Genomic DNA, 91,165 nt, shown 5'->3' on the forward strand with positions numbered 1-91,165 from the left:
TAGATTACCGAATTTGCTTGGCGACCATAGCGCTTTGGACCCACCTGACTCCATGCCGAACTCAGTAGTGAAACGAAGCAGCGCCGATGGTAGTGTGGGGTCTCCCCATGTGAGAGTAGGACATCGCCAGGCTTGCTTTCTTGTTTTCAGATTTTTGGAAAAATCTGAAGGCAAAAACTGATTTAAGCATCAAAGCGGGTATGTGTAAGACTTTGATGACGCGTTTTCGCTGATATAGCTCAGTTGGTAGAGCGCACCCTTGGTAAGGGTGAGGTCGGCAGTTCAAATCTGCCTATCAGCACCAGTATTTTCTTGGCGGCCATAGCGTAACGGCACCACCTGAACCCATGCCGAACTCAGAAGTGAAACGTTGCTGCGCCGATGGTAGTGTGGGGTCTCCCCATGTGAGAGTAGGTCACTGCCAAGAGCTTTTTCGAAGCCCTCCGCATTCGCGGGGGGCTTTTTTCGTTTCTGTCTTTCTTATCAATATCGTCTTCTCCTATGCTTAAAACAACGCTGGCCTAAGAGTGATTACTGCTTGAGCTCAATCAGTGACTGGGTTATGTTAGTGGGTATCTGGACGTCTAAACATCCCTAGGAGGCAGTGATGCCGATAAAAATCCCGGATCAACTCCCTGCGACCAATATCTTGCGGCGCGAAAATATTTTCGTGATGACGGAAACCCGTGCGGTGAGTCAAAACATCCGCCCGCTGAAGGTGCTGCTGCTCAACCTGATGCCAAAGAAAATTGAGACAGAAACGCAATTTATGCGTCTACTCTCTAACAGTCCTTTGCAAGTGGATGTTGAGCTTTTACGGATAGACAATCGACCAAGCAAGAACACGCCGACCGAGCATCTTGATACCTTCTATCGCCAATTTGAGACGGTACGAACACGTAATTTTGATGGTTTGATTGTAACAGGGGCACCGTTAGGATTGGTGCAGTTTGAGGACGTGATATATTGGGAACACCTTCAAGATGTGATGAATTGGGCGCATAAGCACGTCACTTCAACCTTATATATTTGTTGGGCCGCGCAAGCAGGGTTAAAGCTGCTGTATGATTTACCCAAGAAAACCCGCAAAGAGAAGCTATCCGGGGTTTACCGTCACCACATTAATGCTGACTTATGCAAACATCCGCTATTACGCGGCTTTGATGATAGTTTCTTAGCGCCTCACTCGCGCTATGCGGATTTTTCTCCTAGCTATCTTGCAGAGCATACCGATCTCGATATCTTAGCCACGTCCAGAGAGGCGGGTACCTACCTGGCGGCGACGAAAGATAAACGCAATGTGTTTGTCACCGGTCACCCGGAGTACGACTCTCATACCTTGCATCATGAATATCATCGGGATTTAGAAGAAGGGATGGAGCCCGCGGTTCCCCTTAACTATTACCCAGATGATGACCCCTCGCTGCCACCGTATGTAAGTTGGCGTAGCCATGGCCATTTACTGTTTGCCAACTGGCTAAACTATTGCGTTTACCAGCAAACCCCCTTCGACTTGGATACGTTCTCAGCGTCTAACTTTACCCTTGATGAATAAAAAAGGCGCCTGTGGGCGCCTTTTGCTTAGAGAGCTGTGTGGATTTAGGTTTGATGCTTATCCATTTCGTCTTGTGCTGTGTTTGCTTTATCAACCATGCCTGTCATGGTCGAGCCTTGCACTAAAATGGAAAACACCACCACCGCGTAGGTCATGATGAGTATCAGCTCGCGAACATCGATATTTTTTTCCGGCACCACCATGATACCAGCAGGGACGGCCATCGCCATCGCCAGTGCTAGGCCGCCGCGTAACCCTCCCCAGCTTAATATACGCACGGCCCAAGGGTTGTAAGTGCGAAAGCGGTTAAAACCGAGGTAGCACATTTTCACGCTAATAAAGCGGGCGAGAAGTACAATAGGAACCACGGCCGCCATAATGATCCAGTCTTCTTTGTGGAAGCTGATTTGCAACAAACTCACCCCGATGAGGAGAAAGAGTAGGCTGTTAAGGAATTCATCGACCAACTCCCAGAAGTGGTCGAGGTGATCTTCACTTTCTTTGGAAAAACCGATAAAGCGGGTCCAGTTGCCAATCATGATCCCAGAGACCACCATTGCCAGCGGACCAGAAACATGCAGCATATCGGCCAGCACATAGCCAGCGCTTGGAATGGCTAACGTTAGTAATAGCTCCATGGAGTGGTCGTTAGTGGCACAAATCAAGCGATGGAAAAGATAGCCAAGCACCAGGCCATATAGAATCCCGCCAACGGCTTCTTGTAAAAACAAGGCAATGGTACCGCCCACCGTCGGGTTGTTGTCGCCAAAGGCCAGGGTAAAAAGAGTCACAAAGATCACGATACCCACGCCATCATTAAATAGCGATTCTCCCTCAATTTGCGTGGTGATCCGCGTCGGTGCTTGCAGCTTTTTGACAATGGCGAGAACAGCAATGGGATCGGTGGGCGAGATCAGCGCGCCAAATAACAGGCAATAGAGGAAATCAAAGGGGATGCCAAGCAGTTGAAACACGCCCCAGATGCCGGTGCCGATTAACACCACAGAGACCAACAGCCCACCGATCACCAGGGTTGTGATCTCCCACTTTTGATCGGAGAAAGAAGGCAGTTTGACGCCAATCCCCCCCGCGAAGAGCAAAAAGCCAAGGACGCCTTTTAGCAAAAAAGTATCAAAGTGGATATCTGTTAGCACCTGCTCGGCCATGGCTTTTAGCGGTATCGCTTGGTATTGACCGGCGATCACTATCAGTAAAGACAGCAGGAGCGAGCTGGCGGTGATGGCGATAGTGGTTTGTACTCGACTGATTTTACTATTTATAAAAGCAATAAAAATGGCTGCAGCAGCCATAAAGCTGAGGATCGCGTAGGTTGACATGCCGCTTCCTAGTACAACGAGGGAATGAAAAATTGTGTCGAAATATTAATGGAAATCGCTTTCAAAACGAACAGCTAAATTGAAATAGATCAAAAGAAATTGTTATTTATAGACGTCTAGATTTCCATTTTCGCTGTGGTAGGATGAAATGACTGCAACGAGGAAGATGATAAGCGTAATAGTATGGACCGACTGACACAGCAACTGCGCGACCGTATTCTAGTGATCGATGGTGGTATGGGCACCATGATTCAGGGACTAGGGCTCAATGAGGCCGACTATCGTGGTGCACGTTTTAAAGATTGGCACTGTGATTTAAAGGGTAACAATGACCTTTTGGTGCTGACTCAGCCCGATAAAATCGCTGCCCTACATAGTGATTATCTGGCTGCGGGCGCGGACATTATTGAAACCAATACCTTTAACGCCACCCAAATCGCGATGGCCGATTACGACATGCAGGCGCTGAGTGCGGAAATCAACTTAGCGGCAGCCCGGCTTGCGCGTGAGGTTGCTGATGCGTGGACGGCGAAAACGCCGGACAAACCCCGCTTTGTCGCGGGTGTGTTAGGGCCCACTAACCGAACGTGTTCGATCTCACCGGACGTGAATGACCCAGGCTTTCGCAATGTCAGCTTTGACCAGTTAGTCGACGTGTATGCCGAGTCCACTGAAGCGCTCATTGAGGGCGGTGCTGATATCATCATGTTGGAGACCATCTTTGATACCTTGAATGCCAAAGCCTGTGCGTTTGCGGTTGAGAAGGTCTTTGATGCCCGCGGTTTTCGGCTACCCATTATGGTCTCTGGCACCATCACTGATGCGTCAGGACGCACCTTATCCGGGCAAACCACCGCCGCTTTTTATCACTCCTTGCGTCATGTTGAGCCACTGTCTTTTGGCTTGAACTGTGCGCTCGGGCCGGCTGAACTGCGCCAGTACGTCAAAGAGCTGAGCGACATTTGCGAAGGCTTTGTCTCTGTCCACCCTAACGCGGGGTTACCCAACGCCTTTGGCGAATATGACCTCTCTCCTGAAGAGATGGCGACACACATTGATGAGTGGGCGGCATCTGGCTTTATCAACTTGGTCGGGGGGTGCTGTGGTACGACGCCCGAACATATTCAAGCGATTAGCGACGCGGTGACGCAACATGCGCCTCGCTCTCTTCCTGATCATCCTGTAGCAAGTCGATTGTCTGGGTTAGAGCCACTGACGATTGATGCCGATAGCTTGTTCGTTAATGTGGGTGAGCGCACCAATGTGACCGGCTCAGCACGCTTTAAACGCTTAATCGTTGAAGAGCAATATGACGAAGCGCTTGAAGTGGCATTGCAGCAAGTGGAGAACGGTGCCCAAATCATCGATATCAATATGGATGAGGGCATGTTGGATGCCGAAAAAGCCATGGTGCGGTTTCTCAATCTTTGTGCGGCCGAGCCGGATATCGCCCGAGTGCCTGTGATGATTGACTCTTCCAAATGGGAGGTGATTGAAGCTGGCCTCAAGTGCATCCAAGGGAAAGGCATCGTCAACTCTATTTCGCTCAAAGAAGGAGAAGAAGCCTTTCTTCACCAAGCACGTTTAGTCCGTCGCTATGGCGCGGCGGTGATTGTGATGGCGTTTGATGAGCAAGGCCAGGCTGATACCCAGGCGCGGAAAGTGGAAATCTGTACGCGCGCCTATCACCTTCTGGTCGAGCACGTCGGTTTTCCGCCGGAAGACATTATTTTCGACCCTAATATTTTTGCGGTTGCCACTGGCATTGATGAGCACAATAACTACGCGGTCGACTTCATCAACGCCGTGGCCGACATCAAACAAACTCTACCGCATGCCATGATCTCGGGCGGCGTCTCAAATGTGTCGTTTTCGTTTCGAGGCAACAACCCCGTCCGTGAGGCCATTCATGCAGTGTTTTTGTATCACTGCATTAAAAATGGCATGGACATGGGGATTGTCAACGCCGGTCAGTTAGCCATCTATGATGATTTGCCTGAATCGCTGCGCTTGGCAGTAGAAGATGTGGTGCTCAACAAAGATGATGGCGCCACGGAGCGTTTATTAGAGATCGCCGACAGCTATCGTGATAGTGGTGAGAGCGAGGTCGCGGAAACCGCAGAGTGGCGCAGCTGGCCAGTAGAAAAGCGGCTGGAACATGCACTGGTTAAAGGCATTACAGAATTTATTGTTGAAGATACCGAGCTGGCCCGCGCGGCGGCGAGTAAACCCCTGGAAGTCATTGAAGGTCCGTTGATGGCAGGCATGAACGTGGTTGGGGACTTGTTTGGTGAAGGCAAGATGTTCCTGCCTCAGGTGGTGAAATCGGCACGGGTGATGAAGCAAGCGGTGGCCTACCTTGAGCCTTACATCAATGCTGAAAAGCAGCAAGGACAGACCAATGGCAAGATCCTGCTCGCCACCGTCAAAGGGGATGTGCATGACATTGGCAAAAACATTGTTGGCGTGGTGCTGCAGTGCAATAACTTTGAGATTATTGATCTCGGCGTGATGGTGCCGACCGATAAAATCCTGTCGGTGGCGCGTGAGGAAAACGTCGATATTATTGGTTTATCGGGCCTGATTACTCCATCGTTAGATGAGATGGTGAACGTGGCGAAAGAGATGGAACGTCAAGGGTTTGATATTCCTCTGCTGATTGGCGGTGCGACCACGTCCAAAGCCCATACCGCGGTGAAAATTGAGCAGCATTACCATGCGCCCGTCGTCTATGTGCCCAACGCGTCACGTGCGGTTGGGGTATGCTCATCGTTATTATCCGAGACGCAGCGACCTGACTTTGTGGCGCGTTTGACCAAAGACTATGCGGCGGTACGTGAACAGCACCAGCGTAAAACCCCTCGAACGGCCCCCGTCACCCTTGAGCAGGCACGCGATAACAAGTGGCAAACGGACTGGGCAAATTATGCTCCTCCGCAGCCATTGAAACCGGGTGTCCATGTTTACGATGATGTCTCGATAGCGACCTTACGTCAGTATATCGACTGGACGCCTTTCTTTATGACGTGGTCACTCAGTGGCAAATTCCCGGCGATTTTGGATCATGAACTGGTGGGGGAAGAAGCCCGTCGTTTGTATCAAGACGCCAATGCTTGGCTTGATCGCTTCGAAGCAGAAGGATTAGTGGCGGCAAAAGGGGTGTGTGGCCTCTTTCCTGCCAACAGCGTGGATGATGACATTGAAGTGTATACCGACTCGTCACGGCAAGCGGTGAGCACGATATTGAATCACTTACGCCAGCAAACGAAAAAGCCACGTGGTGCCAACTATTGCTTGTCGGATTTTATTGCGCCAAAAAGCAGTGGCCAGCCGGATTGGATTGGCGCATTTGCAGTGACAGGCGGTATTGGCGAATATGCCTTGGCGGAAGAATACAAAGCGAAAGGGGATGATTATAACGCGATCATGATCCAGGCGGTCGCCGATAGACTCGCAGAAGCCTTTGCAGAATACCTCCATCAGCAAATTCGGGTCACCTTGTGGGGCTATGCGCCCGATGAAACGCTCGATAACGACGCCCTGATCCGTGAGCAATACCAAGGGATCCGGCCAGCGCCGGGTTATGCCGCCTGTCCTGAACACAGTGAGAAAGGCAAAATTTGGCAATTGCTATCGGTAGAAGCGCATACGGGGATGACGCTCACGGAAAGCTACGCGATGTGGCCGGGGGCGTCGGTCTCAGGTTGGTATTTTTCCCACCCTGAGTCACGTTACTTTGCGGTGGCGAAGATCCAAAACGATCAGCGAGACAGCTATGCAGAACGCAAAGGATGGAGCAGCGAAGAAGCGGAAAAATGGCTCGGGCCGAACTTAAACGGCTAACGAAATAAGCCAGCACATTGGCTGTGCTGGCTTTTTTATTATTCAAATAAGTCCGCGTGTAACTGCTGCACTACCTCGGTGGCATCGTCATCTTCAACCACCACACAGATATTGTGATTACTGGCACCGTAGCAAATCATGCGCAGTTTATATTGCGTTAAGGCACTGAACACCGGTGCGGTTGCGCCAGCGGTATGATTCATCTCGTTGCCAATCAGCGCCACTACCGCCAGGTTCTCGCAGATCTCGACATGACATAACTGGGTCAGTTCGGCGATAGCGGCTTCCGGCAGCTGCGGCGCATCCCCTTGGGTGTTGGTCTGATCTAACGTCAGAGAAACACTGACCTCTGAGGTGGTGATTAAATCCACCGAGACTTCGAAACGTGCCAAAATCTCAAACACTTTGGCTAAAAAACCATAAGCATGGAACATATTCAAGCTGGTCAGCGTCACCATGGTTTGATTCCGTCGTAAGGCGACGGCACGAAACAGCGGTGCCGAGTGCGCGTGCTCACGGATCCAGGTGCCGCCTTGCTCGGGCGCGCTCGCCGCGCCGACAAATACAGGGATATGTTGGCGCACTGCAGGCACTAAGGTCGATGGGTGCAGGATTTTGGCACCAAATGTCGCCATTTCAGAGGCTTCGCTGAAGCTAATTTCACTGATTGGGCGCGCCTGGTCGGCAATCCGTGGGTCGGTGGTATAAATCCCGGGCACATCGGTCCAAATGGCCAAACTCTCTGCCTCCACGGCTTCGGCGAACAGTGCAGCACTGTAGTCGCTGCCACCACGGCCCAAGGTGGTGGTTTGTCCGTAGGCATCGGCGCCGATAAACCCTTGGGTAACCACTCGATGGGTGGCCAAATGCGGAAGCAGTTGATCATGGCACTGTGCGCGCGTGTGCTGTGGGTCAGGCTGGGCACAGCCAAATTGGCTGTCGGTGCGCAGCAGTTCACGCGCATCGGCCCGTATTGTTGCCATACCTCGGCTATTGAGTAAGTGAGTAAAAATATGGGTCGAGATCAGCTCGCCGCAGGCTACCAACGCATCGGTTAAGGCCGAGTCCGGGGTGGCAGCTGCTTTTTCGGCATAATCAGCAATCGCATGATGCCAGTGGTCAACGGCATTCAGTGTGTCTTGGCAATCAGGAAGTTGCTGCAATATTGCTTGGTGAATGGCATTAATGGCGTCCAATTTGGCTTGGCGCACGTCAGGGTCGCTGATCCCTTTTGCCAGCGCAACTAAGTGGTTGGTCACACCGGCGCACGCACTGATCACGATTAAACGGGTTTGCGGGTTTTGCTCGATAACAGTGGCGCTTTGCTGCATCGCCTCTAGCGTACCGACACTGGTGCCGCCAAACTTAGCGACTGAAATTGATGGTAATGGCCTCACGTCCTTTCCCCTCTCTGGCTAGCAGAGTCAATAAATTAAAAATAATGGGGAACATCAGAAGTCACATCGTGACCGCGATAAATACCGCGACAAGGATAGGAAGAGCAAACGGCAGGTGTAGTCTGCCAGAAGCGCTCCACCTGTCTTTCCATATGGATGACAAGTGACAGCCTGAAGGATTCAGCCTTCAAGGCCGGCAGCGTATCGACCCCGATCGTACGCCACCTCGGCATTATCTCCCCTGATTATCACGCTTTGGAGTGGGGCTCCGCCTGATAACTGCCTGAGAAATGCACCTCTTCTGCATGTTCAGTCATGGGTCGGTGACCGCATGAACAGTTTTAACATTACGGGTGTGGTCGCAGGGTGTCAACTGTGTTTTTGTGCTTGATGAGGACCACTGCCCAGCGCCTGCTTCTCACCGAGGTAAGAGGAGGCCATAGCCTACGATCGACACTGACAAGAAAAGTAAATCGCCGCTAGCGATCACACAGTTCATGTGCCAGAGGCTAGGGGGATGGCGAAAAAATATGCTATAACGGTGAGCCTCGGTACCAACAACAAGGATTCGTGATGGCTCATTCAATCTCCGATATTCAGCCTTTTCAACCTGTGGCTCGCACACTGATGGGGCCAGGCCCTTCTGATATTTATCCGTCGGTACTTCAATCATTGAGCAAGCCGACATTGGGGCATCTTGATCCCTTATTCATTGCCATGATGGATGAGGTCAAGCAGCTACTGCAGTACGCATTTCAAACCGAAAACCCGTTTACTATTGCGGTCTCTGCGCCCGGGAGTGCAGGGATGGAAGCCTGTTTTGTCAATTTGGTGGAACCTGGAGATACGGTGATCGTCTGTCGCAATGGCGTGTTTGGCGACCGGATGCGAGAAAACGTGGAGCGTTGTGGCGCACACGCGGTGATGGTCGATGATGCTTGGGGTGCTCCGGTTAATCCTGAAAAGGTCGAAGCGGCCTTAAAAGCGCATCCAGAGGCCAGCATTGTTGCATTTGTCCACGCTGAGACCTCCACAGGTGCTTGCTCAGATGCGCAAACACTGGCGACGCTGGCGCGAGAGCATGGCTGCCTTACCATCGTGGATGCGGTGACCTCGCTCGGTGGTGTGCCGTTGAAAGTCGATGAGTGGCAGCTCGATGCGGTTTACTCGGGCAGTCAGAAGTGCTTATCGTGTGTGCCTGGTCTATCGCCTGTTACCTTCTCTTCGCGTGCGGTCGAGAAAATGCAGGCACGAAGCCACAAGGTGCAAAGTTGGTTTCTCGATCAAAGTTTGGTGTTGGGGTATTGGAGTGGCGACGGCAAACGCAGTTATCACCATACTGCACCGGTTAATAGTCTGTATGCATTGCATGAATCATTGCTCAAGTTATATCAAGAGGGAATTGAGAACGCTTGGCAGCGTCATAAAACTATGCATCAACGCTTAAAAGCAGGGTTAGAGCGCTTAGGCATCCGCTTTGTGGTCGATGAGCCTTATCGTTTACCCCAGCTAAATGCGGTTTACATTCCTGACGGTGTGGATGATGCCGCCGTGCGCCAGCATCTTCTCAACACCTACAATCTTGAAATTGGCGCAGGGCTGGGCGATCTCGCCGGCAAAGCCTGGCGGATCGGCTTAATGGGCTATGGCGCAAGGGATGAGAACATTGCCCTGTGCCTAAAAGCCCTTGAAGAAGCATTACGCTAGGGCGTTGTATTTTCTGGGAGGGTATGGCGAATGGTCCATACCTTCGCTGCGTTTGGATACAAGTAACGCGCTTCTTGCTGGATATCGCGAGCCCGTTGACGGTCACCGATTTGTAAAGCCACCTGATAAGCATGCTGGTAGCCAGCAAAGCGTGGTCTTTGCGCAACTTGGCGCAATAATTGGTTGAGATGCTGCTGGCGCTCCGCCTCTGATAAACGGGCCAAGTTAGCTTGAAAGCGACGACTTTGTTGGGCAAGCGCAAGCTTTTGATGCCACCACGGATGTTGCTGGTATAAGGCAAAACGTTGCGAGCTGAGTAAAGAGTCGCGCAAGTACCGGTTAGCGAGGTAAACGGACGATAAGCACAGGAGTGTGGCTATCACCAGCGTGGTGACCACCACGCGGCTGGCGACGCGCTGACTATAACGATGCGTTAGCACAGGGTAGCGGCGGTACTTACTGGTAAGGTTATCAAGCCAGTATAGCCACAAGAGCAACAATACCCCGTTGAACCATTGGGTGCCGCTTACCGGATAGATCATCAGTCCAGTGAGCGGAGGGAGCACTAAAGCAATCAATATCCGTCGTGTACCAGAAGGGGCACGGAGGATCCTCGCGGCGAGCGCGGCAAGTACCAGGACATAGCCCAACGCCATCAGTAATCCTCCCTCTAGCAACCAAAACAGCAGTGCACTGGGCAGGCTGACTGGACCAAGATGGCCGGGTTGTGAAGCAGAAAGCAACAGCAAGGCCTGCTTACCATTCCCCATGCCCACGCCGAAAAACGGGGTCATCTGAAGTTGTTGCCACGCTAAAACCAACGCACGCTGCTCGCTGGCATTTAGCCATTGCCAATTATCTTGACCACTGAGAGCGAATATTGCCAAGACGGCGCCGAGACAGACAGCAATAAGCCAAATCTTGTGCTGGTTCCTGGAGGCAAAGCGACTTAGATACACTTGTTGCAGACCAATGGCACATAAGGCAAACAACAACAGGAGTGGCTGGCCTTGCATGGCGAGCACAGGAATAAAAATCAGTGGCGTAATGGCCAGCAAGCTTTGGCTGATAGGGTGGCGATAGCGGCCACTCGGCTCTCTGGCGAGAATGTATGCGGCTAATGTCAGCCCCGTGAGTAGCAAGGTATGAGTGACCGCAGGAGGGAGGTGCGGTACCCAATTATTTAACACAAACGGTGCCATACCGGGTAGGGATTGATTACCCAGCACAGAGAGCACCGCCAGCCAAGAGGCGAGCAAAAACACCCCGAGCAGTTTCTGCCGTTGTGAGTGGTTAAAAACAAATTGTTGTAGGCTAGAGAAAAAACCGAGGCTCAAAAGCAATGCTGCCAATGCATAGCCACTGTTTTGTGCTTCAGCATGCGGATACCAATAAGGCACCACGGCTAAGGCGGTTGCCAACGCGAGCGTCCAAGTCAGTCGACTAGCGCGCCAAGTATGCTGACGCACGACTTCTAGGCAAGCAAACCCTAAGGTCAACGCCAAGGTCAGAAGTGATAACGCTGCCGCCGGGTGGCGTATGCCCACTAGCGGTAGAGACACCGAATAGAGGGGCAAACAGATTAACCACAAGGCCGCTAACGCCAGCAGAAATGGGGTTGTTAGCGGCTTTCGTATCACACGGCTCTGCGGCAGCGGTGAGGTCATTATCGCTCCAACATAGGTTTCAGGAAGTGGGCCGTGTGGCTACCGACCACATTGACGATGTCTTCTGGCGTGCCTTGTGCGATGATTTCACCGCCGCCGTTACCGCCTTCTGGCCCTAAGTCGATGATCCAATCCGCGGTTTTTATCACATCCAGATTATGCTCGATTACCACGATAGTGTTGCCCTGTTCGCGCAAGCGATACAAGACATTCAGCAGTTGTTGAATATCATGGAAATGAAGCCCTGTGGTTGGTTCATCGAGGATATAGAGTGTTTTACCCGTATCACGCTTGGACAGCTCACGAGCCAGTTTTACCCGCTGGGCTTCGCCGCCTGACAAGGTGGTGGCGGCTTGGCCAAGGCGAATGTAGCTCAGGCCAACATCCATCAATGTTTGCAGCTTACGCTTGATAGCAGGGACGGCGTCAAAAAACGCACGTGCGTCTTCGACGGTCATCTCCAGCACTTCATCGATGGTTTTGCCTTTATAGCGTACTTCTAGTGTTTCCCGGTTATAACGCTTCCCTTTACACACATCACAAGGGACATACACATCGGGTAAAAAGTGCATTTCCACTTTAATGACACCATCCCCTTGGCAGGCTTCGCAGCGACCACCGCGCACGTTAAAGCTAAAACGTCCCACTTTATACCCGCGTGCCCGCGCCTCTTGGGTTCCGGCGAAGAGCTCACGGATCGGGGTAAAGATCCCCGTATAAGTGGCAGGGTTTGAGCGTGGAGTACGCCCAATAGGACTTTGGTCAATATCGATCACCTTGTCGAAATGTCCCAACCCATCAATCGACTCGTAAGGCGCTGGATCGGCGGTGGTCGCGCCGTTTAATTGCTGGTGGGCGACTTTAAAGAAGGTGTCGTTGATAAGCGTTGACTTGCCGGAGCCTGATACGCCCGTCACACAGGTAAGTAGCCCGACAGGCAGGTGGAGATCAACGTTTTTCAGGTTGTTGCCCGTCGCCCCTTTCAGGGTCAGCATTTTGCTCGGGTCGCGCTCAATGCGTTGTGCAGGCACCTCAATCGCTTGCTTGCCACTTAGATACTGACCTGTCAGTGACGACTCACTGGCGAGTATGTCCTCCAAACTACCTTCCGCCACGATTTGTCCACCATGTGCGCCGGCCCCCGGGCCAATATCAATGATGTAGTCGGCCGCACGTATGGCGTCTTCATCATGCTCGACCACCATCACGGTGTTCCCCAAATCGCGCAGGTGCTCCAAGGTATCAAGCAAACGGGCATTGTCACGCTGGTGCAGGCCGATAGAGGGTTCATCCAGGACGTACATCACGCCCACCAAGCCCGCACCAATTTGGCTGGCCAGTCGAATACGCTGTGCTTCACCGCCAGAGAGGGTATCGGCACTGCGCGATAAATTCAGGTAGTTAAGCCCCACATTAACCAAAAACCGCAGCCGGTTATGGATCTCTTTCATCACCTTTTCGGCAATCTTGGCGCGCTGTCCGGTTAGGGTAAGCTGTTCAAAGAAGTCCAGCGCCTGTTGAATGCTCAGCTCACACACATCGGGCAGATTGTGGCCGTCGATAAACACATGACGGGCTTCTTGGCGTAAGCGTGAGCCACCGCAGCTGGCACAGGGTTTAGTGGCGATGTATTTGGCCAGTTCATCGCGCACGGCGTTAGATTCGGTGTCGCGATAGCGACGCTCCATATTGTTGAGGATCCCCTCAAACGGATGTTTGCGTACACGAATATCGCCCCGATCGTTGACGTATTTGAACTCGATCTCTTTTGGCCCTGAGCCATACAAGAGGATATCTTGAATGGTGCCGGAGAGATCTTGCCATGGCACTTCCAAATCAAACCCATAATGCTCAGACAGGGATCGCAGCATTTGGAAGTAATAAAAATTACGTCGATCCCAGCCTCGGATCGCGCCCCCCGCCAAGCTAACCGCTGGGTTTTGAATCACGCGTTTAGGGTCAAAATATTGTTGCACCCCCAAGCCGTCACAGGTGCCACAGGCGCCGGCAGGGTTATTAAACGAGAACAGGCGCGGCTCAAGCTCTTGCATGCTGTAACCGCAATGTGGGCAGGCAAAGTTGGCGGAAAAGATGATCTCTTCCCCTTCTCCGTCCATCCAACTGATCACCGCGCTCCCGCCAGTGAGTTCGAGCGCGGTTTCAAATGATTCGGCTAGACGTTGCTGTTGATCACTGCGCACTTTAAAGCGATCGACCACCACTTCAATGGTGTGCTTTTTTTGCAGTTCAAGTGTCGGCGGATCGGATAGATCGCACACTTCACCATTGATCCTTGCACGGATAAACCCTTGAGCGGCTAAATTCTCAAGCGTTTTAACATGTTCACCTTTACGATTTTTGATGATCGGTGCGAGCAACATCAGCTTGCTGCCCTCCGGCAGTGCAAGCACTTTATCGACCATCTGACTGATGGTCTGAGCCGCTAAGGTCACATCATGAGTGGGACAACGTGGCTCGCCGACACGGGCATAGAGCAAGCGCAAGTAATCATACACTTCAGTGATGGTGCCGACCGTTGAGCGTGGATTGTGCGAGGTGGACTTTTGCTCTATCGAGATGGCAGGCGACAGGCCCTCAATATGGTCAACATCGGGCTTTTCCATCAAGGAAAGAAACTGGCGCGCATACGCTGACAAGGATTCAACGTAACGGCGCTGGCCTTCTGCATATAAGGTATCGAAAGCCAACGATGACTTTCCTGAACCAGACAGGCCAGTGATCACAATCAGCTTGTCGCGAGGGATGGTGAGGTTGATATTTTTGAGGTTGTGCGTGCGCGCGCCTCTGACGTCGATATTGTCCATTATTATCCTACTACTCAGTCAGCTCACTGGTTGGTCGCCTAGTATGGCACAGACATGACCATGACCAAATAAAAAGGCTGTATATTTACACAGCCTTTACACGAAGGGAAAACACGCGATCCGATGCGGATAACGTTACCGACGATTCTTCACCGTCGCTTCGTCTTTGTTGCTGCCGCCAAGGTAGTGATGTTGATAGCAGTGGTTGGTGGCTTCAATAAAGCCCTCTACGCTGCCACAATCAAAGCGCTCGCCTTTAAATTTGTACGCCAGTACACAGCCTGATTGTGCTTGTTTGAGCAGCGCATCGGTGATCTGTACTTCGCCGTTTTTACCCGGTGGGGTGTTTTCCAGCAGATCAAAAATATCAGGCGTAAGAATGTACCGACCAATGATGGCGAGGTTACTTGGCGCATTGCCCGGATCGGGTTTTTCTACCATGTTATCTACGCGGAAAAGGTCATCTTTGATCTCTTGGCCGGCAATCACACCGTATTTGTGAGTCTCATCTTCGGGGACTTCTTCCACGGCCACGATGGAGCAACGGAATTGGTTGTAAAGCGCGACCATTTGTTTGAGCACGCCATTGCCAGGATGAATGCAAAGATCATCCGCCAGTACAACGGCAAAGGCTTCATCGCCGACCAGCTCACGGCCGGTTAAAATGGCATGCCCTAGGCCGCGCATTTCGTGTTGGCGAATGTATGTGAAAGAGGCTTTTTCGATGGTGTTGCGGATATCATCCAACAGCACTTCTTTGTTGGTGCCACTGATCTGATGTTCCAGCTCATAGTTCTTATCAAAGTGATCCATGATGGCATGCTTACCACGTCCGGTGACAATGCACATGCCATTGATATCCGCTTCCAAGGCTTCATCCACGCCATATTCAATTAAAGGCTTGTTGACCACCGGCATCATCTCTTTGGGCATCGACTTGGTTGCCGGTAAAAAGCGGGTGCCATAGCCAGCCGCTGGGAACAGACATTTTTTAATCATCTCAGATCCTTTCTTATATGTGGGGTGGCGAGCAAGTCTTGACTCGGTCGACACCACGAAGCGAGTTGCTAACAATGTTATCTTGGTCAATAGTTTGCTGGGTTCAGTGCGGCTAAGCAAGTCCTACGCACCAATGCCCCCAGATAGCGTGACAACACCCGCGTTGCTTACCCGGCATGTGCTGAAAAATGCGTCATAAATGCATCGATAAAGGCCGGTAGGGACGCAGAAGGAAGGGCATTAATCCCTGCCGCCGCGGCGCGCCCTCCGCCCGTAACGAACTGCTCTGCCAATTGCGCGGCGCCGGTAGGGCGATTTAAAGGCGCACGAATACTGACCATCCAATCGCCTTCGGGCATAGGGGTGAGCACAGCATGGGCGCGGTCAGGGTGGCGGTTGGCTAACTGGTTGCTGAACATGCCGCTGATTCTGCGTGCCCATGCGGTATCAGGGAGCAGATACAGCTGGGCGTTTTCATCACTAAGCTGTGGGGTCAGGGTTTGGGCGCGCTCCCGATCGTGTTGATACGCATCGGCCAATTCCATCACCATGTCTGGGTAGGCGCGCATAAAGGCATCGGGGGTGGTAAAGCCACACAGGTGACGGTATAACACCGCGGGCGGGATAATCAGATCATCCAAGCTCGCGCCATAGCTGTTGTAATTGAGGTAGTGGCCGAGCCGCTCTAAGCGTGCGCGCATATGTTCGTCGAGACCAGACTGTCGGGCGAGGGCATTGGCAGTGCGATCCAGGTTATCGCCATACGCGCCAACTAACGCCCACTCTCGATACTGCCCACCGAGAAGCTTGTCGATAATAAGCGCGGTACAGGTATTGGCACTGGTATGAATATGCGCGTCTAGCAAGGGTGAGTCAGGGATGGGGCCACTTTGGTGATGATCGGCGTAGAAAACATGCGCGCCCGCGGCGAGCAGCATGGCCAATGGCTGTTGATTTTTGGCCATCGAAATATCGAGTACAGTGACCTGTTCGGTGTCGGTGGGTACTTGTTTTAACAGGGCAATATCGCGTTTAACACCGGTAATTAAAGTGGTTGCTTGTGGGTGTGCCAAGCGCCATTGCACCAGCGCGGTGAGCCCATCCGCGTCCCCGTTAAAAACATCAAACCCCATCCTGTGACTTCCTTCTAAACTGAATGCAACGCCATCCTACCCTGAGTGCTAGGGTTGACCCAACTAGCGGTGATCGTCGTCAGCGCCAGGGTAGTCCTCAAGCCCCGTCGAGCCAATTAAGGACAAGTTGTTTTTCGCCCAAAATACCGCTTGTACCCGGTTTTTGACATTGATTTTCTTAAACACATTATAAAGGTGAGACTTGACGGTGTGCTCACTGACATCAAGTGCACTGGCAATGTCTTGGTTGGATGCGCCAGTGACGAGGTGGCGCAAAATTTGTTGCTCACGGTTGGTCAGGACAATGGCCTGTTCATCGATCGCTTGCTGGTGATGTTGCTGGTAATAGTGGATCAGTGCCGCCATCTTGTGTCGAGGCAGCCAGTATTCACCGGACAGCATCTTTTCGATGCCATAACACAGGTGGCGAATCTCATCTTCTTTTTTGAAAACCCCCTTGATGAACGGCCAGCTAGCGAGCTCCTTGGCACTTAGGTCATGTGCATTGAGCAGCGCAAACACATGCTGGTCGGCAAACGGGATCAGTGCCTGTTTAAGCTGCTCGGTCGCCATCTCGTCAAACGCGTCTAAATCGACCAGTACTAAGCCAGGACGCGCAGTTAACTTATCGGTGATCTCATCCGGAGTGACAAGCTCGACATCGCCATGGATGTCTTTTTCTAAGCATGTCATCAGCGCAGACACAGACATGCTGGGCTGAGAAATAAGAAGCAGTGTGTAACTATCTGAGGTGGTTTCGGCCTGGTTCATAAGCATCCTACTGATTATGACTCAACCTGCGCCTCAGTCCGAGTCGTGTTGTGAAAAGAGACGTCACTGATCCCGAGGCTGCGCAAGTTTTTCATCAGTCTAAACCATTTTTGTCATCAAGGTATATGCGATACGCACTAAGCCATTGGCGTGACGCGTTAACTGCAGAATCTGGAACCAGATCGCGTGGAAAAGCTTCGAACCTCCGGGGCGCTCGTGCTAGACTTCATCCTTATTTATCCAGTCAGCGAAATCATTTCGCGCGCAACAAGAACAGTGGGAGTCACCTATGGCCAGCCGTGGCATAAACAAAGTCATCTTGATTGGTAATTTGGGCAACGATCCGGAAATCCGTTATCTCCCCAACGGCGGTGCGGTGGCGAACCTTAGCCTCGCGACCTCGGAGTCATGGCGTGATAAAAACACCGGTGAGATGCGTGAGAAAACAGAGTGGCACCGTGTTGTGCTGTTCGGTAAAACCGCCGAAGTAGCAGGTGAGTACCTGCGTAAAGGGTCTCAAGTGTATATCGAAGGCCAATTGCAAACGCGTAAATGGCAAGACCAGAATGGTCAAGACCGTTACACCACAGAAGTGGCGGTACAACCGTTTAGTGGTAGCATGCAAATGCTGGGTGGCCGTGGTGGTCAGAACCAAGGTCAGCCGATGCAGCAGTCACCGCAGCAGCAAGGCGGATGGGGACAGCCTCAGCAGCCTCAACAACCACAGCAAAACTTTAATCAACAGCCACCGCAGCAGCAGTCGGCACCGCAGCCACAGTCTCAGCCTCAGCAGCAATATAACGATCTGCCTGATTTTGACGACGACATTCCGTTCTAAAACGCGCGGCGTGAAATGGCGTGTTGACGTCACGGTTGTTGAAACGAAAAAGCCCCTGCTTGGGGCTTTTTTGCTTTTTAGCGTGGGGGGGGGCACGGAGCAGACTGGATTAGGCGACGCCAGGGCCTGTTTTTAAATAGTGCGGCAGTTGTGTCGGCGTTGGGCATTTTAGCTGGCCCATCACTTGCGTCAGTTGTTGGGTAAGCATGTCTATTGCATGCTCTCCGCCATGGTGACCCACCGCACCACAAGCATAGACAAAGGTGCGGCCAAGCAGGGTAAAGTCGGCGCCCATTGCCATGGCTTGGGCAACATTGCCGCCGCTTTGTACGCCACTGTCCATCAATAGCTTAATCTTGTCACCATATAAGCGCTTGATGGTTTGAATGGTATCCAGCGGTGACTCACCGACATCCAGCTGACGTCCCCCATGGTTGGATAAGACCACCGCGTCGGCACCGAGGGCGACCGCTTGTTTGACATCGTCAGGGTTGACCAAGCCTTTTAACACCAAGGGGCCGTCCCAATTATCGCGGATGACTTTAAGGCTCTCGAAATCAACGGCTCCCATGACGGTGTTGTTCATAAAATTGGCCAGCTCGCTGGTGGGCATGTTTTTTGGCATGTAAGGCTTGAGGGTTTGCATCTCAGGCACGCCGGCCAGTAACGTCTGCCAGCTCCACGCCGGACACTGCATCATTTGCACGATATTGCGTAGGTTCATTTTCGGTGGCATTGCCAAGCCATTTCTTATATCGCGCGGGCGATAACCGAAGGTAGGCACATCTACAGTGACGACCAGCACTTTATAGCCTGCGTCTTTAATGCGACCCATAAGGTCTTCACGGATCTTGGCATCCGTTGGGTTATACAGTTGATACCACGCCGTTCCCTCAGAGATCTCGGCGATGGTTTCAAGACTCGCTGAGGATACGGTGCTGAGTACATAAGGAAGCTTTGCTTGATAGGCGGCTTTGGCCAAAATTTCAGGTGCTTTAGGCCACATTAATCCTTGCAGTCCGACGGGGGCGACACCAAATGGCGCGGCATAGCGCTGGCCAAATAACTCGACGGATAAATCGACCTCTGGGGTAGGCGCAAGCAAGTCAGATTGCAATTTTACTTGCTCAAACGCGCCGGCATTGTGGGCTACGCCAATCTCATCGTGGCAACCGCCACACAGGTAATCGAAGGCGAAGGCGGGGATTCGCCGCTTTGCTGCGCGTTTAAGAGAGGGGGTATCAGGGTACTTAGGGTTATAATAGGCCATGGATCGTGTGCCTTATTGCGGTGAGTGTCTTGACTCACCCTAGCGCAGTGATTGTTATCGATATATAGATAAAAGATAAAATACTTTTTCCAAAATCGGCTAAGCCGTTATCTTTTTGGGCTTTGTTGCGCTGCGCTTTTAGCGCTACACATACAAATCTTTAACTTTCTGTTTAATAAAATCGATAAATAATTTGGTTTTGGTGTGGTTGTACTCCAGTTTTGGATAGTAAGCATAGGCGGAAGAGCGCGGCTGCTTTAATGCGGGTAGCACCGGGACCAATAAGCCTTGGTCGATTTCTTTTTGCACCGTCCCGGCGCCTCCCAAAATGATCCCCATGCCAATCACAGCGGCACTGACTAAGGCTTCAGGGTTAGGCGAGACAAAGTTGCCGGACAATTGTAAGCGGGTGCCATCTTCAAACACCCGTTCTTGCGGCTGATGTGAATTACCGTACAGCAAAATATTGTGTTGGGTTAATTGCTCGGGCGTGGTAATCGGGGCATGGCGGGCTAAATACGCAGGGGCGGCAAAAAAGCCAGGTTGAAAATCAAATAATTTGGCGGCGATATAGCTGGCGGAGTTAAAGTACTCGAGTTCACGACTGATCACCACGTCCAGATTCAGATCCGGCAGCTGGCCAGGGGTGAGGGTAGTGAGTTCGACTTTGATTTTCGGATAAATCTCAAGAAACTCAGCAATAAAGTTGACCAGAAAGCGGTTCCCTGTCACCAATGGCGCACCGATACGCAACACACCACTGACCTCACCAAAGGTAGAGGTGGTCTCACTGACCAATTGTTGCCAGTCGTCGACCCACGTCTTGGCACGATGATAAAAAAGATCGCCCGCATCCGTCATCGATAGACTTCGTGTGGTGCGCTTGAGTAATTGAACCCCCAGTTGGCGTTCTAGCCAACTAAGGCGTTTTGAGAGGGCAGAGCTTGAGGTGTGTAGCTTGGTGGCCGCTTGGGCCAACGAGCCATGATCCACCACACAGATAAAGCTTTGTGTACAGGTAATCCAGTCCATGAGTCCTCGTTGAATAAAAAGACAGCCACCGATTCGTGGGTTAGGCATTCACATTATGGTAACCAAGCCTGATAATAGCGGCTAATAGCCCGTAAAGGCGACCCAAATCAGCAGAGAATCATGGATAGAACAGCCAATGCGATCAAAGTCAGCGGTATGAAGCTGACCAACCGACTCGTAGCATTTGTCACGCTTATTGTGGTGTGCGCCATTTTCGTGTTGTTTATTGGCGGTGCGATCAGTTTCCGCCAGCTCGGTATTGATTTTATCTCTCACTATGTCGATGGCATGGTGGAAGTGATCGATCAAGAGATGGCAAGCGATCAGCGCGATAACCAATACTTTTCGCGTTGGCTACCCAAGATGTTGAAAGCCAGTGATGTGACCTCCCTAACGATCTACTCGGATGCTGGGATCTTGTATCAATATGAACAAATTCAGTACCAGACAGTCGCTAACCAGCAGGTGATCTCGCGCGATATTCCTTTGGAAAGCAATCCTGGCTTTGCCGTCAAGTTGACCTTCGTGCCGCCTTATGCCGAGTTTGCTTACTCGATTGGCCCTTTGTCATCACTGTCAGCGGCGATTTTGGTGATTGTGCTGGGACTTACGTGGGGGATCCGCTGGCTCAGGCGCCAGTTGTATGGCAGTGAGGTGCTTGAGCAGCGTGGCCGACTGATCTTAGCGGGGCGACTCGATGATGCGCAGCAAGGTGATAGCCGCGAGTGGCCGATCCCGGCAAGCGCGGCGTTAACGCAACTGATCGAAGAGCTTAAAGAAGCGCGCCAAGAGCGTAGTCGTTTTGACACCTTTATTCGCACTAACACCTTTCTAGATCAGCTCACCGGTGCGGCGAATCGGGTAATGTTTGATAACCGTTTGCACACCTTGGCTAGCGATGACGCCAGCCAAGGCAGTGTGATCTTGGTGAGGGTGGCGGAATRGGAAGATCTGGTGGAGCAGCATGGGCAAGAAGCCGCTGATCAACTGATCCAAGCGATTGGCAATGTTCTGTCGAATGCGATTCAGCGTTTTCCCGATGCGGTGTTGGCACGTTACTTTGCCTCGGATTTTGCCATATTGCTAGTCAACCAAGCCGGGGAAGAAGTGCATCCCTTTTTAGCGCAAATCACCAATGCCTTAGATAAACTCGCGCCACCCGAGGCACTTGATCAAGACAACTGGTTCCATCTTGGGATGACATCATTTGGTGCCAGTGAGCGACGTGGACGATTAATGGATGAAGCCGAACGCGCGTTAAAAGTGGCGACCTTAACCGGACAGAATGGTTGGTCTCAGTTCGATAAGCAACTCAGCCAACTAGATAAACGTGGTAGTGTACGCTGGCGCACGTTACTCGAGTCGGTGATGGCGGGAGAAGGCCCGATGCTTTATCGCCAGCCGGTGTTTGCGCGAGATGGCAAAACCCGCCTTCATTATGAACTTTTAGGCCGAATTAAGGACGAAAAAGGCAAGGTACTTAAGGCTTCGCGCTTTTGGCCAGGGGTCGAGTGGGTCGGTATGGACGTGGCCTTTGATAAAGCCACCCTTGGTCGCGCGCTGTGGTGGTTAAAAACGCGTGACTATATCGATAACTACGCAGTCAATGTAAGTGCGTACTCACTTTGTCAACGTGAGTTTGTGGTGTGGTTGCGCGATATGTTGTTGCAAACGCCACGCAGTACCTTGAATCGTTTGCTGGTGGAGGTGTCTGAAGGCGCTCTGGTTTCACACTTTGATGCGGCGCGGCCTTGCTTACGAATGATTGCCGCGTTAGGGTGCCGTCTAGTTGTTGACCAAGCTGGTCGAACGATAGTGAGCACTCACTATGTAAAGGATATTCAACCAGCCTATATTAAGCTTCACCGTAGTTTGGTGCGCAATATCCACCAACGGCCAGAGAATCAGCTGTATTTGCGCAGCGTGTTAGGTGCTTGTGAGGCCACTACCACCGAGGTACTGGCGGTAGGCGTGGAAACCAATGAGGAATGGTCAGTGGTGAAAGAACTGGGCGTAGCAGGCGGACAAGGGCGGCTGCTTGGGGCGGAAATGTCTCCGCACCCAGCACAGAAAAAACGCCGCCGATGGGGGAAGCGATGAGTCAAGCCATCAAGCTCTCCCACCAACAAGGACGCGGGTGGTTAGAAGCCTTATTAGTGGTCAGTATTTTGTCGGTGCTGGTGGTGATTGCGATCCCTAAGTTCTACGATTATGAGGCGGATGCTAATGTGTCCGCGTTAAAAGGCTTAAAAAGCGGCATCGACAGCGCCATGACGCAAACACACGCGTTGGCCGAGAAGAAAAAAGTCAGTGATCAGGCGGAACAATCACTGACCGTTAACGGCACGTCCATTCGTGTGTCTTATGGCTACCCTGAGGCAGCTGCCTTGCCTGAGTTAGTGACGGCGCTGAAGGATGCAACGCGTTGGCAGTTGCGACGCTATCCAGAGAAAAATCGGGTCGACTTTATTTGGCGGCTCCCTGATCAGCCGGCGACGGATTGTTACTTAACGTATTACGAGGCAACGGCGTCAACGAAGGCATCGACGCAGTTAGTGATTCATCAGTCATGCCAATCACCGACCCGAGAAAGATAAAAGGAATAATGCGTTTTTGATGGAAAAACCATCAAAATGACAGCGCATTGAAAAAAAACACAGATCTCATTCAGGTTTACAGCACCGTATCTTGCCGCTTACCTTGCGCGTTGATACATTTAGCTCAATTTGTCTGATTTCATAGCTTGCAGGATTAATCGACCATCATGTTTAAGAAACTTCGCGGGATGTTTTCCAATGATCTATCCATTGACTTGGGAACCGCCAATACACTGATTTACGTAAAAGAACAGGGCATTGTTCTGGATGAGCCGTCTGTTGTCGCTATTCGCCAAGACCGTGCAGGTTCTCCCAAGAGTGTGGCTGCTGTGGGTCATGATGCGAAGCAGATGCTGGGTCGAACACCGGGTAACATTGCCGCAATTCGTCCAATGAAAGACGGTGTGATTGCTGATTTCTACGTCACCGAAAAAATGCTGCAGCACTTTATTAAATCGGTGCATGATCACAGCTACATGCGTCCAAGCCCACGCGTCTTGGTGGCGGTACCTTGTGGCTCAACCCAAGTTGAACGCCGAGCCATCCGTGAGTCGGCATTAGGTGCCGGTGCCCGTGAAGTCTACTTAATTGATGAGCCGATGGCGGCGGCGATTGGCGCAGGCTTGCCGGTATCCGAAGCAACCGGTTCGATGGTGATCGATATCGGCGGTGGTACCACAGAAGTGGCGGTTATTTCGCTTAATGGCGTGGTCTATTCATCGTCGGTACGTATTGGTGGTGACCGTTTCGATGAATCGATTATCAACTATGTTCGCCGAAACTACGGCAGCTTGATTGGTGAAGCCACCGCAGAGCGCATCAAGCATGAAATTGGCTCCGCTTACCCAGGCGATGAAGTGCGTGAAATTGAGGTACGTGGTCGTAACCTTGCTGAAGGGGTGCCGCGTAGCTTCACGCTTAATTCCAATGAGATCCTAGAAGCGCTGCAAGAGCCCCTAACTGGGATTGTTTCTGCGGTGATGGTGGCACTCGAGCAATGCCCACCAGAGCTGGCGTCTGATATTTCTGAGCGTGGCATGGTGATCACCGGTGGTGGTGCGCTACTGCGCGATCTTGACCGTTTGCTTACCGAAGAAACCGGCATTCCAGTGGTGGTTGCCGAAGATCCGCTGACTTGTGTCGCACGTGGCGGGGGTAAAGCGCTGGAAATGATCGATATGCACGGCGGTGATCTTTTTAGCGAAGATTAACGTGACTGCGCCTACAAACAGGTCGTTTTCATTATGAAACCTATGTTTGGCAGAGGACCCTCTCTGCAACTGCGCCTGTTTTTCGCTCTTTTACTATCAGTCAGCCTTATGCTGGCTGATAGTCGTCTTGATGCGTTCGCAGGGGTGCGTTATTTCCTAAACACGCTGGTGGCACCGCTACAATATGCGTCCAACGTCCCGCGCGACACCTTAGATGAATTGGTGATGCAGTTTCGTTCTCACCAACGTTTAGTGGCAGAGAACCGCGCATTGCGAAAGCAGGTGTTACAACTGGAAAGTGACCAGCTTCTTTTAGCGCAGACAGAGCGCGAAAATCAGCGCTTACGCGAGCTACTGGGCTCGTCGTTTATTCGTGACGAGCGCAAAATGGTGGCTGAAGTCATGGCCGTTGACTCGGACCCTTATAAACATCAAGTCATGCTAGATAAAGGGCGAACCAATGGGGTTTATGAAGGGCAACCGGTGATCAACGAGCACGGGGTGGTTGGCCAAATTGCCTATGTGGGTGCCCACAATAGCCGTGTTCTGCTACTGACCGACCCCACCCATGCGATCCCGGTTCAGGTCATGCGTAATGACATACGAGTGATTGCGTCTGGGCGCGGGTCGACCCACTACGTTGGTTTGGACAATATTCCTAGCAGCACGGATATCAAGGTGGGTGACAAGTTAGTCACCTCAGGACTGGGCGGTGTCTTTCCTGAAGGCTACCCGGTTGGCACGGTGACGGAATTTTCGTTTGATAATAAGCGCCCATTTGCGCAAGTACGCGCCACCACAGCGGTGAAGTTTGATCGTTTGCGTTATCTGCTTTTGGTGTGGCCAACTCCCGAAAAGGGCGAGAACGCGCGCCCGGATCAGCCTGTCGCGCAGCCGTCATCCGACGCTGTATCATCACCTGACACCGCACCATCGTCCGATGCCGAGGGAGAATCGCCGTAATGGCAAATGTGACATTTCGCGGCCAGTTTATCATTTGGCTCTCTTTTATCATTGCGCTGATTTTACAAGCCGCGCCCTGGCCGGGGGAACTCGCCCCCTTTCGACCTTCTTGGGTATTGCTGGTGACGTTTTATTGGGTACTGGCATTACCTCATCGGGTCAATGTCGGTACCGCGCTAGTACTCGGCCTGTTATGGGATTTGATGTTGGGCTCGACCCTTGGGGTGCGCGGCTTGATGATGGCGATTTTGGTTTACATCGTGGCACTCAACTTTCAACTGCTTCGCAACATGTCGTATTGGCAGCAGGCACTTTTGTTGGCATTGCTGACCTTGGCGGGAAAATTGATCGAGTTCTGGGCAGAGTACTTGGTCTCTAACGTACAGTTTAACCCTGAGCAGCTTTGGGCGGGCGTGCTTAACTTTATACTCTGGCCTTGGATCTTCCTATTATTGCGCCGTTTACGTCGTCGCTTTGCCATTCGCTAACGCACTAATCGTAAAGAGGTATCATGAGCTGTGATTTATACCTGGCCTCGGGGTCACCTCGACGTCATGAACTGCTCACTGAGATGGGCGTGAACTTCTCCCGTGTAGTGGTTGATGTGGAGGAGCAACAGCAGGCCGGTGAGTCGCCTTATGCCTACGTGTCTCGCTTATCGCAAGACAAGGCGCGAGCAGGCGTGATGAAAACCGGTGGCCATACCCCGGTGCTCGGGGCCGATACCATTGTGGTGGACGGCGAGCAGGTCCTCGAAAAGCCTCACGATAAAGCGGAGGCGACCCAGATGCTTCAGCAACTATCAGGGCGCGAACACCAGGTGATGACGGCGGTCACTGTCGCCAATGCCATGAAGCAGGTCACCACAGTCGTAACTACCAAGGTGTGGTTTTGTACGCTCAGTGATGAACAGATTGAGGCTTATTGGCAATCGGGTGAGCCAGTCGATAAGGCTGGCGCCTATGCGATTCAGGGGCTGGGCGGTAAATTTGTCACTCGGATTGATGGAAGCTATCACGCCGTGGTTGGTTTGCCACTGTATGAAACCGAGCAGCTGCTCAAACAATTTTCGGTCTGAGCGCATATCTGTCGCTAGACCCCACTTTTGAGAGATTCGGGGAAACCATGAGTGCGGAACTGCTAATAAACGTCACCCCCAGCGAAACCAGGGTGGCGATGATTGAGGGGGGCAACCTCCAAGAAATCCATATCGAGCGAGAAGCCAAACGCGGTATTGTAGGCAATATCTACAAAGGCAAAGTCAGTCGTGTGTTGCCTGGTATGCAGGCAGCCTTTGTCGATATTGGCTTAGATAAAGCTGCGTTTTTACATGCCTCCGACATTGTGCCTCACACCGAGTGTGTCTCGGAAAATGAGAAGCAACAATTCCAAGTGCGCGATATCTCCGAGCTGGTTCGCCAAGGGCAAGATATTGTGGTGCAAGTGGTCAAAGATCCGCTGGGCACCAAGGGCGCGCGTCTTACCACAGATATTACCTTGCCTTCGCGTTACTTGGTTTTCATGCCAGGTGCCGCCCATGTTGGGGTATCACAACGCATTGAAAGTGAAGACGAACGTAAGCGCCTCAAAAGCATTGTCAGTGACTATTGCGACGAGCTCGGTGGCTTTATTATCCGTACTGCCGCTGAAGGGGCGACCGACAATGAGATGGCGCAAGATGCTGCTTTCTTAAAGCGTTTGTGGAATAAAGTGTTAGAGCGCCGCGCGCGCTATCAAGCCAAATCCATGCTGTATGGTGAGTTGGCACTGGCACAGCGCATCGTGCGTGACTTTGTCGGGACCGAGTTGGACTTAATTCGGGTCGACTCCAAGCAAGCCTATGAAAAGCTGCAAGAGTTCACGTCAGAGTTTGTGCCTGAGCTGGCCGAAAAATTGGTGTACTACGACGGTCAAGTGCCGATCTTTGACATGTACGACACCGAAAATGAAATCCAACGTTCGTTGGAGCGCAAGGTTCAGCTCAAATCGGGTGGTTATCTGATCATCGACCAGACCGAGGCGATGACCACCATTGATATCAACACTGGTGCATTTGTTGGGCGGCGGAATCTAGATGAGACTATCTTTAATACCAATATTGAGGCGACGCGTGCGATCGCTCGTCAATTACGGCTGAGAAATTTGGGTGGGATCATCATTATCGATTTTATCGATATGAGCACCGATGAGCACCGGCGTCGCGTGTTGCACTCTCTCGAGCAAGCGCTCAGCCAAGACAGAGTTAAAACCAATATCAATGGGTTCACTCAGCTGGGATTGGTTGAAATGACACGCAAACGCACACGAGAAAGTATTGAACATGTGCTGTGTGGTGGCTGTCCAACCTGTGATGGGCGAGGTTCGGTCAAAACCGTGGAAACTGTCTGCTACGAAGTGTTGCGTGAAATTACTCGTGTTAACCGCATTTATGAAGCGGATAAGTTTGTAGTGTACGCGGCTCCTGCGGTGATTGAGGCCTTGGCGGAAGAAGACTCGCATTTGGTGGCGGAGTTGGAAGTGTTTATCGGTAAGCAAGTGAAGGTGAAATCCGAGCCGTTATACACGCAAGAACAGTTTGACGTGGTAATGATGTAATCCATGACCTGGGTGAGAAGGTGTCTGCGCTGGCTGCTGGCCGGCGCAATCAGTGTAATTGTGATAACCGCCTTGTTAATCGGCGGTTTGCGCTTTTTATTGCCCAATATGGATATCTTGCAAGCGCCGCTCAGGCAGTGGGTGTCGGAGCAAACCGGCTTTAGTGCGCAACTGGATGGCATTGCCGGCCAGTGGCGCAACCTCACGCCATCACTGCAATTAGAAAATGTGACCTTAGCCACTAGTGATAACGGTCCACCGTTGTTAACTGCCCACTCGATCAATTTGCAATTGGATGTCTCCGCCTCCCTCATTCGGCTTCAGCCCGTTTTTTCCCATGTCACACTCGACGGCTTGGTGTTTGATACCGGTCAGCTACCCGATAAAAATACCCAAGCGGGCGTACGTGAGCGGCTTGAAGATTTGTTCTTAGCGCGATTAGGGCAGTTTTCTATTCCTGATGCCAAGGTGATCCTTGTGACGCCGGCGTTGGAGACCGAGACGCTGATTATCAGTGATGTGTTTTGGCGCAACCAACAAGGGGAACATCAGGTACAAGCCAGGCTTGGCATGAAAGGCACGCAACTGGAAAAGGTGCGTGTTAATGGTGCGTTCCGTGAAACTGACGGCTTGGAAACCTTGACTGGCGACTTCTACCTTGCCAGTGAAGCGATGGACATTGCGCCTTGGTTGACGAAAAAACTGACGCCATCCGCTACCATCAACACCGCGCGTTTAGACGCAAAAGCCTGGGTGAGGGTAGAGCAAGGGCAAGTGGATAACGGCTTAGTATCGATTGATAACTTCGCATTGGCTTGGCAAGAGGGTGACAATCAAGCTAAGCAATGGGCCATTAAAGACAGCCACGTCCAGTTGCAAGCGATGGATGATCAACGTTGGCGGGTCGATTCTGATGGCCTATGGGTACAAGCGGGTGCGACCACCCAAGCGGCGCTGTCACGGTTATCTTGGCAGGGGGCGTTGGACAACTGGCGTCTCAATGCGGCCAACGTCGATATTGCCTCTTTGCGCCCGTTACTTGGGCTTGCCAGCCAATCAGCGCAACAGCACAGTGTGGCGACCGCGTTGTCTCCATCAGGGCAAATCCGCTCCTTAGCGTTGAGTAAAGCACCTGACTCTCCGTTGCGTTACCAAGCGATACTGGATAAGGTCTCAGCCAAGCGTTGGGGCTACCTGCCTGCGTTCCAAGGCCTGAGCGCGACCCTCTCCGGGCAAGGCCAGCAAGGCCAAGCAAGGCTTGAACTTGGCGCACAACCCTTGCCTTACGGTGACTTTTTTCAAGCACCGCTCCCGCTTGAGCACGGCAGTTTAACCCTGAATTGGCAACAAACAGATCGCGGTTTAAGCGTGTGGAGTGATAGGGCCAAGGTGCGTGGCGCAGACGTGAAAGGGCAAGGTGCATTTCGTCTCGATATTCCGTCACAAGGCGCGCCTTTCTTAGCGTTGTATGTGCAAGCCGACGTATCGGATGCAGGGCAAACATGGCGCTACCTACCGACCCGCGCACTACCGGATCCGTTAACCGATTACCTTTCGCGAGCGATCCAAGCTGGCCACGCCAAAGGCGGTGAAATCTTATGGTTTGGTGCCCTCGATGCGTTTCCTTACCAAGACCACAGTGGCATTTTCCAAGCCAAGGTACCACTTCGCGGCGGGGCGTTTAGCTTTAATACCGCGTGGCCGACCTTAACGGAGCTCGATGCGACCTTATTGTTTGAAAACGCGCGCTTAGCGATTGAGGGTGATCATGTTCGCTTAGGGAAAGCGGTCAGCCGCCACGTGCAGGCTGAGATTGCCGATATGACCCAGCCGGGCAGCCATCTCGATATTCATGCGTCACTGGCTGCAACCGGATCGGCGGTCCGTCAATACATGCTGGCGACACCGTTAGTCGATACCGTTGGCGCGGCCTTGACCCATGTACAAGTCGATGGGCTGGTTGATGCCAACCTTGACCTGGTGATCCCGCTGAACGGGGAGCAGCCACATGCTGAGGGCAACGTGCGCTTTACTGGTAACCAAGTATCGATTCAGGCTCCGGCCATGCAACTGGATAACTTATCCGGCGAGCTGGCCTTTAGCGATGACACCCTCACTACTCAGTCGATGCAAGCACAATGGTTAGGGCAACCAATCAGCCTCCAATTTACCGGTGAAACCGTGGTGTCCGGCTATCAGCTTGATCTGGGTATAGACGCGGATTGGGATGTGGTGCCATTACTGGACACGCTCTCGCTACCCCTCAAGGCCTACTTGGGTGGGGGCGCACGTTGGCAAGCTGGGCTCGACTTGACCTTAAATGACACCGGTTTTGATTATCAGCTTGGTGTGGATGTCGATACCACACCGCTGCAGTCGACGTTGCCCGCGCCGCTTAATAAGCCACGTTGGCAAAAGGGCCACGCACGCATTGAAGCCAGTGGCAACAGCGAAGGCTTGACCGGACGTGTGGCGCTGCCTGGCGTGAGTTATCAAGCGCGTATCAATACCCAAGGTCGCCGCCCCCAGTTTACCGCGAGCCAATGGCAAATTGGCGCGCAAACTAACACCTTGCTCGCAACCCGGGGTCACCGCGCTGACCTGCACCTTAAGCAACTTGATGTCGCGGCTTGGAAGCGTGTTTGGCAGCGGGCGAGTCAATCTTGGCCGAGTGGAAGTAACCAGTATCCCGCGTTACCAATGCCGAGCCGGATTAACGCCAAGATTGATACGGTCAGTGCCGATCCTTTAGCGTTTCATGATGTGTCTTTAGCGGCGCGACACAAAGCCGAGGGCTGGGAGGTGTTAATGGGCAGCCGAGAGCTTAGTGGACAAGCCAACTGGCCGACACAAGGAAGGCTGAATATCGAGATTGATCAATGGCATATTAATCGCCAGTTGGCAGAGGAGGGGGAAACGGATGACTCGCCCTTGTTTGAGCCCGTGGATACACGAGCCACCCCCGAGGATAAAGCCTTACTCGCTGCCATTCCGCCGACACACTTGGTGATTGAGGATCTATGGTTACAAGGGTATCGACTTGGGCGCATTGAGGCGGTACTCGACAAAAGAGCCTCACAAGTCGACCTTTCTTCCCTGACACTCGAAAGTGGAAAAAACCACGCGTCAATTAGCGGTCATTGGCTGATTGACGATCAAGGCCACAATCAAACCGCGTTGGCTATAGCCCTGGGAGGCGAAAGCACCTCAGATTTAATGGGGCGGTTTGGCATCAGTGGTGGCATCCAAGACGCCAGCTTTTCGACTCAAGCCTCGTTAGATTACGCCGGCCTGCCTTGGAAGGTCGATATCGCGAGCCTTAATGGTGACATTCGCTCTGATGTTAAAGATGGCTATATAAGTGGGGTGGGAGGCGCCGGTAAACTATTGGGGCTGTTCAGCCTTGATTCTATCTTGCGTAAAATCCAGCTCGATTTCTCCGGTGTGTTTGAAGATGGTTTGGCCTTTGATGACATTACCGGGCGGGCTGTGATCACAAATGGCGTGGTTGTGACGGATAATATCCGCATGGATGGGATAGCCGGTGATATGGTTATTAAAGGGATTGCCAATTTGGTGACCAACCGTGTGAACGCCGATGTGCGGTTTACGCCGGATATTACCTCAGGGATCCCTGTTCTCAGTGCGTTTGCGGTGACGCCGCAAACGGCGCTGTATGTGTTAGCCGTTACCACGGCGATCTCTCCCGTGGTCGATGTGTTCACCCAAGTCCGTTACCAAGTGAGCGGGCCAATAGGAACGCCAGATATCAGGGAAGTGTCGCGCGACAAAGAGGCATTAGCACTGCCAGCTGATGCGACGGAGCGATTGCGCCAACAAGCAGAAAACGCCAAGGAGTGAGCATGATGAAAGCAGGTGTTGTCCAAATGACATCCAGCGCCGATCCCACCCACAACATGAAGGCATTGCAAGCCAGTTTACATCGCTTGAGTGAACAAGGCGTTAAGCTGGTACTTACCCCAGAAAACGCACTGGTGTTTGGCGGTAAGCAGGATTATCAGCGTCATGCTGAACGGCTGGGTCATGGGCCTTTACAACAGCAGCTTGCTGAGCTGGCTCACCATTATGATCTTTGGCTGATCGTGGGGGCGTTTCCGATTCAAAACGACAACGGCATGTTAAGCAGTACCAGCTTGGTGTTCGATAACGCTGGGCACTTACGCGGCAGTTATGACAAATTGCATCTATTTGATGTGGAAGTGGCTGATGCGCATGGTCGTTACTGTGAGTCAGACTATTTTGATGCCGGTGACCGTCTCGCAACATTGGATACGCCGTTTGGCTGTCTTGGATTAAGTATTTGCTACGATGTCCGCTTCGCGCCTATGTACCAAGCGTTGCGCGCGCAAGGGGCCGATATCATTACTGTGCCGGCGGCCTTCACCCGGGTAACCGGTCAAGCACACTGGGAAACCTTATTGCGGGCACGTGCAATAGAAACCCAATGCTGGGTGATCGCTGCCGGTCAGTGCGGGGAGCACAGCAAAGCGCGCCAAACCTGGGGGCACTCAATGATCATTGACCCATGGGGACAAGTGGTCGCCTCGTTGGGCAGTGAGCCCGGTGTGACTTGGGCGGAACTTGATTTAAGCGTGGGAGAATCCATTCGGCATAAGATGCCCGTACTGTCTCATACCCGGTTGCAAAGCCAATTGAAATAGCGCACCCTCGGCGCGTTATCTTTTTTCTCGGCTGCCGGTTCGGCAGCCACAACCAAGAGTAAACGAATGAGTCTGGAACAGGTCGAAGAAACCTTGCTGCGCCCGGCGGGCGTAAGTGAGTCGCAACTGCATGCGACGCTGGCGCACCTGAGTGGTCGCCAGATTGACTATGGCGATATTTTCTTCCAATCCACATGGCACGAATCTTTAGCCTTGGAAGACAGCATCATTAAAGATGGTTCATTTAATATTGACCGCGGGATCGGAGTGAGAGCGATCAGCGGTGAAAAAACCGGATTTGCTTACTCAGATCAGCTCACCCCGGACGCCTTGATGCAAAGTGCCACCGCAGCACGCGGTATTGCCCCGGCTGGTGGGCATGGCAAAGTGAGTGCTTTTTCAGCGGTACAGGCAAAGCCGTATTATGGCCCGACGGATCCGCTTGCGAGTTTAACGCGCGAGCAAAAGATCGCCCTACTCAAAGAAATAGACAGCTACATCCGTGCCAAAGAGCCTCGAGTGAAAGAGGTGAATGCCAGCTTGAATGGCCTTTATGAGCAAGTGCTGGTGGCTGCCACTGATGGCACTTATGGCGCCGATATTCGCCCATTGGTTCGCTTGTCTGTCTCTGTGTTGGTTGAACAAGATGGACGCCGCGAGCGTGGCAGCGCGGGGGGCGGTGGCCGTTATGGCTATGACGTCTTCTTGCAAGAGGACGCGGGTAAGTCACGCGCGCTGCAATTTGCCGATGAAGCGATTCGTTTAGCACTGGTCAACCTGCGCGCCGAAGCGGCACCGGCCGGCACCATGCCCGTGGTACTGGGTGCGGGTTGGCCGGGCGTACTCTTACATGAAGCGGTGGGCCATGGCCTTGAAGGGGACTTTAACCGTAAAGAGTCTTCGGTGTTTACCGGTAGCCTTGGCGAACAGGTAACCTCCTCGCTGTGCACCATCGTCGATGATGGCACCATGAATGATCGTCGCGGCTCACTGAGTATCGATGATGAAGGGGTCCCGGGTCAGTACAACGTGCTAATCGAAAACGGGGTGCTCAAAGGCTATATGCAAGACAAGCACAATGCCAGTTTGATGGGCGTCGCGCCCACTGGCAATGGCCGTCGTGAGTCGTATGCACACCTTCCGATGCCGCGGATGACCAACACTTACATGCTCGGCGGTCAAAGCTCGCCAGCGTCGATGATTGCGAGTGTGGAGCGTGGCTTATACGCGCCAAACTTTGGCGGTGGTCAAGTCGATATCACCTCAGGCAAGTTTGTTTTCTCCACCTCGGAAGCGTATTTAATTGAGAACGGTGAAATCACCACGCCAGTGAAAGGCGCGACCTTAATTGGCAGCGGCATTGAAGCGATGCAGCAAGTCTCTATGGTCGGGAATGATTTAGCCATTGACCCAGGTGTGGGGGTGTGTGGCAAAGCGGGACAGAGTGTCCCTGTCGGGGTTGGACAGCCGACATTGAAGCTGGATGCGATGACAGTCGGCGGGACTGAATCGTAATCAAGGACGCCAGTGCGAGGCACTGGCGTTTGATGTTATAAGCTTTGGTCGTAAAAGCTTTTGAGATACTGGAAAATCTCGCGGTAGGCCTTGGGCGGCTTACTTTGCTGCTGCTCTTTTTTGGCCTGGCGCGCCAACTGGCGTAAGCGTTGACGATCGGCATCAGGGTACTGCAAAAGCACATCGCTGATCGCACTGTCGCCTTGGTCAATAATGCGGTCACGGAGTTGCTCAAGCTTGTGGAGCTCAACCGTTTGCTGCGCGTGCTTGTTTTGCAACTTATCAAGCGCAGCTTGAATCGGTTCAGGATCGCGAGAGCGCATTAGCTTGCCAACATATTGCAGTTGACGGCGGCGCGCTTCGTTTTTCAAGCGTTGTGCGTCGGTAATTGCGCTGAGCAAGTCATCGTCGAGCGGGAATTTTTCTAACACGGCTGGTTTAAGTTTGACCAGTGCTTCGCCAAGTTCTTGCAAGGCAAGCATATCGCGTTTCATCTCGGACTTGCTGACCCAGATGATCTCTTCCTCTTCCTCCCAGGGAGCGGGTTTATTTTTACGGCCCATGTTCAACCTCAGTGAGAATGTGCAATGACACGTATGTTAACAAGAAACGCGCCCAAACGCGGGCTTTTTTATAATAGGCTCGCACCGCGACGTGTGTCGAACTTGAATGCGAATCAAAAAGGTCAACTATGAGTGTGAAACAACAAGTCGCCGAGCAAGAACAGCAACTTCGTCAAGCTGTCAGCCGTGCGCTCGACATGGCATCGGCCAAGAGTGACCAGGCGGAAGTGGCGATTACCAAAAGTACCGGCATCAGCGTGAGCTCGCGAATGGGCGAAGTTGAGAACGTAGAGTTCAATCAAGATGGTGCGCTTGGGATCACCGTTTACCGGGATCAGCGAAAAGGCAGTGCATCGACCACCGATTTGTCGGAAAGCGCGATCGCGAAAACGGTCGAGGCGGCGCTTGAGATTGCAAGCTATACTTCGCCAGATCCTTTCGGCGGTCCAGCGCCCAAAGCGCTCATGGCATTTGACTACCCCGACTTGGACTTGTTCTACCCCGATGAACCTGAGCCAGATGCTGCCGCCGCCTTGGCGATTGAAGCCGAGCAAGCGGCACTGAACCATGACAGCCGAATCAAGTTCAGTGATGGTGCCAGTTATGACAGCCACTATGGGGTGCGTGTCTATGGCAGCAGCCATGGCATGCTCGGCAGTTACCCGTCAAGCCGCCAAGCGTTAAGCTGCTCAGTGATAGCGGAGAGTGACGCGGGGATGGAGCGTGACATGAGCTACACAGTGGCACGAGACAAAGCGGATTTATGGACACCTGCTTTTGTAGGCGTCGAAGCGGCCAAACACGCTGTGGCGCGCCTTAACCCACGCAGTGTCTCGACGTGCCAAGTGCCGGTGATGTTCGACCGCAGTGTGGCGACCGGGCTGTTTGGTCATTTGGTGATGGCGATCAGTGGCTCAGCCCTTTACCGCAAGTCCTCTTTCTTGCTCGATAAGAAAGGCGAGCAGATCTTCCCAGATTGGCTCACCATCAATGAGCTGCCTCATGTGCTAAAAGGCTCCGCCAGCGCGCCTTTTGATAGCGAAGGGGTGATCACGCAAGACAGGCGTATCATTGAAAAGGGTGTACTAAACACGTATCTCGCCACCAGTTATGCCGCGCGTAAGCTGGGCATGGAACCAACCGGTCATGCTGGCGGCATTCACAACTGGTACGTTAGCCACACCGGCCAAGATGCCGATGTCATGCTAAAAACCTTAGGCACGGGATTATTGGTGACTGAGTTGATGGGACAAGGGGTGAACCCAGTGACTGGGGATTACTCACGGGGTGCGGCAGGCTTTTGGGTGGAAAACGGTGAGGTCCAATACCCAGTGAGTGGCATCACCATTGCCGGTAATCTCAACGAGATGTTCGCTAACATTGTGGCGATTGGCACTGACATCGAGACGCGCAGCCAAATTCAAACCGGCTCAGTGATCATTGATGCGATGAAAGTCGCGGGGGAGTAACGCTTAGGTCGCTAATCTCCCTCAGTGTGAGATCACCAAGCACGTCTATCGTGCTTGGTGTTTTTTTATCCGGCGATAAATGCCAGTAATAGCACACCCAATACCAAGCGATAGATCACGAAGGGTAACATGCCCACCCGTGTCACCAGCTTTAAAAAGGCGTGAATACACGCGTAAGCGCTGATAAACGACACCAATAGGCCGACACCAATCGCGTCCATGGCCACCGGTTCTGGGCTGGTCGCTAATTGTAGCCCCAGGTAGGAGCCGGCGAGGGTGATGATAGGAATTGACATTAAAAACGAAAACCGTGCCGCGGCTTCGCGCGTGTAACCGAGCATTAATGCCGCGGTAATGGTAGCACCCGATCGCGACGTACCAGGAATTAATGCAAGAGCTTGTGCCAGCCCGATCAACACCGCGCGGTAAGGGGTGGTTCGATACTCATCGCACGTCTGTGTCGCGTTGCGATCGGCCCACCACAATAAGCCACCAAAAATCAGAGTCGTTGCCGCAATCACCCAGGCAGCGCGCAGATAAAGCTCGATCACGTCTTTTAAAAACAAACCGGCGACACACGCTGGGATAGTGGCCAAGACGATCATCCATGCCAATTGACTATCCGAGCTGTGCTCACCTTTAAGCGAGGCGAAAAAGGCTTTGAGGAGATTCCACACTTCACGGCGAAAATACCCCACCACCGCGGCCAGTGTGCCGACGTGTACAGCAACATCAAAGGCAAGGCCCTGATCGGCCCAGCCAAAAAGCTGTGAAGGCAGAATAAGGTGCGCGGAGCTGGAAATAGGAAGAAACTCGGTTAACCCTTGAATCAAGGCCAAAAAAAAGGCTTCAAAGAGGCTCATGGTGCTTAAATATCCTTCAAATAAGTCGGCGTCTCAATCGGCCACAGTGGTTGGTCTTGGTCAAAGGCCTGCCAAAGCTGGGCGAAGGTACGGCCATCGCCAGGAATGACTTGGTCAGGGCAGAGCTCGGCGAGTGGCCAAAGGGTAAAGGCAAATTTGTAGATATCGTCTCGAGGCAACATCGGCCCTTTGGCTTGGCAGTGTTCGCCAAACGTGAGTAAATCGATGTCAATGGTGCGATCGCGACATTTAGGATCGTTGCGCTCTCGGCCTTGTTGCGACTCAACCTCACGAACGGCTTGCCAAAAGTCGTGTAACGGAAGCGAGGTGTGAAGTTCGGCAATCAGGTTATAAAAGTTGGGGCCGTCGAATCCCACCGGTTCGGCTTCAAAAATGCGAGAAAAGCGACAGTGTGGGTCGAGCTGACGCAATGCTTTAACGGCTTGTTCGATATGACGATCTCGCTCAATGTTAGAGCCGATACTGAGTAATGCTTGTGTCACCGTGTGCCTCGCTCTATGACTACACCGACATTTTTGGCCTGAGCGACCGCGCCTGGTTTCGCCACCCGTACTTTAATCCAACGGACGCCAAACTGGGTTTGAATTAAGTGGGCAACTTCTTCCGCCACCCGCTCGATTAACGCACAGCGGCTGGTTTGTACATGGGCGATAACCGCCTCACTGATACTGGCATAATCAAGCGCCAGTGCCACGTCATCTTGCTGGGCGGCGGGTTGATTATCGTGTGCCATTTCAATATCGAACACCAGCTTTTGCTGGATGGTCTGTTCCCAATCGTAGACACCGATAGTGGTGTACACGTCGAGTTGTTCTATGAATACGGAATCCATGTTTTTTCACACTCCGTGACAGGTCGGATACCACTGTGGTAAGAAAGTTCGTATTATTGGACGAGTTCATTGACAGATGGATACGCAATGCGTTCCGATCCATGATAGGTTTATCGATGAACGTCGGCGCACTATAGCAACGAATGCGGCACAAACTCTAGGGATTTCACATGACTGCACTGGCCATTGCCATCATCATCGCTGCCTATTTACTTGGCTCTGTGTCCAGTGCCGTATTGGTATGCCGCGCGTGTGGCTTGCCGGACCCCAGAGATCAAGGGTCTAAAAACCCAGGAGCCACCAACGTTTACCGGCTCGGTGGCCGGTTTGCGGCGGCTTTGGTGCTGTTGTGTGACATGCTGAAAGGTACCATCCCTGTATGGCTTAGCTATTTGATAGGGATTAACCCCTTCTTGCTTGGTTTAATCGCCATAGCGGCCTGCCTGGGTCATATTTATCCTGTTTTTTTTCACTTTCGTGGTGGCAAAGGCGTGGCGACTGCGCTTGGCGCGATGGCGCCGATTGGTTTGAGCTTAACTGGCCTGCTGGTGGCAACCTGGGGACTGGTGCTTGTGTTGACAGGCTACTCGTCACTTAGTGCCATCGTCACCGCGATCGTCGCCCCGCTATTTACCTGGTGGATCAAGCCGCAATTTACTATGCCAGTTGCCATGCTTTCGTGTTTGATTTTGTTTCGTCACTACGACAATATCCGGCGCTTGCTGGATGGCGACGAAAAACCTGTGCTTCTTGGTTGGTGGCGACGCTAGCGGTCGTAACATGAACTGATGGTGACCTGAGCGACAGGTTACAGGTTGGCGGGTTAGCCGAAAAAAGGCAGCGTTAAGGCTGCCTTCTTTCTGTCTGTGTGGTGTGCTGGTGGTTAGGCGTCGGGCTCTACCGCGGCCAGGGTGTCGAGAGGCCAACGTGGCTGCGCTTTTACACCCAACCCCATATGCTCGCCGTTTTTAAGCCGCTGCATCCCCGCATAAGCGATCATCGCGCCATTATCGGTACAAAACTCAGGGCGAGGATAGAACACATCGCCGCCGCGCTTTTGCGTCAGCGCCTCCAGCTTTTCCCGTAAATGACGGTTGGCACTCACGCCGCCAGCGACCACTAAGCGATTCAGGCCGCATTGGTCGAGTGCTCGCTTACATTTGATAGCTAAGGTATCGACCACGGCGTCTTGAAACGCATAGGCAATATCGGCGCGTGTTTGCTCGTCGGTGTCATTGGCGGCAATGGTATTGGCAGCAAAGGTTTTTAAGCCTGAGAAGCTAAAGTCTAAACCGGGACGGTCGGTCATCGGGCGTGGGAAGGTAAAACGCCCATGGGTGCCGTTTTCTGCCAATTTAGACAGCAAGGGGCCACCGGGATAATCGAGATTCATCAGTTTAGCTGTTTTATCAAAGGCTTCGCCGGCGGCATCGTCAATTGACTCACCAAGAATGCGATACTGACCAATCCCTTTCACTTCGACCAACTGTGTGTGTCCGCCAGAGACCAACAAGGCAATAAACGGGAAGGGGGGAGGGTTATCTTCTAGCATCGGGGCGAGCAGGTGACCTTCCATATGATGAACGCCCACGGCGGGGACTTGCCAGGCATAGGCCAGGCTTCGACCAATGGTTGATCCCACAAGCAGGGCACCGACCAACCCCGGGCCAGCGGTATAGGCAATACCGTCAATCTGTTCGGGGGTGAGGTTGGCTTCTGCCATGACCTCTTTAATCAGCGGCAAGGTTTTCTTAACATGATCACGCGAGGCAAGTTCAGGCACCACGCCACCATAATCGGCGTGAAGCTTAACTTGGCTGTAAAGTTTATGTGACAAAAGGCCTGCGTGGTCGTCGTAGATGGCGACGCCGGTTTCGTCACAAGATGTCTCTATGCCTAGAATGCGCATCATAACCTCAGAATAACAGCCGATAGAGTAAGCGCTTAAGGCTATTGGCTACGTAGCGTAGCGGCCCAAAGCGAAGAAGACAGTGTCAGCGCAGGCTGACCGTGCGCGCAATCTTACATGGCTTAGAAGTAATTCGCCAGATGCGCTTTACAATCGCCCCCTATTCGGATTAGAATTTCGCACCATTTTTAATCAAGGCTGGCCAATTGTTCGCCAGCAGTAACTGACAACCCCCGAGGTGAAAGGCACATGCCAGTAGTTAAAGTACGTGAAAACGAACCATTTGACGTAGCACTGCGTCGCTTCAAGCGCTCTTGTGAAAAAGCAGGTATTCTTTCTGAAGTTCGCCGTCGCGAGCATTTTGAAAAGCCAACTACCGTTCGCAAACGCGCTAAAGCCGCTGCTCAAAAACGTCACCTGAAGAAGTTGGCACGCGAAAACCAACGTCGCGTACGTCTGTACTAATAAAGACAGATTCAGGAAGGTGCTATGGAATTGCTTGAACGTCTAAAAGACGCCCAGAAAACGGCGATGAAACAAAAAGACAAGGCGCGTCTAGGGACGCTTCGCCTTGTTATGGCAGCCATTAAGCAGCAAGAAGTGGATACCCGTCAGTCGCTGAGCGATGACGAGATCCTGGCTGTGCTGACCAAAAATGTGAAGCAGCGCCGTGATTCCGTAGCCCAGTACCAAGCAGCCGGTCGCGATGATCTAGCCGAGACAGAGCTTGCCGAGATTGCGGTGATAGAAGAATTTCTACCCCAACCTCTAAGCGATGACGAGGTCGATGCATTGGTGAAAGCAGCGGTTGAAAAAGCCGGTGCATCGTCAATGCAAGACATGGGCAAAGTGATGGGGGTATTAAAACCCCAAGTTCAAGGCCGTGCTGATATGGGGAAAGTAAGCCAGCGTGTCAAAGCACGCCTAGGCTAAGGTTTCCTCGCTTTAGAACAAGCCGTGCTTTCCTATTTGGACGGCGCGGCTTGTTTGCTTCTCTCCCTATAAATTTCAGGTTATGGCAGGCAGAATCCCGCGCGCATTCATTGATGACTTGCTTTCACGTCTCGACATCGTTGAGATCATTGATGCACGGGTCAAGCTTAAGAAAAAAGGCAAAAACTATAGCGCCTGTTGCCCTTTCCATAACGAAAAAACACCCTCATTCAGTGTGAGCCAAGACAAGCAGTTTTATCACTGCTTCGGATGTGGTGTGCACGGCAACGCCATCGATTTTGTGATGGAGTTTGAGCGACTCGAATTTCCTGATGCCATCGAGGAGCTGGCCAGCACGCTTGGCTTAGAGGTACCTCGTGAACAAACGGGGGGCGGTCAAGCACGCCCGAGTATGCCCAGTGATGACAAGCGTCAGATCTACGAGATGATGGAAGCCATTGCTCGTACCTACAGTGGCGAATTACGCACTGAAGCCGGGCAAGTGGCTATCGACTATCTCAAGCAACGCGGCCTGTCCGGAGAAGTGGTAAAACAGTTTGGTATTGGCTTTGTGCCAGATAAATGGGACACCATTAAACGCCGCTTTGGTCGCAATCAGGCTGATCTGCGCCAGTTATTGACCGCGGGTATGCTGATTGAGAACGATAACGGTCATAGCTACGACAGATTCCGTGGCCGCGTGATGTTCCCCATCCGTGATCGCCGTGGGCGAGTGATTGGTTTTGGCGGACGCGTATTAGGTGATGGCACACCCAAATACCTCAACTCACCAGAAACGCCGATTTTCCATAAAGGGCGTGAACTATACGGCTTGTATGAGGTGATGCAACGTTATCGCCACCCAGAGCGTATACTCGTGGTAGAGGGATACATGGACGTGGTCGCGTTGGCGCAATTTGGCGTGGATTATGCTGTGGCCTCCTTGGGGACCTCGACCACAGGCGAACACATTCAAACCCTTTTCCGTCAAACCGGTACTATACTGTGTTGCTACGACGGCGATAGAGCAGGGCGTGATGCCGCTTGGCGGGCGATGGAACAGGCCTTGCCCTATATTCATGATGGCCGCCAATTAAAATTTATGTTTTTGCCCGACGGTGACGATCCTGACTCGATCATTCGCCAAGAAGGCAAAGAAGGCTTTGAGCAGCGGCTGGGCGAGGCACAAAGTCTATCGACCTTTATGTTTAATACCTTGCTCAAGCAGGTGGATACCAGTAGCCAAGAGGGCAAAGCCAAACTGGCCAACTTGGCAGTGCCACTGATTGAAAAAGTGCCGGGTGATACGCTCCGTCTTTATTTGCGTAATACCTTAGGGCAGAAGCTCGGGATTATGGATGACCATCAGCTGGATACCTTGATTCGTCGTCAGGGGCAGCCGGTGAAGGTCCATGGCCAGCCAGATATCAAGCGTACGCCGATGCGTGAGGTGATTGCTCTGTTAGTGCAATACCCCAAACTCGGCCAAGAAGTGCCGCCGTTACCCTCGGCCGACACCATTGATTTGCCTGGGTTAGCGCTGTTAAACCCGATCCTTGAGATCTGTCGACAGCGCCCCCATATCACTACCGGTCAGTTGCTAGAGCACTGGCGGGGAACCAAGCAAGAAGCCTTGCTAGCCCGTTTGGCTGGCTGGGATCTTCATGTTGACGATGAAAATGCGTCAGAACTTTTTTGCGACTCACTGGATAAAATACTCGCCCAGTGTGTCGAACAACAAATAGCCAAGTTGCAAGCGAAGTCAAATACCGTCGGCTTATCAGTCGAAGAGAAGCGGGAACTGATGCTACTCATACAGAGCCAGTCCGTTTAGAAAGTAGCCAGCAAAGGTGACATTTGTTAAAATTGGCGGTTTGCGTTTCCGCATACTAAATTCTTCACTCAGACCCGAAGTTGGATATCGTCTATGGATCAAAATCCGCAGTCACAGCTGAAGTTGCTTGTCGCAAAAGGCAAGGAGCAAGGCTATCTGACCTATGCCGAAGTTAATGACCACCTCCCGGAAGACATTGTCGATTCCGACCAAATAGAAGACATCATTCAGATGATCAATGACATGGGCATTCAAGTGGTGGAAGCCGCGCCAGATGCCGATGAATTGATGATGTCAGAAACCGTGGCCGACGAAGACGCAGCCGAAGCGGCGGCGGCAGCACTTTCTAGCGTGGAGAGTGAGATTGGGCGCACCACGGACCCCGTTCGCATGTATATGCGTGAAATGGGTACGGTTGAGCTGCTGACCCGTGAAGGTGAGATCGATATCGCTAAGCGTATCGAAGATGGTATCAACCAGGTGCAATGCTCAGTGGCGGAATACCCGGCCTCGATTGCATCGCTGTTAGACCAGTTCGATAAAGTGGAAGCAGAAGAGCTTCGCTTAACCGACATTATCTCAGGCTTTATCGATCCGAACCAGGATGACGTCGCCCCTACCGCGACCCATATCGGCTCCGAGCTCAGTGAAAAAGAGCTTGAAGACGAAGATGATGAAGACGAAGAAAAAGACGATACCGACGAAGACGATGAGAGTGATGAAGATGTTGGTATCGATCCTGAACTGGCGCGTGAGAAGTTCAGCGAACTTCGTCGCACCTATGCGGCAATGGAAGGCGCGATCCAGCAGTACGGTCGTTACGATGAGCGTACGAAAGAGTCGATCGAAGAGCTATCAGAGACGTTTAAGCAGTTCCGTCTGATCCCGAAACAGTTTGACCGCTTGGTTAATGACATGCGTCAAACCATGGACAAAGTGCGCACTCAAGAGCGTTTGGTGATGCGCCTTTGTGTTGATCAGGCCAAAATGCCGAAGAAAACCTTCGTCCAACTGTTTGCCGGCAATGAGTCGTCGGATGCATGGATTGATGAAGCGCTGAACTCTGGTAAGCCTTACGCAGAGCGTGTGGCGCGTTACGAAGAAGATCTGCGTCGCTGTGTGCAGAAACTGAAAATCATCGAAGAAGAGACAGGCTTGTCGGTTGAGCGTATCAAAGATATCAGCCGTCGCATGTCTATCGGTGAAGCAAAAGCACGCCGTGCGAAAAAAGAGATGGTTGAGGCCAACCTGCGCTTGGTAATCTCGATTGCTAAGAAATACACCAACCGTGGTCTGCAGTTCTTGGACCTTATCCAGGAAGGTAACATTGGTTTGATGAAAGCGGTCGATAAATTTGAATATCGCCGTGGCTATAAGTTCTCAACCTATGCGACCTGGTGGATCCGTCAGGCAATCACGCGCTCGATTGCTGACCAAGCGCGAACCATCCGTATTCCGGTGCACATGATTGAAACCATCAACAAGCTCAACCGTATTTCGCGTCAAATGCTGCAGGAAATGGGCCGAGAGCCGTTGCCTGAAGAGCTGGCTGAGCGGATGTTGATGCCGGAAGATAAAATTCGCAAGGTATTGAAGATCGCCAAAGAGCCGATCTCGATGGAAACCCCAATCGGTGATGATGAAGATTCACATCTGGGCGACTTTATCGAGGACACCACCTTGGAGCTGCCTATGGATTCGGCGACGTCGAACAACCTTAAGATGGCAACCAATGATGTGCTGGCCGGTCTGACACCACGTGAAGCGAAAGTACTGCGTATGCGCTTTGGTATCGAGATGAATACCGACCATACCCTAGAAGAAGTGGGTAAGCAGTTTGATGTGACCCGTGAGCGTATTCGTCAGATTGAGGCGAAAGCGTTGCGTAAACTACGTCATCCAAGCCGCTCCGAAACCCTGCGTAGCTTCCTAGACGAGTAACCCTCGTCTGGCAAAGGCGCCATAAACGCAAAGGCGAGCCATCTGGCTCGCCTTTTTGTTTCTTGTGTGTCGTGACACACGCTATGGTTGTCACTACTAAGTGATAAACAAGGTAGCCAGCCCCAAAAAGGCGAGCAGACCGACCACATCGGTAACCGTGGTGAGCGCCATGCCGCCTGCCAATGCCGGATCAATATTGTACTTTTTCAGCAACGTCGGTATTGCTACCCCGGCAATCCCCGCGACAAACAAGTTAACCATCATCGCCCCTGAGATGATTAAGCCTAGCTCCAGGTTGCCTTTCCACAGTACAACCACACCGCCAATGATCATCGACCAGACTAGGCCGTTAATCATGCCAACGGTGGCTTCCTTGGCCAGCAGCCAACGGGTGTTGGAGTCACCAATATGACCAACTGCCAGACCGCGAATCACCAAGGCGACGGTTTGGTTACCGGCCACACCGCCCATAGAAGGGACAATGGTCATCAACACCGCGATGGCCGCCATTTTATCGAGCGTCCCTTCAAACATGTTGGACACCGAGGCTGCGGTTAAGGCCGCCAATACGTTGATCCCAAGCCAAATACTGCGGCGACGTGCACTTTTAAACGCCGGAGCAAAGGTGTCTTCCTCGTCATCGAGGCCGGCCATGCTCATCATCGAGTGCTCAGCGTCTTCACGAATAATATCGACCACATCATCAATGGTGATCCGACCCACTAAGTGGTTGTGTTCATCCACCACCGGCGCAGAGACCCAATTACGGCGCTCAAATAAGCTGGCGACATCACCGTCATCCATGGTGACGCTGATCGCTTCATCGGGCGCATCCATAATGTCAGCGATATCAGTGTCGGGTTGATTCACCAACAGGGCACTGATCGGTAAATTACCAATCAAGCGGCCGTTGGGATCGATCACATACAGGGTATCTGTAGTGTCGGGTAACTCACCGCGCATCCGCAAATAGCGCAATACCACATCCACGGTCACATCATCACGAATGGTGATGACGTCGGTGTTCATGATCCCGCCAGCAGACTCCTCGGGGTAGGAGAGGGCTTGCTGTACCCGCGTCCGGTCTTGGGCATCCATTTCCGCCAGCACGTCTTGGGAGACGTCTTGTGGCAAGCTGCGCAGCAAGTAAGCGACATCATCGGTTTCCATCCCCTCTGTCGCTGCCGCGAGCTGATCAGGGGCCATGCGAACCATGATGCCGTCTTTCACATCTTCCGAGAGCTCATCAAGGATTTCACCTTGATCTTCCGGGTCGGTGAGCTGCCAAAGCACCAGACGCCCTTTCGGCGGGGAGGCTTCTAAAAGGTGTGCCGTGTCTTCTGGCTCCATGTCCTCGAGCATACGGCGTACGCGAACAAACATGCCTTGCTCAAGCAATCGAGTGACTTCTTGGAGCCGTTGGTGGGTTAGGTTACTTTGTTCTTGTTCTAATGTTTCTGCCATCGGCCACTCCCCCAAATGCAATGACTAAAATTCTAACCTAATCAGGGAAGTCTGTCGCATGACAAATCGGTTATCGGCGGGATTTAGCGCTATCCACTACGCTGGTCAGCGCAGTGGTGTAGAAGAGAGGGAGCGGTTAGCTGTCTTCGTCGAAGCCAGCTTCGAATAATGCCTTCACGGCATCGAGGGCAGGTGATGCTTGCGGGCCGGTGGCTGAAACGGTAATGGTTTCCCCTTGCGCGGATTCCAGCATCAGCATCGCCATTACACTGTCAGCGGTGGCGGATTTATCCGCGCTTTGCAACACCACATCGGCATCATAATCTTGCACCAGTTCAACCAGCTTGATCGCAGCGCGTGCATGCAAGCCTAAACGATTTCGAATGCATACCTGTGCCGTTACTGTGGTCACTGTTTTTGCTCCAAGGTACGGTGGCGGGTTTGCACTTGCTCGCCCAACTCTTGGAAGTAATCCGACAGATACTGCGCCACATAGACAGAGCGATGTTTGCCCCCGGTACAGCCAATCGCCACGGTCACATAGCTACGGTTATTATTTTTCAGCGCAGGTAACCAAGACTCGAGAAACCCTTTAATTTGTGCCACTAACATGGCCACGTCAGGCTGGGCGGCGAGGAACATACGCACCGGTTTTTCCAACCCTGTATGGGGGCGCAGTGCCGGCTCCCAATGCGGGTTGGGGAGAAAGCGCACATCAAAGACATAATCGGCATCGGCCGGTAAGCCATGCTTAAAGCCGAACGATTCAAACACCATCACCAAGTCGCTACTTGTGCGCCCCAGTACCAGTGAACGCACAGACTCACTTAAGTCATGAATCGACAAACCTGTGGTATTGATCACCCGATCGGCGTGCTCTTTAATCGGCGCCATTTGCTGACGCTCCGCCAAAATGGCTTGCTCTAAAGAAAGGTTTTGGCGAGACAATGGGTGTAAACGACGGGTTTCACTGAAGCGCTTAATCAGATCTTTATCGTCGGCGTCCAAATAATAGACGGTAACATCGCAAATTTCGCGCAGCGCAGCCAAGGTATCGGCTACCGGCTCTTTGGCGTTGGGAAGGTTACGAATATCAAGACTGACCGCAATTTTGGCGTCGGCATCGTCTTGCGACACCACAAAGTCGCGAAGTAGGTTGACTGGCAGATTATCAACGCAATAGTAGCCAAGATCCTCGAGCACGCGCAATGCCACTGACTTTCCCGAGCCGGAACGGCCACTGACAATTTTTAGCATCATAGTTCGCTCCCGTCAGCGTTGCCCATTATTGGGTAATGATATTGTACAGCTCTTGGTCGGAGTTGGCATTACGCAACTGGCGACAAAGCTTTTTATCATTGAGCTTTTCAGCGATCGCAGACAGGGTTTGCAGGTGCACTTTACATTGCTCGTCCGGCACTAACAGGGCAAAGAGCAAATCGACCGGGCGCTTGTCTACCGCATCAAACTCAATCGGCTCGGCACATTGCAACAGCACACCAACGGCATGTTGGCTGTCGAGGGTGCGGCCATGGGGAATGGCAATGCCCGCCCCGATCCCGGTGGTGCCGAGCTTTTCGCGGCTTAACATGCATTCAAACAATTTTTGCGCGTTGGTGCCCAGCTTATCCGCAGCAACCTGGCTGATAATTTCCAGGGCGCGTTTCTTGCTAGAGCAGTGGACGGCACTGCGTGTGCAGTCCACTGACAGTACTTCTTTAAGTTCCATAGCTTAGTGCTGTTTGAGCTTTTCTTTGTGTTTACTCAGTTGCTTGACCAGCTTATCGGTCAGCCCGTCGATGGCCGCATACATATCATGCGATTGTGCTTTTGCATGGATCTCCCCGTTGTTAACGTGGAGCGTCGCTTCTGCAATCTGGTCGAGCTTTTGGACATTCAGTACAACATGGACATTATTAATGTGCTCGAAAAAGCGCTCGAGTTTAGCAAACTTGGTCTCCACATACTCGCGTAGTGATGGCGTGACGTCGACAGACTGTCCGGTCAGATTGATTTGCATACACACTTTCCTTCTGTTGAGGCGCCTAAAGTAGACGCTTGCGCTGGTTTGACGGTGCAATACCCAGAGACTCTCGGTACTTCGCAATGGTCCGTCGTGCAACTTTAATGCCTTGCTCGGCCAGCAATGTGGCAATCTTACTGTCACTGAGCGGCTTATTTGCTGGCTCGTCAGCAACCAATTTTTTAATCAGAGCTCGAATCGCCGTGGATGAGCACTCGCCGCCATTGTCGGTACTGACGTGGCTGGAGAAAAAGTACTTCAGCTCGAAAATACCGCGTGGCGTATGCATATACTTTTGGGTGGTGACACGGGAAATGGTCGATTCATGCATATCGACATCGAGGGCGATGTCGTTAAGCACCATCGGCTTCATTGCCTCTTCCCCGTACTCAAAGAAGTCATGTTGATGCTCGACAATACAGCGCGCTACTTTCAGCAAGGTGTCATTGCGGCTCTCCAAGCTTTTAATCAGCCATTTGGCCTCTTGCAGGTGCGAGCGAATAAACTGGCTATCAGAGGGGCTACAGCCATTACGGCCATAGGCCGCATACTGCTCGTTCACTTTAAGCTTGGGCACGCTATCTGGGTTGATTTGAACCACCCACTGGCCTTGGTGCTTAAACACGGACACATCAGGCACCACATATTCGGCCTCATTGGTGACAATCAAGTTGCCTGGGCGCGGCTCGAGGCTATGGATCAGTTGCATCACGGATTTAAGCTCAGGCTCTTTAAGCCGGGTTTCACGCATTAACTGGCGATAATCACGGTTAGCGAGTAAGTCCATGTGCTCGGTCAGTACCTTCCGCGCCTCATCAAGCCACGGGGTATCGGCATCGTAGGTTGCCAGTTGCAGCATTAAACATTCTTGCAGTGAGCGAGAGGCGACGCCGAGAGGATCAAAATGTTGCACGCGTTTAAGCACCGCTTCGACTTCGTCAAGCTCAATCTCTTCGCTGCCTAAGCTATCGAGGATCTCTTCGGTACTCACTGACAGGTAACCTTGATCGTCCACCGCATCAATGATCGCCATCGCAATCACCTGATCGTTTTCGGAGAAGGGCGTGAGCTCGAGCTGCCATTTCAAATAGTCGTAAAGCGTTTGGGTGGTTTCGCCTTGATAAACCGGTTGGTCATCGTAACCGCTCGCCCCAACGCCTGTATTGCCTGTGCCAGCAGAGTATAAGTGATCCCAAGTGGTATCGACGGGGAGATCGTCCGGCATTTCGTTTTTCTCAAAGGCGTCCGACGTTTCCATGGTGTCCGCGCTGGCAGTCGCGGTTTCTTGCTCGCCCGTGTCTTGATCATGGGTTTGTTCGCGCTGACTGGCCTCTTGCTCTTGGCCTTCATCATGTTCCAACAGCGGGTTGCTTTCCAACGCTTCTTGGATTTCCTGTTGCAAGTCCAGCGTCGACAGTTGCAACAGACGGATCGCCTGTTGCAATTGCGGTGTCATTGCGAGTTGCTGTCCAAGCTTAAGCTGAAGCGTGGGTTTCATAGAGGCTGTACACCTTTCCTTATTTCAACGACCAAAGAGGTTAAAACCGCTTGCTCTGGCTAACAGGGCAAGCGCTCTTTATTAACTATAGCCATGATTGGCAGTTTTTAGCGTGAGCAAGTCCACTATATTTTACCCAACCGACCCACTGAGCTGGGGTTATCGGGTCGATTATAATTTGAACTGATCACCCAAGTAGACCCGTTTAACATGCTCATCATTGAGCACTTCATCAGGGGTGCCGTGTGCAATCAAGTGTCCTTGGCTGACAATGTAAGCATGTTCACAGACACTCAACGTTTCGCGCACATTGTGGTCGGTAATCAGTACACCCAAGCCACGATCACGTAAATGCTCGATGATTTTCTTAATATCGATTACCGATATCGGATCGACCCCGGCAAACGGTTCATCCAGCAAAATAAACTTCGGGTTGGCTGCTAAGGCGCGGGCAATTTCCACCCGGCGGCGTTCACCCCCCGATAGGGCCATGCCCAGGCTGTCACGGATATGTTGGATATTAAACTCATCGAGCAAATCTTCCGCTTTGTCTTGACGTTCTTCTTTGCTCAGAGACTTGCGGGTTTGCAGCACTGCCATCAGGTTATCGTAGACGCTCAGTTTACGAAATATCGAGGCCTCTTGTGGCAAGTAGCCAATCCCTAAACGCGAGCGGTTATGCATTGGCTGAATGCTGATGTCTTTATCATCGATATAGATGGCGCCCTCGTCACGGGCCACCAAGCCGACAATCATATAAAACGAGGTGGTTTTGCCGGCGCCATTGGGCCCCAGTAGGCCGACGATTTCACCGGATTTTACCTCCAGGCTGACATCGGCGACCACTTTTCGCCCTTTATAACTTTTCGCCAAATTGGCCGCTGTGAGTGTTGCCATGTGGCCTCTTATTGCGCGTCTGTCGTGGATGAATCTTCAGAGGAAGACTTTTTGGTACTTGGTTGCAAAATGGTGGTTACCCGTTTGGTGCTATCACTTTCTGCCACAAGCTGTTGCTTGTCGATTTCATAAGTGATCACATTGCCTTCTACTTGGTTACCACTTTGCTCGAGCATCGCATTGGTCGACATTTTGAGAAATTCATTGCCCACTTCGTAGCGCAGTTTGTTGGCTTCACCATGAATTTCTTTGCCATCATCCATGGTTTGCTCAAACGTGGCCGGCTTACCATAAGCCTCGATGGTTTCATCCCCCTCTTGGCCTTGGGGGCGAATCACGACCAGTTTGTCAGCCAGGATTTTAATGCTGCCTTGGGTCAGTACCACGTTTTGGGTAAAGGTTACCGTATTAGTGGCCATATCTAGGTGCTGGCTTTCTGACTCGATATAAATAGGTTGCTCAGTATCACTGCTTAGTGCCAGTGAGTAATGCGACAGCAGCAACATGGCACCTGCCAGCGCTTTAACGAGGGGTCGTTTCATATCGGCCTCTAACATCGTCTAACAATTCCATCTGGTGGTTACCGAAATTTCCTTTTACCCGTTTACCTTTGGTTTGAAAGCGGGTGCCGGTGATCGTCGTTGGACTCTCTGACCAAAAGTCTCGTGTAGTGAGATTCAAGGTCACCGAATCGGTGGCTACCGAGTCAATTTGTGCATTCGGTAGTAGGTTAAAAATACGCACGTTACCTGTCATGGTTAGCAGGTGGTCGTCGGACAAAATCGCATAGTTAGCGCTGACACGCCACTCTTCTTCTTTGCCCGCCTTGTAGGTCCAAAGCACGGGTTCATTGAAATGGGTTTCGTCAATTTTAGCGTAATGCTCAAGGTGTTTGGCTTGCACCGTGTAGCTACGCACACCGTCTGCATTATATTGGACGGTTTCAATCGCTTCGCCAGTAAACAGGGGTTTTTCGGCATCAGGCGTCACCTGTTGTACCCGCTGCCAACCATGCTGAACCAATAAATAGTAACCGCTCACTGCGCAAAGCACGATCAGTATAAGCAGGCCCAGCCGCCGGATCATAAACTCAAGCCCTTGTGTTGGTCGAGTTCGCCACGTGCCTCTAACATCAGGTCGCACACTTCACGCACCGCGCCAAAGCCACCGCCTGTTTGGGTAACAAAGTGCGCGCGGCGCTTCAGGAGTGGGTGGCCATCGGCGACACAGCATGACAGCCCCACTTTTTCCATCACTGGCCAGTCAATCAGATCATCACCGATATAGGCAGTGTGGGCGGGTAACACGTCACACTGGCGGCATAAGTCTTGATACGCTGCAAGTTTATCGCTTTGTCCTTGATACACATGTTGGACACCAAGGGCATGCATTCTGTTCGCGACAATTTGCGATTGGCGGCCAGTGATCACGGCGACTTCAATGCCGGCGTTCATAATTGATTTGATGCCATACCCATCACGGGTATGGAACGCCTTGAGCTCTTCGCCATGATTGCCCATGTAAACGCGACCATCGGAGAACACGCCATCAATATCGCAAATCAGCAACTTTATCGCCGCGGCGCGTTGAAATACGTCAGCGGCCACAGGGCCATAAAGGGTGTCAATCACAGTGGAAGCCATTACATTACTCCGGCTTTTAAAAGGTCATGCATGTTAAGGGCGCCAAGCAGCTGGCCGTCTTTGGCAACCAGCAACCCGTTAATTTTGCGCTCTTCCATGAGTTTGAGTCCTTCTGCCGCCAGCAGTTCCGGCTCAATGGTGACCGGATTTGTCGACATCACCGAGCCGATGGTGGTGGTGTGCAGGTCAATACGCATATCCAGCAAGCGACGCAAATCGCCATCGGTAAACACGCCTGTTAGCTGCCCGTCGCTGTCGACAATGGCTGTCATGCCCAAGCCTTTTTCTGATACTTCTAACAGGGCATCACGAACTGTGGCGGTTTCTTTGACCGCGGGCAAACGCGCGTCTTGATGCATCAAATCACTGATGCGTAATAACAGTTTACGCCCTAGTGCGCCACCTGGGTGGGAGAGGGCGAAATCGTTCGCGGTAAAGCCTCTGGCTTGCATTAATGCTATCGCAAGGGCATCGCCCATCACCAAGGTCGCCGTGGTGCTGGAGGTAGGGGCCAAGGCCAATGGGCAGGCTTCTTGCGGGACATGAATATTAAGATTCACTTTCGCGAGCTGACCCATGCTGGAATTAGGGTTGCCGGTCATACAGACCAAGGGGATCCCGAGGCGTTTAATCACGGGCAGCAAGGTTAAAATTTCCCCTGCTTCACCCGAGTTAGAAATAGCGAGTACCACATCACCTTGGTGAATCATGCCCAGATCGCCGTGGCTGGCTTCCCCTGGGTGGACAAAAAACGCCGGTGTACCCGTGCTGGCCAATGTCGCGGCAATTTTTTTACCAATATGGCCGGACTTACCCATGCCCATCACCACAACCTTGCCAGTAGCGTGCAAAATAAGCTCGCACGCGGCCTCGAAATGGGCATCAATTGCCGTTTTTAGTTGCGCAATCGCGTCTTGCTCAATGTTGAGCACATCAAGCCCGGCACGGCGAAAATCAAAACTGTAGTCACTCATACTTGTGTCCGTTTAGGCTGCCGCATTCACAAATAGGTAGCCTTGATAGCCGATATAACAAAGGAGAAAAACAGCGCCTTCAATGCGGTTAATACTGCGTGATTTGCCGAGTGCAAACACCAGCAACATGATAGACAGCACCAACATAATATAATAATCGCGGCTCATGGCATACTCACTGATCGCCGAGGGGTTAAGTAACCCTGGGATCCCCATCACCGCGAGAATATTGAACACGTTTGAGCCGATGATGTTGCCGACAGCCAAGTCATCTTCGCCTTTCATCACCCCGGCAATCGACGCGGCAAGTTCAGGCAAACTGGTGCCAATAGCGATGATGGTCAAGCCAATCACCAGATCGCTCATGCCAAAGTACTGTGCGATGGTCACCGCCGAGTCGACCACTTGATCCGAGGAAACCAGCAGTAACGGTAAGCCGATAATGATCCACAGCACCGCTTTCAGGTTACTGACATCATTCGGGATATCCGATTGCTGGTCGGCAAGAATCGGGTCAGTGCCGCCAGAGTCTTTGCCGATTTTCAGCATCATTAAGATGAAAATCACAAACAAGGTGAACAGGCCCACCCCTTCAAAGAAACCAAGGTGATTGTTCCAAAGCAGCACCCCAGCCAATACGGTGACCCCCAACATCAGAGGCAGCTCGCGACGAATAATGGTCGAGCCAATAGACAGGGGCTTGATCAGTGCAGTAAAGCCTAGGATCAACGCGATGTTGGCGATGTTAGAGCCCAATACATTCCCCACGGCGGTGTCGGTTTTATCCGCTAAGGCGGCATTAGCCGAAACCATCATCTCGGGGGCGGAGGAGCCCATCGCCAAGATAGTCATCCCGATGACCAGTGGAGAAACGCCGTAGTTTTTCGCGATTGCTGCCGCGCCGAACACTAATCGGTCGGCACTCCACACTAGCACGATGAGTCCAACAATGAGTATGGCAACCGCTATGACCATGACACCTATCCTTTGCGTTTTTTGATTGGGTACAAATGAGGTGCAATTCTGACGGCTAACGGGGTAAATGTGAAGCGAAAAGCCCGTGCTTTAGCGATGAAATCGGCGATTTCATTCATCAACATGAGAGTTGTCGCCGTGAAACGGTCGCCATGAAACGGTCGCCATGAAACACTCACCATGAATGCCCCGTTACATTTGCCGGACGTAAGCTGACCGATGTCTGACACGAAAAGCGAAAAGAAGCTGCTATTATCAGGGATAAGTCACGTCCTGTGGGCGCTGAGAAGCGGCGTGGCTTGTGTTAGGGTGGTTGACGACTTATTATCAGCCACTTAATTTTGTTCCTTTATAACCATGAGATGCGGCCATGGCAGCACAGAGCCTGATAGATATCAGTGGGATGACCTTCTCACGGGGCAATCGATGCATTTTTGACAATATTGATTTGCAAGTGCCACGTGGCCAAGTAACCGCGATCATGGGGCCCTCAGGTATTGGTAAAACCACCTTGCTACGCTTGATTGCCGGTCAGCTTAAACCGGATGCGGGCGAGATTGTGTTTGATGGCCACGCCATTCCTACCCTAGGACGACGCAAGTTGTTTGAAGTCCGTCAGCGTATGAGCATGCTGTTCCAATCAGGGGCATTATTCACCGATATGTCGGTGTTTGATAACGTCGCTTTCCCGCTGCGCGAACATACCGATTTAGACGAGTCGCTGATTCACACCATCGTGATGCTCAAGCTCGAAGCGGTGGGCTTACGTGGCGCGCAAGGATTAATGCCCAGTGACCTGTCTGGCGGTATGGCACGTCGTGCGGCACTCGCACGCTCAATAGCCCTAGACCCTGAACTGATTTTGTTTGATGAGCCTTTTGTCGGCCAAGACCCGATTACCATGGGCGTATTGGTTACTTTGATTCGCCAGCTTAACCAAGCGCTGGGGTTGACTTGTGTGGTGGTCTCACACGATGTTCCCGAGGTCATGAGCATTGCTGATCATGTTTATTTACTGGCCGATAGCCGCATTATTGCCAGTGGCTCGCCCCAGTCGCTGCGTGACAATCCAGACCCCTGGGTCAAACAATTCTTAGAAGGCCATGCCGATGGCCCTGTGCCTTTTCGCTATCCCGCTGGCGAGTTAACGCAGGAGATTTTCCGGTGATCAGAACACAAATTGAAGATGTGGGCCGCCGGGCGATGCGTGTCGCTGAGTCCATGGGTCGCGCAACCTTTGTGATGGCAGGCGCACTGATTGGCCGTCCGCAGCCGAGTAAAACCTTCCCGTTATTGGTCAAACAACTCTATTCAGTGGGGGTTCGCTCACTGGCGATCATCATGGTCTCAGGCCTGTTTATTGGTATGGTGCTGAGTTTGCAAGGGTACCTGGTCTTATCAGACTTTGGCGCGGAAACCAGCCTTGGGCAAATGGTGGCCTTGTCGCTGCTGCGTGAACTTGGCCCCGTGGTGACCGCCTTGTTGTTTGCTGGCCGCGCCGGGTCAGCGCTGACTGCAGAAATTGGCTTAATGAAAGCCACTGAGCAGCTCTCGAGCCTTGAGATGATGGCGGTCGACCCGCTGCGTCGGGTGATTGCCCCGCGCTTTTGGGCGGGCGTGATTGCCATGCCTCTGCTGGCAGTGATTTTTATGCTGGTGGGCATTTGGGGCGGCGAGTTGGTCGGCGTCGACTGGAAAGGCATTGATCACGGTAGTTTTTGGTCGGTGATGCAAGCGTCGGTCGACCTAGGTTATGACGTGGGCAACGCACTGATCAAAAGTGTGGTGTTTGCGGTGGCTGTGACCTGGATTGCCCTTTTTAACGGCTATGATGCCACGCCGACATCGGAAGGGATCAGCCGCGCCACCACGCGCACTGTGGTACATTCATCGTTGGCCGTGCTTGGCCTAGACTTTGTCCTTACTGCACTCATGTTTGGGAATTAATCATGCAACAGAGTCGTAAAACAGAATTTTGGGTAGGTTGCTTTGTCATTGCTGGCATCGCAGCGTTATTGGTTTTGGCGTTTCAAGTGGCAGACGTCCAACGTTGGGGGCGGGCAGATACCTACACGTTAACCGCTGAATTCGACAATATTGGTGGCTTGAAAGTGCGCTCCCCCGTCAAAGTGGGCGGTGTGACCGTCGGTCAGGTCACAGATATTTCATTGAGTGCAGAGACGTATGTCCCTCAGGTTACCTTGCAAATAAACGCAGACGCTGGGCGATTTCCCGAATCAAGCTCGGCATCGATTTACACCGCAGGGCTACTGGGTGAGCAGTACATTGGCATTACCCCAGGTTTCGTGGATGAAGCCCTCGGTATTGGCTATCTCGACGCAGGAGATAAGATTCAGGACACCAAATCGGCACTGGTGCTAGAAGATTTGATTGGTCAGTTCCTCTATAGCGTTGGTGACAAGGAGTAAACAGCATGAAAAAGACATGGATCGCACTGAGCAGCGCCGTTTGCCTGCTGGTTTCAAGCCTTGGCACTGTGGCACAGGCGAGCGAGCCGGTTGATCAATCCAACCCTTATCAGCTCATCGAGCAAGTGGCGGACAACACCTTTAGTCGCTTGCGTAAAGACCGCACCTTATTCCGCGCCGATCCGGACTTGCTGCGTGATGTGGTCAAAGACGAGTTGCTGCCTTATATCCATACCCGGTATGCGGCATCGCTGGTGTTAGGGGCGCAGTATTATCGCAAAGCGACACCGGCGCAGCGTGATGCCTTTACCGAGGCATTCACTGAATACATGATTGCCTCTTATGCTCAAATCCTGCTCGAATATGATGACCAGGACGTCGAGGTACAAAAGGATCAGCCGATTGCCCCGGACGATAAAATTGTCAAAGTGCGGGTGGACATTACTGACTCGTCACGGCCGCCAATTCGTCTTGATTTTAGCTTACGTAAAAATACTCGGACAGGAAATTGGCAAGCCTATGACGTCACCGCTGAGGGTGTGAGTATGATCCAGTCTAAGCAGTCGGAGTGGAAAGCGCCGCTACGTCGTGATGGCATTGATTCGGTCATTGAACAATTAAAAACCTTGGCAGAGCGCCCCATCCGTCGAGAAGACAAGCAAAAACAGGACGCCTCATGAGCATCCGCTTAACCGCCGGGGACGGGCAACAGTATCACTTGTCAGGGCGATTAGATCGTGACACAGTGCCTGATTTTTGGCGTCAGCGTGACCAGTGGCTCCCCGCCGACACCGCCTTGAGCCTGGATTTAAGCGCGCTGTCACGCGTCGATTCGGCAGGCATGGCGATGTTGCTACACCTTGATAAGCAACTACGTAGTCAAGGAAAGCAGGTGCGTTACCAAGGGGTGCCAGAGCAGCTTAAATTGTTGTTAACGCTGAGCAATTTAGAAACATTTTTTGACGATGCTGAGCATCAAGAAGGGGTTTAAACGTGGAAGCAAGCGAAGTTAAAGCCATTTTAGAGGCAGCTTTGTCAGTGGACGAGCTGCACGTGAAAGGCGATGGCAGCCACTTTGAAGTGATTGCTGTGGCAGAGATGTTTGACGGGATGTCACGTGTGAAAAAGCAACAAACGATTTATGCACCGCTGATGGAGCATATTGCACGTAATGATATCCATGCTGTCAGTATTAAAGCGATGACCCCGAGTGAGTGGGCGCGCGATAAAAAGCTGATGCAGTTGTAAGAGGGTCTGATGCAAAAGTTTCGAGTGACGGGCAATGGCCCGCTAAAAGGTGATGTGGCCATTTCCGGCGCGAAAAATGCCGCCCTCCCGATTTTATTTGCTTCACTACTGGCTGAAGAGCCGGTCGAAGTGGCGAATGTCCCTAAACTGCGTGACATTGATACCACCATGGCACTGTTATCTCGCCTCGGTGCCAAGGTCAATCGCAACGGCTCTGTGCATGTGGATGCCAGCGACATTACCGAGCTATGTGCCCCTTATGATTTGGTCAAAACCATGCGCGCGTCTATTTGGGCACTTGGGCCGTTGGTGGCACGCTTTGGTAAAGGCGAAGTGTCATTGCCAGGCGGCTGCGCGATTGGGGCTCGTCCGGTGGACTTGCACATCAATGGCCTTGAGCAGCTGGGTGCCACTATTACCCTGGATGAAGGCTATGTGCGCGCCACCGTCGATGGTCGCTTACAAGGCGCCCATATTGTGATGGACAAAGTCAGCGTCGGTGCGACGGTCACCATCATGAGCGCAGCCACCTTGGCTAACGGCACCACAGTGATTGAAAACGCCGCACGTGAGCCAGAGATTGTCGATACCGCCAAGTTCCTCAACATGCTGGGTGCCAAGGTGTCAGGTGCAGGCACGGATCGGATTGAAATAGAAGGGGTAGAACGCCTCGGCGGCGGCAAGCACTCGGTGGTGGCTGATCGGATTGAAACCGGCACCTTCTTGGTGGCTGCGGCCGTGTCTGGTGGGCATATTATTTGTCGCCATACCTCGCCTGAGTTACTCGAAGCGGTATTGCACAAGCTCGAAGAAGCCGGGGCTAAAGTCGTCACTGGTGATGACTTTATTGAGCTCGACATGACTGACCGTGAGCTAAAAGCGGTGAATGTACGCACAGCGCCGCACCCTGGCTTTCCAACCGATATGCAAGCCCAATTTAGCTTGCTTAACTTGGTGGCCAAGGGCACGGGCATTATCACCGAAACCATCTTTGAAAACCGCTTTATGCACGTCCCTGAACTGCAGCGCATGGGGGCCCATGCAGAAATTGAGGGCAACACCGTGATCTGTGGTGACACCGATAGCTTAAGCGGTGCGCAAGTGATGGCCACGGATTTGCGCGCCTCGGCGAGCTTGGTAATTGCTGGTTGTATCGCTAAGGGCGAGACCATTGTCGATAGGATTTATCATATCGATAGAGGCTATGAGCGCATCGAAGATAAACTTCAAGCGTTGGGCGCGAAAATAGAGCGGATTGACGCGGAGTAACCTCGTCTTACACTCGATACACAAACGCCAGCATCCAGCTGGCGTTTTTGATGGCACGAACCGTTAAGTGCAGAGAGTGGAGAGCAGCGGATAGCACTAGCGGCGCTGCCTTTCATCACCCACCTTGACGGGCAGTGTCAGGGTGTCTCCATCACGAATGAGGGTCACATCGAGCGTTGAGCCTGGGCGAGTATCAGTGACCATATCCATGGCACTGCGTGCGCCACGTACCGCTTGCCCATCAATCTTAATAATTAAATCTTGCGGTTTGATGCCGGCTTTATCCGCCGGTCCCCCTTGGTCGACCCCAGACACCATCACCCCTCGTTGTTGTTCGGCATCGAGCAGGCGTGCCATCACTGGATTCACATCGCGACCATCAATGCCGATATAGCCTCGGATCACTCGGCCATCGGCAATCAGTTTGTTCATGATTTTTTCGGTCAACCCGTAGGGGATCGCAAACGAGATCCCGTAGGTTTCCAAATCGGTGGCTTGCTGGAATGAGGCGGTGTTAATACCCACTAACTCGCCGCGACTGTTGACCAAGGCACCCCCAGAGTTCCCTCGGTTAATCGCGGCATCGGTTTGTAAAAAGTCTTGGCGACCATAAAAACTCATCCCGGTACGGCCAGTGGCGGAAATAATGCCATAGGTCGTGGTTTGGCCGAGATTATAGGGGTTACCAATCGCGAGTACCGTATCCCCCACCGCAGGCTGATAACGCTCGTTGACCGGGATCACGGGCAAGTTATCGGCTTGCACTTTAAGCACCGCTAAGTCGGTGCGCTGGTCTTTGCCGACCATTTGCGCAGTGAAAATACGGCCATCTTGCAAAGCCACAATCACCTGATCGGCTTCGGCGACTACGTGGTAGTTGGTGACGATATAACCTTTAGCACTCATGATCACCCCTGATCCAAGTCCCTGGGTATTAAGCGCTAGCCTGTCGTTGCCAGTGTAATTGCGAGTGTAGATGTTGACCACTGCGGGTGATGCGCGTTTAACCGCATAATTAAATGACACCAATTCAACTGGCTTTTCGTCGTCATTGTCGGCAAAAGAAAAGTCCGATAACAGGCCAGAGCGTAAGTCTGGCACCGTCACCAACAATAAGGCAGCCGTCACCAAGCCAATAATCACAGAGCGAATCAATAACGCCAGCATAAACAATGCCATCCTCAAGCAACTTAACGCGGAGCTAGAGAATAGCATTGTCGGCGAGGGTTGGGGAAATCATCACCGCGGTCTGGGCAAAAAAATGCCTGCCGAGGTGGCAGGCATCAATTGACGTTCATTATGTGTCAGTTCGCGACCTAGCGGATCACCAGGTACAGCGAGCTGTTATCGCGAACGATATTGAGCGCTAGCACGCTAGGCTTGTCTTCCAGCAGTTTGCGCAGATCGCCGAGGTTCTCAACCTTGTGGCGGTTTAGGCCGACAATCACATCGCCTTCACGCAAGCCATAGCGCGCGGCGAGGGAGCCTTCTTCAATCGCTGTCACTTCTACCCCGGCCGGTTCGGTGTCGTGATTTTTCAGCTCAGCACCGGTGAGCGCTTTATGCAGGTTATCAGCCTTGGTTTGCGTCTGGCTCGCTTCTTTAAGGGTGGTATCCATTTCTAGGTTTTCACCGTCGCGGATAACCCCCAAGGTCACTGGCTTGCCCGCGCCTAAGGTGGCAATTTTGGCGCGTAATTCACCAAAGCTGCGGATGCTCTTACCGTTAACCGACACAATGATGTCACCGGCTTCTAAGCCTGCTTCTTCTGCCGCAGACTCTGGCATCACTTGGCTAACAAAGGCGCCGTGTTGTGTGGCAAGACCAAAGGCATCGGCGAGCTCTGAGGTGAGTTCGCGCCCGGTGACACCCAGCATGCCGCGGCGCACCGACCCATACTCGATAATTTGGTCGACAAGGCTTTTCGCCATATTGACCGGAATCGCAAAGCCAATCCCGACGTTACCGCCATTGGGGCCTAAAATCGCGGTGTTGATCCCCATTAGCTCGCCATTAAGGTTAACCAGGGCACCTCCCGAGTTACCACTGTTGATCGCCGCATCGGTTTGAATAAAGTTCTCGAAGTTTTCTAGGTTCAAACCGCTGCGCCCCAGTGCCGAGATGATCCCCGAGGTAACGGTTTGTCCCAGCCCAAATGGGTTACCAATCGCCACCGCAAAATCGCCCACGCGCAGTTCGTCTGAGTTCGCGAGCGGAATCTGGGTAAGGTTATCGGCATCTTCTTCGAGCTGGAGAAGGGCGATGTCAGACATTTCGTCGCTGCCAATCAAGGTGGCATCGTACTCGCGTCCGTCTTTGAGCTGCACGCGAATTTGGTCGGCATCATCAATCACATGGTGGTTGGTGACAATATAGCCTTTATCCGCATCAACAATTACCCCTGAGCCGAGTCCACGAAATGGACGCTCTTGGGCTTGCTCGGGCGGTATGTTCGGGCCAAAGAAAAAACGAAAAGCTTCTGGAATACGCTGCTTGGCGACTTTATTGCCTTCAACGGCAATACTCACCACTGCAGGAGACACCTTCTCTAGCATGGGCGCTAAGCTGGGCATAGCCTCGCCGTTAACGGTTTGCGGTAGGGCAGCGTGGCTTGGGAGAGGGGAAAAGGCCGCGCCAAGAGTCAGCGCGGCGATACTCATCGCTAGTAAAGACTTCTTCATCATAGACTCACACTCCGATTGTCAGGTATGAAGTGAGAGTGGGGGCTATCTGAAAAAGTTCAATCCTCCATCAACTCGTCGCGCGTGACCCTTCACCGCTTTTGAGTAGTCCAGAGGCGCTGCCTGAGTAGTCTCTCGGCGGCTCGCTGGTGGTATCGACTTTTACTTCGGTGATTTTACCCAGTCGCTTGGCAAACGGGTTGTCCTGATCGGGCAAGTTTGGCATCAAATCGGTCGAGGTCTTTGCCATGTGTTGATAGAGCTTGTTGTAATCTTTGGAAAGCGTATCGAGCAGCTCCGCGCTTTGGGCAAAATGGTCAACCAGCTCTTGGCGATATTGCTCCAGCTCGTAACGTGATTTTTCTAGCTCCCTTTTCATGTTTTTTTGTTGTTTGAGATCGCGTGTCGTCATGCGGGCAATGAAGAAGCCTACCGCGATACCGATGACGAGAAAGATCAGGCTATTAATCCAGGCCATAACTGCTCCTTGTAGTCACAAGTTGACCACCCACAGATACTACTGACGGGTCAGTCACGACAAGTAAAATCACTTGCCTACTTTAATAATATCGTACATTCCCCATTTACTCAGCAAGGGAAGATTTAGCTCACTATACACGTCGATGCTTATTGGCGGTACTGGCAGCGGGCGGATTGTGGGTTGGAGTGCGATCGCCCCGCGTTTTTGTCGATATGTTACGTTTTTTATCGGGCGTGTTACTATGCATGAAGGCGATAATCAATGAGGCTTTCACGGAATGACGCCACTCGAACATTATAATAACGATCTGACCCACAACGATTTTATTGAAGACCCCGCGCAGCGTATGGCGGTAGAGAAGCTTGATGATCTCTACCACCGCCTGATCGCCAATCCCATTGCGCCCGCCACGCCCGAAAAGCGCAGCTGGCTGCCTTGGCGCAAGCGCGAACCGGTGCCTGTGACTCCAGTGAAAGGCCTGTATTTTTGGGGTGGCGTGGGGCGCGGCAAAACCTATTTAATGGACACCTTTTTTCATGCTTTGCCGTTTGAAAATAAAATGCGCATGCATTTTCACCGCTTTATGCATCGTGTGCACCAAGAGCTGAAAAAGCTTGATGGCGAGGTTGACCCGTTGCCACAAATCGCCGACAAGTTCGCCCGAGAAACCCGAGTACTGTGCTTTGATGAGTTTTTTGTCTCTGACATTACCGATGCGATGATTCTGGGGACGTTAATGGAGGCTTTGTTTGCGCGCGGCATTACCCTGGTGGCCACCTCTAACATTGTGCCAGATGAGCTCTACTGGAATGGGTTGCAACGCGCCCGCTTCTTACCGGCGATCGCCTTGATTAACCAGCATTGTGAGGTGGTCAATGTCGACTCAGGGGTCGATTATCGTCTACGCACGTTAGAGCAAGCCGAGATCTTTCACCACCCTTTAGATGACGCCGCAACGGCGCAAATGCACGCCTATTTTAAAAAGCTTAATGGCGAGGGTGGCGTGAAGCAGGATGTGATTGAGGTCAATCACCGGCCGCTGCAAACCATCGAAAACGGCGATGGGGTGGTGCATTTTAGCTTTGCTGAGCTTTGCCAATCCGCACGTAGCCAGAGCGATTACATGGAGCTGGCACGCCTTTACCACACGGTGTTGCTGGCTGATATGCCTCAGCTAACCGGGGCGCAAGACGATGCGGCGCGGCGCTTTATTGCCTTGGTGGATGAGTTTTACGAGCGCAGCGTGAAGCTAATCATCTCGGCGGCGGTGCCCATGGATAGCCTCTATCAAGGCGAACGGCTGGCGTTTGAATTTAGGCGCTGCCAATCACGCCTGATTGAGATGCAAAGCCATGACTACCTTGCCTTACCACACTTGCCCTAAACGGGATGGACTTCGGGGCGCAAGCTCGCTAATAGCGCGCGTCCCGTGAGACAAGGGTAGGCGGTAGCCAAACAATCACCAACTGAAAAAATCCACCGAATTTTTTTGCCAAAAGGAGGTGATTTTTTCTCCACTCTTCCCTATAATCTCGCGACCCACCGTTACTGTTGAAAGGCTTAGGCCGAGTGTACCACCACTCGAAGGGGTGATGTATGGGCGCTTAACAGTGGGAGCTTAGGCTCCTGAAGTGAAACTTATTAATCGGGTAATCATTAGCATGAAAACTTTCGTTGCTAAACCAGAAACTGTAAAACGCGACTGGTTCGTTGTAGACGCTGAAGGCAAAACGTTGGGCCGTCTGGCCACTGAAATTGCAACGCGTCTGCGTGGCAAGCACAAGCCAGAATACACTCCTCACGTTGACACCGGTGACTACATCGTTGTTATCAACGCTGAGAAAGTGGCTGTTACTGGCCGCAAAAAGTCTGACAAGATGTACTACAGCCACACTGGCTACATTGGTGGCATCAAGTCAATCAGCTTTGAAAAACTGATCGCGGAAAAACCTGAACTGGTTATTGAAAAAGCCGTTAAAGGTATGTTGCCACGCGGTCCTCTAGGTCGTGCTATGTACCGTAAACTGAAAGTTTACGCAGGTTCTGAGCACAAGCACGCGGCACAACAACCGCAAGTACTAGACATCTAAGAGGAATAAAGCAATGGCAGAACAATACTACGGCACCGGCCGTCGCAAAAGCTCCGCAGCGCGTGTCTTCATCAAGCCGGGCAGCGGTAACATCGAGATCAACAAGCGTTCTCTCGAAACTTACTTCGGTCGCGAAACCGCTCGCATGGTCGTTCGTCAGCCGCTTGAGCTGGTAGAAATGACCGAGAAGCTAGACCTGTACATCACCGTTTCTGGTGGTGGTATCTCTGGTCAAGCTGGCGCAATCCGTCACGGCATCACTCGTGCCCTGATGGAGTATGACGAGTCACTGCGTCCTGCGCTACGTGCAGCTGGCTTTGTTACGCGTGACGCTCGTCGCGTTGAGCGTAAAAAAGTGGGTCTACGCAAAGCACGTCGCAGCCCGCAGTTCTCGAAGCGTTAATCGACGTTCCAGTCAGATTTGCTGCAAAAAGCCTGGTGGCAACGCCAGGCTTTTTTTATCCATCAATTTAGCCTGCATTCTTGCGTGCAATGCTCATTTATTTCCTTTCAAAACAGTGTATAAGCACTCACTTTCCAACATTTTTATTACCCTTTCCTCAATTCTGTGCACACCGCTCACATTTGTTACAAAAAGGTAGCTTTATCTTGTCAAAAAGTAGGGTTTTCTCTATCATCTAGCCGACGTAATAGCAGCTAAGATTTAATCGAACTGATCCCAGTCAGCCGTTATTACATATTCGTTTTTAAGTAAGCCGTACGCTCCATGGACGCAAAGGACACAATAAAAATCCAAGCGGGAGCACATGGGAGAATGTTGGATGAGCAATGCGCCAGTGAATACCGGCCGACGCCGTTTCCTGACTGCGACGACGTCAGTTGTTGGCGGTTTAGGGGCCGTAGCAGTTGCCGTACCTTTTATTAAGTCTTGGAACCCAAGCGCGAAAGCCAAAGCGGCGGGCGCGCCTGTCGAAGTCGATATCAGCAAGCTACAAGACGGACAAATGATCCGTGTTGAGTGGCGAGGAAAACCTGTATGGATCGTGCGTCGTAGTGACGCGGTCGTCGAAGAGCTGTCTAGCTTCGAGGACCAGCTTCGTGATCCCGGTTCGGCACAGCCGCAACAGCCAGAATACGCAGCCAACCAGACCCGCTCTATTAAACCTGAAATTTTTGTCGCGGTTGGTATCTGTACCCACCTAGGTTGCTCGCCAACCTATTTGCCTGACAGCTTCAGTGAGCAAGTGAGTGGGGTGAAAGCTGGGTTCTTCTGCCCGTGTCATGGTTCCAAATTTGACATGGCAGGGCGCGTATTCCAAGGCGTACCTGCACCACTGAACCTGGTCGTTCCACCTTATATGTACTTGGACGACAAACGGGTACTCGTGGGACAAGATGAGGGGACTGCGTAATGGAAAACTTGCTGAACTGGGTTGAGAAACGCATTCCAGCGATGAATGCGTATCGCAAACACATGACTGAGTACCCAATGCCGAAGAACTTCAACTTCTGGTATATGTTTGGTGTGCTCGCAATGCTGGTTCTGGTTAACCAAATTCTTACTGGGATTTGGCTAACCATGAACTACGTACCCTCAGCGGAAGGCGCGTTTGCTTCTGTTGAATACATCATGCGTGATGTGGAGTACGGCTGGCTCCTGAGATATATGCACTCCACCGGGGCCTCGGCCTTCTTTGTGGTGGTCTACCTGCATATGTTCCGCGGCCTGATTTACGGCTCCTACCAAAAGCCACGTGAGCTGTTATGGCTATTTGGTATGCTGATCTTCCTGGTGCTGATGGCTGAGGCCTTTATGGGCTACCTGCTGCCATGGGGACAAATGTCGTACTGGGGCGCACAGGTCATCATTTCTTTGTTCGGGGCCATCCCGGTTATTGGTGATGACCTAACACTGTGGATTCGTGGTGACTATGTTGTCTCTGGCGCAACCTTGAACCGTTTCTTTGCCCTCCACGTGATTGCACTGCCGATTGTGCTCTTGCTGTTGGTGGCATTGCACGTGCTTGCACTGCACGAAGTGGGCTCAAACAACCCAGACGGTATCGACACCAAATTGCCAAAAGGCAAAATGGGTGACAACTACCAGTCGCAGTTCAAGTTCCACCCGGATTACACCAAGAAATACGACATCATTGATTCGATTCCTTTCCACCCTTACGGGACAGTGAAAGACTTGATTGGTGTGGGCGTGTTCGGCATCTTGTTTGCCTACGTGATTTTCTTTAATCCCGAAATGGGCGGCTATTTCCTTGAGCCACCCAACTTTGAAGCGGCTAACCCGCTGAAGACCCCTGAGCACATTGCCCCTGTTTGGTACTTCACGCCGTTCTACGCGATTTTGCGTGCGATTCCAGACAAGTTAATTGGTGTGATTGCCATGGGCGCGTCGATTGTGATGCTGTTCATCCTGCCGTGGCTTGACCGCTGCCGTGTGCGCTCATACCGCTATCGCAGCAAGCTACACTTGGCGAACATCGTCCAATTTGTGATTGCTTTTATTGCTCTGGGTATTCTGGGCGCGTTGCCAGCAACCCCAACGTACACCTTGCTGGCGCAGATCTTCAGCTTCTGTTACTTCATGTTCTTCGTGCTGTTGTTCTTCTACAGCAAAAATGAGGCAACGAAACCGCTACCAGAGAGGGTGACATTCAAATGAGAAAATGGATTGTAATCTTGTGCGCGCTGTTGCCCTCTTTGGCGATGGCCGCCGGTGGTAATGTCCACTTGGACGAAGCCAACAATGATTTGACGGACAAAGCCTCATTGCAACGTGGCGCCAAACTGTTCATGAACTACTGTTTTGGTTGCCATGCTACGCAGTATCAGCGTTATCAGCGTGTGGCCGAAGATCTCAATATTCCTAAAGACTTGATGGAAGACAACCTGATTGTCGACAAGAATGCTGATTACGGCGAGTTGATGAAAAACGCCATGACGCAAGAAGCGGGCGCGCAGTACTTCGGTGCACCTGCGCCCGATCTAACCTTGGTGGCACGTGTGCGTGGCGTGGATTGGTTATACACCTATTTACGTTCGTTCTACGTCGACCCATCGCGCCCATTTGGGGTGAACAATACTGTGTTCCCGAACGTGGGTATGCCACACGTGCTCGAAGAGCTTCAAGGCACACCCCGTAAAGTGTACGAAACACGTATGGTGGACGGTGAGCCGGTGGAAGAGTTTGTTGGCCTCAAATCTGACGGCAACGGCGAACTCAGTGCCAGCGAGTACGATAATGCGGTGCGCGATCTGGTTAACTTCCTTGAATATTCAGGGGAACCGGTGAAGCTAGAGCGCCAGCAACTGGGCTGGTGGGTGATTGGTTTCTTCGTGGTATTCTTGATTTTGGCGTACTTCCTCAAGAAAGAATATTGGCGCGATGTGCACTGATCGGTTAATCTAGTGTGTTGCTAATCCGCAATGGGGACTTTAGGTCCCCATTGCTTTCTATTGATATTGAACATCCTGGAGGGGTTGATGGCTGTTGCTGCCAATAAACGCTCGGTGATGACGTTATTCTCTGACGCATCTGATCTCTATAGTCATCAGGTACGCATCGTCCTCGCAGAGAAAGGTGTCAGTGTAGAAATCGAGCTGGTGGATCCGAATAATCTGCCAGAAGATCTGGTTGACTTAAATCCTTATAACTCTGTTCCAACCTTGGTAGACCGTGAGTTAGCGTTGTACAACGCGGATATCATCATGGAATACTTGGATGAGCGTTTCCCTCACCCACCATTGATGCCGGTATACCCTGTTGCCCGTGCACAAAGCCGTTTGATGATGTATCGCATCAAGCGTAACTGGTATACCTTGGTTGACCAAATTATGGAAGGCAGTGCTGACGACGCCGACAAAGCGCGTAAGCAGCTGCGTGAAGAGCTTCTAGCTCTGGCTCCAGTATTCGCCGAAGATCCCTACTTCTTAAGCGAAGAGTTTAGCCTGGTAGATTGCTATTTGGCGCCGTTGCTGTGGCGTTTGCCTGCACTAGGCATTGAGCTAACTGGCCCAGGTGCGAAGCAAGTAAAAGATTACATGACGCGTCTGTTTGAGCGTGATTCGTTTCTCGCCTCACTGACAGAAGCTGAACGTGAAATGCGACTAACAGGTCAATAATGTCTACATCAGAATTTGCGATGACACCACGTCGCCCGTATTTAGTGCGTGCGTTTTACGACTGGTTATTAGATAACGATCTCACCCCTCACATGGTGGTGGATGCGACCTTGCCGGGCGTACAAGTGCCGTTTGATTACGTTAAAGACGGGCAAATTGTCCTCAACATCGCCCCGCGTGCGGTCGGTAACTTGGAACTGAGCAACGAGCACGTGTGTTTTAATGCGCGCTTTGGCGGCAAGCCCCAGCAAGTGCTGGTGCCTATGGCGGCGGTGCTCGCCATCTACGCACGTGAAAATGGCGCGGGCACCATGTTTGATATGGAGCCTGCCTACGCCCACGCTGATGATGAGGAGATGTTTGAACAAACCGCCCCATCCAGCGAGGGAGAAGACGACGAAGAGCCGTCTTTGGTGTCGGTCGACAGCGTTGATGATCCTGAAGCACTGCCGCAAGCGGATGATGAAGACGACACGCCGGCCACCCCAAGCAAAAAAGGCAAGCCGACGCTGACCGTGGTGAAATAACCGCGTCGCAAGTTCCCCTTGAAGGTGAGACACAAAAAACCAGCACCCAAGTGCTGGTTTTTTTATGCCTAGGCCTTACGCCTAGACCTTGTGCCCGCCGTGCGGGTAGCGAAGGTAAGGCGCCTCACGACGCCTGTATCCGCTGCGGGGGTATCAATGACGCTCAGTCATGATCTCGCGTGAGAACACCTTCTCACAGTATTTGCAGCGTAGCTTCACATCATCTGCTTCACTCAGTACGCGGAATGAGCTATCCACCGCCGGCTCACCGTGGGTAATACAGTTAGAGTTTGGGCAGCGGAACACGCCTTGAATGACTTCCGGCAAGGTCAATGGCAGCTTGGCCACCACTTGATAGTCTTCGATTTGATTCACAGTCGCCTGTGGCGCATACAGCGCGAGTTGACTGGCCTGATCTTCGCTGATCACCACGTTCTCGATTTTGATCAGATCTTTGCTGCCCAACGCCGACGAGGGCAGATTCAGACCAATGGTGATCCGCTGATCGCTACCGTGCATTTGAAACAGGTTTAAGATCTTAAAGCCAATATGCGCCGGGATATGATCGATCACCGTGCCGTGACAGATGGCTTCAACTTGTAGTTTGTTATCCGTGCTCATTTTGCAACTCCTTCAACCTGTTCGTTTAACACCAGTGCCAGCAGGGCTTCTCGGGCATAGACGCCGTTCTCGGCTTGCTCAAAGTAATAAGCGTGCGGGGTCTTATCGACATCGACAGTAATTTCATCCACACGGGGCAGGGGATGCATCACCTTCATGTTGGGTTTGGCATCACGCAACATAGCCGCATTTAAAATGAACGCCGCTTTAATGTGCGCGTACTCTGATTCATCAAAGCGCTCTTTTTGCACCCGCGTCATATACAACACATCCAATTCAGGCACCACATCGGTGATGCTACTGTGCAGGCTATACGGGTGGCCCGCGGCAGTCAGCTCATCTAACAAATACTCAGGCATCGCCAGTGCATCTGGGGCGATATAGAAAAAGCGGTTCCCCTCGAACTTTGACAAAGCTTGCGTCAGCGAATGCACAGTACGGCCATACTTCAGATCGCCCACCATGGCAATATTGAGGTTATCGAGTCGCCCTTGGGTTTCGTAAATCGAGAACAGGTCGAGCAGGGTTTGGGTTGGGTGCTGGTTAGCGCCATCACCGCCGTTCACCACCGGCACACCTTCAGAGAACTCCGAGGCCAACCGCGCCGCACCTTCTTTGGGGTGGCGCATCACAAAGCCATCGACATACGAGGAAATCACCCGTACCGAGTCGGCCAAAGTTTCGCCTTTTTTGCCTGACGAGGTATTGCCACCGTCGGGGAAGCCGATCACTGAGCCGCCAAGGCGTTGAATCGCGGTTTCAAACGACAAGCGCGTACGCGTCGACGCCTCAAAAAAGCAGCTGGCAATCACTTTATTCTTCAACAGCGTCGGGTTAGGGCGCGCTTTAAGCTCGCCCGCCGTGGCGACGATTAACTCCAGCTCGTCGCGGCTGAGCTCGGGAATGGAAATAATATGTTTGTTATAAAGCGTATTGGCCATAACGCGAGTCCCTTTCTTTGCAGTGTGCTACAGGCAAAAAAAAACCTCCGAAACGGAGGTTTTTACGATCACGACCAATGCGGATACCGTCCCGCAATGGGGCGGATAAATCGCTGTTTGTGGGTGGAATAACCAACATAACTTCTGGCCGTGTAGTGAAATCAGGCCGAATTATACGCCCCTATTTATGTCGTGCAAGCAAAAGTGCAATCGTTTACGTGCTTGCGTTGACGAGTGTGGCAACCATCACAGCCTTGATGGTATGCAGTCGGTTCTCTGCCTGATCAAAGACGATCGACTGCTCAGATTCGAACACCGCGTCGGTCACCTCCAAGCCATTAAGCCCGTATTGATCGGCGATTTGTTTCCCTACGCCGGTCTCATCGTTATGGAAGGCAGGCAAACAGTGCATAAACTTAGCGTGTGGGTTTGCGGTGGCGGCCATCAAGCTTGGATTCACCTGATAAGGGGTGAGATCAGCCACGCGCTGCGCCCAGGCCGATTCGGGTTCACCCATCGACACCCAGATATCGGTATACACAAAATCACAACTGTTCACCGCTGCGGTGTCTTCGGTTAAGGTGAGCGTTGCGCCAGTATTGGCGGCGATATCTTGGCAGGCGGCAATCAAATCGGCCTCAGGCCAGTAGGCTTTAGGGCCAATCAGGCGCAGGTCCATCCCCATTTTCGCGGCGCCGACCAATAGCGAATTACCCATGTTGTTGCGCGCATCCCCCACATACGCAAACGCGATTTGATTAAGCGGCTTGTCGCTGTGCTCTTGCATGGTGAGCAGATCGGCCAACACTTGGGTGGGGTGAAAATCATCGGTTAAGCCATTCCACACCGGCACCCCGGCATGCGCGGCGAGCGTTTCGACCACTTCTTGGCTAAAGCCACGGTATTGAATGCCATCGTACATTCTTCCTAATACCCGCGCGGTATCCTTCATGGTTTCTTTATGGCCAATCTGGGTGCCGCTAGGGCCGAGGTAACTGACCTGCGCGCCTTGATCAAACGCCGCCACCTCAAAGGCACAGCGCGTACGGGTCGAGGTTTTCTCAAAAATCAGCGCAATGTTTTTGCCCGTTAGCTGCGGGGTTTCCTCACCGCAGGCTTTGGCCGCTTTTAGTGTGGCGGCATCATCAATCAGATCGTGAATTTGCTGAGGTGACAAGTCGAGTAAGGTGAGCAGTGATTGCTGGTAGAGGTCGCTTTTCATATCTATCCCTAAATAACGCGCTAAATTGAATATTAAATCGATATTTATGTTTAATTATTCTTTGATGGTAAAGCGCGTGCCAGCAAGATGCAAGCGACAAAACCGAGAGTAAAGGCCATGAATTGACCAATAACACACCGTTTTGATGGTTTTATGACCGCGAAGGAGGGATTTAATCAAGCGCTGACAATGCTGATAAGTTGGCGACAAACTAGACAATCCTTTTACCGCCTTATAGCGAGAGAATGACAGGGCCGCGCGATGAGTACGAGATAGTGTTTATGTCCTCAAGGGCAAACGACAATACTAGGAAGGAGAACATGATGAAAACACAAAACAAAGCACTGACTCTTAGCGCACTCATGATGATGGTTGGCCTCGCCGGTCCCGCGATGGCCAACGAAGCCAGCCAACCACAAGGCGACCAGCCCGTGGTAACTTGCCCAGACGGCGGCACGGATTGCGACACGCAGCCAATGCCAAAAGACGACAACAGCACCTGGCCGGCTGAAGACAGCCAAGACCCCGCCATGCAATAAGGCGGTAACCTCCTAAGCAAGCAAAGCGTGAGTGCCGCCACATTGGCGGCGCTTGTTTATCCCGCCACACGCTAAGTGCTCAAAAAGCATACTGAATTCGCCCCCCTTACAGCTAGACACCCTGTGAGCCTTCCCCTATAATCCCACTCCATTCGGCCCCTTAGCTCAGTGGTTAGAGCAGTCGACTCATAATCGATTGGTCCCCAGTTCAAGTCTGGGAGGGGCCACCAGTCATAGCAAGGCGTAGCAGGTTAGTACCTACTACGCCTTTTTTGTGCCTGCTGATTTTTAGTCAAACACTTAGTCAAACAAGGAACGGGTACAACTCCCGTTTTCGCATTAGAAAAAATCTGTTGTCGCGATAACGACGTGAGCATTTCGTATGAGCAAAGCGCCTCAAATCCATTAATGTTAATATTGCTGTACCCAAGTAAGCATTTGAGTGACTTCGCTATTTGGCGAGAATTGTTTCAGTGGCTGACTTGTTGAGATAGGCTCTGAAGCAATTGGGATCCCAAATCGAATGAACGGGGGGATGTTTCAGTGGCTGACTTGTTGAGATAGGCTCTGAAGCCAACCGGCGCGAAATTAGAAGTATTCATTGGCACTGTTTCAGTGGCTGACTTGTTGAGATAGGCTCTGAAGCCCATGATGGTATCGGCCGACCGCGAGCTGGTTAAGTTTCAGTGGCTGACTTGTTGAGATAGGCTCTGAAGCGTGCCGAGCCGCCGCGTATTTCACCACCATCAACCACGTTTCAGTGGCTGACTTGTTGAGATAGGCTCTGAAGCTGGCACAGACGCGTCGATTTTCGGCGAGAATTGTTTCAGTGGCTGACTTGTTGAGATAGGCTCTGAAGCAATAGGCGTTCAGCCCAGTGGTGGCGCGGCTTGAGGTTTCAGTGGCTGACTTGTTGAGATAGGCTCTGAAGCCTTGACCGAACCGTACTCTTGCGTGTCGGTAGCAGTTTCAGTGGCTGACTTGTTGAGATAGGCTCTGAAGCAAAGAGTTTCTGATGTGGTGTGAATGCGTCCTCGCGTGGTTTCAGTGGCTGACTTGTTGAGATAGGCTCTGAAGCTCGCTATTGCTGTAGCGTATGCGGTTGCAAATTATAAGGTTTCAGTGGCTGACTTGTTGAGATAGGCTCTGAAGCCAAATTAGCATTGCGCCTCCGGCGCTGGTCTGGCAGTTTCAGTGGCTGACTTGTTGAGATAGGCTCTGAAGCCAGGAAAGCTGGGGTATTGAATACAAGATTTTCATGTTTCAGTGGCTGACTTGTTGAGATAGGCTCTGAAGCGACCTGGGCCCCGCGGAAACAAAACGCATTGCACTGTGTTTCAGTGGCTGACTTGTTGAGATAGGCTCTGAAGCAGCCGACCAAACCACAGCGCGAGAAATACGACAAGTGTTTCAGTGGCTGACTTGTTGAGATAGGCTCTGAAGCAAGCACTGCAAGATAACTTTGCTGGCGTGACCTTTGCGTTTCAGTGGCTGACTTGTTGAGATAGGCTCTGAAGCCAAGGGATGGGGCCGACGCCTACCTGGGCAGTCAGTGTTTCAGTGGCTGACTTGTTGAGATAGGCTCTGAAGCATAAAAGGCGCCCCCGAGCGAACCGCGTACAGCTGGTTTCAGTGGCTGACTTGTTGAGATAGGCTCTGAAGCGGTTTCAGGGTCCGCAGCGCCTCGCGCCACGTCGCGTTTCAGTGGCTGACTTGTTGAGATAGGCTCTGAAGCCCGCGTTTGGTATCGAGACCGCGGGCGACGACCTGGAGTTTCAGTGGCTGACTTGTTGAGATAGGCTCTGAAGCCGGCAAAGCTCTCGTGCGTCCCACACGTAAAGCCGTTTCAGTGGCTGACTTGTTGAGATAGGCTCTGAAGCCATCGATGCCCGCGATTTTTGAAACCGCTTCGCCGTAGTTTCAGTGGCTGACTTGTTGAGATAGGCTCTGAAGCTGGCCGGTGAAGCGGGACTTCACATCATCGGGCAATGCTGTTTCAGTGGCTGACTTGTTGAGATAGGCTCTGAAGCAACCAATGACGCCTCTGCGCTGCCGACTCTGGAGGCAGTTTCAGTGGCTGACTTGTTGAGATAGGCTCTGAAGCCCCTGATTTTTTGTTGTTGATACAGCAAGTTATTAGGGGCTCAGCGCCTATTTTTTTCGCAAACCGCTTTGATGTCAGAAAATGGCGGTATTTTGCGAACATGCTCCTTAGACAAAAATAATCTTCATCTGTCATTGCAGTACCTCAAGTACTCGCACTGTGCGCATTTGCTCTCTGTTGCGCTTGAATGCGGCATACGATGGCTGGAGAGTGTTTGCCTCACCGCATGGAGTGTGGTTAGGCATTTGTCCTTTATTTTATCATCTAGCGTGATCGTGTACTGCTTATTTGCGCTGCCTTTTAGTAATACGCCCGCAACCACTTGTCGTTGATAAGTTTGCTCCGCAGCAAGCATATAGGCGTACAGTTGGACCTTTTGCGCATCGGTGGGTTTGCCCTTATCCACTTTATACTCCACGACCACGCACTTTTCTTCATTGAAGATTAGCTCGTCGATATAACCATGAATGCCTAACGATAGCGCTTGGACATGCGCGTTGACGATATGCTCTCTTGGTTGGGGAATATGTTTGCATAAACGACGTCGATGCCGCGGGTTTTGTGACTCGTGCCAACGCTTTCCTTGCGTAACCCATCCTTGTTCAGGGGGCTCAAAACGCATTACGGCCTTGTACCACGGGATACGTGGGCAAAATAGATATTGCCGCAAGTAACTGATAGGGATCAGCTCATCAAAAGATGCCATGACCATCGTACTCCTCAAAATCTGGGGTAAGACCATAAAATTTTGCGTTTTCGGACAATTTGCTCACTAAAACGAAAGCTTTATCTGTGTCTTTGTCGATTTCACTGGCAAGAATACGCTTCGCCAGTTTGATATCGGCGGGCAACAAACGTCCCCACATGACAGATTTTTGCACCGGGATCATGCCGACATCTTTGAGTTGGTTATATAGCCGTGTCCGTGTTTTGTTATTTTCGATGTCATAAGCGACAAGCACTTCCGTTGTTTTTGCCATGTTCTACCACCTAAAGAGTAATGGACGATACTTTTGTTCGTCGGCAAACATGCCACATAAGCGATAGCATTGTCGCTGCATGACGCTCTCTAAGCGTATTTTCCTACTTCGATAAGGGATTGGTTTGGCGAGTGTCGTTAGGATCTCATTGGTTAACTTCTTACGCGTTTTCGGCTTAAGCGTTTCGCCATTGAGTTGGCTTCGCAACTTGATTACGGCCCGATCAACCACCCAAGCGCGATATTCTTCCATTACATCGAGTACGAGAGCGGGCTTACCCGGCCGAATGGCATGCAGCGCACCGAGGTAGACTTCTAGCCCTGCATTAGTTAACGCGTTCCAGATTACACTTGATAAAATACCGTAACCATAATTCAACGCTTGGTTGGCGGGGTCTTGCGCTCCGCGCCCCGTACGGTGAGTAAATTGTTCACCGAGCCATTGATGCTCGCTGAGTACCTGCCAATAACTGGCTGCTGCTCGGCCCTCCAAGCCCATCAAGGTGGCATTCCAGTTTTCGGTATAGGGGAGATCACGGACTTGTTGGGAGAGTAAGTGCAGCTCAGCCGCTAGATGGGCCGCTGCTTGCTTTTTGGCGAGGCCGCACTTTTGTTTATTGAAATACAGCATAGTAGTGCGTTGATTGCGTACTTTGCCGTAAATAAACGCTCTTGCAATACGATAACGCTGCTCGTCATCCGATAAAAATTCGAACTGATGGATTCTATTCTGGACCACAGCATGTTGCGCGTTACCATGCAAACAGCATAGCTCTTGGGCTCGGTTGCCAATAAACACCTTAATGCCATACCGCGCACAGGCGCTGAGCAAATTAGAGGACAAGCTAATGCCCGGCTTTTGAATAGACAGTGTGCTGATTTTTCTGAGTGGAATTTCTTTGGTTGGAAAATTGCCTTCCTTGATCACTAAGCGTTCAGAGGTGATGCCCAGCGATTTTCCATATTCATGGATCACAATATGCTGCATGGTACCGTCCCGTTTGTTTGCAATCAGTGAATGATTTATTTATGCTCTTAGTTCAACAAGTCAGCCGTAAAGCTGAAATCACTTTACGGTCAACGATGAACAAGGCTCTGCATCGCGCACCCTTGCAGAAAAAGCGCCTTTACGGCGCTTTTTGCGTTTTAGTCCACCAATTTTCTTAATTGTGGCTGCTTATAGGGCAGGGTAAGTGAAACCTGATCATCATCCAGTTTCACTCTCACGCTTTTATCGTTGCGGCACGGGGCGGTCAGCCACGCTTTTAGCGAGGCTTTGGCGAACACATCCATCACTTGCGCCTCATCGCTGATCGCTATACTGGTCAGTTTGGTCCACGCCTTCTCACTATCTTCCCCAGAAAGGATCAAGTGCTCCGCCACCCAGTCTTTGTGTAATCCGGTTATTTGCACATTGGTGTTGGAGACAATAGCAACTTGAAGCGTTGATATATCTAATTGCCACTGTTCACTTATTGCCTGATCAAAAAAGGCGCTGGATTCTATGGTCTTGCCTGCTAATGGTTGCTGTTCTTCCACTTTGGTTTGATAGCCTTTAGTGAAAATCGCTTTATCAAGGAGAACGAGGTTCGGGGAGGCGAGCGCCAAGGCCGCGCTGTGATCCTTAGGAACTTTCTGAGTATCGAGCGCTAACAGCTGATAAATAGCCTTACCTTGGCTTTGCCGTCTGACCAGTGCCATAGCACCACTGGATTTTGTTTCAGCGCGCATGGTGTCGCTTTTTACTGCACGGTGATCCGGTTGTTGATCATCCGTTGGCCGACCTAAATACCAATCGCAATGCTGTCGCCAATCGGCTTCAAGTTCGGTGGGAATGATCCACATACCATTTTTCTCGGGTGTGTCAGGGTGTTTGGCCTGCCATGATTGATAATGCGCAAGCCACTGCTTCCGAAAGCGAGAGTTAGGCTGCTTTTTGACCACAGAGGGAGCTTCTTCTAGCCCAGCACTGGTGCTGTAAAAATACAATGATCCAGCCGATTTTCCACACACCCAGCGGGCAAGCTTGTTGGCTTCTGCGTTGCTATCAAACGTTGTCGCGTCCTTAGCTGCTGCAAGTGTCTCGAATAAAAGTGCGGTGAGTTTGTGCTTGTCCGCAGTGTATACTTGTATGTCACTGCTTTGTATCAAACGATAGTAGTGATGGCTTACGGCATAGAGGAAGGTGTTGAGTTGTTTATCCACCACTTTTTCATTCGCTTTAATAAAGTGTTTATCCTCACCTTCCACAAAGCCTTTGTAGAGCTGGCCATCGATAACGGCTAAGTCATAAAACTCCAGCCCGAGCGCGTTTTGCTTGAAGATAGGCTGGCTGAACACTTGATGTGGTTTTTTGCCCGCTAGCAGCTGACGCGCTCGGTGTTCGTTGGATTGAGGCCCAACTCTGACGTTTGGCGCGAGGTTTTCGGGCGCGACCGCTATTTGCGGAAACAATGCGTCACTCAGCACGCCATTTTCGTCTACCTGTCCCCAAATAGAGACATTTTCATCAAAGTGGATGTTCAGCGCCCCTTCACCTTGGTGTTTCTCGGCGGCGATCATAAACGCTAGCGTTGCGTCAATGACATGGGAGTAGGCGTGTTGCTTCTCTTTCCCTTTTTCGAAAGGTTGAATGTCGTATTTTGTCCCTGCATGAAGGTCTCGCATCAAGCGGCGCAAAGCCACGGTAGAATCTTCGTCTTGACCATTGGCACTGACTTGAAAGTAATCAAATTTTAATCTTGCCGCTAAGCCTTTTTGTTTAGCTTTTTTAGTCAGAATATCGGCGAGTAGTTGCGCCATAAAGCGCTGAGTACCGTTAACTTTAGCTTTGTTGCGATGCTGCATTGCGCTTATTACTTGCATGCGCAGCGGGTGTTCTGCCGATAAAAAGAGCGCATGACGAAATGCGGTTTGTTGCTCAGCGGATAAGGCTGCAAATTGGCTGTAGCGACCGAAGCTAAAGCGGTCCGCATCATCTCCGCATAAGGTGGTTTCGATTTGCTGTGTGATTGCGATAGGATCGGCGGTACCAAATTGCGCTTTCAAATAGTCGGGGTTGAGGTCGGTCAGTGTTAGCTGCCGGTCTTTTTTTACTTGGCGATTGCCTTTTATTGAGCTGTAAATCAGGTTGGCTTCATCATTAAGGACACCATATTGACCCGAACGAGGAATAATATGGTCAATATCGCCATTGTCGCCCACTGAGCTACCCGCGCTATAAGGACAAAGTCCTTGAGAGGCGTGTTTTATGCGGTCTTTTTTCGCTTGTTCCGGGTTTATTTTTTGGGGTTGTGGTTTCGGTTTGTTTAACCCCTTTAAGGTCGGTAAGTTTTCCGTAAAGTCGAAGCGGTTCTGTTCGATAACAAAGGGTACGGTGATGGTATCTGCTGACTGACCAATATGCTCGATATGATCCCATAACCGATTGGCAATGTGATGGGCTTGGTGGGTGAGCAGCCGCTTAAGCCCGCCATCAATCAGTCGCATTGTCAGGGTGTTGAGCCGCGCTGCGTGTGGTTGGCCATCTTCGCCTGCCATCCGGTTTGCGTTATCAGCAGAACACACCGGGCAGGTTTTGGCAAAGCCGCTTCTATCTCCCCATACCAATTGGAACAGTTGGGCAAAAGTGAAGACAGATTGGTTTCGCTCACAAAAACTATCGTATTGCTCATCGCGAAGCGCCAGTTGAGTGGCCACCTTTGCCGTCAGCGGTGCTAATTTCTCAGCGAGCTTTTTGAGTTCAGGATCGGAGACCATCATGGCTTTTAAATCTGGTCCCCACGCTTTTTGGGCTTGATATGCCTGACGACACGCCGCTTGTAGTCCTTTCACCTTGGCAAATAGCGCTTTGTTATCGTCACACTGGCCGTTATCTACTGCTTGTTGGAGTTGTGTTTGTGGCACACCAAGCAGTACCGCAATATCGCGCGTCGCTTGGTGTTTTAGTTGGCGAGGTCGGTGCTGGCACATTACGAGTAGCTTGCCGTCTCGTTGCCAACGATGCTGCTTAGGGTAGTGATTGTCGTAATGTAGAAAGTAACGCCCCTCTCGCGCACGCCGACGGCTTTGGAAGTAACGGTTGATTAAATGCCAGAAATCTCCCGGTACAGGATGCGAAGTGAAGTTCTCCGTCAGTGAGGCCGGCAAAGCACTTTGCACCAATAGTTTCGCTAATTTATCCGTCGTTTTATCGTGTTCGTCGCCTTGTCGCTGTTGCTGTCTTTGTTTCTTCCAAGTTCCCCAAATGGCATTGAGTTTAAATGGGTCTTTGTCTTGAGCGCTGTCGAAAATAAATTGTAAAGTGCGTGCGTCTAATTCGTCAGTCTGTATCAGCGTATTCCCTTTGGCACTCTCTACCGCCACTAATTGGGTGCGATAGGCTTGTACCGCGTTAGCCATTGCGGGTGTACTGGATAACCATGCAAGCCAATCTCGCCATTGTGGATAATCGCGTGATAGGAGGTCAGGGTTAAGTGTTAAGGTCTGACAACTCGGCGGACGACGGTTGGTATGGCTTTCATAAGGCGGTACGGTACATTCAGGTGGCGTATCGAGGAAAAAGCCAATCACCGATTGCGGATTTTGGGCACGATAATCTTTCCACGCGTGTTGTACATCTCTGATTTGTTGTAGACGATCGGCACCGTTTGCACTAGAGAGCCGCCATTGCTTGGTCAACCACTTGCCAAATTTCTCCGCCACGATGACTTCTATCTGTTCGCCGCTTTGAGTTGATTTAACACGTTTTAGTATGCTGTTGAGCAATTTAAGATCAAAGTTATTAATATGGCAAAGCAGCTGATAGAAGCTATCAAATGTATCGCTTCCGGTAGTTTTTTTATGATGGTGCAGGGCATGAAATAACCGGCGGCAATGACGTTCTGGATGGTCCGATAGCTTCTTCAGATCGCTGCGAATATTTTTGAAATATTCTCGACGATGCTTAGCGCCGGAAGATTGTTCGGCAATCAGGAAATCGACCGCTTTACTGAGCGGCAAGAGCGCGCGTTGTTGTTTTTTATCTTGACGGGTAAAGGCTTGTAGCTCGGTTTGCAGCGTTATCAGCTGTTGTTTATCTTCCGCAATACGCTGTAGCGCATCAAAAAGCGGTAGCCCATCAACGGGCATTGTTTGAGTCAATAGCTCACTGAGCGCTTCATGCCCATTGCTCTCTAGCACGTGGAAAAAGGTGCCAAGGTTATCACTCGCTATCTCATTAATAGCCGCTTCATCTATATTGGTTTCAACGTACGAGTAGCCGCGACGATTAATAAAATGACTGATAGCGATTTGATGCTTGTCAGTGTCAAACCCGAGGCAACACTTAAGCATTAACATAAGCAATCGCTTTGCTTGACGGTTGCGTGTTCGGCTTCGGCGAGCATGACGGGTGCTAGTGCGCTGCGTTTGCAGCAGCTGATAACCGGTTTGTCCATCGTCTACTTCTGCGACAAATCCGGTTTTAAATACGGAATCGCTGTTAAATTGCCCAACATGGGTGTTGGGTGAGTAGCCAGCCGCATAGACACCGGTAGTCTTTGCGCCTAAATCAATAGCAACAGGGAAAATTAAAGCATTATCAGACATAAACAAGCCATGTTTTATGGGTGAAGCTCACACTTTAATTGACAGTCTGTCTTATTTCACTTGCATGGCTCATATTTTTGTTAAAGTCTATGAAGTGTTGAACTCATCATTGGAGGTGACGCATAACCAAATGGTCTACTCAGTAGCAACAGGTGTAGATTGGTGCCACAGACATCGCCTTCTCTCTAACTGCGCACTTTCCCCCTTCAAAGCTGCACAGTGTTTTGCGCACTTTTTGATTCAAGACCCGCACCCCACAAAGGCTAGCGACGCAAAGATGTCATCGGTGTCCGGTTTTTCTTTTTTGTCTGCAAGTGCGCAATTTTTCACTTTGGTTTTAACCCTACTGATACCATAACGTTTAGCCTGGTTGGGCCTATATCGTTTTCCTTTGCTGTTGGCTTTGCCACGTACTTTAGCGAGATAAGAGAGCCAGTAGATGATCTCGGCTTTGGCGTGTGAGTCTCCTCTAGGTAGCACTTTAAAACCGCATCCTTGTACATGGCCTCCTTCAAAGGCTGCCCAGTAATCGTCAATGGTGGTTTGAATGGTGTTGAAGTGATTCACCTTTGAGCCATCAAGAAAGAATACACAATGGTAATGCTGCTGTTTGGCCTTTTCATGCTCTCTCACCCATAGATAGCCAATGTTAGGCGTTTTGTAGCGCCGCTTTAAGGCTTGCACCACCAGCGAGAACAAGCGGCTCACCGTTGTGCTATTGTCTGCGTATTCGGTTAAGTGCAAATCAAATCGAAAGCAGAATACTCTCGCGTAGTGAGACTCCATCGCTTCCAACTGACCGACTAATCGCTGAAGAATGTCAGTGTAGAGCGGTGACAAGTCTGGCCCTGTATTCACCTCCCAGCAGCGACCGTCTTTGGTTTTGAAAAATCCCGTGTTAGTGGAGTAGGCCAATTCCTGATCTCCTTTTCATTACTCCACCAGCTCCTTTTTCATCACCGTTTGCGGCTTCAAAGTCGCTTCGCACGCATCGGAAGTCGGCGAACCAAAGTGTATTGCCCTTACTTCTTGTATCAGTGATATGGATATTGAGTGGAAGATATTAATAAAACCCGACATGCTTCCCTAGGATCGGTAAGTGGCCACTATCAACGTGATTGCAAGGCTACCAAGTCGCTCTCAGTAACCAAGCACTTTGAAACAAGTGAAAATGCGCCTAAAAAACCTTGAAAACATATCTCACCTCGTCTCATCCTTATTAAATAGGATTTTTAGCTGATAGCAGTTACTTACTTTTGCCATTGCCAATAAAAATGGCTGCCAACACTGACAGCCACTGGTTTGAATGATTTTCTACTATCGGCGGCGCGGGGGTATATCGTCTCGGCTAGCCTGTAAGTGACGTTTAGCCGTTGTAGCGAGCTCCTGCATTGCCCATATAACCCCCTTACAATGTTGGTTATCAACGTCCTCAAAATGAGCAGTACCCAGTACGACAGTTAGGCTCTCTAGCTGACACAAGGCCTTGTCCGCCAGCTCAACGTGATCAACGGGATGCTTGGTTATACTCGTCATTACGCTACCTCACTGAGCGCTTGTGATTCCGGCTGAAAAGCGGCTAGCAGCGCATTGCAATCGCACTTTGATAGCGGTTCAGCTCCCCGTTTGGCTCGCCAATTATTAATCAAACCAATCGCGCTTTTTGCTGCATCGAGATCAGTAAGCCAGTAGCGTTTAAACATGGCCTTGTAGCCGCGCACACTGGTAAACGGTGCGGGTTGATCGGCGATGCGCACACCATGGCGGATGCGGAGAAGGCTCATATCCGTTGGCAACGTGATACTCCAAAACTTGCCGGCCTCATCCAGCAAGTTGGCATGGGTGAGATCTCGGATATTCACGTCCAGCGGATGTAGGCCAGCTTTGCCACGGCGTAAAAGCTCTAACAGGCACAGTTCGGCTTTGCTTGGTGCAGGTAGTTTGCTCATTGTTGCCACTCCCCATCTAGCCACGCTTGATAGTCGGTTTCGCGCCACCCAATGGTACGTCCGTTGATTTGCCGAGGGGCAGGGAATGACTGCTCTTTGCGCCACCAGCGCCAAATAGTTTTAGGGGAGCGCCCGACAAGGGCTGACATTTCTTTAAGAGATACAATGCGGTTTATTGCCATGCTCTATTACTCCATCGGTTAACTTGAGAACATGGCTAGCTAATATAAGGATGAATTTTCGGGTAGGCAGGGACTTAGTTAAGTATTATTTGTAGTTAATAACTTTAAACTATCTTTACTCATTTCCTTCGTTTACCTGAAATCCAGTTTCCTACAGTGACAGGGTTTGCGTCGATAGGGCCAATTCCGTCTCTTGCAAATTGGGCCTCCAACACATCACATGCCGCGTATGGATTTTCTATAACTTCAGCCCCTAAATTAGGGTGTGACTTGATAAGGAGACGTATTAGGTGGGCCTGTTTTTTTTCTACCCGATGCGGACGGGCGTTTTGTGTCTCTAATTCAGCCTGCCTCATATTTTCCGCAATTTCTCGGTTGTTGTAACGATTTGACAGAGTCTCAATGCCATGTATTGCTCGGTGTAGCCTTTCTAAGTCTGGTTTAAATACATACCGCTCTCCCTCTATCGGAGGAAGGTCAATAGAGAGTAAGGTAACATGCTCTAAGCCTTCTCCAGTTGGCTTATATTCAATCTCTCCAACTGTGGTTAGTAACCAGTTTCCGTTTTCAGTCTTGCCACGTATTTTCCAAAATCCGTTAGCAAAGCCACTGAAACCAAACATCCATGAGTCGCTATTAGATGGATCAAAATATATACCTCCCAAAATGCTATGTGTTGATACAAAAGCATCAAGAGATCCTTCTTTTTCCAGTACTTTCTTCTCGGATAGAGACATCCTCCCGTCCTCAGTTTTAATCCAGATATTTGGTCTACAGTTCTCATCTTCCAATTTGACACATAAACTTATTGCACCGACTTCATGCCAATGATAGATGTCTTCTTCCTCACAACCTAACAGCCTCGCCGCTCGTTCAACTGTGCAATACTCAAGAGGCAATAAGGGTGGCAGCTGGGTATCCGTTTCTTTCTGTGATGACATGGTTTAATCCCTCCCTACAAATGCCACTACATTGGCGGCATTGGTGTTTTCGTTTAATCGTTGTTCCCATGATTCCAAAGCCCTTCTTTTTTCAGGCAGGTATTCATAGCGATCATAGTGTTTGCTGGATACGTCATTGAGCGCATGGTTCTGAATGCGGTCCCGTAGTGATTTAGAAATACCAATCTCACCCATCAGGGTCTTACAGGTGCGGCGAATGTCGCGGGGAGTGAAGGACGACACAAAAGGCGTTGCCTCTCGGTATCGAGTAACGGCCTGAGAAAGCGAATCCAGCCGGATATGCTCATTGCGGTTTAAGCGGTGCGGAAAAATAAAGTCAGAGTCTTGGTTTATCTCGCGCAAATGGCGAAGAACCACCAGCGCAGATTCAGTCAGGGGAATGATGTGTTCTCGCTTGTTTTTAGATACATCACGGTTTATCAGTAACGATTTTTGTTGCCAATCTATCGCCTCCCACTTCGAGGCTGCCAGCTCATAAGGTCGCTGGCCTCCGGCATAGAGGCAAAGTAAAATCAGGCACCGGATGGTATCGCCCATTCTAAACCGCTCATATTCCCCGTTCAGATCGGCGATTAGCTGGATCACTTCACCCATTTTCAGGTAATGATTACCCACGCGCTCTGCATCTTTTTGTTTGGGGATGGCCGTCATTGGGTTAAATACCAAGCCAAACTTTGCTTCATCAATGAAGTTAGCAGGGTCGTTATCGTGCCTTAGTCCGTAGTTAAACGCGGCCATCAGATAGCTGCGTACACGATTTGACTGCGTTTTCGCCCCACGCCTTATCATTTCCGCCAGCACCAGTTTTAACTCGTGTGGGGTGACATTCTTGGCTTTCGTTGCAGGAGGTATAACCGGGTACACTTCCTTCTCAAGAGACGCGAGAACGGCTTTGTGGGTACGCTTACCGTCCCGCACCATTTGCGCGACATAGGCTTCAAACAATTGCTGTATTGACCCCTTCCTTGCCTCCTCGCGTTTTGCACTTTCCTGTTCACGCCTTTGCGTTTCGATTTGCTCTTTCGGGTCAATCCCCTGTAAAAGCAACTCCCCCAGCTCTTTCTGTTTTGCCCTTGCCTCAGTAAGCGACAGTGCTGGAAACTGGCCTAACGGAATGAACTTGGCTTTGCGGTCCATAAAGTAACGAAACACAAAACGCTTGCCGCCTTTTGGCGTGACTTGCACTGCCAACTTGCCCGTTCCGCGCTCACTATTACTGTCCCACTCATAGTAGGGTTTGGCTTTGGGTTTTAGCCCCCGAATAGCACTTACCGTTAACATGGCACATTCCCTCACTCAAAGATTCCCTTGTTTGACTACGGCGATTTTTAGTCAAACAATTAGTCAAACAAGAGCGTACCTGAATGAGACTGTGCGAGAAAAGATAAACCGAAGAGGTGTTTGTAACTCGTTGAATTGAGTCACAAATAAACTAATATGAGATGATGTGAGATTTTATCGAAAACAGTCATATCACGACTCATAATCGATTGGTCCCCAGTTCAAGTCTGGGAGGGGCCACCAGTTATAACAAGGCGTAGCAGGTTAGTACCTACTACGCCTTTTTTGTACCTGCCGATTTTGGGTCAGGTAATGGGTCAGGTAAGCCCCGATCACGCACTCTTCTCTGTCTTCTCCCAATATTAATCCGAATACTACGCTGTTGCCAAATGCGTCCTTCTGGCTGATAAAACTCTCTCATAGAGAACAAAGAGAGGTATTAAACTCGCAAACCAGCCATAAGTAACTTAAATTGCACTTATAGCTAATTTCTTATACAGTCACGACAAAAGTGAGTTATAGTGAACTTATATGTTAAGACGAACCCAATAGTGACAAAAGTACATTAAAAGGCACTTATGAAAAAAGGCAAGATGGTAAAGGCACAACCTATGCCTGATTTGAATACCGAGTTCAGTATGGAAACGCTGGGGAGCGCCATTCGCTCAAAACGCACCGATAGAGGCTGGCGTATTGATGATCTCGCTTCAAAAGCCAACTTATCTCGTAGAACAGTCATGAAAGTAGAAAAAGGCGATACCAGTGTCACCTTTGCCAATGTACTCATCCTCATGGACATCTTAGGGCTGTCGTTACGCCTTATCGATGTAAACCTATTTGTTCGTCCACATAGCCAAATACCCTCCCAAGCTGAAAACAGCGTGAGAAGCAATGAGGACGGTTGGTATGAGTAAGTTACAACAGTTAGACGTGTTTATCGGTACGAATACCAAAATTGGTCGTTTGATTCTTCCTGTCGGAACAGAAACAGAGTTCTCATTCATCTATGAAGATGAATGGAAACACGCTGGTTTCCCAATTTCGCCACACATCCCTTTCGATGATCGGGCTTCGCCACGTAGTATTGAGAACTACCTCAGAAATCTCCTTCCTGAAGGAGAAGCCTTTGAGGAGATGATACAAAACACCACTATATCCAAAAGCAACACGTTCGGGCTGATTCGTAAGCTTGGTGCGGAAACATCTGGCGCATTGTCTTTTCGAGTTCCAGAATCAGAACCTCAAGAAACTAGTTTTAGACCTGTACCTGATGATGAACTAATAGAACGACTAGAGAGAAATCTAGCGCCATTAGTATATTGGGACGGTAAGGTTCGCCTTTCGGTTGCTGGTGTGCAAAACAAATTAAACTTACTTAAGCGCGGTGATGAATGGGGGTTTGGTGAAGGCAAATTAAGTTCGAACTACATTCTGAAGTTTGAAAGCGGTAGAGCACCGTGTATTGCTGTTAATGAGTTCTTTTGCATGACATTAGCCAAGCTAGCAGGTTTGGACGTCGCTAATGTTGAGTTAACTCGCATTGGGAACACTAGGACACTGATCATAGAGCGGTTCGATCGTGCCTATATTGAAGCTCGTGATGTCGTTCAACGAAAACATGTGATTGATGGCTGTCAGGCAACTGACTTACCACCAGGTTACAAATACGAGCGTCAGAATGGGGATGAAGGCGATGGCGTATATATGCGTGATGGCGTTTCTTTCCCACGCCTACTGTGCGTCAAAACCATAGACACGGTCATCACTAACCTAAAGCTCACCCAATGGATGCTCTTTAATCTAGTAACGCTAAACTACGATGCCCATGGTAAAAATATTAGCTTCTTCGTCACCCCTAAAGGCCTGGAGCTGACCCCTTTTTATGATTTAGTAAACATAGAAGCAATCGCTCAAGAGGGAACAAAACGCAACTCACGAAGCGGTAAGTTGTCTGCTGATGAGGGGCGTGCCGCCAGTATCCCTCAATATTTTGCAATGTCGATTGGAGATTGGGAAAGTGAAGACTTTCAAAATCCGCCGAAAGGTAACTTCAAACGCCCTATCACCAGCTATGATCTCGCTGAATTCGGCGCTCTGCTGGGTTATTCAGGCACCAAAATGGCTTCCATAATGGTAGAAACCGTTGGTGCTATAAAAAACACCTTGAAGGAAGCGATTGAACTTACCGACGCTCAAGGAATCGAGGATCGAGAACGTGAACACATAGAACTATGCGTCTCACTCATCCAAACAGAGTGTGAATACTTGTTAGAGCAAGCCAACAGTGTGCCAGAAATGAGTGAGCTTCTTTAATGGCTAATGCATGGGCTATAGTAAGCAATTTATAAATTATTTTTGGACATAAGTGAGTTTCGGAAATTAGAATATTAGCATTCCATGAAATGCAAAAGTATGGAAGCGCTTAGCTCAGTGTCAGTTACTACTAGTACAGAGCAGGTTCGTTTTGAACTATAGTTTTGCATCCTTTTTGCTTAGTAATCACCTGACCATGCCTTCTCTCCATCAAGACTCCATGTACTAAGGATGGTTATCTTTTGTGCATCCAGAAGGTGGTAAGCAGTAATGATTACTTGGTTATCATGCTCAATTACCTTGAGAATTGATGAATACCCTTGTAACCCTAAAGCAAATAATCTTTTCAAGGTATTCTTCGGAGTCTTGATTGTAAACGCAATAGTCTCTCTATCGTTGTTACGAAAGATTGGTAAGTTCTCTAAACTTTCATATATCTTTGCGTTAATAGCAATGGAAGGGATATAGAACGTACCATCAAGTATTTCATTTTTATTCTTATTTATATTTGATTGAGTAACCGTGGCTTTCAAACTCAAGTATTTATTTGGATTTGTTTTTTTGAGTTTCAACGCAATCAGTCTATGATTCAATTCCTCTAGGGATATTGGTAGTTGCATATCAGGTTTATCGATGTATTGAACTTTTAGTGTCTTGCCCATACGACCGTTTTTTACAAAAATCCTTGTCCCTTCTCTTTTTAACATCCTCTTTAAAGCTTTTGAGCGTATACCAATGATCTCATTACCATAACGATCGATGAGACAATCAAAAGCAAATATATTAGAGTTAGGTGATAGAAATAGAGCTTCTTCATCTCCCAGTTGATCTATAGCGTTCAGGTCAATTAAGGCGAAGTCCCGTAGAAGGGATTTGTGGTTGCTTGTAAGATCAACCAATTTGTTGAATACATCAATTGTAGTAATGGTATCAGCAAGAGATCGGTGTGCTTCTGGCTGTTTGATATTAAGCCGTTCGCAAACTTTTTCCAGTCTAGGCCATCTTTCATAATCAAGAACAGATTGACTCCATTTCATTACACAAAATCTTTTTTTAGCTGTTATCCCAAAGGTTTGGAACAGCATTTGGCAGTCAAAGTCTACATTAAAGGATATTATCGTTTTTCCTTCTAACAACTCAATTAATGACGCTTTCGCTGATTCTATTGGCATGCCATTAGCAATCTGCTCATCAGTTATGCCATGAATGGCTCTAGCTTGCGCACTACAGTTAACTTTTGATCTAAGTACTGAGTCAAATACAACTCGTTTATCATGCGTGCATATTGATAACTCAATGATTTCATCACTACTAGAGAGGCCTGTAGTTTCGGTATCCAACCAAAAACAGTTATTTGCCTTCATTTCTTCAAGTACTTCATCAATTGAAATTATTTCACCAAGAGCACCGACTGGGTTAGCTTGTTGCGGCATACTACTTCTGGTGAGAGGCTTTACCTCTTCAACTACTTCACTAATTGAAATCCTTTCGCCAAAAACACTGACAGGATTAGCTTGTTGCGGCATGCTACTTCTGGTAAGAGGCTTTACCTCTTCAACCGCTTCACTTATTGAACTACTGGAACTGACTGGATTAATTGGCTGCGATTTAGTTTTTCTAGGAATAAATGGGATACGGTTTTTATAGCAAGTCTTGCATACCTCAACATTTTTGTTCTCTACAACAGAGTGATACGTTTTTTGACGATGCATATTCAAAGGAAGGCCACATGAACCACATTTGCTAGCGTTAGGCATCTTGACTAATGCCCATAAACAGATAGGAAGTCCTATAATTGCCAAAAAAATAATGATCTCTTCATTGCCATTCATACTCATCCTTAAACTATGTTGGATAGACCACTTTACTCTTAGTGAGCATTTTTATTTTTTGAAGTGGCTGAACTGACTGTCAGCATCCTACATTAGAAAATGTTGGTCAATCAGCTCAAACAGGTTTAGCGAAGAGTATCTACTCTAAACGGTTTTGGGGCAAAAGTGTTTCAGAGCTTGCGTTCATTACCCCATTGGTTCTGACAAACCGACTTATGAAAGATAATGATTAACACATTTTTCACCAGAGAGTCCAGCACTGAGAGTGATTTTTTATCTATTAATTAAATGACCAAAATTTAGTTTTTGATGATATGAGCAAGAACAGTGTTCTCGCAGTAGCGTTTGAAAGCTATCAGCCTTTGCCTGAGATCCCCGAACATGAGTTGGATAATACGCAAATCTGTCTTTCGCTATTCGGAGAACATCGTTCTCCGTTCAACTTATGAAGACTTGAGCAGAACGTGGCTCCCTGAGATAGACCAAAGCAGGAACACAGCTCCTGCAAGAGSATTTTTATACGCGTAATTAATCGTAAAAAATGAAATACTTTATGTTTATGAAAGTGAAGCGAGAACACTGTTCCCTCTGTGGCAATTCGCATCTATTGTTTGTTCTTTTAACCACTGTTCAATGTCTTTTCTCTGCCAGCCCACGACTCTAGAGCTAAGTGCAACCACGGGCGGCATTTTTCCATCTCGACGCCAGCGCCACAGAGTACTGACACTTACTCCCATCTCTTTAGCTAACTGCTCCTGTCGTATAAACATTTTATTACCTTTATTTTTCTATTATTTAGTCGCATCTTAGATTCTCATCTACTGAATCATAATATAGAATAAGCAAAAAACTATGTTGACATGATGACTAATGGACTTGGATCAAAAACGCAATGCATTGAAACTAAAGCTAGAAACAGCAATCAATGATTTAAAAAACCAGGCCGAATCTCAAGGCTGTAGAATTGCTCAGCGACGTCGCTCTGGATACCTATACGCTGTCGATGCTGTTCGGAACATTGTTCTAGAGCCATGGTTTACCAAGTTACTCAGTCAACATGGCTCCGTACTCAAAAAGTACAGCAGTTCTAACGCTATCCATCTTGCTGAGATCGTCGAAAGTTACGGCGGATTAAATAAAACAATTAAACTCATTGAAGCGGTGCTAGCGTTGCGTGGATTCGGGCTTGATAGCCAACAACACACTGATTATGTAGATCAAGTGCTCTGGGGGTTAAAAGATTTACGTTCACTCACTCCCCAGCATCAAGAAGAAACAATGCGCTGGAACAGTGTACTTCCGTATTGTGCTCTATGCTTCCGTCTACGCAGCCGATCCCATTACTACTGCGAAAAACACCATCCCATCAAGTCCACTAGACTTTATAAACAGCAAAAATACGCAGCTATCACTGCATTGAAACATCTACCTAACGAAAATTGCGAGGCATACGAAAAGTACCTGGTAAAACCGAACAAACAGAAAAAGTTGGGACGACAACTTTATGATCTGGTCAGCGGCTATGCGCCGCATCCACGAGTCTTCTTACGTCACTGCAAAGATAGCTCTATGTCAGGGGACTGGATCACACTATCAAAGAACATTGTTCAGACATGCAAAGTGACTTATCCAGCGAGCTATAAAAAAATAAAACAAATCAAACCAGATGATTTCAGAAGCTGGTTCTCATGGTGTATCGCGATTGTGAGATGCTTAGATTCGACAGAACCAAATGTGTGGAATGAAAAAGAGTGCCTAACGCTTTTCAGTGAGTTGAACACTTGGACATCATTAGTCGGGATCTTGCATCGCTTCGAATGTGTAGAACGAATCAATAGCATTGAAACTAAGCGTGGCCCAGACGTTGGATATGGGGCCAATCTAGAACAACACCAGTTGATCAAAGATCTGTTAAAACAACAACTAGCCACGAGTAGCAAAACTAACTTAAGTGAAATCGCTAGGACTCTTGGTCTTAGCAGACAACGCATACACCAGATCATTAAAAAACATCAATTGCTCTCTTAAACAGCAAAGTAACTGTGCAAAAAA

The 91,165-nt window shown here is 50.9% G+C and carries 83 protein-coding genes, 2 tRNA genes, 2 rRNA genes, 1 CRISPR repeat array and 1 riboswitch; of the genes, 43 read left to right on the forward strand and 44 right to left on the reverse strand.

Going from position 1 to position 91,165, the window contains the following annotated elements; genetic code table 11:
- The first annotated feature begins 16 nt into the window (after nt 1-16).
- The 4 genes from rrf (BZG74_RS11035) to metA all read left to right on the forward strand — a co-directional run bounded on the left by rrf (BZG74_RS11035) (nt 17) and on the right by metA (nt 1,555).
- Nucleotides 17-132: ribosomal RNA gene (gene rrf / locus BZG74_RS11035) — 5S ribosomal RNA — on the forward strand.
- A 96-nt stretch (nt 133-228) separates the two neighbouring features.
- A tRNA-Thr gene (locus BZG74_RS11040) sits at nt 229-304 on the forward strand.
- A 7-nt stretch (nt 305-311) separates the two neighbouring features.
- Nucleotides 312-427, forward strand: a 5S ribosomal RNA gene (gene rrf / locus BZG74_RS11045).
- A 180-nt stretch (nt 428-607) separates the two neighbouring features.
- Nucleotides 608-1,555, forward strand: a complete 948-nt coding sequence (gene metA / locus BZG74_RS11050; protein WP_077772653.1) for a homoserine O-acetyltransferase MetA — start codon at nt 608-610, stop codon at nt 1,553-1,555.
- A 44-nt stretch (nt 1,556-1,599) separates the two neighbouring features.
- Here metA and BZG74_RS11055 read toward each other — a convergent pair whose 3' ends face one another.
- The gene (locus BZG74_RS11055; RefSeq protein WP_077772654.1) at nt 1,600-2,892 is read right to left on the reverse strand and encodes a cation:proton antiporter; all 1,293 of its coding nucleotides are present in this window, start codon (nt 2,890-2,892) and stop codon (nt 1,600-1,602) included.
- A gap of 183 nt (nt 2,893-3,075) precedes the next feature.
- Between BZG74_RS11055 and metH the strand changes: the two genes are divergently transcribed.
- Nucleotides 3,076-6,735, forward strand: a complete 3,660-nt coding sequence (gene metH / locus BZG74_RS11060) for a methionine synthase (RefSeq protein ID WP_077772655.1) — start codon at nt 3,076-3,078, stop codon at nt 6,733-6,735.
- Between the two features lie 38 nt (nt 6,736-6,773).
- Here metH and lysC read toward each other — a convergent pair whose 3' ends face one another.
- Nucleotides 6,774-8,132 (reverse strand): lysine-sensitive aspartokinase 3, encoded by a 1,359-nt coding sequence (lysC, locus tag BZG74_RS11065; protein WP_077772656.1) that lies wholly within the window; start codon nt 8,130-8,132, stop codon nt 6,774-6,776.
- A 121-nt stretch (nt 8,133-8,253) separates the two neighbouring features.
- Nucleotides 8,254-8,441: riboswitch (Lysine riboswitch) on the reverse strand.
- 264 nt (nt 8,442-8,705) lie between these two features.
- Here lysC and BZG74_RS11070 point away from each other — a divergent pair.
- Nucleotides 8,706-9,839, forward strand: coding sequence for a pyridoxal-phosphate-dependent aminotransferase family protein (locus tag BZG74_RS11070; RefSeq protein WP_077772657.1), 1,134 nt, complete (start codon nt 8,706-8,708; stop codon nt 9,837-9,839).
- Here BZG74_RS11070 and BZG74_RS11075 read toward each other — a convergent pair.
- From BZG74_RS11075 to BZG74_RS11095, 5 genes are all read right to left on the reverse strand, one after another.
- The gene (locus BZG74_RS11075) at nt 9,836-11,506 is read right to left on the reverse strand and encodes a Wzy polymerase domain-containing protein (RefSeq protein ID WP_077772658.1); all 1,671 of its coding nucleotides are present in this window, start codon (nt 11,504-11,506) and stop codon (nt 9,836-9,838) included. The genes BZG74_RS11070 and BZG74_RS11075 overlap by 4 nt on opposite strands.
- Nucleotides 11,506-14,331: an excinuclease ABC subunit UvrA gene (uvrA, locus tag BZG74_RS11080; protein ID WP_077772659.1), complete on the reverse strand. Its 2,826-nt coding sequence runs from the start codon at nt 14,329-14,331 to the stop codon at nt 11,506-11,508. The genes BZG74_RS11075 and uvrA overlap by 1 nt, the downstream gene beginning before the upstream one ends.
- 135 nt (nt 14,332-14,466) lie before the next feature.
- The gene (galU, locus tag BZG74_RS11085; protein WP_077772660.1) at nt 14,467-15,330 is read right to left on the reverse strand and encodes a UTP--glucose-1-phosphate uridylyltransferase GalU; all 864 of its coding nucleotides are present in this window, start codon (nt 15,328-15,330) and stop codon (nt 14,467-14,469) included.
- Between the two features lie 167 nt (nt 15,331-15,497).
- Complete coding sequence (locus tag BZG74_RS11090) at nt 15,498-16,463, reverse strand: acetyltransferase (protein ID WP_077772661.1); 966 nt, start codon at nt 16,461-16,463, stop codon at nt 15,498-15,500.
- A 63-nt stretch (nt 16,464-16,526) separates the two neighbouring features.
- Complete coding sequence (locus BZG74_RS11095; protein ID WP_077772662.1) at nt 16,527-17,234, reverse strand: LuxR C-terminal-related transcriptional regulator; 708 nt, start codon at nt 17,232-17,234, stop codon at nt 16,527-16,529.
- A 289-nt stretch (nt 17,235-17,523) separates the two neighbouring features.
- On the opposite strand from BZG74_RS11095, the gene BZG74_RS11100 reads away from it, so the two are divergent.
- Entirely contained in the window at nt 17,524-18,072 is a 549-nt protein-coding gene (locus tag BZG74_RS11100) for a single-stranded DNA-binding protein (RefSeq protein ID WP_077772663.1), read from the forward strand.
- Nucleotides 18,073-18,181: 109 nt separating this feature from the next.
- Here BZG74_RS11100 and BZG74_RS11105 read toward each other — a convergent pair whose 3' ends face one another.
- Both BZG74_RS11105 and BZG74_RS11110 read right to left on the reverse strand, forming a co-directional pair.
- Nucleotides 18,182-19,342, reverse strand: a complete 1,161-nt coding sequence (locus BZG74_RS11105; RefSeq protein ID WP_077772664.1) for an alpha-hydroxy acid oxidase — start codon at nt 19,340-19,342, stop codon at nt 18,182-18,184.
- A gap of 144 nt (nt 19,343-19,486) precedes the next feature.
- A complete protein-coding gene (locus tag BZG74_RS11110) occupies nt 19,487-20,374 on the reverse strand; it encodes a LysR family transcriptional regulator (protein ID WP_077772665.1) in 888 nt (295 codons plus the stop codon).
- 120 nt (nt 20,375-20,494) lie between these two features.
- Here BZG74_RS11110 and csrD point away from each other — a divergent pair, with 120 nt between their 5' ends.
- From csrD to tldD, 10 genes are all read left to right on the forward strand, one after another.
- Entirely contained in the window at nt 20,495-22,474 is a 1,980-nt protein-coding gene (gene csrD, locus BZG74_RS11115; RefSeq protein ID WP_077772666.1) for an RNase E specificity factor CsrD, read from the forward strand.
- Nucleotides 22,471-22,971 carry a hypothetical protein gene (locus tag BZG74_RS11120; protein WP_077772667.1) on the forward strand — a complete coding sequence of 167 codons (501 nt, stop codon included), beginning with the start codon at nt 22,471-22,473 and terminating at the stop codon, nt 22,969-22,971. The genes csrD and BZG74_RS11120 overlap by 4 nt, the downstream gene beginning before the upstream one ends.
- A 167-nt stretch (nt 22,972-23,138) precedes the next feature.
- Nucleotides 23,139-24,182, forward strand: coding sequence for a rod shape-determining protein (locus BZG74_RS11125; RefSeq protein WP_046073887.1), 1,044 nt, complete (start codon nt 23,139-23,141; stop codon nt 24,180-24,182).
- 33 nt (nt 24,183-24,215) lie between these two features.
- Complete coding sequence (mreC, locus tag BZG74_RS11130; RefSeq protein ID WP_077772668.1) at nt 24,216-25,145, forward strand: rod shape-determining protein MreC; 930 nt, start codon at nt 24,216-24,218, stop codon at nt 25,143-25,145.
- A complete protein-coding gene (gene mreD / locus BZG74_RS11135; RefSeq protein WP_077772669.1) occupies nt 25,145-25,633 on the forward strand; it encodes a rod shape-determining protein MreD in 489 nt (162 codons plus the stop codon). The genes mreC and mreD overlap by 1 nt, the downstream gene beginning before the upstream one ends.
- A gap of 23 nt (nt 25,634-25,656) precedes the next feature.
- Complete coding sequence (locus tag BZG74_RS11140) at nt 25,657-26,223, forward strand: Maf family protein (protein WP_077772670.1); 567 nt, start codon at nt 25,657-25,659, stop codon at nt 26,221-26,223.
- 47 nt (nt 26,224-26,270) lie between these two features.
- On the forward strand, nt 26,271-27,740 hold the full coding sequence (rng, locus tag BZG74_RS11145; RefSeq protein WP_077772671.1) for a ribonuclease G: 1,470 nt from the start codon (nt 26,271-26,273) through the stop codon (nt 27,738-27,740).
- 3 nt (nt 27,741-27,743) lie between these two features.
- On the forward strand, nt 27,744-31,601 hold the full coding sequence (locus tag BZG74_RS11150; protein WP_077772672.1) for a YhdP family protein: 3,858 nt from the start codon (nt 27,744-27,746) through the stop codon (nt 31,599-31,601).
- A gap of 2 nt (nt 31,602-31,603) precedes the next feature.
- The gene (locus tag BZG74_RS11155; protein ID WP_077772673.1) at nt 31,604-32,422 is read left to right on the forward strand and encodes a carbon-nitrogen hydrolase family protein; all 819 of its coding nucleotides are present in this window, start codon (nt 31,604-31,606) and stop codon (nt 32,420-32,422) included.
- A 66-nt stretch (nt 32,423-32,488) separates the two neighbouring features.
- On the forward strand, nt 32,489-33,937 hold the full coding sequence (gene tldD, locus BZG74_RS11160; RefSeq protein ID WP_077772674.1) for a metalloprotease TldD: 1,449 nt from the start codon (nt 32,489-32,491) through the stop codon (nt 33,935-33,937).
- A 35-nt stretch (nt 33,938-33,972) separates the two neighbouring features.
- On the opposite strand, the gene yjgA is transcribed toward tldD, so the two are convergent.
- Nucleotides 33,973-34,500 (reverse strand): ribosome biogenesis factor YjgA, encoded by a 528-nt coding sequence (gene yjgA, locus BZG74_RS11165; RefSeq protein ID WP_077772675.1) that lies wholly within the window; start codon nt 34,498-34,500, stop codon nt 33,973-33,975.
- Nucleotides 34,501-34,628: 128 nt separating this feature from the next.
- Here yjgA and pmbA point away from each other — a divergent pair, with 128 nt between their 5' ends.
- On the forward strand, nt 34,629-35,969 hold the full coding sequence (gene pmbA / locus BZG74_RS11170) for a metalloprotease PmbA (protein ID WP_077772676.1): 1,341 nt from the start codon (nt 34,629-34,631) through the stop codon (nt 35,967-35,969).
- Nucleotides 35,970-36,034: 65 nt separating this feature from the next.
- On the opposite strand, the gene BZG74_RS11175 is transcribed toward pmbA, so the two are convergent.
- Genes BZG74_RS11175 through folB form a run of 3 tightly spaced genes read right to left on the reverse strand, consistent with a single transcriptional unit; the run spans nt 36,035 to nt 37,685 of the window.
- Nucleotides 36,035-36,832, reverse strand: a complete 798-nt coding sequence (locus tag BZG74_RS11175; RefSeq protein ID WP_077772677.1) for an undecaprenyl-diphosphate phosphatase — start codon at nt 36,830-36,832, stop codon at nt 36,035-36,037.
- A 5-nt stretch (nt 36,833-36,837) separates the two neighbouring features.
- Nucleotides 36,838-37,335 carry a 2-amino-4-hydroxy-6-hydroxymethyldihydropteridine diphosphokinase gene (folK, locus tag BZG74_RS11180; RefSeq protein ID WP_077772678.1) on the reverse strand — a complete coding sequence of 166 codons (498 nt, stop codon included), beginning with the start codon at nt 37,333-37,335 and terminating at the stop codon, nt 36,838-36,840.
- Nucleotides 37,332-37,685, reverse strand: a complete 354-nt coding sequence (gene folB, locus BZG74_RS11185; protein WP_077772679.1) for a dihydroneopterin aldolase — start codon at nt 37,683-37,685, stop codon at nt 37,332-37,334. The genes folK and folB overlap by 4 nt, the downstream gene beginning before the upstream one ends.
- A 170-nt stretch (nt 37,686-37,855) precedes the next feature.
- Here folB and plsY point away from each other — a divergent pair, with 170 nt between their 5' ends.
- On the forward strand, nt 37,856-38,455 hold the full coding sequence (gene plsY, locus BZG74_RS11190) for a glycerol-3-phosphate 1-O-acyltransferase PlsY (RefSeq protein WP_077772680.1): 600 nt from the start codon (nt 37,856-37,858) through the stop codon (nt 38,453-38,455).
- A gap of 113 nt (nt 38,456-38,568) precedes the next feature.
- On the opposite strand, the gene tsaD is transcribed toward plsY, so the two are convergent.
- The gene (gene tsaD, locus BZG74_RS11195; protein ID WP_077772681.1) at nt 38,569-39,594 is read right to left on the reverse strand and encodes a tRNA (adenosine(37)-N6)-threonylcarbamoyltransferase complex transferase subunit TsaD; all 1,026 of its coding nucleotides are present in this window, start codon (nt 39,592-39,594) and stop codon (nt 38,569-38,571) included.
- 249 nt (nt 39,595-39,843) lie between these two features.
- Here tsaD and rpsU point away from each other — a divergent pair, with 249 nt between their 5' ends.
- The 4 genes from rpsU (at nt 39,844) to rpoD (ending at nt 44,302) form a co-directional block, all read left to right on the forward strand.
- Nucleotides 39,844-40,059: a 30S ribosomal protein S21 gene (rpsU, locus tag BZG74_RS11200; RefSeq protein WP_069588141.1), complete on the forward strand. Its 216-nt coding sequence runs from the start codon at nt 39,844-39,846 to the stop codon at nt 40,057-40,059.
- Nucleotides 40,060-40,083: 24 nt separating this feature from the next.
- Complete coding sequence (locus tag BZG74_RS11205) at nt 40,084-40,527, forward strand: GatB/YqeY domain-containing protein (protein WP_077772682.1); 444 nt, start codon at nt 40,084-40,086, stop codon at nt 40,525-40,527.
- A gap of 82 nt (nt 40,528-40,609) precedes the next feature.
- Nucleotides 40,610-42,361, forward strand: a complete 1,752-nt coding sequence (gene dnaG / locus BZG74_RS11210) for a DNA primase (RefSeq protein WP_077772683.1) — start codon at nt 40,610-40,612, stop codon at nt 42,359-42,361.
- Between the two features lie 93 nt (nt 42,362-42,454).
- Nucleotides 42,455-44,302, forward strand: coding sequence for an RNA polymerase sigma factor RpoD (rpoD, locus tag BZG74_RS11215; protein WP_077772684.1), 1,848 nt, complete (start codon nt 42,455-42,457; stop codon nt 44,300-44,302).
- Between the two features lie 96 nt (nt 44,303-44,398).
- On the opposite strand, the gene mgtE is transcribed toward rpoD, so the two are convergent.
- The 12 genes from mgtE to BZG74_RS11275 all read right to left on the reverse strand — a co-directional run bounded on the left by mgtE (nt 44,399) and on the right by BZG74_RS11275 (nt 53,776).
- The gene (mgtE, locus tag BZG74_RS11220; protein WP_077772685.1) at nt 44,399-45,766 is read right to left on the reverse strand and encodes a magnesium transporter; all 1,368 of its coding nucleotides are present in this window, start codon (nt 45,764-45,766) and stop codon (nt 44,399-44,401) included.
- A 136-nt stretch (nt 45,767-45,902) separates the two neighbouring features.
- Nucleotides 45,903-46,178, reverse strand: coding sequence for an HPr family phosphocarrier protein (locus tag BZG74_RS11225; RefSeq protein WP_077772686.1), 276 nt, complete (start codon nt 46,176-46,178; stop codon nt 45,903-45,905).
- Nucleotides 46,175-47,026, reverse strand: a complete 852-nt coding sequence (rapZ, locus tag BZG74_RS11230) for an RNase adapter RapZ (RefSeq protein ID WP_077772687.1) — start codon at nt 47,024-47,026, stop codon at nt 46,175-46,177. Before rapZ ends, BZG74_RS11225 begins: the two co-directional genes overlap by 4 nt.
- Before the next feature lie 25 nt (nt 47,027-47,051).
- The gene (gene ptsN, locus BZG74_RS11235) at nt 47,052-47,495 is read right to left on the reverse strand and encodes a PTS IIA-like nitrogen regulatory protein PtsN (RefSeq protein WP_077772688.1); all 444 of its coding nucleotides are present in this window, start codon (nt 47,493-47,495) and stop codon (nt 47,052-47,054) included.
- Between the two features lie 3 nt (nt 47,496-47,498).
- Nucleotides 47,499-47,786, reverse strand: coding sequence for a ribosome hibernation promoting factor (hpf, locus tag BZG74_RS11240; protein ID WP_077772689.1), 288 nt, complete (start codon nt 47,784-47,786; stop codon nt 47,499-47,501).
- A gap of 25 nt (nt 47,787-47,811) precedes the next feature.
- Complete coding sequence (locus BZG74_RS11245) at nt 47,812-49,287, reverse strand: RNA polymerase factor sigma-54 (protein ID WP_077772690.1); 1,476 nt, start codon at nt 49,285-49,287, stop codon at nt 47,812-47,814.
- 171 nt (nt 49,288-49,458) lie between these two features.
- Entirely contained in the window at nt 49,459-50,184 is a 726-nt protein-coding gene (lptB, locus tag BZG74_RS11250) for an LPS export ABC transporter ATP-binding protein (RefSeq protein ID WP_046073911.1), read from the reverse strand.
- Between the two features lie 8 nt (nt 50,185-50,192).
- Complete coding sequence (gene lptA, locus BZG74_RS11255) at nt 50,193-50,726, reverse strand: lipopolysaccharide transport periplasmic protein LptA (protein ID WP_077772722.1); 534 nt, start codon at nt 50,724-50,726, stop codon at nt 50,193-50,195.
- Nucleotides 50,707-51,270 (reverse strand): LPS export ABC transporter periplasmic protein LptC, encoded by a 564-nt coding sequence (gene lptC / locus BZG74_RS11260; protein ID WP_077772691.1) that lies wholly within the window; start codon nt 51,268-51,270, stop codon nt 50,707-50,709. Before lptC ends, lptA begins: the two co-directional genes overlap by 20 nt.
- Nucleotides 51,267-51,827 carry a 3-deoxy-manno-octulosonate-8-phosphatase KdsC gene (kdsC, locus tag BZG74_RS11265; RefSeq protein WP_077772692.1) on the reverse strand — a complete coding sequence of 187 codons (561 nt, stop codon included), beginning with the start codon at nt 51,825-51,827 and terminating at the stop codon, nt 51,267-51,269. Before kdsC ends, lptC begins: the two co-directional genes overlap by 4 nt.
- Entirely contained in the window at nt 51,827-52,801 is a 975-nt protein-coding gene (locus BZG74_RS11270; RefSeq protein WP_077772693.1) for a KpsF/GutQ family sugar-phosphate isomerase, read from the reverse strand. The genes kdsC and BZG74_RS11270 overlap by 1 nt, the downstream gene beginning before the upstream one ends.
- A 12-nt stretch (nt 52,802-52,813) precedes the next feature.
- Nucleotides 52,814-53,776: a calcium/sodium antiporter gene (locus BZG74_RS11275; protein WP_077772694.1), complete on the reverse strand. Its 963-nt coding sequence runs from the start codon at nt 53,774-53,776 to the stop codon at nt 52,814-52,816.
- Between the two features lie 370 nt (nt 53,777-54,146).
- Between BZG74_RS11275 and mlaF the strand changes: the two genes are divergently transcribed.
- From mlaF to murA, 7 genes are read left to right on the forward strand one after another with little or no spacing between them, the layout of a single operon-like run.
- Entirely contained in the window at nt 54,147-54,944 is a 798-nt protein-coding gene (mlaF, locus tag BZG74_RS11280; RefSeq protein WP_077772695.1) for a phospholipid ABC transporter ATP-binding protein MlaF, read from the forward strand.
- Nucleotides 54,944-55,723, forward strand: a complete 780-nt coding sequence (mlaE, locus tag BZG74_RS11285) for a lipid asymmetry maintenance ABC transporter permease subunit MlaE (protein ID WP_369801985.1) — start codon at nt 54,944-54,946, stop codon at nt 55,721-55,723. The genes mlaF and mlaE overlap by 1 nt, the downstream gene beginning before the upstream one ends.
- Nucleotides 55,724-55,725: 2 nt before the next feature.
- A complete protein-coding gene (gene mlaD / locus BZG74_RS11290) occupies nt 55,726-56,205 on the forward strand; it encodes an outer membrane lipid asymmetry maintenance protein MlaD (RefSeq protein WP_077772696.1) in 480 nt (159 codons plus the stop codon).
- Between the two features lie 5 nt (nt 56,206-56,210).
- On the forward strand, nt 56,211-56,885 hold the full coding sequence (gene mlaC, locus BZG74_RS11295; RefSeq protein WP_077772697.1) for a phospholipid-binding protein MlaC: 675 nt from the start codon (nt 56,211-56,213) through the stop codon (nt 56,883-56,885).
- Nucleotides 56,882-57,196, forward strand: a complete 315-nt coding sequence (locus BZG74_RS11300; RefSeq protein ID WP_077772698.1) for an STAS domain-containing protein — start codon at nt 56,882-56,884, stop codon at nt 57,194-57,196. Before mlaC ends, BZG74_RS11300 begins: the two co-directional genes overlap by 4 nt.
- Before the next feature lie 2 nt (nt 57,197-57,198).
- Nucleotides 57,199-57,453 carry a BolA family iron metabolism protein IbaG gene (ibaG, locus tag BZG74_RS11305; protein ID WP_077772699.1) on the forward strand — a complete coding sequence of 85 codons (255 nt, stop codon included), beginning with the start codon at nt 57,199-57,201 and terminating at the stop codon, nt 57,451-57,453.
- A 9-nt stretch (nt 57,454-57,462) separates the two neighbouring features.
- Nucleotides 57,463-58,722 (forward strand): UDP-N-acetylglucosamine 1-carboxyvinyltransferase, encoded by a 1,260-nt coding sequence (murA, locus tag BZG74_RS11310; RefSeq protein ID WP_077772700.1) that lies wholly within the window; start codon nt 57,463-57,465, stop codon nt 58,720-58,722.
- A 96-nt stretch (nt 58,723-58,818) separates the two neighbouring features.
- Here murA and degS read toward each other — a convergent pair whose 3' ends face one another.
- The 3 genes from degS to zapG form a co-directional block, all read right to left on the reverse strand.
- Nucleotides 58,819-59,889 (reverse strand): outer membrane-stress sensor serine endopeptidase DegS, encoded by a 1,071-nt coding sequence (gene degS / locus BZG74_RS11315; protein ID WP_077772701.1) that lies wholly within the window; start codon nt 59,887-59,889, stop codon nt 58,819-58,821.
- Nucleotides 59,890-60,038: 149 nt separating this feature from the next.
- Complete coding sequence (locus BZG74_RS11320) at nt 60,039-61,403, reverse strand: Do family serine endopeptidase (protein WP_101494698.1); 1,365 nt, start codon at nt 61,401-61,403, stop codon at nt 60,039-60,041.
- A gap of 70 nt (nt 61,404-61,473) precedes the next feature.
- Entirely contained in the window at nt 61,474-61,881 is a 408-nt protein-coding gene (gene zapG, locus BZG74_RS11325) for a Z-ring associated protein ZapG (RefSeq protein ID WP_046073925.1), read from the reverse strand.
- Between the two features lie 280 nt (nt 61,882-62,161).
- On the opposite strand from zapG, the gene zapE reads away from it, so the two are divergent.
- The 8 genes from zapE (at nt 62,162) to sspB (ending at nt 68,599) form a co-directional block, all read left to right on the forward strand.
- Entirely contained in the window at nt 62,162-63,268 is a 1,107-nt protein-coding gene (gene zapE, locus BZG74_RS11330) for a cell division protein ZapE (protein ID WP_077772703.1), read from the forward strand.
- Between the two features lie 277 nt (nt 63,269-63,545).
- Nucleotides 63,546-63,974: a 50S ribosomal protein L13 gene (gene rplM, locus BZG74_RS11335; RefSeq protein WP_046073927.1), complete on the forward strand. Its 429-nt coding sequence runs from the start codon at nt 63,546-63,548 to the stop codon at nt 63,972-63,974.
- A 13-nt stretch (nt 63,975-63,987) separates the two neighbouring features.
- Nucleotides 63,988-64,377: a 30S ribosomal protein S9 gene (gene rpsI / locus BZG74_RS11340; RefSeq protein ID WP_046073928.1), complete on the forward strand. Its 390-nt coding sequence runs from the start codon at nt 63,988-63,990 to the stop codon at nt 64,375-64,377.
- Nucleotides 64,378-64,756: 379 nt separating this feature from the next.
- Nucleotides 64,757-65,347, forward strand: a complete 591-nt coding sequence (gene petA, locus BZG74_RS11345; protein WP_046073929.1) for a ubiquinol-cytochrome c reductase iron-sulfur subunit — start codon at nt 64,757-64,759, stop codon at nt 65,345-65,347.
- The gene (locus BZG74_RS11350) at nt 65,347-66,612 is read left to right on the forward strand and encodes a cytochrome b (protein ID WP_077772704.1); all 1,266 of its coding nucleotides are present in this window, start codon (nt 65,347-65,349) and stop codon (nt 66,610-66,612) included. Before petA ends, BZG74_RS11350 begins: the two co-directional genes overlap by 1 nt.
- Nucleotides 66,609-67,346 (forward strand): cytochrome c1, encoded by a 738-nt coding sequence (locus BZG74_RS11355; protein WP_046073931.1) that lies wholly within the window; start codon nt 66,609-66,611, stop codon nt 67,344-67,346. The genes BZG74_RS11350 and BZG74_RS11355 overlap by 4 nt, the downstream gene beginning before the upstream one ends.
- 87 nt (nt 67,347-67,433) lie before the next feature.
- Nucleotides 67,434-68,072 (forward strand): stringent starvation protein SspA, encoded by a 639-nt coding sequence (sspA, locus tag BZG74_RS11360; protein ID WP_046073932.1) that lies wholly within the window; start codon nt 67,434-67,436, stop codon nt 68,070-68,072.
- Complete coding sequence (sspB, locus tag BZG74_RS11365) at nt 68,072-68,599, forward strand: ClpXP protease specificity-enhancing factor (RefSeq protein WP_077772705.1); 528 nt, start codon at nt 68,072-68,074, stop codon at nt 68,597-68,599. The genes sspA and sspB overlap by 1 nt, the downstream gene beginning before the upstream one ends.
- A 153-nt stretch (nt 68,600-68,752) precedes the next feature.
- On the opposite strand, the gene pyrI is transcribed toward sspB, so the two are convergent.
- From pyrI to argF, 3 genes are all read right to left on the reverse strand, one after another.
- Nucleotides 68,753-69,220 carry an aspartate carbamoyltransferase regulatory subunit gene (gene pyrI / locus BZG74_RS11370; protein ID WP_069363326.1) on the reverse strand — a complete coding sequence of 156 codons (468 nt, stop codon included), beginning with the start codon at nt 69,218-69,220 and terminating at the stop codon, nt 68,753-68,755.
- Nucleotides 69,217-70,161 carry an aspartate carbamoyltransferase gene (pyrB, locus tag BZG74_RS11375; RefSeq protein WP_046073935.1) on the reverse strand — a complete coding sequence of 315 codons (945 nt, stop codon included), beginning with the start codon at nt 70,159-70,161 and terminating at the stop codon, nt 69,217-69,219. Before pyrB ends, pyrI begins: the two co-directional genes overlap by 4 nt.
- Before the next feature lie 214 nt (nt 70,162-70,375).
- On the reverse strand, nt 70,376-71,383 hold the full coding sequence (gene argF / locus BZG74_RS11380; protein WP_077772706.1) for an ornithine carbamoyltransferase: 1,008 nt from the start codon (nt 71,381-71,383) through the stop codon (nt 70,376-70,378).
- A 320-nt stretch (nt 71,384-71,703) separates the two neighbouring features.
- Here argF and BZG74_RS11385 point away from each other — a divergent pair, with 320 nt between their 5' ends.
- Together BZG74_RS11385 and BZG74_RS11390 are read left to right on the forward strand one after the other, a co-directional pair.
- Nucleotides 71,704-71,922 carry a hypothetical protein gene (locus BZG74_RS11385; protein ID WP_131825636.1) on the forward strand — a complete coding sequence of 73 codons (219 nt, stop codon included), beginning with the start codon at nt 71,704-71,706 and terminating at the stop codon, nt 71,920-71,922.
- A 154-nt stretch (nt 71,923-72,076) separates the two neighbouring features.
- Nucleotides 72,077-72,152 (forward strand) — tRNA-Ile (locus BZG74_RS11390).
- Nucleotides 72,153-72,389: 237 nt separating this feature from the next.
- A CRISPR array of direct repeats spans nt 72,390-74,026; the repeat unit is 37 nt; unit sequence GTTTCAGTGGCTGACTTGTTGAGATAGGCTCTGAAGC.
- 124 nt (nt 74,027-74,150) lie between these two features.
- Here BZG74_RS11390 and cas4 read toward each other — a convergent pair.
- The 10 genes from cas4 to BZG74_RS11440 all read right to left on the reverse strand — a co-directional run bounded on the left by cas4 (nt 74,151) and on the right by BZG74_RS11440 (nt 84,968).
- Nucleotides 74,151-74,732, reverse strand: coding sequence for a CRISPR-associated protein Cas4 (gene cas4 / locus BZG74_RS11395; RefSeq protein WP_158020647.1), 582 nt, complete (start codon nt 74,730-74,732; stop codon nt 74,151-74,153).
- On the reverse strand, nt 74,719-75,006 hold the full coding sequence (cas2, locus tag BZG74_RS11400; RefSeq protein WP_077772709.1) for a CRISPR-associated endonuclease Cas2: 288 nt from the start codon (nt 75,004-75,006) through the stop codon (nt 74,719-74,721). The genes cas4 and cas2 overlap by 14 nt, the downstream gene beginning before the upstream one ends.
- A gap of 3 nt (nt 75,007-75,009) precedes the next feature.
- The gene (gene cas1, locus BZG74_RS11405) at nt 75,010-75,993 is read right to left on the reverse strand and encodes a CRISPR-associated endonuclease Cas1 (RefSeq protein ID WP_077772710.1); all 984 of its coding nucleotides are present in this window, start codon (nt 75,991-75,993) and stop codon (nt 75,010-75,012) included.
- 158 nt (nt 75,994-76,151) lie between these two features.
- Nucleotides 76,152-80,594, reverse strand: coding sequence for a hypothetical protein (locus BZG74_RS11410; protein ID WP_077772711.1), 4,443 nt, complete (start codon nt 80,592-80,594; stop codon nt 76,152-76,154).
- Nucleotides 80,595-80,834: 240 nt separating this feature from the next.
- The gene (locus BZG74_RS11415; protein ID WP_077772712.1) at nt 80,835-81,509 is read right to left on the reverse strand and encodes a YagK/YfjJ domain-containing protein; all 675 of its coding nucleotides are present in this window, start codon (nt 81,507-81,509) and stop codon (nt 80,835-80,837) included.
- A gap of 402 nt (nt 81,510-81,911) precedes the next feature.
- Complete coding sequence (locus tag BZG74_RS11420) at nt 81,912-82,130, reverse strand: hypothetical protein (RefSeq protein ID WP_077772713.1); 219 nt, start codon at nt 82,128-82,130, stop codon at nt 81,912-81,914.
- Nucleotides 82,130-82,543, reverse strand: a complete 414-nt coding sequence (locus BZG74_RS11425) for a hypothetical protein (protein WP_077772714.1) — start codon at nt 82,541-82,543, stop codon at nt 82,130-82,132. The genes BZG74_RS11420 and BZG74_RS11425 overlap by 1 nt, the downstream gene beginning before the upstream one ends.
- The gene (locus BZG74_RS11430; RefSeq protein WP_077772715.1) at nt 82,540-82,725 is read right to left on the reverse strand and encodes a helix-turn-helix transcriptional regulator; all 186 of its coding nucleotides are present in this window, start codon (nt 82,723-82,725) and stop codon (nt 82,540-82,542) included. Before BZG74_RS11430 ends, BZG74_RS11425 begins: the two co-directional genes overlap by 4 nt.
- Nucleotides 82,726-82,844: 119 nt before the next feature.
- The gene (locus BZG74_RS11435; RefSeq protein ID WP_077772716.1) at nt 82,845-83,666 is read right to left on the reverse strand and encodes a hypothetical protein; all 822 of its coding nucleotides are present in this window, start codon (nt 83,664-83,666) and stop codon (nt 82,845-82,847) included.
- Nucleotides 83,667-83,669: 3 nt separating this feature from the next.
- A complete protein-coding gene (locus BZG74_RS11440; protein WP_077772717.1) occupies nt 83,670-84,968 on the reverse strand; it encodes a tyrosine-type recombinase/integrase in 1,299 nt (432 codons plus the stop codon).
- A gap of 578 nt (nt 84,969-85,546) precedes the next feature.
- Between BZG74_RS11440 and BZG74_RS11445 the strand changes: the two genes are divergently transcribed.
- Nucleotides 85,547-85,882 (forward strand): helix-turn-helix domain-containing protein, encoded by a 336-nt coding sequence (locus tag BZG74_RS11445; RefSeq protein WP_025508603.1) that lies wholly within the window; start codon nt 85,547-85,549, stop codon nt 85,880-85,882.
- Entirely contained in the window at nt 85,875-87,281 is a 1,407-nt protein-coding gene (locus tag BZG74_RS11450; protein ID WP_077772718.1) for a HipA domain-containing protein, read from the forward strand. The genes BZG74_RS11445 and BZG74_RS11450 overlap by 8 nt, the downstream gene beginning before the upstream one ends.
- Nucleotides 87,282-87,460: 179 nt before the next feature.
- Here BZG74_RS11450 and BZG74_RS11455 read toward each other — a convergent pair whose 3' ends face one another.
- Nucleotides 87,461-89,113, reverse strand: a complete 1,653-nt coding sequence (locus BZG74_RS11455) for a 3'-5' exonuclease (RefSeq protein WP_158020648.1) — start codon at nt 89,111-89,113, stop codon at nt 87,461-87,463.
- 557 nt (nt 89,114-89,670) lie between these two features.
- On the reverse strand, nt 89,671-89,883 hold the full coding sequence (locus BZG74_RS11460) for a helix-turn-helix transcriptional regulator (RefSeq protein WP_077772720.1): 213 nt from the start codon (nt 89,881-89,883) through the stop codon (nt 89,671-89,673).
- Between the two features lie 100 nt (nt 89,884-89,983).
- Between BZG74_RS11460 and BZG74_RS11465 the strand changes: the two genes are divergently transcribed.
- Nucleotides 89,984-91,141 (forward strand): MarR family transcriptional regulator, encoded by a 1,158-nt coding sequence (locus BZG74_RS11465; protein WP_077772721.1) that lies wholly within the window; start codon nt 89,984-89,986, stop codon nt 91,139-91,141.
- The last annotated feature ends 24 nt before the right edge of the window (nt 91,142-91,165 follow it).

The sequence above is a fragment of the Salinivibrio sharmensis genome (assembly GCF_001995985.1).
GTDB lineage: Bacteria > Pseudomonadota > Gammaproteobacteria > Enterobacterales > Vibrionaceae > Salinivibrio > Salinivibrio sharmensis.

Excerpts from the sequence above, each read along its gene's own strand:
- metA (WP_077772653.1), top strand. The coding sequence starts at position 608 with ATGCCGATAAAAATCCCGGATCAACTCCCTGCGACCAATATCTTGCGG.
- BZG74_RS11055 (WP_077772654.1), bottom strand. The coding sequence starts at position 2,892 with ATGTCAACCTACGCGATCCTCAGCTTTATGGCTGCTGCAGCCATTTTT.
- metH (WP_077772655.1), top strand. The coding sequence starts at position 3,076 with ATGGACCGACTGACACAGCAACTGCGCGACCGTATTCTAGTGATCGAT.
- BZG74_RS11070 (WP_077772657.1), top strand. The coding sequence starts at position 8,706 with ATGGCTCATTCAATCTCCGATATTCAGCCTTTTCAACCTGTGGCTCGC.
- BZG74_RS11075 (WP_077772658.1), bottom strand. The coding sequence starts at position 11,506 with ATGACCTCACCGCTGCCGCAGAGCCGTGTGATACGAAAGCCGCTAACA.
- uvrA (WP_077772659.1), bottom strand. The coding sequence starts at position 14,331 with ATGGACAATATCGACGTCAGAGGCGCGCGCACGCACAACCTCAAAAAT.
- galU (WP_077772660.1), bottom strand. The coding sequence starts at position 15,330 with ATGATTAAAAAATGTCTGTTCCCAGCGGCTGGCTATGGCACCCGCTTT.
- BZG74_RS11090 (WP_077772661.1), bottom strand. The coding sequence starts at position 16,463 with ATGGGGTTTGATGTTTTTAACGGGGACGCGGATGGGCTCACCGCGCTG.
- BZG74_RS11095 (WP_077772662.1), bottom strand. The coding sequence starts at position 17,234 with ATGAACCAGGCCGAAACCACCTCAGATAGTTACACACTGCTTCTTATT.
- BZG74_RS11100 (WP_077772663.1), top strand. The coding sequence starts at position 17,524 with ATGGCCAGCCGTGGCATAAACAAAGTCATCTTGATTGGTAATTTGGGC.
- BZG74_RS11105 (WP_077772664.1), bottom strand. The coding sequence starts at position 19,342 with ATGGCCTATTATAACCCTAAGTACCCTGATACCCCCTCTCTTAAACGC.
- BZG74_RS11110 (WP_077772665.1), bottom strand. The coding sequence starts at position 20,374 with ATGGACTGGATTACCTGTACACAAAGCTTTATCTGTGTGGTGGATCAT.
- BZG74_RS11120 (WP_077772667.1), top strand. The coding sequence starts at position 22,471 with ATGAGTCAAGCCATCAAGCTCTCCCACCAACAAGGACGCGGGTGGTTA.
- BZG74_RS11125 (WP_046073887.1), top strand. The coding sequence starts at position 23,139 with ATGTTTAAGAAACTTCGCGGGATGTTTTCCAATGATCTATCCATTGAC.
- mreC (WP_077772668.1), top strand. The coding sequence starts at position 24,216 with ATGAAACCTATGTTTGGCAGAGGACCCTCTCTGCAACTGCGCCTGTTT.
- mreD (WP_077772669.1), top strand. The coding sequence starts at position 25,145 with ATGGCAAATGTGACATTTCGCGGCCAGTTTATCATTTGGCTCTCTTTT.
- BZG74_RS11140 (WP_077772670.1), top strand. The coding sequence starts at position 25,657 with ATGAGCTGTGATTTATACCTGGCCTCGGGGTCACCTCGACGTCATGAA.
- rng (WP_077772671.1), top strand. The coding sequence starts at position 26,271 with ATGAGTGCGGAACTGCTAATAAACGTCACCCCCAGCGAAACCAGGGTG.
- BZG74_RS11150 (WP_077772672.1), top strand. The coding sequence starts at position 27,744 with ATGACCTGGGTGAGAAGGTGTCTGCGCTGGCTGCTGGCCGGCGCAATC.
- BZG74_RS11155 (WP_077772673.1), top strand. The coding sequence starts at position 31,604 with ATGATGAAAGCAGGTGTTGTCCAAATGACATCCAGCGCCGATCCCACC.
- tldD (WP_077772674.1), top strand. The coding sequence starts at position 32,489 with ATGAGTCTGGAACAGGTCGAAGAAACCTTGCTGCGCCCGGCGGGCGTA.
- yjgA (WP_077772675.1), bottom strand. The coding sequence starts at position 34,500 with ATGGGCCGTAAAAATAAACCCGCTCCCTGGGAGGAAGAGGAAGAGATC.
- pmbA (WP_077772676.1), top strand. The coding sequence starts at position 34,629 with ATGAGTGTGAAACAACAAGTCGCCGAGCAAGAACAGCAACTTCGTCAA.
- BZG74_RS11175 (WP_077772677.1), bottom strand. The coding sequence starts at position 36,832 with ATGAGCCTCTTTGAAGCCTTTTTTTTGGCCTTGATTCAAGGGTTAACC.
- folB (WP_077772679.1), bottom strand. The coding sequence starts at position 37,685 with ATGGATTCCGTATTCATAGAACAACTCGACGTGTACACCACTATCGGT.
- plsY (WP_077772680.1), top strand. The coding sequence starts at position 37,856 with ATGACTGCACTGGCCATTGCCATCATCATCGCTGCCTATTTACTTGGC.
- tsaD (WP_077772681.1), bottom strand. The coding sequence starts at position 39,594 with ATGCGCATTCTAGGCATAGAGACATCTTGTGACGAAACCGGCGTCGCC.
- rpsU (WP_069588141.1), top strand. The coding sequence starts at position 39,844 with ATGCCAGTAGTTAAAGTACGTGAAAACGAACCATTTGACGTAGCACTG.
- BZG74_RS11205 (WP_077772682.1), top strand. The coding sequence starts at position 40,084 with ATGGAATTGCTTGAACGTCTAAAAGACGCCCAGAAAACGGCGATGAAA.
- dnaG (WP_077772683.1), top strand. The coding sequence starts at position 40,610 with ATGGCAGGCAGAATCCCGCGCGCATTCATTGATGACTTGCTTTCACGT.
- rpoD (WP_077772684.1), top strand. The coding sequence starts at position 42,455 with ATGGATCAAAATCCGCAGTCACAGCTGAAGTTGCTTGTCGCAAAAGGC.
- mgtE (WP_077772685.1), bottom strand. The coding sequence starts at position 45,766 with ATGGCAGAAACATTAGAACAAGAACAAAGTAACCTAACCCACCAACGG.
- rapZ (WP_077772687.1), bottom strand. The coding sequence starts at position 47,026 with ATGATGCTAAAAATTGTCAGTGGCCGTTCCGGCTCGGGAAAGTCAGTG.
- ptsN (WP_077772688.1), bottom strand. The coding sequence starts at position 47,495 with ATGGAACTTAAAGAAGTACTGTCAGTGGACTGCACACGCAGTGCCGTC.
- hpf (WP_077772689.1), bottom strand. The coding sequence starts at position 47,786 with ATGCAAATCAATCTGACCGGACAGTCTGTCGACGTCACGCCATCACTA.
- BZG74_RS11245 (WP_077772690.1), bottom strand. The coding sequence starts at position 49,287 with ATGAAACCCACGCTTCAGCTTAAGCTTGGACAGCAACTCGCAATGACA.
- lptB (WP_046073911.1), bottom strand. The coding sequence starts at position 50,184 with ATGGCAACACTCACAGCGGCCAATTTGGCGAAAAGTTATAAAGGGCGA.
- lptA (WP_077772722.1), bottom strand. The coding sequence starts at position 50,726 with ATGAAACGACCCCTCGTTAAAGCGCTGGCAGGTGCCATGTTGCTGCTG.
- lptC (WP_077772691.1), bottom strand. The coding sequence starts at position 51,270 with ATGATCCGGCGGCTGGGCCTGCTTATACTGATCGTGCTTTGCGCAGTG.
- kdsC (WP_077772692.1), bottom strand. The coding sequence starts at position 51,827 with ATGGCTTCCACTGTGATTGACACCCTTTATGGCCCTGTGGCCGCTGAC.
- BZG74_RS11270 (WP_077772693.1), bottom strand. The coding sequence starts at position 52,801 with ATGAGTGACTACAGTTTTGATTTTCGCCGTGCCGGGCTTGATGTGCTC.
- BZG74_RS11275 (WP_077772694.1), bottom strand. The coding sequence starts at position 53,776 with ATGGTCATAGCGGTTGCCATACTCATTGTTGGACTCATCGTGCTAGTG.
- mlaF (WP_077772695.1), top strand. The coding sequence starts at position 54,147 with ATGGCAGCACAGAGCCTGATAGATATCAGTGGGATGACCTTCTCACGG.
- mlaD (WP_077772696.1), top strand. The coding sequence starts at position 55,726 with ATGCAACAGAGTCGTAAAACAGAATTTTGGGTAGGTTGCTTTGTCATT.
- mlaC (WP_077772697.1), top strand. The coding sequence starts at position 56,211 with ATGAAAAAGACATGGATCGCACTGAGCAGCGCCGTTTGCCTGCTGGTT.
- BZG74_RS11300 (WP_077772698.1), top strand. The coding sequence starts at position 56,882 with ATGAGCATCCGCTTAACCGCCGGGGACGGGCAACAGTATCACTTGTCA.
- murA (WP_077772700.1), top strand. The coding sequence starts at position 57,463 with ATGCAAAAGTTTCGAGTGACGGGCAATGGCCCGCTAAAAGGTGATGTG.
- degS (WP_077772701.1), bottom strand. The coding sequence starts at position 59,889 with ATGCTGGCGTTATTGATTCGCTCTGTGATTATTGGCTTGGTGACGGCT.
- BZG74_RS11320 (WP_101494698.1), bottom strand. The coding sequence starts at position 61,403 with ATGAAGAAGTCTTTACTAGCGATGAGTATCGCCGCGCTGACTCTTGGC.
- zapG (WP_046073925.1), bottom strand. The coding sequence starts at position 61,881 with ATGGCCTGGATTAATAGCCTGATCTTTCTCGTCATCGGTATCGCGGTA.
- zapE (WP_077772703.1), top strand. The coding sequence starts at position 62,162 with ATGACGCCACTCGAACATTATAATAACGATCTGACCCACAACGATTTT.
- rplM (WP_046073927.1), top strand. The coding sequence starts at position 63,546 with ATGAAAACTTTCGTTGCTAAACCAGAAACTGTAAAACGCGACTGGTTC.
- rpsI (WP_046073928.1), top strand. The coding sequence starts at position 63,988 with ATGGCAGAACAATACTACGGCACCGGCCGTCGCAAAAGCTCCGCAGCG.
- petA (WP_046073929.1), top strand. The coding sequence starts at position 64,757 with ATGAGCAATGCGCCAGTGAATACCGGCCGACGCCGTTTCCTGACTGCG.
- BZG74_RS11350 (WP_077772704.1), top strand. The coding sequence starts at position 65,347 with ATGGAAAACTTGCTGAACTGGGTTGAGAAACGCATTCCAGCGATGAAT.
- BZG74_RS11355 (WP_046073931.1), top strand. The coding sequence starts at position 66,609 with ATGAGAAAATGGATTGTAATCTTGTGCGCGCTGTTGCCCTCTTTGGCG.
- sspA (WP_046073932.1), top strand. The coding sequence starts at position 67,434 with ATGGCTGTTGCTGCCAATAAACGCTCGGTGATGACGTTATTCTCTGAC.
- sspB (WP_077772705.1), top strand. The coding sequence starts at position 68,072 with ATGTCTACATCAGAATTTGCGATGACACCACGTCGCCCGTATTTAGTG.
- pyrI (WP_069363326.1), bottom strand. The coding sequence starts at position 69,220 with ATGAGCACGGATAACAAACTACAAGTTGAAGCCATCTGTCACGGCACG.
- pyrB (WP_046073935.1), bottom strand. The coding sequence starts at position 70,161 with ATGGCCAATACGCTTTATAACAAACATATTATTTCCATTCCCGAGCTC.
- argF (WP_077772706.1), bottom strand. The coding sequence starts at position 71,383 with ATGAAAAGCGACCTCTACCAGCAATCACTGCTCACCTTACTCGACTTG.
- BZG74_RS11385 (WP_131825636.1), top strand. The coding sequence starts at position 71,704 with ATGATGAAAACACAAAACAAAGCACTGACTCTTAGCGCACTCATGATG.
- cas4 (WP_158020647.1), bottom strand. The coding sequence starts at position 74,732 with ATGGCATCTTTTGATGAGCTGATCCCTATCAGTTACTTGCGGCAATAT.
- cas2 (WP_077772709.1), bottom strand. The coding sequence starts at position 75,006 with ATGGCAAAAACAACGGAAGTGCTTGTCGCTTATGACATCGAAAATAAC.
- cas1 (WP_077772710.1), bottom strand. The coding sequence starts at position 75,993 with ATGCAGCATATTGTGATCCATGAATATGGAAAATCGCTGGGCATCACC.
- BZG74_RS11410 (WP_077772711.1), bottom strand. The coding sequence starts at position 80,594 with ATGTCTGATAATGCTTTAATTTTCCCTGTTGCTATTGATTTAGGCGCA.
- BZG74_RS11420 (WP_077772713.1), bottom strand. The coding sequence starts at position 82,130 with ATGACGAGTATAACCAAGCATCCCGTTGATCACGTTGAGCTGGCGGAC.
- BZG74_RS11425 (WP_077772714.1), bottom strand. The coding sequence starts at position 82,543 with ATGAGCAAACTACCTGCACCAAGCAAAGCCGAACTGTGCCTGTTAGAG.
- BZG74_RS11430 (WP_077772715.1), bottom strand. The coding sequence starts at position 82,725 with ATGGCAATAAACCGCATTGTATCTCTTAAAGAAATGTCAGCCCTTGTC.
- BZG74_RS11435 (WP_077772716.1), bottom strand. The coding sequence starts at position 83,666 with ATGTCATCACAGAAAGAAACGGATACCCAGCTGCCACCCTTATTGCCT.
- BZG74_RS11440 (WP_077772717.1), bottom strand. The coding sequence starts at position 84,968 with ATGTTAACGGTAAGTGCTATTCGGGGGCTAAAACCCAAAGCCAAACCC.
- BZG74_RS11445 (WP_025508603.1), top strand. The coding sequence starts at position 85,547 with ATGAAAAAAGGCAAGATGGTAAAGGCACAACCTATGCCTGATTTGAAT.
- BZG74_RS11450 (WP_077772718.1), top strand. The coding sequence starts at position 85,875 with ATGAGTAAGTTACAACAGTTAGACGTGTTTATCGGTACGAATACCAAA.
- BZG74_RS11455 (WP_158020648.1), bottom strand. The coding sequence starts at position 89,113 with ATGAATGGCAATGAAGAGATCATTATTTTTTTGGCAATTATAGGACTT.
- BZG74_RS11460 (WP_077772720.1), bottom strand. The coding sequence starts at position 89,883 with ATGTTTATACGACAGGAGCAGTTAGCTAAAGAGATGGGAGTAAGTGTC.
- BZG74_RS11465 (WP_077772721.1), top strand. The coding sequence starts at position 89,984 with ATGGACTTGGATCAAAAACGCAATGCATTGAAACTAAAGCTAGAAACA.